The 104,647-nt window shown below is 42.1% G+C and carries 100 protein-coding genes (1 of these 100 running past the window's edge); 48 read left to right on the forward strand and 52 right to left on the reverse strand.

What is annotated here, in order from left to right; all coding sequences use genetic code 11:
* Positions 1–932, reverse strand: partial view of a bifunctional aspartate kinase/homoserine dehydrogenase II gene (locus H0913_RS18110; RefSeq protein ID WP_181477708.1) — the 5' end (the start) only. The gene continues 1,510 nt to the left of window position 1, outside the view; only the first 932 of its 2,442 coding nucleotides appear in the window; it begins with the start codon at positions 930–932; the stop codon falls past the left edge of the window.
* A gap of 17 nt (positions 933–949) precedes the next feature.
* Positions 950–2,104 carry a cystathionine gamma-synthase gene (metB, locus tag H0913_RS18115; protein WP_181477709.1) on the reverse strand — a complete coding sequence of 385 codons (1,155 nt, stop codon included), beginning with the start codon at positions 2,102–2,104 and terminating at the stop codon, positions 950–952.
* Between the two features lie 325 nt (positions 2,105–2,429).
* On the opposite strand from metB, the gene metJ reads away from it, so the two are divergent.
* A complete protein-coding gene (metJ, locus tag H0913_RS18120; protein ID WP_181477710.1) occupies positions 2,430–2,747 on the forward strand; it encodes a met regulon transcriptional regulator MetJ in 318 nt (105 codons plus the stop codon).
* An 88-nt stretch (positions 2,748–2,835) separates the two neighbouring features.
* On the opposite strand, the gene H0913_RS18125 is transcribed toward metJ, so the two are convergent.
* A complete protein-coding gene (locus H0913_RS18125; RefSeq protein WP_154603279.1) occupies positions 2,836–3,099 on the reverse strand; it encodes a hypothetical protein in 264 nt (87 codons plus the stop codon).
* Positions 3,100–3,137: 38 nt separating this feature from the next.
* Between H0913_RS18125 and H0913_RS18130 the strand changes: the two genes are divergently transcribed.
* Complete coding sequence (locus H0913_RS18130; RefSeq protein WP_181477711.1) at positions 3,138–3,863, forward strand: outer membrane protein; 726 nt, start codon at positions 3,138–3,140, stop codon at positions 3,861–3,863.
* A gap of 257 nt (positions 3,864–4,120) precedes the next feature.
* The gene (locus H0913_RS18135; protein ID WP_181477712.1) at positions 4,121–4,855 is read left to right on the forward strand and encodes an outer membrane protein; all 735 of its coding nucleotides are present in this window, start codon (positions 4,121–4,123) and stop codon (positions 4,853–4,855) included.
* 97 nt (positions 4,856–4,952) lie between these two features.
* Here the strand turns inward: H0913_RS18135 and rpmE are convergent, their stop codons facing one another.
* On the reverse strand, positions 4,953–5,168 hold the full coding sequence (gene rpmE, locus H0913_RS18140; RefSeq protein ID WP_036950864.1) for a 50S ribosomal protein L31: 216 nt from the start codon (positions 5,166–5,168) through the stop codon (positions 4,953–4,955).
* 225 nt (positions 5,169–5,393) lie between these two features.
* On the opposite strand from rpmE, the gene priA reads away from it, so the two are divergent.
* The 7 genes from priA (at position 5,394) to rraA (ending at position 13,607) form a co-directional block, all read left to right on the forward strand.
* Entirely contained in the window at positions 5,394–7,592 is a 2,199-nt protein-coding gene (priA, locus tag H0913_RS18145; RefSeq protein ID WP_181477713.1) for a primosomal protein N', read from the forward strand.
* Between the two features lie 289 nt (positions 7,593–7,881).
* The gene (cytR, locus tag H0913_RS18150; protein WP_181477714.1) at positions 7,882–8,910 is read left to right on the forward strand and encodes a DNA-binding transcriptional regulator CytR; all 1,029 of its coding nucleotides are present in this window, start codon (positions 7,882–7,884) and stop codon (positions 8,908–8,910) included.
* A gap of 72 nt (positions 8,911–8,982) precedes the next feature.
* Positions 8,983–9,822 carry a cell division protein FtsN gene (gene ftsN, locus H0913_RS18155; RefSeq protein WP_181477715.1) on the forward strand — a complete coding sequence of 280 codons (840 nt, stop codon included), beginning with the start codon at positions 8,983–8,985 and terminating at the stop codon, positions 9,820–9,822.
* 167 nt (positions 9,823–9,989) lie between these two features.
* Complete coding sequence (hslV, locus tag H0913_RS18160) at positions 9,990–10,520, forward strand: ATP-dependent protease subunit HslV (protein WP_006660514.1); 531 nt, start codon at positions 9,990–9,992, stop codon at positions 10,518–10,520.
* An 11-nt stretch (positions 10,521–10,531) separates the two neighbouring features.
* Positions 10,532–11,866 (forward strand): HslU--HslV peptidase ATPase subunit, encoded by a 1,335-nt coding sequence (gene hslU, locus H0913_RS18165; RefSeq protein WP_108479178.1) that lies wholly within the window; start codon positions 10,532–10,534, stop codon positions 11,864–11,866.
* 185 nt (positions 11,867–12,051) lie between these two features.
* Positions 12,052–12,969 (forward strand): 1,4-dihydroxy-2-naphthoate polyprenyltransferase, encoded by a 918-nt coding sequence (locus H0913_RS18170; protein WP_154603275.1) that lies wholly within the window; start codon positions 12,052–12,054, stop codon positions 12,967–12,969.
* Positions 12,970–13,088: 119 nt separating this feature from the next.
* The gene (gene rraA, locus H0913_RS18175; RefSeq protein WP_154603274.1) at positions 13,089–13,607 is read left to right on the forward strand and encodes a ribonuclease E activity regulator RraA; all 519 of its coding nucleotides are present in this window, start codon (positions 13,089–13,091) and stop codon (positions 13,605–13,607) included.
* 234 nt (positions 13,608–13,841) lie between these two features.
* Here rraA and zapB read toward each other — a convergent pair whose 3' ends face one another.
* Positions 13,842–14,081, reverse strand: a complete 240-nt coding sequence (gene zapB, locus H0913_RS18180) for a cell division protein ZapB (RefSeq protein WP_154603273.1) — start codon at positions 14,079–14,081, stop codon at positions 13,842–13,844.
* A gap of 305 nt (positions 14,082–14,386) precedes the next feature.
* Here zapB and H0913_RS18185 point away from each other — a divergent pair, with 305 nt between their 5' ends.
* The 3 genes from H0913_RS18185 (at position 14,387) to H0913_RS18195 (ending at position 21,037) form a co-directional block, all read left to right on the forward strand.
* Complete coding sequence (locus H0913_RS18185) at positions 14,387–15,217, forward strand: MIP/aquaporin family protein (protein ID WP_154603272.1); 831 nt, start codon at positions 14,387–14,389, stop codon at positions 15,215–15,217.
* A 70-nt stretch (positions 15,218–15,287) separates the two neighbouring features.
* Positions 15,288–16,814 (forward strand): glycerol kinase GlpK, encoded by a 1,527-nt coding sequence (gene glpK, locus H0913_RS18190; RefSeq protein WP_132497051.1) that lies wholly within the window; start codon positions 15,288–15,290, stop codon positions 16,812–16,814.
* Between the two features lie 242 nt (positions 16,815–17,056).
* Positions 17,057–21,037, forward strand: coding sequence for a hypothetical protein (locus H0913_RS18195; RefSeq protein ID WP_181477716.1), 3,981 nt, complete (start codon positions 17,057–17,059; stop codon positions 21,035–21,037).
* Positions 21,038–21,074: 37 nt separating this feature from the next.
* Here the strand turns inward: H0913_RS18195 and emrD are convergent, their stop codons facing one another.
* Positions 21,075–22,259, reverse strand: coding sequence for a multidrug efflux MFS transporter EmrD (gene emrD / locus H0913_RS18200; protein WP_154603294.1), 1,185 nt, complete (start codon positions 22,257–22,259; stop codon positions 21,075–21,077).
* Between the two features lie 442 nt (positions 22,260–22,701).
* Here emrD and fpr point away from each other — a divergent pair, with 442 nt between their 5' ends.
* Positions 22,702–23,448: a ferredoxin--NADP(+) reductase gene (gene fpr / locus H0913_RS18205; RefSeq protein WP_154603270.1), complete on the forward strand. Its 747-nt coding sequence runs from the start codon at positions 22,702–22,704 to the stop codon at positions 23,446–23,448.
* Positions 23,449–23,459: 11 nt separating this feature from the next.
* On the opposite strand, the gene H0913_RS18210 is transcribed toward fpr, so the two are convergent.
* Complete coding sequence (locus H0913_RS18210) at positions 23,460–23,882, reverse strand: DUF805 domain-containing protein (RefSeq protein WP_036950836.1); 423 nt, start codon at positions 23,880–23,882, stop codon at positions 23,460–23,462.
* 52 nt (positions 23,883–23,934) lie between these two features.
* Between H0913_RS18210 and H0913_RS18215 the strand changes: the two genes are divergently transcribed.
* The 3 genes from H0913_RS18215 (at position 23,935) to H0913_RS18225 (ending at position 27,053) form a co-directional block, all read left to right on the forward strand.
* Positions 23,935–24,561 carry a DUF1454 family protein gene (locus H0913_RS18215; protein ID WP_154603268.1) on the forward strand — a complete coding sequence of 209 codons (627 nt, stop codon included), beginning with the start codon at positions 23,935–23,937 and terminating at the stop codon, positions 24,559–24,561.
* 196 nt (positions 24,562–24,757) lie between these two features.
* Positions 24,758–25,528 (forward strand): triose-phosphate isomerase, encoded by a 771-nt coding sequence (gene tpiA / locus H0913_RS18220; protein WP_036950832.1) that lies wholly within the window; start codon positions 24,758–24,760, stop codon positions 25,526–25,528.
* Between the two features lie 550 nt (positions 25,529–26,078).
* Positions 26,079–27,053: an OmpG family monomeric porin gene (locus H0913_RS18225; protein WP_336431453.1), complete on the forward strand. Its 975-nt coding sequence runs from the start codon at positions 26,079–26,081 to the stop codon at positions 27,051–27,053.
* A 90-nt stretch (positions 27,054–27,143) separates the two neighbouring features.
* Here H0913_RS18225 and H0913_RS18230 read toward each other — a convergent pair whose 3' ends face one another.
* The 8 genes from H0913_RS18230 to H0913_RS18265 form a co-directional block, all read right to left on the reverse strand.
* Positions 27,144–28,157, reverse strand: a complete 1,014-nt coding sequence (locus H0913_RS18230; RefSeq protein WP_181478851.1) for a sulfate ABC transporter substrate-binding protein — start codon at positions 28,155–28,157, stop codon at positions 27,144–27,146.
* A 183-nt stretch (positions 28,158–28,340) separates the two neighbouring features.
* A complete protein-coding gene (gene pfkA, locus H0913_RS18235) occupies positions 28,341–29,318 on the reverse strand; it encodes a 6-phosphofructokinase (RefSeq protein WP_154603266.1) in 978 nt (325 codons plus the stop codon).
* A gap of 408 nt (positions 29,319–29,726) precedes the next feature.
* On the reverse strand, positions 29,727–30,671 hold the full coding sequence (locus tag H0913_RS18240) for a phosphatidate cytidylyltransferase (RefSeq protein ID WP_154603265.1): 945 nt from the start codon (positions 30,669–30,671) through the stop codon (positions 29,727–29,729).
* Positions 30,668–31,309 (reverse strand): lysophospholipid acyltransferase family protein, encoded by a 642-nt coding sequence (locus H0913_RS18245; protein ID WP_154603264.1) that lies wholly within the window; start codon positions 31,307–31,309, stop codon positions 30,668–30,670. Before H0913_RS18245 ends, H0913_RS18240 begins: the two co-directional genes overlap by 4 nt.
* Before the next feature lie 237 nt (positions 31,310–31,546).
* The gene (locus H0913_RS18250) at positions 31,547–32,302 is read right to left on the reverse strand and encodes a M48 family metallopeptidase (RefSeq protein ID WP_154638637.1); all 756 of its coding nucleotides are present in this window, start codon (positions 32,300–32,302) and stop codon (positions 31,547–31,549) included.
* Between the two features lie 252 nt (positions 32,303–32,554).
* Entirely contained in the window at positions 32,555–33,136 is a 582-nt protein-coding gene (locus H0913_RS18255) for a HutD family protein (RefSeq protein WP_154603262.1), read from the reverse strand.
* Between the two features lie 153 nt (positions 33,137–33,289).
* Entirely contained in the window at positions 33,290–33,577 is a 288-nt protein-coding gene (locus H0913_RS18260) for an addiction module antidote protein (RefSeq protein ID WP_108479168.1), read from the reverse strand.
* Between the two features lie 250 nt (positions 33,578–33,827).
* Positions 33,828–34,388, reverse strand: a complete 561-nt coding sequence (locus tag H0913_RS18265) for a Spy/CpxP family protein refolding chaperone (RefSeq protein ID WP_154603260.1) — start codon at positions 34,386–34,388, stop codon at positions 33,828–33,830.
* Between the two features lie 151 nt (positions 34,389–34,539).
* Here H0913_RS18265 and cpxR point away from each other — a divergent pair, with 151 nt between their 5' ends.
* The 14 genes from cpxR to galE all read left to right on the forward strand — a co-directional run bounded on the left by cpxR (position 34,540) and on the right by galE (position 48,871).
* Entirely contained in the window at positions 34,540–35,238 is a 699-nt protein-coding gene (cpxR, locus tag H0913_RS18270) for an envelope stress response regulator transcription factor CpxR (protein ID WP_006660535.1), read from the forward strand.
* Positions 35,235–36,605: an envelope stress sensor histidine kinase CpxA gene (gene cpxA, locus H0913_RS18275; RefSeq protein WP_036950809.1), complete on the forward strand. Its 1,371-nt coding sequence runs from the start codon at positions 35,235–35,237 to the stop codon at positions 36,603–36,605. Before cpxR ends, cpxA begins: the two co-directional genes overlap by 4 nt.
* A 938-nt stretch (positions 36,606–37,543) precedes the next feature.
* Positions 37,544–38,425: a glucose-1-phosphate thymidylyltransferase RfbA gene (gene rfbA, locus H0913_RS18280; RefSeq protein ID WP_181477718.1), complete on the forward strand. Its 882-nt coding sequence runs from the start codon at positions 37,544–37,546 to the stop codon at positions 38,423–38,425.
* On the forward strand, positions 38,412–38,804 hold the full coding sequence (locus tag H0913_RS18285; RefSeq protein WP_181477719.1) for a sugar 3,4-ketoisomerase: 393 nt from the start codon (positions 38,412–38,414) through the stop codon (positions 38,802–38,804). The genes rfbA and H0913_RS18285 overlap by 14 nt, the downstream gene beginning before the upstream one ends.
* Positions 38,805–38,825: 21 nt before the next feature.
* Positions 38,826–39,347: a GNAT family N-acetyltransferase gene (locus tag H0913_RS18290; protein WP_181477720.1), complete on the forward strand. Its 522-nt coding sequence runs from the start codon at positions 38,826–38,828 to the stop codon at positions 39,345–39,347.
* An 8-nt stretch (positions 39,348–39,355) separates the two neighbouring features.
* Positions 39,356–40,474, forward strand: a complete 1,119-nt coding sequence (locus H0913_RS18295) for a DegT/DnrJ/EryC1/StrS family aminotransferase (RefSeq protein WP_181477721.1) — start codon at positions 39,356–39,358, stop codon at positions 40,472–40,474.
* Positions 40,462–41,727, forward strand: a complete 1,266-nt coding sequence (locus tag H0913_RS18300; protein WP_181477722.1) for an O-antigen translocase — start codon at positions 40,462–40,464, stop codon at positions 41,725–41,727. Before H0913_RS18295 ends, H0913_RS18300 begins: the two co-directional genes overlap by 13 nt.
* Positions 41,727–42,707 (forward strand): glycosyltransferase family 2 protein, encoded by a 981-nt coding sequence (locus H0913_RS18305; protein ID WP_181477723.1) that lies wholly within the window; start codon positions 41,727–41,729, stop codon positions 42,705–42,707. The genes H0913_RS18300 and H0913_RS18305 overlap by 1 nt, the downstream gene beginning before the upstream one ends.
* A gap of 5 nt (positions 42,708–42,712) precedes the next feature.
* Complete coding sequence (locus H0913_RS18310; RefSeq protein ID WP_181477724.1) at positions 42,713–43,582, forward strand: glycosyltransferase family 2 protein; 870 nt, start codon at positions 42,713–42,715, stop codon at positions 43,580–43,582.
* Between the two features lie 140 nt (positions 43,583–43,722).
* Positions 43,723–44,721 (forward strand): EpsG family protein, encoded by a 999-nt coding sequence (locus tag H0913_RS18315; RefSeq protein ID WP_232368804.1) that lies wholly within the window; start codon positions 43,723–43,725, stop codon positions 44,719–44,721.
* A gap of 38 nt (positions 44,722–44,759) precedes the next feature.
* A complete protein-coding gene (locus H0913_RS18320; RefSeq protein ID WP_232368805.1) occupies positions 44,760–45,833 on the forward strand; it encodes a glycosyltransferase in 1,074 nt (357 codons plus the stop codon).
* Entirely contained in the window at positions 45,826–46,863 is a 1,038-nt protein-coding gene (locus tag H0913_RS18325; RefSeq protein WP_181477726.1) for a glycosyltransferase, read from the forward strand. Before H0913_RS18320 ends, H0913_RS18325 begins: the two co-directional genes overlap by 8 nt.
* 6 nt (positions 46,864–46,869) lie before the next feature.
* A complete protein-coding gene (locus H0913_RS18330) occupies positions 46,870–47,817 on the forward strand; it encodes an NAD-dependent epimerase/dehydratase family protein (RefSeq protein WP_181477727.1) in 948 nt (315 codons plus the stop codon).
* A 31-nt stretch (positions 47,818–47,848) separates the two neighbouring features.
* Entirely contained in the window at positions 47,849–48,871 is a 1,023-nt protein-coding gene (galE, locus tag H0913_RS18335) for a UDP-glucose 4-epimerase GalE (RefSeq protein ID WP_181477728.1), read from the forward strand.
* A gap of 154 nt (positions 48,872–49,025) precedes the next feature.
* Here galE and H0913_RS18340 read toward each other — a convergent pair whose 3' ends face one another.
* The 3 genes from H0913_RS18340 to H0913_RS18350 are packed head-to-tail and all read right to left on the reverse strand — an operon-like array spanning position 49,026 to position 51,795.
* Positions 49,026–50,516 (reverse strand): glucosyltransferase domain-containing protein, encoded by a 1,491-nt coding sequence (locus H0913_RS18340; protein WP_181477729.1) that lies wholly within the window; start codon positions 50,514–50,516, stop codon positions 49,026–49,028.
* Positions 50,513–51,433: a glycosyltransferase family 2 protein gene (locus H0913_RS18345; protein WP_181477730.1), complete on the reverse strand. Its 921-nt coding sequence runs from the start codon at positions 51,431–51,433 to the stop codon at positions 50,513–50,515. The genes H0913_RS18340 and H0913_RS18345 overlap by 4 nt, the downstream gene beginning before the upstream one ends.
* A gap of 2 nt (positions 51,434–51,435) precedes the next feature.
* Positions 51,436–51,795: a GtrA family protein gene (locus H0913_RS18350; protein ID WP_181477731.1), complete on the reverse strand. Its 360-nt coding sequence runs from the start codon at positions 51,793–51,795 to the stop codon at positions 51,436–51,438.
* A 247-nt stretch (positions 51,796–52,042) separates the two neighbouring features.
* On the opposite strand from H0913_RS18350, the gene trmL reads away from it, so the two are divergent.
* The 3 genes from trmL (at position 52,043) to H0913_RS18365 (ending at position 53,157) form a co-directional block, all read left to right on the forward strand.
* On the forward strand, positions 52,043–52,546 hold the full coding sequence (gene trmL, locus H0913_RS18355; protein WP_006660558.1) for a tRNA (uridine(34)/cytosine(34)/5-carboxymethylaminomethyluridine(34)-2'-O)-methyltransferase TrmL: 504 nt from the start codon (positions 52,043–52,045) through the stop codon (positions 52,544–52,546).
* 103 nt (positions 52,547–52,649) lie between these two features.
* On the forward strand, positions 52,650–52,904 hold the full coding sequence (locus H0913_RS18360) for a type II toxin-antitoxin system Phd/YefM family antitoxin (RefSeq protein WP_006663215.1): 255 nt from the start codon (positions 52,650–52,652) through the stop codon (positions 52,902–52,904).
* Positions 52,897–53,157: a Txe/YoeB family addiction module toxin gene (locus H0913_RS18365; protein WP_181477732.1), complete on the forward strand. Its 261-nt coding sequence runs from the start codon at positions 52,897–52,899 to the stop codon at positions 53,155–53,157. The genes H0913_RS18360 and H0913_RS18365 overlap by 8 nt, the downstream gene beginning before the upstream one ends.
* 6 nt (positions 53,158–53,163) lie before the next feature.
* On the opposite strand, the gene cysE is transcribed toward H0913_RS18365, so the two are convergent.
* The 4 genes from cysE to H0913_RS18385 form a co-directional block, all read right to left on the reverse strand.
* Positions 53,164–53,985, reverse strand: coding sequence for a serine O-acetyltransferase (gene cysE, locus H0913_RS18370; RefSeq protein ID WP_036950776.1), 822 nt, complete (start codon positions 53,983–53,985; stop codon positions 53,164–53,166).
* A gap of 23 nt (positions 53,986–54,008) precedes the next feature.
* A complete protein-coding gene (gene gpsA, locus H0913_RS18375; protein ID WP_108479153.1) occupies positions 54,009–55,037 on the reverse strand; it encodes an NAD(P)H-dependent glycerol-3-phosphate dehydrogenase in 1,029 nt (342 codons plus the stop codon).
* 9 nt (positions 55,038–55,046) lie between these two features.
* Complete coding sequence (gene secB, locus H0913_RS18380) at positions 55,047–55,514, reverse strand: protein-export chaperone SecB (protein ID WP_006660561.1); 468 nt, start codon at positions 55,512–55,514, stop codon at positions 55,047–55,049.
* Positions 55,515–55,588: 74 nt separating this feature from the next.
* Positions 55,589–56,023, reverse strand: a complete 435-nt coding sequence (locus H0913_RS18385; RefSeq protein WP_232368854.1) for a rhodanese-like domain-containing protein — start codon at positions 56,021–56,023, stop codon at positions 55,589–55,591.
* A 418-nt stretch (positions 56,024–56,441) separates the two neighbouring features.
* Between H0913_RS18385 and envC the strand changes: the two genes are divergently transcribed.
* Together envC and H0913_RS18395 are read left to right on the forward strand one after the other, a co-directional pair.
* Positions 56,442–57,734, forward strand: a complete 1,293-nt coding sequence (gene envC, locus H0913_RS18390; protein WP_036950769.1) for a murein hydrolase activator EnvC — start codon at positions 56,442–56,444, stop codon at positions 57,732–57,734.
* A gap of 74 nt (positions 57,735–57,808) precedes the next feature.
* A complete protein-coding gene (locus H0913_RS18395; RefSeq protein ID WP_181477734.1) occupies positions 57,809–58,894 on the forward strand; it encodes a divergent polysaccharide deacetylase family protein in 1,086 nt (361 codons plus the stop codon).
* A 75-nt stretch (positions 58,895–58,969) separates the two neighbouring features.
* On the opposite strand, the gene tdh is transcribed toward H0913_RS18395, so the two are convergent.
* Both tdh and H0913_RS18405 read right to left on the reverse strand, forming a co-directional pair.
* Entirely contained in the window at positions 58,970–59,995 is a 1,026-nt protein-coding gene (tdh, locus tag H0913_RS18400; protein WP_181477735.1) for an L-threonine 3-dehydrogenase, read from the reverse strand.
* An 88-nt stretch (positions 59,996–60,083) separates the two neighbouring features.
* The gene (locus H0913_RS18405; RefSeq protein WP_181477736.1) at positions 60,084–61,277 is read right to left on the reverse strand and encodes a glycine C-acetyltransferase; all 1,194 of its coding nucleotides are present in this window, start codon (positions 61,275–61,277) and stop codon (positions 60,084–60,086) included.
* Between the two features lie 232 nt (positions 61,278–61,509).
* On the opposite strand from H0913_RS18405, the gene rfaD reads away from it, so the two are divergent.
* The 3 genes from rfaD to rfaC are packed head-to-tail and all read left to right on the forward strand — an operon-like array spanning position 61,510 to position 64,511.
* Positions 61,510–62,448: an ADP-glyceromanno-heptose 6-epimerase gene (gene rfaD / locus H0913_RS18410; protein ID WP_154603313.1), complete on the forward strand. Its 939-nt coding sequence runs from the start codon at positions 61,510–61,512 to the stop codon at positions 62,446–62,448.
* Positions 62,449–62,502: 54 nt separating this feature from the next.
* Positions 62,503–63,549 (forward strand): ADP-heptose--LPS heptosyltransferase RfaF, encoded by a 1,047-nt coding sequence (rfaF, locus tag H0913_RS18415; protein WP_181477737.1) that lies wholly within the window; start codon positions 62,503–62,505, stop codon positions 63,547–63,549.
* The gene (gene rfaC / locus H0913_RS18420) at positions 63,549–64,511 is read left to right on the forward strand and encodes a lipopolysaccharide heptosyltransferase RfaC (protein WP_181477738.1); all 963 of its coding nucleotides are present in this window, start codon (positions 63,549–63,551) and stop codon (positions 64,509–64,511) included. The genes rfaF and rfaC overlap by 1 nt, the downstream gene beginning before the upstream one ends.
* Before the next feature lie 89 nt (positions 64,512–64,600).
* Here the strand turns inward: rfaC and H0913_RS18425 are convergent, their stop codons facing one another.
* On the reverse strand, positions 64,601–66,064 hold the full coding sequence (locus H0913_RS18425; RefSeq protein WP_181477739.1) for an ArnT family glycosyltransferase: 1,464 nt from the start codon (positions 66,062–66,064) through the stop codon (positions 64,601–64,603).
* A gap of 207 nt (positions 66,065–66,271) precedes the next feature.
* Positions 66,272–67,549: a lipid IV(A) 3-deoxy-D-manno-octulosonic acid transferase gene (gene waaA / locus H0913_RS18430; protein ID WP_132497017.1), complete on the reverse strand. Its 1,278-nt coding sequence runs from the start codon at positions 67,547–67,549 to the stop codon at positions 66,272–66,274.
* A 214-nt stretch (positions 67,550–67,763) separates the two neighbouring features.
* Here waaA and coaD point away from each other — a divergent pair, with 214 nt between their 5' ends.
* On the forward strand, positions 67,764–68,249 hold the full coding sequence (gene coaD / locus H0913_RS18435) for a pantetheine-phosphate adenylyltransferase (protein WP_154603309.1): 486 nt from the start codon (positions 67,764–67,766) through the stop codon (positions 68,247–68,249).
* Positions 68,250–68,252: 3 nt separating this feature from the next.
* Here coaD and mutM read toward each other — a convergent pair whose 3' ends face one another.
* Positions 68,253–69,062, reverse strand: coding sequence for a bifunctional DNA-formamidopyrimidine glycosylase/DNA-(apurinic or apyrimidinic site) lyase (gene mutM, locus H0913_RS18440; protein ID WP_181477740.1), 810 nt, complete (start codon positions 69,060–69,062; stop codon positions 68,253–68,255).
* 383 nt (positions 69,063–69,445) lie between these two features.
* On the opposite strand from mutM, the gene H0913_RS18445 reads away from it, so the two are divergent.
* A complete protein-coding gene (locus H0913_RS18445) occupies positions 69,446–70,681 on the forward strand; it encodes an O-antigen ligase family protein (protein ID WP_181477741.1) in 1,236 nt (411 codons plus the stop codon).
* 44 nt (positions 70,682–70,725) lie between these two features.
* On the opposite strand, the gene H0913_RS18450 is transcribed toward H0913_RS18445, so the two are convergent.
* The 7 genes from H0913_RS18450 to radC form a co-directional block, all read right to left on the reverse strand.
* Positions 70,726–71,700 carry a glycosyltransferase gene (locus H0913_RS18450; RefSeq protein ID WP_181477742.1) on the reverse strand — a complete coding sequence of 325 codons (975 nt, stop codon included), beginning with the start codon at positions 71,698–71,700 and terminating at the stop codon, positions 70,726–70,728.
* A gap of 69 nt (positions 71,701–71,769) precedes the next feature.
* Entirely contained in the window at positions 71,770–72,567 is a 798-nt protein-coding gene (gene rfaP / locus H0913_RS18455) for a lipopolysaccharide core heptose(I) kinase RfaP (RefSeq protein WP_181477743.1), read from the reverse strand.
* The gene (locus H0913_RS18460) at positions 72,560–73,684 is read right to left on the reverse strand and encodes a glycosyltransferase family 4 protein (protein ID WP_181477744.1); all 1,125 of its coding nucleotides are present in this window, start codon (positions 73,682–73,684) and stop codon (positions 72,560–72,562) included. The genes rfaP and H0913_RS18460 overlap by 8 nt, the downstream gene beginning before the upstream one ends.
* Before the next feature lies 1 nt (position 73,685).
* Positions 73,686–74,750: a lipopolysaccharide core heptosyltransferase RfaQ gene (gene rfaQ / locus H0913_RS18465; RefSeq protein ID WP_036950725.1), complete on the reverse strand. Its 1,065-nt coding sequence runs from the start codon at positions 74,748–74,750 to the stop codon at positions 73,686–73,688.
* Between the two features lie 211 nt (positions 74,751–74,961).
* A complete protein-coding gene (gene rpmG / locus H0913_RS18470) occupies positions 74,962–75,129 on the reverse strand; it encodes a 50S ribosomal protein L33 (protein WP_004265124.1) in 168 nt (55 codons plus the stop codon).
* Between the two features lie 11 nt (positions 75,130–75,140).
* Positions 75,141–75,377: a 50S ribosomal protein L28 gene (rpmB, locus tag H0913_RS18475; protein ID WP_004265123.1), complete on the reverse strand. Its 237-nt coding sequence runs from the start codon at positions 75,375–75,377 to the stop codon at positions 75,141–75,143.
* A 253-nt stretch (positions 75,378–75,630) separates the two neighbouring features.
* Positions 75,631–76,296 (reverse strand): RadC family protein, encoded by a 666-nt coding sequence (radC, locus tag H0913_RS18480; protein WP_154638304.1) that lies wholly within the window; start codon positions 76,294–76,296, stop codon positions 75,631–75,633.
* A 182-nt stretch (positions 76,297–76,478) separates the two neighbouring features.
* Here radC and coaBC point away from each other — a divergent pair, with 182 nt between their 5' ends.
* The 3 genes from coaBC to slmA all read left to right on the forward strand — a co-directional run bounded on the left by coaBC (position 76,479) and on the right by slmA (position 78,992).
* Positions 76,479–77,735 (forward strand): bifunctional phosphopantothenoylcysteine decarboxylase/phosphopantothenate--cysteine ligase CoaBC, encoded by a 1,257-nt coding sequence (gene coaBC / locus H0913_RS18485; protein WP_181477745.1) that lies wholly within the window; start codon positions 76,479–76,481, stop codon positions 77,733–77,735.
* Positions 77,707–78,162: a dUTP diphosphatase gene (dut, locus tag H0913_RS18490; protein WP_154603302.1), complete on the forward strand. Its 456-nt coding sequence runs from the start codon at positions 77,707–77,709 to the stop codon at positions 78,160–78,162. The genes coaBC and dut overlap by 29 nt, the downstream gene beginning before the upstream one ends.
* Positions 78,163–78,395: 233 nt before the next feature.
* Positions 78,396–78,992, forward strand: coding sequence for a nucleoid occlusion factor SlmA (gene slmA / locus H0913_RS18495; protein WP_154603301.1), 597 nt, complete (start codon positions 78,396–78,398; stop codon positions 78,990–78,992).
* Positions 78,993–79,046: 54 nt separating this feature from the next.
* Here the strand turns inward: slmA and pyrE are convergent, their stop codons facing one another.
* Both pyrE and rph read right to left on the reverse strand, forming a co-directional pair.
* Complete coding sequence (pyrE, locus tag H0913_RS18500; protein ID WP_154603300.1) at positions 79,047–79,688, reverse strand: orotate phosphoribosyltransferase; 642 nt, start codon at positions 79,686–79,688, stop codon at positions 79,047–79,049.
* Positions 79,689–79,826: 138 nt separating this feature from the next.
* Positions 79,827–80,540: a ribonuclease PH gene (gene rph / locus H0913_RS18505; protein WP_036950714.1), complete on the reverse strand. Its 714-nt coding sequence runs from the start codon at positions 80,538–80,540 to the stop codon at positions 79,827–79,829.
* Between the two features lie 123 nt (positions 80,541–80,663).
* On the opposite strand from rph, the gene H0913_RS18510 reads away from it, so the two are divergent.
* Positions 80,664–81,527 (forward strand): YicC/YloC family endoribonuclease, encoded by an 864-nt coding sequence (locus H0913_RS18510; protein ID WP_132497006.1) that lies wholly within the window; start codon positions 80,664–80,666, stop codon positions 81,525–81,527.
* 76 nt (positions 81,528–81,603) lie between these two features.
* Here the strand turns inward: H0913_RS18510 and H0913_RS18515 are convergent, their stop codons facing one another.
* Both H0913_RS18515 and H0913_RS18520 read right to left on the reverse strand, forming a co-directional pair.
* Positions 81,604–82,860, reverse strand: a complete 1,257-nt coding sequence (locus H0913_RS18515) for a nucleoside permease (protein ID WP_036950710.1) — start codon at positions 82,858–82,860, stop codon at positions 81,604–81,606.
* Positions 82,861–82,984: 124 nt separating this feature from the next.
* Entirely contained in the window at positions 82,985–83,803 is an 819-nt protein-coding gene (locus H0913_RS18520; RefSeq protein WP_036950708.1) for a purine-nucleoside phosphorylase, read from the reverse strand.
* A gap of 203 nt (positions 83,804–84,006) precedes the next feature.
* Here H0913_RS18520 and H0913_RS18525 point away from each other — a divergent pair, with 203 nt between their 5' ends.
* Complete coding sequence (locus H0913_RS18525; protein ID WP_181477746.1) at positions 84,007–85,209, forward strand: ROK family protein; 1,203 nt, start codon at positions 84,007–84,009, stop codon at positions 85,207–85,209.
* Between the two features lie 72 nt (positions 85,210–85,281).
* Here H0913_RS18525 and H0913_RS18530 read toward each other — a convergent pair whose 3' ends face one another.
* From H0913_RS18530 to fdhE, 6 genes are all read right to left on the reverse strand, one after another.
* A complete protein-coding gene (locus tag H0913_RS18530) occupies positions 85,282–86,448 on the reverse strand; it encodes a nucleotide sugar dehydrogenase (RefSeq protein ID WP_154638278.1) in 1,167 nt (388 codons plus the stop codon).
* Positions 86,449–86,508: 60 nt separating this feature from the next.
* Positions 86,509–87,510, reverse strand: coding sequence for an NAD-dependent epimerase (locus H0913_RS18535; RefSeq protein ID WP_108479134.1), 1,002 nt, complete (start codon positions 87,508–87,510; stop codon positions 86,509–86,511).
* 65 nt (positions 87,511–87,575) lie between these two features.
* Entirely contained in the window at positions 87,576–89,252 is a 1,677-nt protein-coding gene (locus tag H0913_RS18540; protein WP_181477747.1) for an LTA synthase family protein, read from the reverse strand.
* A gap of 75 nt (positions 89,253–89,327) precedes the next feature.
* A complete protein-coding gene (gene selB, locus H0913_RS18545; RefSeq protein ID WP_181477748.1) occupies positions 89,328–91,196 on the reverse strand; it encodes a selenocysteine-specific translation elongation factor in 1,869 nt (622 codons plus the stop codon).
* Positions 91,193–92,584 carry an L-seryl-tRNA(Sec) selenium transferase gene (selA, locus tag H0913_RS18550; protein WP_154603197.1) on the reverse strand — a complete coding sequence of 464 codons (1,392 nt, stop codon included), beginning with the start codon at positions 92,582–92,584 and terminating at the stop codon, positions 91,193–91,195. Before selA ends, selB begins: the two co-directional genes overlap by 4 nt.
* Before the next feature lie 37 nt (positions 92,585–92,621).
* Entirely contained in the window at positions 92,622–93,557 is a 936-nt protein-coding gene (gene fdhE / locus H0913_RS18555) for a formate dehydrogenase accessory protein FdhE (protein ID WP_154603198.1), read from the reverse strand.
* A 313-nt stretch (positions 93,558–93,870) separates the two neighbouring features.
* On the opposite strand from fdhE, the gene H0913_RS18560 reads away from it, so the two are divergent.
* Positions 93,871–94,524: a YoaK family protein gene (locus tag H0913_RS18560; RefSeq protein ID WP_154603199.1), complete on the forward strand. Its 654-nt coding sequence runs from the start codon at positions 93,871–93,873 to the stop codon at positions 94,522–94,524.
* Between the two features lie 70 nt (positions 94,525–94,594).
* Here H0913_RS18560 and fdoI read toward each other — a convergent pair whose 3' ends face one another.
* Genes fdoI through fdnG form a run of 3 tightly spaced genes read right to left on the reverse strand, consistent with a single transcriptional unit; the run spans position 94,595 to position 99,251 of the window.
* Entirely contained in the window at positions 94,595–95,251 is a 657-nt protein-coding gene (gene fdoI / locus H0913_RS18565) for a formate dehydrogenase cytochrome b556 subunit (RefSeq protein WP_036950687.1), read from the reverse strand.
* Complete coding sequence (gene fdxH / locus H0913_RS18570; protein WP_036950684.1) at positions 95,248–96,192, reverse strand: formate dehydrogenase subunit beta; 945 nt, start codon at positions 96,190–96,192, stop codon at positions 95,248–95,250. Before fdxH ends, fdoI begins: the two co-directional genes overlap by 4 nt.
* 11 nt (positions 96,193–96,203) lie before the next feature.
* Positions 96,204–99,251: a formate dehydrogenase-N subunit alpha gene (gene fdnG, locus H0913_RS18575; protein WP_181477749.1), complete on the reverse strand. Its 3,048-nt coding sequence runs from the start codon at positions 99,249–99,251 to the stop codon at positions 96,204–96,206.
* Positions 99,252–99,426: 175 nt separating this feature from the next.
* Here fdnG and fdhD point away from each other — a divergent pair, with 175 nt between their 5' ends.
* Positions 99,427–100,257 carry a formate dehydrogenase accessory sulfurtransferase FdhD gene (fdhD, locus tag H0913_RS18580; protein ID WP_181477750.1) on the forward strand — a complete coding sequence of 277 codons (831 nt, stop codon included), beginning with the start codon at positions 99,427–99,429 and terminating at the stop codon, positions 100,255–100,257.
* A 103-nt stretch (positions 100,258–100,360) separates the two neighbouring features.
* On the opposite strand, the gene mnmE is transcribed toward fdhD, so the two are convergent.
* From mnmE to rpmH, 5 genes are all read right to left on the reverse strand, one after another.
* Positions 100,361–101,725, reverse strand: coding sequence for a tRNA uridine-5-carboxymethylaminomethyl(34) synthesis GTPase MnmE (gene mnmE, locus H0913_RS18585; RefSeq protein ID WP_181477751.1), 1,365 nt, complete (start codon positions 101,723–101,725; stop codon positions 100,361–100,363).
* Positions 101,726–101,836: 111 nt separating this feature from the next.
* Complete coding sequence (gene yidC, locus H0913_RS18590; protein WP_154603203.1) at positions 101,837–103,498, reverse strand: membrane protein insertase YidC; 1,662 nt, start codon at positions 103,496–103,498, stop codon at positions 101,837–101,839.
* Positions 103,499–103,500: 2 nt separating this feature from the next.
* Positions 103,501–103,761, reverse strand: coding sequence for a membrane protein insertion efficiency factor YidD (yidD, locus tag H0913_RS18595; protein ID WP_006660611.1), 261 nt, complete (start codon positions 103,759–103,761; stop codon positions 103,501–103,503).
* Positions 103,725–104,084, reverse strand: coding sequence for a ribonuclease P protein component (gene rnpA / locus H0913_RS18600; protein ID WP_006660612.1), 360 nt, complete (start codon positions 104,082–104,084; stop codon positions 103,725–103,727). Before rnpA ends, yidD begins: the two co-directional genes overlap by 37 nt.
* Before the next feature lie 18 nt (positions 104,085–104,102).
* Positions 104,103–104,246, reverse strand: coding sequence for a 50S ribosomal protein L34 (gene rpmH / locus H0913_RS18605; protein ID WP_004906236.1), 144 nt, complete (start codon positions 104,244–104,246; stop codon positions 104,103–104,105).
* Between the last annotated feature and the right edge of the window lie 401 nt (positions 104,247–104,647).

Below are 104,647 nucleotides of genomic sequence, written 5' to 3' on the forward strand. Positions count from 1 at the left end.
TTTGCCCCTGTACCCGACGCTAATACACGCTCAATTTTGGTGGAGCCTTGTTCCGGTTGGTAGCTACAGCGCAGCTGCAAATCAATGTTGCTGACAGAAACCGGCTGCAAAGTACGCGTATGTAAGACAGGTGCGGCAAGGCGTGCCAATTCACTGGCTTCATCTAACCGCAACAATGGTAGCAAGCACGCATCTTTTACTTTGCGAGGATCCGCGCTGTATACCCCTGCCACGTCACTCCAAATGGTGACTTTGCCGACATCTGCTAATGCCCCAACTTGGGTAGCCGAATAGTCGCTGCCGTTACGCCCCAATAAGACGGTTTCACCTTTTTGGTTGCGGGAAATAAACCCTGTGACCACAAGGCGGCGCTGGGGATGTTGCACCAATAATTGCTGTAAGAGATGGCGGGATTGAACCTCATCCACCTGTGGTTGCGCGGCTCTTTCTGCGCGCAAAAATGCACGTGCATCTAACCAAGCGCTTGCCATATCAAACTGTTCAAGCACGGCGGACATTAAACGTGCTGACCAGATTTCACCGTGCCCCACGACTTCTGCATAAGTGGCATCATTGATAGGTTTATCCAGTAGCCCGCTGAGGCGTTCTAAATCCGCAATAAATAGCTGATTGAGCTCATCGGCCTTCTCTTCAGGAAGTAGGCCGCTAATCAAATCTTGCTGGTAGCGGCGTAGCGCTTGCTGTACTTGATGGGCAGAAATACGATCACTCTGGCTCAGTTTAAGCCAACTTATCAGCTGGTTTGTGGTACTCCCTGCCGCAGAAACAACCATTAAATCGCCGGGTTGGCTGTAGTTCGCCATAATGGTGGCGACACGCTGATAACATTTCACATCAGCTAAACTACTTCCCCCAAACTTATGTAACTGTCGGTGACAAGGGATCACCTCAAATGCTGTTATTGCACTCATCAAAAACTCCGCTAACGTTATGACGCAACCTTAAATGCGTGGCTTAAATCTGCGATAAGATCCTGACTATCTTCAAGACCAACTGAAATGCGCAGTAAACTATCAGTAATACCTGCTGCGGCTCGCGCTTCAGGGGACATGCCTGCATGGGTCATGGTCGCCGTATGGGAAATCAAGGTTTCTACACCACCGAGAGATTCCGCTAATGTAAACAAGCTCAGCGCCTGTAAAAACTGACGAAGTTGCGCTTCATCGCCTGCAAATTCAAAACTTAACATTGCACCAAAGCCAGATTGTTGCGCGGCGGCAATGTGATGTCCCGGATGATCACTCAAGGCAGGATAATATATTTTCTTCACCAGCGGCTGAGTTTTAAGATATTTTACGATTTCACCTGCATTATGCTGCTGCTGTTTTATACGAGGCAACAGTGTTCTCATACCTCTGAGTAACAGGTAGCTATCAAATGCACCGCCAGTGACACCGATATTATTCGCCCACCACGCTAATTCTAGAGCCCATTTCTCTTCTTTTGCAATCACAGCACCCGCAATAATATCTGAATGACCATTGAGATATTTTGTACAAGAATGTACAACAAAATCAGCACCTAACGCTAATGGTTGCTGTAATGCGGGGCTTAAAAATGTGTTATCTACCACCACCAAAGCCCCTGCTTGGTGCGCAAGCGTCGAAATATGTTGGATATCGTAAATTCTCAGTAACGGGTTGCTTGGGGTTTCGATGAGTACCAGTTTGGGTTTTCTCGCTAATGCCGCTTGCAACGCAGATTCGTCGCCTTGGTCAACAAATTCAACCTGATAAGCCCCTTTTTGGCTCAAGCTGTTAAATAAGCGGTAGCTGCCGCCATAACAATCGTGAGGGGCAACGAGTAAATCACCCGGCTGTAATAATATCGTGCATAATAGATGGAGAGCCGACATCCCGCTGTTAGTCATTACGGCACCACTTCCGCCTTCTAGCTGTGCCAGTGTTCGCTGCACAATATCTCGCCCAGGATTGCCACGACGGGAGTAGTCATGGGTTCTCGGCTCATTGAAATCCGTAAAATTATAGGTGCTAGATAAATAGATGGGAGGAACAACGCAACCAAATTGCGAGTCTTCATTGAGTCCATTATGTATCGCGATAGTGGATGCTTTGTATGTCATGAGTGTCTCTCCAAGTATGGGATAGCTCAAATCATACTCAAAGCAAATTTAGCCGTCAACATGTCCAGACGTCTAAACCTCTTTACGTTTATAACAACTAATGGAATAATCAGCCATAATAATTATGTGCCAATGGATAGTTAGACCACATTACCGGCATATAAAAAGACTTAATTTATTGATTTTAATATGCATTAAATAATAACTTAAGCCCTTTATTCTTAACCCGTATGCTGAGTGTATCTTGAAAAAAATTCATCTTCAGGATCAGGAAACTGACACTCGTATATTATTTTATTATCAATGAATATATCCAAGGTATCTCATGGCTGAATGGAACGGTGAATATGTCAGTCCGTATGCTGAACATGGCAAAAAAAGCGAGCAAGTCAAAAAAATTACAGTATCGATTCCTTTAAAAGTACTGAAAATTTTAACTGATGAACGCACTCGTCGTCAGATCAATAACTTGCGCCACGCGACTAACAGTGAATTACTGTGCGAAGCCTTTTTACATGCATTTACTGGTCAACCGCTGCCGGATGATGATGATTTGCGTAAAGAACGCAATGATGAGATCCCTGAAGCAGCAAAAGAAATCATGCGCGAGCTGAGTATTGACCCAGAAACTTGGGAATATTAATCCTTCTGCGTCTTTCTTTAACACTCGGCTTACTGATGTAGGTCGAGTGTGACTTATCTTAGTCACCTATTTCACCTAAATAGCACTCTTACCCGCTGATCCCCCCATCATTTATTTTCATTATCTTCATGCTGTTAAGCAATTTCATTTGTTGCCGATAACCAATATACGCCTTTTGCCATGGATTAATCTTTTGGGCACTTAATCCGTCAGATAAAGCGCGATTTTTCTTTCCTCTAAAGACTATTTTTACAGCTAAATGCTTAATTATATTAAAAAACAATAAAGCCTGCTGTATATCAAGTTTTATAGGGATCCTGCATAGATAAATTAAATAGTTATCTATACTCATATTGCGTGATCCGAATACATAGCTAAATGGAATTTATAATGAAAAAAATTATTGCCATATCTCTACTCAGTTTGGTGTCTAGTGCTGCCTTTGCAGGGGCAGAAAGCCTGTATGTCTCAGGTAAAATCGGGGCTTCAATTGTCCAAGTTTCCAATCAAAAATGGGAAACCAGTGATAACGAATTTGAAAAAACCAATCTCGGAAATACCAATGATTCTGTTTTCGGTGGCAACATTGCCGTCGGTTACGATTTCTCTAAAACCACCACGTTACCTCTACGTACTGAACTTGAATTTGGCATGAGAGAAAAAGCCTCCACAAGCCACAATCTCGAATCATCCAATGACCCAGGTGTTTTCAGTAGCTCGGACGATGTCAAAACCGATATCACTTTAAACACTGTAATGCTCAATACTTATTATGATTTCAAAAATGATACTAAATTTACCCCGTACGTAAGCGTCGGATTAGGTATGGCAAGCATTAACCACAAAATGCGTTATGACTATAATGAGCATATTGTTAGCATGAACCAATTCACTCATGAAAAGTTCACTAAATCCAAAACCACCACTAACTTTGCATGGAGCGTCGGTTTAGGTTCACAGTACAGAGTGAATAATCACGTTTCATTAGATATGGGATACCGCTTCTTAGATGCAGGAAAATCTGAAGCGAGTTACTACGCAGATAGCCAAGAAAACACCTCAAAAGTGAAAGTCAGAAGCCATGACATTATGTTTGGTGTAACTTACCGTTTCTAAGGATTTTCAGTGAGCACCTAAATAAGTATTATTGAGGCGCTCACTCCAAAGCCAAATATTAAATCTAGATATTCATATTAAGATAAACATTTAATCTTTAATATGTTGCATTTTCAGCATTAAAAACCAAAAAATATTCGTTTTATTCTCACTTTTTAGCTCAATACCTCAAAGTTTCTTACACTGACTATAGCCCTTCCCGCATCACTTATACTCCAGTTAGGTTTCTGTCTGAAATAATTAACTGGTGCTTAATAATGAAAAATTTACTTTTAGCCTTGAGTTGCTTGTTGTTTGCTAATTTAGCAATGGCATCCAGTAATAACGGTGTGTATATATCAAGTAAAATTGGTGTATCTGTCTTGAATATATATGATTCTAAATTCGAATACAGCGATGAAAAAAAGCCCGATTATAAAATGCTGAAGTTTAATGATAAAAGTCATCCCGCTTTTGGTAATTTTATCGGTATTGGCTACGATTTTTATAATCAATTCTCTGTGCCTATCCGTACAGAGTTAGAAGTGGGTATGCGAGGAAAAGTGAGCAACACCCATAGCCTTAATGCACTTTCCACAGTTCCAAATAGTTCAGCTGATATGAAAAACGAAGCCACACTGACAACTGTCATGCTGAATAGCTACTATGATATGAAAAACCAAACTGCCTTCACGCCATATATTTCTTTTGGGTTCGGATTGGCAAGTACGCGATATGAAATTACACAACGATCAGAATTCGAAATTTTTGGCCTTAAACAACGTTCCAATCAATCAAAGTCAGATAGAATCAATAAGCTAGCATGGAGCATAGGATTGGGTAGCCGATATGCCTTCAGTGATAATCTCTCATTTGACTTAGGTTATCGGTTTACTGAGGCGGGGAAATACAAAATTTCCATGCAGAATGCTTTCAACAAAGATGGTACTGACACCTCAACCATAAACCTCGCCAGCCATGACTTTATGTTTGGCGTCGCCTACCGTTTTTAATCACTCAATTGGCGGATTTTAGGCAATAAAAAACCTGTTCAATTGAACAGGTTTTCTTACTGAATACGTTAAATCAACTTCAACGTGACAGGTTTTATTACTTTTTAGCACCTGGGATGCTGAAACGCTGGTTGAAGCGATCAACACGACCACCGGTAGCAACATCACGTTGTTTACCAGTATAGAACGGGTGGCAGTTACCACAAACGTCCAGGTTCAGAGAGTGACCAGCTGTTGAGTTGATTTTCATTACGTTGCCGCAAGAACAAGTTGCAGTAACTTCTTCGTATTTAGGGTGAATACCTTTTTTCATGGGAGAACCTCTAATAAGGCCGTGTCGCCATTCCAGCCCTAACGCCGGACACCACACGTCGTGTTGATTAAATTTAGTTTATTGGCAAAACAAAATTAATTGATACCAAAGGCGGCGGATCATACAGAAAATCTGTTTATCACGCAATGAAAATAGCATGATTTTTGTGGTACTCTAACAGAATACCCTCATCTTTTTGTACAAAAAACAGACGGAAATCCAGCTATGATCGTCGTTCAGGTGGCGTTACCTGTTCCTTTAAATCGCACATTTGATTATCTCTTGGGTGCAAATATGCCAGTCCCCGTCATCGGTGGGCGAGTCATGGTACCTTTTGGCAAACGCCAAGCCCTTGGTGTGGTTGTCAATCTGAGCGATAAAAGCGAGTTTCCCGAAGACCAACTCAAAACCGTGGAGCTAGTATTAGATTCACAAACTCTGTTCCCCGATGATCTCTGGCAACTGCTGCTGTGGTCATCTCAATATTACCATTACCCAATTGGCGAAGTGCTATTTCACGCGATGCCAACCTTACTGCGCCAAGGAAAACCCGCTGAGTTTACCCCGATCTGGCAATGGCAAGTGACTGAAGAAGGTCAGGCGGCGGATCTGAATGAGCTAAAACGATCCCCAAAACAGCAGCAAGCACTAGCGCTATTACGCCGCCGTCCGGTTTATCGCCATCAAGTTGGTGAGCTTGAAATCAGTGAAAGTGCTCTGCAAGCATTGAAGAAAAAACAGTATGCCGAGTTGTACCCAGTTCAACCAGTTGCAGAAAAATGGCAATCACAGTTTGCCGTGAGTGGGGAACGTTTACGACTCAATAGCGAGCAAGCCACCGCTGTAGGCGCAATTCGCGCAGAAGATGATAATTTTTCGCCGTGGTTACTGGCGGGGATCACCGGATCGGGAAAAACCGAAGTCTACCTGAGCGTGTTAGAAAATATTCTGGCTCAAGGTAAGCAGGCGCTGGTATTAGTCCCTGAAATTGGCTTAACACCTCAAACCATTAATCGCTTCCGTGAACGCTTTAATGTACCTGTCGATGTTTTGCACTCTGCGCTCAATGACAGTGAGCGCTTAGCGGTTTGGCTGCGCGCCAAGCAGGGTTCTAACGGCATTATCATCGGGACGCGCTCTGCCTTGTTCACGCCATTTGCCCGCCTTGGCATCATTATTATCGATGAAGAGCATGACAGTTCGTATAAACAGCAAGATGGCTGGCGCTACCATGCCCGTGATTTGGCAGTTTTCCGTGCAAAAAAAGAAAATATCCCAATTATCATGGGAACTGCGACGCCATCACTAGAAACACTGAGCAATGTGCAACAGAATAAATATCGCCAATTAAATTTGACGATCCGCGCAGGCAATGCCCGTCCCGCTGAGCAGCATTTGATTGATTTAAAAGGACAGCCACTTAAATTTGGGCTGTCCCATTTACTGATCCAACATATTAAAAATCACCTCGCACAAAATAATCAGGTAATTTTGTTTCTAAATCGCCGAGGTTATTCCCCAGCACTTATCTGCCATGAATGTGGTTGGATAGCGGAATGCCAGCGTTGCGACCATTACTATACGCTGCACCAAAATTTTCATCAGCTACGTTGCCATCACTGTGATAGCCAACGTCCTGTCCCACGCCAATGCCCACAATGTGGATCAACACATTTAGTCCCTGTTGGGATGGGAACCGAGCAACTGGAAGAAGGGATTTCCGAGCTATTTCCAGATGTACCCGTGACTCGTATCGACCGAGATACCACCAGCCGTAAAGGCGAACTGGAGCAACATTTGAACGCTGTGCATAAAGGCGGCGCACGAATTTTGATCGGTACACAAATGCTGGCGAAAGGACACCACTTTCCTGATGTGACTCTCGTGGCATTGCTGGATGTAGACGGCGCCTTATTTTCGAGTGACTTTAGAGCTGCCGAACGTTTTGCACAATTATATGTACAGGTCTCTGGACGAGCGGGACGAGCAGGCAAGCAAGGTGAAGTGTTCTTACAAACTCACCACCCTGAACACCCTCTTTTGCTGACCTTACTAGAAAGTGGCTATAACGCCTTCTCCACAGAAGCCCTTGAAGAGCGCCGAGTGGCAATGCTCCCCCCATTCACTAGCCATATTTTGATCCGCTCTGAAGATCATAATAATCAGGATTCAAGGCAGTTTTTACAGAATGTTCGCCAATATATTAGCCAGCACCCACAAAGTGACTCGCGCTTATGGATTTTAGGCCCTGCACCGTCCATTCAAGCTAAACGAGGCGGACGTTTTCGCTGGCAACTTTTATTGCAACATCCATCACGCGCCTATCTCCAGCAGTTTACTGCGCAATTATTACCTGAGTTACTAAAACAACCGGAAAGCCGTAAGGTAAAATGGAATATTGATGTGGATCCTACGGACGGTTAACAGCACTAACTTACCCTAAAAACGGGTACTGTAACTCACTGACTCCAATAACTAAACCATCATTTTTTCCATAAACGCATGGATTAAGAATTTGGATTAAGTGGTTATCACTATAACTATTTTCAAAATTTGCGAGGCAGCTCTAAAAAATGATGCAAGTCACACTTTTTATGCAAACTAGGTAACAGATATTATTGTGAAACTCTTTAGAATGTCTTTTAATTAGCAAAATGACGTGTTTGCGCCATTCAAAAAAAAGCAATCGATTAAATAGACAAAGGAAGGCGTTGTGGAAAGTAAAAAGCACAATAATACGGCGACCATGAAAGATGTCGCGAACGCAGCAGGCGTATCAACAGCCACCGTTTCTCGGACATTGATGAACCCTGAAAAAGTCTCCCTACAAACACGTCAAAAAGTTGAGCAAGCCGTCTTAGACGTTGGCTATTATCCTCATAACCTCGCCCGCAGCTATAAACGCAATGAATCCAAAACTATTCTCGCGATCGTCCCAGACATTAGCGATCCCTTCTTCAGCGATGTGATCTGCGGCATTGAAGAAGTGGCAGCCCACGAAGGTTACTTTGTGCTCATTGGTGACTGTAAACATCAGCAGAAACAAGAAAATGCCTTTATTAACCTAATAATTACCAAACAGATTGATGGCATGGTTCTGTTGGGCTCTAACTTACCGTTTGATGTCTCAACCGAAGAACAAAAAAACCTACCGCCAATTGTGATGGCCAACGAATTCGCGCCGGAATTAAAACTTCCAACGGTGCATATTGATAACCTCACCGCGGCATTCAATGCTACCCACTACCTGCTAAAACAAGGTCATAAACGTATTGCTTGTATCGCAGGTCCTGAAGAAATGCCACATAGCCAATACCGTTTAGAAGGGTATAAAAAAGCGATGTTACGTACTGGCGAAGGGCTGAGAGAGAGCTATATTGTGCGTGGGGATTTCTCTCATGAAAGTGGCGCCGAAGCATTAAAAACATTACTTTCTTTACCAGAGCCACCAACTGCCGTTTTCTGCCATACTGATATCATGGCATTCGGTGCAATGTGGCAAGCGAAGAAAATGGGGCTAAAAATTCCCGACGATATCTCTTTTGTCGGTTTTGATAACCTCGAGCAAGCCAAATATACATTACCCGCACTGACGACCATCAATCACCCTCGCAGGGAAATTGGTCGCCACGCGATGCTATTATTACTAGAACAGCTACACGGAAATAGTGTCACCGCAGGTTCTCGTCTCCTAGATTCTGATTTAATCGTGAGAGAGAGTACAAAAGCGCCTAAATGCTAGGCAAAATCGTTAAGGTTAAGTAACATATGACCTAAATAACGATTAACAACTGACAACTAGTGAATTAATAGCGTGGCACAAAAAGATTATGTAGCTCGAGGACGGTCGTCCGCTCGTAAAAAAGGCAAAGGCAAATCGAAGAAAGCCCAAGGGCTACCACTAACCACATTAATTGTGGCGGTCGCTATTGTGGTGTTATTCGTGGGTGGCCTATTTTTTATTACTCATAATAAAAAAGAAGCGCCTCAAACTGCACTCCCCACTCAAGCTGCAAAACCGGGTAGCACCCTGCCACCTAAACCCGAAGAACCTTGGCGCTATAAAAGGGAGCTGGAAGAGCCTTGGCAAGATTACACTTCGCCATCGCAACCGACCACAGGTAGCGGCAATATTCGTCAGTCTGATCTCACCACCGAACAGCGCCAGTTGTTAGAGCAAATGGATTCTGATCGTCGCCAGCCTGTGACCAACCTGCAAGAAGTGCCATTTAATGGTAAGCCGGTACCGCGCTCACAAGTGGTGATCAACGAACCTGCTAAGCCAGTTGAAACTCCGACCCAACGCAAACCGTCGATTATTGAGCCAAAACAGGAAACACGCCCAGTTGCGCCAGTTCAGCAAGCTCAGCCTGTCGCAAAACCGGAAGTGAAATCTGAGCCTAAACCAGAGACAGCTCCGGTGAATAAAATGCAGAATATGCTCGTGCAATGCGGTTCATTTAAAACGGCAGAACAGGCTGAATCAGTACGTGCCACTCTCGCATTTGCGGGTATTGAAAGTCGCGTCACCGCAGGTGGTGGCTGGCATCGCATCGTATTAGGCCCATATTCTAAGTCTACCGCTGAAAACATGCGTGACCGTGCAGCAGGCGTTGGCGTGAGCGGTTGTATTCTTCGTGCTTCTGGGGGTTGAAAAATCCCCCCGTCCCCCCCATCTACTGTTTTAATGTACTCGTAAGCAGTTATTTTTGAGTTCAATCTCTTTCAAGTGATAGTGAATAGACCACTATCACTTGAAATTTATCTATCAAAAAATGAAATCAACTGCATTCTTTTTGTAATACAACCAGGGGCTAACTCATGACAACAATCGTAAGTGTTCGCCGTAATGGCCAAGTTGTAATCGGTGGTGATGGACAGGCGACGATGGGTAATACCGTCATGAAAGGCAATGTCCGCAAAGTACGCCGTTTATATAACGACAAAGTCATTGCAGGATTTGCCGGTGGCACCGCAGACGCATTCACTCTCTTTGAACTGTTCGAGCGCAAGCTTGAACTCCATCAAGGACACCTCACTAAAGCGGCGGTGGAATTAGCCAAAGATTGGCGTACCGACCGCATGCTGCGCAAATTAGAAGCGCTGCTTGCCGTCGCTGATGAACACACTTCATTAATTATTACGGGTAATGGTGACGTCGTTCAGCCTGAAAACGACCTGATTGCGATTGGCTCCGGTGGCCCATATGCACAATCCGCAGCACGCGCCCTTCTCGAAAATACAGACTTAAGCGCTCGCGAAATCGCGGAAAAAGCCCTCGCGATAGCGGGAGATATCTGTATTTACACCAACCATAATGTCAACTTTGAAGAAATTTCTTCAAAATCATAAGGATTGCTAGCATGTCCGAAATGACTCCACGCGAAATTGTCAGCGAACTCGACAACCATATTATTGGCCAACATAAAGCTAAACGTTCTGTTGCTATTGCCCTGCGTAACCGCTGGCGCCGTATGCAGTTAAATGAGCATTTACGCCATGAAGTAACCCCAAAAAACATTCTGATGATTGGTCCTACCGGGGTAGGTAAAACAGAAATCGCACGCCGTTTAGCCAAACTGGCAAATGCGCCATTCATCAAGGTTGAAGCCACTAAGTTCACGGAAGTGGGCTATGTAGGTAAAGAAGTTGACTCTATCATCCGCGATCTTACCGATTCTGCGGTAAAAATGGTGCGTTTACAGTCTATCGAGAAAAACCGTTATCGTGCCGAAGAGATGGCGGAAGAACGCATTCTTGATGTGTTGATCCCACCAGCAAAAAATAACTGGGGACAAGCAGAACCTGTTGATGAGCAATCACCAGCACGCCAAGCATTCCGTAAGAAATTACGTGAAGGCCAGTTAGACGATAAAGAAATTGAAATTGAAGTTTCCGCAGCACCAATGGGCGTTGAAATCATGGCTCCTCCGGGCATGGAAGAGATGACCAACCAACTGCAATCTATGTTCCAAAACTTAGCAGGTCAAAAACAGAAGCCTCGTAAGATGAAAATCAAAGAAGCTTTTAAACTGCTGGTGGAAGAAGAAGCGGCAAAACTGGTTAATCCTGAAGAGCTGAAAGAACAAGCCATTGAAGCCGTTGAACAAAACGGTATCGTGTTTATTGATGAGTTCGATAAAATCTGTAAACGTGGTGGTCAAAGTTCAGGTCCAGATGTGTCCCGTGAAGGGGTACAACGTGACCTGCTGCCATTAATCGAAGGCTGCACCATCTCAACTAAGCACGGTATGGTGAAAACTGACCACATCCTGTTTATCGCATCTGGGGCATTCCAAGTCTCTAGCCCATCTGATTTGATCCCAGAATTGCAAGGTCGTCTGCCAATTCGAGTTGAGCTCCAGGCTCTAACGACTGAAGATTTCGAGCGCATCTTAACTGAGCCTAATGCTTCTTTGACTGAACAGTACAAAGCGCTGATGGCAACAGAAGGTGTTAGCGTCGAATTCACCGCGGATGGTATTCGCAAAATTGCAGAATCTGCATGGCAAGTGAATGAATCAACCGAGAATATTGGTGCGCGTCGTTTACATACCGTGCTAGAACGTCTGATGGAAGATATCTCTTTCGACGCCAGCGAGCGCGACGGACAAAGTATCACAATCGATGCTGAGTATGTCCGCCAGCACTTAGACGAACTGGTAGCAGACGAAGACCTGAGTAGATTTATTTTATAATCTTATTAATTATCAGGTTTTCATGTATCCTTAATGGATGTTAGCTAAAGTGCAGCAATCTTGCTGCACTTTTGACATATAAAATCCAACTTAATAAGAACATTTACTCCCAATAATTCAAACGGTCACTCAGCAGCAAAGCCACGTTACCCATTGAAATATCACGAGTACGGTGAATAAATTACATGAACTCATCTTCAATCAGCCGCAAACAAGCTTGGCTAGAAAGTTTACGACCAAAAACCCTGCCATTAGGGGTGATTGCCATCGTCACTGGATCCGCATTGACCTATTTCACGGGTAACTTTAAGTGGCCGGTCGCTCTGCTTTCTATTATCACAGCGGGCTTATTACAAATTTTATCTAACCTCGCCAATGACTATGGCGATGCGATTAAAGGTTCAGACACCGCTGAACGCATCGGGCCTCTGCGCGGAATGCAAAAAGGCGTTATCACCAAAGAAGATATGAAAAAAGCGCTGAAGCTGAATATCTTCGCGGCTTGCCTTTCTGGCCTATTGTTGATTATTGTCGCGTGCGAAAAACCAGAAGATGCCATCGGATTCCTTGGCTTAGGGTTAGTGGCTATCGTGGCTGCCATCACTTATACCGTCGGTAAAAAACCTTATGGCTACCTTGGCCTTGGGGATATTTCCGTTCTCATTTTCTTTGGCTGGTTAAGTGTGATTGGTACTTTTTACCTACAAGCGAACAGCTTTAATATCATCACTGTCCTGCCAGCAACAGCTTGCGGTTTACTGTCTGTGGCTGTTTTAAATATCAACAATATGCGTGATATTGAAAATGACATTAAAGCGGGTAAAAATACGTTGGCAGTGCGCTTAGGCCCACAAGGCGCGCGCATGTACCACGCCATTATTATCATCGTCTCCATCTTATGTTTGGTATTTTTCAATTTACTCTATTTAACAGGTTGGGCGGGCTGGTTATTCTTATTGGCGGTGCCAATGCTAATGAACCATGTGCGCAAAGTCCTTTCTGATCCTACCCCTGAAGGGATGCGCCCAATGCTAGAAAACATGGTGAAAATCGCTTTAGTCACCAACGTTTTATTCTCCCTCGGGGTTATCCTGAGTAAATAGTCTCAATTATTTGCTGTTTTTTTGACTTTTCCCGCTTATTTTCTGGCGGGAATTTTGCCAATCAGTGACTAAAAGGGATATACTGACCTTCCTCTTGCAGCAAAAAAGACCTAAATCCTATGAAATATGATACTTCCGAACTCTGCGACATCTACCAAGAAAGCGTTAATGTAGTAGAACCTTTATTCTCCAACTTTGGTGGACGTACTTCATTTGGCGGTCAAATCATTACAGTAAAATGCTTTGAAGATAATGGCATTCTGTATGATTTGCTGGAAGAAGACGGCCATGGGCGCATCTTGCTGGTGGATGGCGGTGGTTCAGTGCGTAAAGCACTGATTGACGCTGAACTCGCTCGATTAGCGGTAGACAATGGCTGGGAAGGTATTGTGGTTTACGGTGCCGTCCGTCAAGTGGATGCATTAATGGAGTTAGATCTCGGCATCCAAGCTGTTGCTGCAATCCCTGCGGGTTGCCCTGACGAAGGTATCGGCGAAAGCGATATCCGCGTTAATTTTGGCGGTGTGACGTTCTTCTCCGGCGATTATCTATATGCCGATAACACAGGCATGATTTTATCCGAAGAACCACTGACCCAAGCAGCTAACGACGATTTCGACGAAGCCATCGACGAATAATCCCCACCAAATTCCATAAAAAAGGCAGATATCACTATCTGCCTTTTTCTTTTCTGCTCTGTTTTCTATTTTCTGTTTTTCACTTCTTTCAGAAAACAAACGTCTAAATACCTCTAAATAATTCACATTGTAGGTAGGCGGCAAACGAAGGTATTCCTAGGAGCATACAAAAGTATGTGACTAGGATAACTGAGTGCGGCCAACACCCCTACAATGCGAAGTATGACGAGGAAATTAAACTTCTTCCATCTTGCCGAGAAGCGTCCGTAACCTCTCCTGCCAAGTTGCCTGCTCTTGCTTCAGCTGTTCATTTTCACGAACCAGTGATTCAGTACCTGATTTGTTGGTTTGTAACTCTTGGCTTAATGCACTGTTTTGTTCTTTCAGTTCATCAATTTCCATCTGCATTAATGCGATGGTATCGATGGCTTGCTGAACTTTGGATTCTAGTTTCTCAAATACTTCAAATGACATGTTCGGATCTCCCTTTATAAGCGCTTTCCCCCGATTGTAAGTAGCATGATCCTCTGTGTCCAGTGACTTACACTTGATTACAAACATTATTCTTTTAATTGTTTCGACCGTGACTATTCAAATGTTTGAATTCGACCTTAAAAATGATTGTTTGTTTTCGTTTTTTGGTGATTTGACACACAGTTTTCACAAATCGCAATATTCGATTATCTTTTTTCTCGCTAAATTAACAGAATAAATTTTCGCGAAGAAAATTTTACTCGTGCAAAACGCCCCCTATATTGACTATTGCAGGATGAATAATTATGAGCAAAATGACACCTTCAACACTGACTGGTCAGTGTATATCGGAGTTTCTTGGAACTGCTCTGTTGGTTTTTTTTGGTTTAGGATGTGTCGCAGCTGTACGTATTGCGGGTGCCCAGTTAGGCCTTTGGGAAATTAGTGTGATTTGGGGCTTCGGCGTCGCGCTGGCAGTTTACCTAACTGCGGGCATCTCTGGCGCTCACTTAAACCCTGCCGTCACATTAGCATTATGGTTATTCGCGTGTTTCGATAAGCGAAAAGTAGTTCCTTACATTATCGCTCAAATGCTCGGGGGCTTTTGTGCTGCTGCCCTAGTTTACTCAATGTATTCCCCTGTCTTTTTCGATTACGAACAAGTTCACCATATTGTTCGTGGCACGCAAGAAAGTTTATTTACTGCGGGTGTCTTCTCAACTTACCCTGCGCCACAAATCAGCGTGCTCCACGCATTCTTTATTGAAGTGGTGATTGCCGCCATTTTAGTCTGCTTAATTTTAGGTTTAACCGATGATGGTAACGGTGTTCCTAAAGGTCCATTAGCGCCATTATTGATTGGTATCTTAATTGCGGTTATCGGCGGCTCTTTTGGTCCATTGACTGGATTCGCCTTAAACCCAGCGCGTGACTTTGGCCCGAAAGTCGTGGCTTATTTAGCCGGATGGGGTGATATTGCCCTGACAGGTGGACGTGATATTCCTTATTTCCTTGTCCCATTGACTGCACCGATTGTTGGTGGTTTGCTAGGGGCATTCGGTTATCGCAAATTAATTGGTCGCCATCTGCCTTGCATGACTTGCGAGTCTGATGAAGAAGAGAAAAAATCCTCTTAATACCGTTTCTTATTTCCAAAACTGGGTTTACTTAAAACCAGATTAACCCATTGCTGAACAGGTTTAAATTATGACAACAGAAACCAATATCGTTAAAAAATATATTGTCGCTCTTGATCAAGGCACAACCAGTTCGCGAGCTGTCGTTCTCGACCATGATGCAAATATCGTCAGTATTTCCCAGCGCGAATTCACGCAAATTTACCCAAAACCAGGCTGGGTAGAACATGACCCAATGGAAATTTGGGCAACACAAAGTTCGACTTTAATTGAAGTTCTCGCTAAAGCCGATATTCGCACCGATGAAGTGGCGGGTATCGGTATCACCAACCAACGTGAAACCACAATTGTTTGGGAAAAAGCGACAGGTAAACCCGTCTATAATGCGATTGTTTGGCAATGCCGCCGTACCGCTGACTTTTGTACTCATTTAAAAACGAACGATAAAGAACTTGAAGAGTATATTCGCCAAAACACAGGTTTAGTGGTCGACCCTTACTTCTCCGGTACCAAAGTGAAATGGATCCTCGATAACGTCGAAGGTGCTCGTGAACGCGCAGAAAAAGGTGAATTACTGTTCGGTACTGTCGATACTTGGTTAGTTTGGAAAATGACTCAAGGTCGCGTCCACGTCACTGACTATACCAACGCTTCTCGAACCATGTTATTCAACATTCGTAATTTAGAGTGGGATGACAAAATCCTTAAAGCGTTAAATATTCCTCGTAACATGCTGCCAGAAGTCCGCCCTTCTTCTGAAGTTTACGGACAAACCAACATTGGGGGTAAAGGCGGTACGCGTATCCCAATTTCGGGTATTGCGGGTGACCAACAAGCGGCACTGTATGGTCAATTGTGTGTAAAATCCGGCATGGCAAAAAATACCTACGGAACTGGCTGCTTCTTATTAATGAATACTGGGGATACTGCCGTTCGTTCCAATCATGGCCTATTAACCACCATCGCTTGCGGCCCTAAAGGCGAAGTGAACTATGCCCTTGAAGGTGCGGTATTTGTGGGCGGAGCTTCTATTCAGTGGCTACGTGATGAACTGAAACTGATTGATGAATCCACCGACTCCGAATATTTTGCGACTAAAGTTAAAGACAGCAATGGCGTATATGTTGTGCCTGCCTTTACAGGTCTTGGTGCACCTTATTGGGATCCGTATGCGCGCGGCGCTATCTTTGGTTTAACGCGTGGGGCAAACCGCAACCACATTATTCGTGCAACATTGGAATCTATCGCGTATCAGACTCGCGATGTCCTCGATGCGATGCAAGCCGATTCTGGTGAACGCCTAAAAGCATTGCGTGTGGACGGTGGCGCCGTTGCGAATAACTTCCTGATGCAGTTCCAATCTGACATTCTCGGCACCTCTGTCGAGCGTCCTGAAGTACGCGAAAGCACAGCGCTGGGTGCGGCTTACTTAGCGGGTATCGCCGTTGGATTCTGGGAAAGCTTGGATGAGCTGCAAAGTAAAGCCAACATTGAACGCGTATTTAAGCCAGGTATTGAAACCACCGAGCGTAACTATAAATACGAGGGTTGGAAAAAAGCGGTCGCTCGTGCTCAAGAGTGGGAAGATCGCGCTTAATTTTTCGGTATCACGACATATATTGCTAAACAAGCAGTCAAAGCAGTGCTCCGGCACTGCTTTTTTTATGAGGTTTTCCCATCAAACCACACCGGTAATTAGCTAATAAATAAAAAGGCAATTATCAGACGAATAATAAATTAGAAAGAAGTCACCCGCTTATCTAGAATTCACTCCCGCAATAACTTTTTATGAATAAATTCGTTCATAAACAACCATTTTCATTTTTTGGAGCTTTGGTTATGGATAACCGCAAAAAATACCCTTTTAACACCACCAATTCGCGCACTGTACAACTTATCTCTCATGCCCAACAACAAGGACATCTCCAATTTGGTAACTACAACGCACGAGGGCGTGTCGTCAGAATTCATACAGACAGCTTTTTTCTTGATGGATTAAGTGCCAATCCTCAACAAACCCACTCAGGGCGAGCCGCATTTGAACTGACAAATTGGTTAATGGATAAGCCTCGATTATTTGGTGAGCAGCGCCAAAATTACTTACTAAGTACCTTGGATAAAAATGATTTTTCCGGTTTCGCCTTCCACCCACAGCATGGGTTATGGGTGGATAGCTTCCATTCCTCTCATCAATGGCGTGATGGTGAACCTCGTTCCCAAGCGCAACTTGCCGATGCACTTCTACCTAGTGGGCAGTGGCATCGCCACTACGATACCGTCATTCTTGCCAGCGATGCCAATGACCAACAAGTTGACATTATTCGCCACTGGCTGGAGCTAACCGGCGGCAGTGTCATTATTATTGAGGATGACGAGAAAACGGTTTCACTGCCCATTCAGCAGCTACTTAACGAAGTAGAAAATATCGATATTAATAACGTTTCTCAGCCAACCTACTCCTCGCTCCAAAAGCCAGGTATGCAGGTAACAGCCTACCAATCCACATCCCATGGAATAGAAAAAAATACCTTCACCATCTCTAACTTGACTCACTATGCTAGCGGCTTACCTGAAAGCTCATCATTCACCGTTTGGGTCTATGAAGGAACTCTCACTGTACCGAAATCTGAAAATATTCGCATTTATCTGGACACGTTGTACCACAGTGAAGATTTTACCTTCGAGGTCAACCAACAGACTCAAAAAATGACTCAAGATGATGAATTTGCTGAAATTATTATCCCGAAGTCGAAAGCTGATCAGCAAATACCGTTTAAAATCTCCACGACAACCGGGGGACTGCCGCCAGAAATACGTTTAGGTTGGGGTTTCCCAGATGATGATGAAATCCAATTTATCCCTGACCATGCTATTCATCACGCTTCGCAAACAACGTCGAGTTTGCCCTCATTAGCACCATTACCTAAGCTGCAAACGACATTTAACGCCCACGGTTTTCAACAGCGTGTTTCACTACCCGCTTTATCAATAAATACGCTGACATTAACCGAAGAGACGTTGCAAAATAGCCACTATTTTTCGATGATACTCAACAGCTCACGAGAAACTATCGCCCTACGTCTGGATGATATCGAATTTTCCCGCCAAGATTCTTGGGATGCGCTCGCCTCAGAAATCGAGTTCCATGTTAATCAACAGCTGGCCAGTCTTGAATTGCCATCTATTTCCATGCGTTATGCAAACCACCAGATAGTCATTGATTGTAATGGTATGCAGGTTTCACAGTTTCAGCTGAAAAATCAATCTACTCACCCCATTCTCATTGCTAAAAACCCAAATGGCGTCACCAACCAATTCGTCATTGGAGCAATAATTGGCAACCTTCCACATCACGAAGAAATCGACTATTTCCAATTGATTGAAGCACCGTTATTTGGGGAAGTTGAACTTAATAAAGATACAGGCGAGTGGCAATATCAACCAAATAGCCACCAAGCGTTTAAAGGACATGACCAGTTTGATGTTGTGGCAGTGATGAAAAATGGCGCTATTTCTGCCCCCATGTCGATTCAATTGCAAGCCGAAGATGCCCCCCAATTTTCTATTCCTGGGCAACGTACATTTTCACTACCCGACCCCATTTACCACCAGCCCCAACGCCGCCACCAGCCAGTTCCGAATGATATGCAGGTTCATGGTATCCAGTTAGCGCAGACGCATTTATTATCGCCAAATTCCCCTTATTTTGGTTTAACCGCCAATCGCTGGGCATTACTCAAAGTCGACATCACCAGCCAAACCGCCAGAAATGCCCCTGATATTGTCGCGATAATTCGCAATAAACAAGGTGACGAACTGGAGCGTATTGTTTTGACAGGCCCAATAATGCTTCCCTCGCAACTAAACGAGAAACCGACGACACCGAGTATTGATGCTCAACATTTTCATCACCAAAGTTACACCGCCCCCATAAAAGGCAAATGGGTACAACCAGGCATGCAAATCCAGATAATGGCTGGAGATCAACCCATCGTTCAACCATACACCAATGCTGAAGGGCTTTTTTCACCGACGATAAAGTCTGTTACCCCGATGACGACTCACGTCACGCATGCAAGCTTATATCGTGATGGGCATGGGATTTATAATTATTCGCCACTGAGTTGGGGATTAGAGGCCACCGCCAAGCTGCCAACCCACGAATTCACACTATTTAGCTACCCATCACTGAGCCAGAATATGGGACTTTATCCTTATATTGTTAAGGATAAAAAAGGCTATATAGACACCTCAACGTTAGTGCACCCTCAGTATGATGCCCCTAAAAACATTCCAGAAGCATCGATGTCCCAAATTGATTGGGCCTATTCGGATAGCCAAAGAGCCGCACGACGCACTCTGCTCTATTCCGAATTTTTCTACTCTTCCATTGAACATTTAGCCATGTCAGGGGGAACCGCGCGAACTATTGGGCTTGCAACTCACAACTTTGGAGGGGGGATCACCAAACCCAGCATTCTGTGGCATGAAGTTTTTGGACATGGGCTAAGTTTAGGGCATACCACAAAAGAAGGTTATCCCTATCACCCTGAAAATCATGGTGAAAATATGGCATTTGACCAATATCGTCAGCAATACACGACGTATCGCCAACAAAATCAAACTGATGAAATCATCCCTGCGATGTACCCCGCCGATTACCCACATTACACCGATCAGTATGATGCTTTTCTCGCCCATTCAGATTATTTGACCCAGCAGGCGCAGGACTTTCTGGCCAATATTGATGAAAACGCGGTAGAGCGTAAATACCAACCCGTCTATCAACTAACGGGGATTTTTTTGCCACTATCGGACGGAAAATTACACCCCTATAGCTACCTAACCATCACTCAAACCATCGGACATGTGATCCAAAAAGATCATTTCGATTCCCCGCATAGTTTGACGATCACTTATGTCACGCCATCCGGATTACTCACTGAAACCCTCAAGGTTTCACTGAAAGGTAATGAAATCAACCTCAGTATCGCCAATAAAGGGGAGTTAGTTAGCCTAGATATCCTCAAAACTGAAAATGGCACAGAAACCACGGTTTATCAGTATAAAAATCCAGAATCGCTGGCAAATCGCTTATTTATTTATGGGGATGGAAAAACAATACCAGAAAACTTACAGATGGATAATTATTGGCGCGGCAGCAAACTGTTTTGGTCGGTGAGTGAAGATAACCAAGCTTTGTGTGCAAAATGGGTCGAAAATGGGCGATTAAACCTGCAATACTTTTCATTAGACCCATCGCAGCCCCTTGTGGATACTAAAGCAACATTTATTCCCCTCAATCATTTTGATTTATATGAGGAAAACTCATCCACATCACTCCCTCAACTGGCAGTCCTATCCGATGTTCAGTTACTGTCTGATGTGCAACTGAATCAACAAATTGATATTGGCAAATTAGCATCATCGAGCAATACCTACTGGGCAACCATCTGTCTTTACGATGAGCAAGGTAAAATTCAAGAATATGCACCTATAGAGCCTTGGTATCTTTCAGATCAAGATGGCATTTTGACGGTAAAAGGCACGCTAGACAGTACCCCAGATTTACACGTTGCAGGGATCAAAGTGTATATCGACCGACATTTGCAGGACGATGCTGAAGCTAGCTCTGTATGGATACAGCAAAATGACCAAGGCACTCTTGCAGAAAACCGAGAATTTCTCAATTATGACCGTCCCATGGAATTTAATGCACTGATTTCACAGATGGTGGGAATGAAAGAAGACGCTATCCATGCACAACAGAATGCAGCCCAATGGGTTGAAGCTACGCAATTTATTCCATTAGTCGCATAATAAATCAGGGGGCTTATTTGCCCCCTGAACATGAATATTAAACCATACGCTCGGTATGGCTCATTCGGCGTGCCAGCGGTAACCAACACAGCACCACCAACATCGACATCAAGAACATCAGCAAGCCAAGGCTAAACTGGCCATTTTGTGGCATCAATGCGGAAACCCACGTTGCCACACCAGAACCCACGTTCTGTAAACCACCGACTAATGCCCCCGCAGCCCCCGCTAAATAGGGGAAAGGTTCCATCGCACCAGTAGTCGCCAACGGGAATAACATCCCTGCACCAAAGAAGAAAAGCGCAGCAGGCACTAATAATGTCCATGTGTTCATGATGCCAAACCAACCCGGCACCCACATCATGATGCCCGCAGCCAGACAAATCAGTACCGACTGCCACATCAAGGTGGAGAAATTCTTACCTTCACGCCCCGCATACCAAGCACCAAAGAACGCCGCAGGAATAGGCAGAATAAACAGAATACTGACGGTAATACTACTGAGCCCTAAGACGCCGCCCATCAATACACCACTACAGGCTTCGAAAACTGCGATCCCAGCAAGTGCACCAATCAGCATCGTCAAATACGACAGAAACGAACCGTTAGATAATAATTCACGGTATGACGCCACTAAATTATGCTTTTCAGGTGAAATAGGACGAGTTTCTGGCATCCAGCGATACATACTGAACAACACCCCGCCACCCAATAGGAATAAGAAAATATAACAAGCGTGCCAGCCAAAGAAGTGCGCCAGTATCCCACCAAACATAGGCGCTAACAGTGGGCTTACTAACACCCCCATATTGAGCAGACTATTGGCATAACGTAGCGCGGTGCCTTTATACAGGTCGCGCGGCATGGTTCTCACCATCACTCCCGCAACCCCTGTACCTAAACCTTGTAAACCACTCGCGACTGTCAATACAGTCAATGTTGGGGCAAAAATGGCGACAATCGTTGAAACTAAGAAGATAGATAACCCAGCTAAAATCACCGGACGGCGACCAATTTGGTCAGATAACGGACCATATAGTAGCTGGGAGAAACCATAAGAAAACAGATACGCCGCCATAACGCGCTGTACGGCACCCGAAGGCTCGCCGAAATACACCGCAATTTCAGCAATAACAGGGACATAAACAGTTTGAGTCATTTGCCCAACCGCAGCGAGGGCAATCAACATTAATAACAGATTAAAATTTTCAAGCTTTCTCATTTTGCTCTCAGACACTCACAATTCCTGAGCACACAATAGCGCCGTATTATTAAAGTTTAATAACACGAACGCTTGCACTTAGGATTAAATAATAGATTTTTGTTCGTTGTTTTGCCCATTACATTGGAATTATATAACTAGCAAACAATTGATGTTGTTCTTGTGTGATAAAGATAACAAAATTTATGAATTTTTCGAGGTAGAACACCATTTTAATTTACTTCGCGTTGGCAGTAATATTCGCCACCTCTGTCAACTTAACTGTACATTAAAATTACCAAACTCCCCATTTGCAGAACAATCCACTAAAACACTTTATCGATAAGCATAAACAATGAACTGATCTAGTATGAAATCCTATTAAGTTCAGCAATGTATATCTTAAATAATTCACACTGTTGAATACTTTCTCTGAGGTTTTTTCGATAAGAGGGACAAATTTATGGCGAATTGGGTAACAGGTCGGGTGGTTGAAGCCAAATATTGGACAGAAACCTTGTTTAGTTTAGTGGTGGATGCGCCTATTCAACCGTTTATTGCAGGACAATTTGCTAAACTCGCCCTTGAAGTTAATGGGGAACGCGTTGCCCGCGCCTACTCTTATGTGAATGCTCCCAGCGACAACCGCCTTGAATTCTATTTCGTCATCGTTCCTAATGGAAAACTGAGCCCGAAGCTCGCTGAGCTACAAGTCGGCGATACACTGCAAATCACCGATGAGGCTTCTGGCTTCTTTGTGCTGGATGAAATTCCTGAATGCAAACATCTTTGGATGCTTTCGACAGGTACGGCTATTGGTCCATTTCTCTCTATTTTACAAGAGAATAAAGGGCTAGAGCGCTTCGAAAAAATCGTCTTACTGCATGCCGTGCGTTACCAAAAAGATCTGAGCTACCTGCCGCTCATGCAGCAATTAGAGCAGCAATTCCAAGGAAAATTACGCATTGTCACCGTCGTGAGTCGTGAACACGCACCCGGCTCGCTATATGGGCGGGTTCCCGCATTAATTGAAGATCATCAATTGGAAGAATTTGTTGGGTTGCCGATTGATGCAGAAAATTGCCACATTATGTTGTGCGGCAACCCAGAAATGGTGCGAGATACACGGGATAAACTCAAAGAAACCCACGGGTTAGTTAAACATTTACGCCGTAAACCGGGGCATATCACCAGCGAACAGTACTGGTAATAACCTAACGATTAAGACAGATAATCCACTTTATCTGTCTTTTCCCCATACGGATTCTCACCTTCCATTCCCACAAAAACGCCGCAATCAATCAGCATCATCATCGTGATCAGTAGTGGAAGAAAGCGTCCAATTCCCCATTGCCAAATTTCTGCCAATTGACTGACATCGAAGGAAAAAAGAGCAAAAGCTAACACGACTAAAGCAAACCATCCCCCCGGTTTACCTCTATCATGAAGACGCTTGGTGAAAATCGCCGCAAGGGGATACAGCAACAAAATAAACAACACCACCACAACGACATCCGGTAATGAAAACGCGTTTTGGAAGAGAGAAATCAGGGTCATTAAAATAAAACAGCCTGCTACACCCGCCCAAAATGGTCGCCGTCCAATTCTGCCTTTAAAGGAAAAAGCCCATTGTAGTAATGTCATTGTGTGTAATCCTGATACAATATTAATCTCTGAAGAATAAGTGGCAGAAAAAATGGCTCAACCAATATTCCGTTCCATGTCCATCATCATAACCGCTTTTGTGTGCTATTTTCCACAAATGGCACTTTCCCAAAAGGTACCGACGTTACCTGATACCGACTTAAGCGTCGCGTATTTAGCACCTGATGCGCCAACCTTTAATCTCACGATCCCAGAGCTACGTAGTCAATTTAATCAAACCTATAAAGATTTGTATCTTCACGAATACAAAGTGATTGCTAGCCAAGATATATCCGCGCCCTACATTCGCGCCGCATCACGTATTAATCAACAAATATACTCATCTGCCGTCCTCGAACGAGGTAGTGAGAAAATTAAAAGCTTACAAATCACATTATTACCCACGGACAACGAAACTGACGCTCAAGAAAATCGCCAATTAATTGAGCGCTATATTATTGCTATTATTCATCAGTTTGACCCTAATGTTTCTCTGGATAAAGCCCCAGAGCTGACCGCTGCGCTGAACAAGTTTATGGCCAATAAAAACCCAACCCGCGCGGAAGAAGCAAGATTAGGTGCATTGCGATATATTTTGGTAAAAAGTGACAATAATGTGCTTACTTTTGCTGTTGAACCGATTAAGCTAGAACAACAAGCAAGTGAAAACCGTCAATAATTGAGAGCAACAAATACGCTAAATGGATGATGATCACGCTCTGGCAATAAGCATGATGAAAAGCAAAGCTATTATTATCCATTGTTCCTATAATGCAGGAACAGCGACAGAAACGTCTCGTTGCGCGTAATACCTTGATCGCGTGATGAAAAACTAATCGATAAATCATTCAAACTTTTTGGTTGGAGGAAATAACATGCGACATCCATTGGTAATGGGTAACTGGAAACTGAACGGCAGTACCCAGATGGTCAATGAACTGATTGCTGGCCTGCGTAACGAACTGAGCAGCGTTGATGGCTGTGACGTAGCAATTGCGCCACCAGCGATGTACTTAACTCAAGCTAAACACGCTATCGCAGGCAGCCGCATTGCATTAGGCGCACAAAACGTTGACGTCAACCTGTCTGGCGCATTCACTGGCGAAATTTCTGCTGAAATGCTGAAAGATGTCGGTGCAAAATACATCATCATCGGTCACTCAGAGCGCCGTACTTATCACAAAGAAAGTGATGAGTTCGTTGCAAAACAATTCGCAGTGCTGAAAGAACAAGGTTTAATCCCAGTTCTGTGTATCGGTGAAAGCGAAGCTGAAAACGAAGCTGGCAAGACTGAAGAAGTTTGTGCTCGTCAAATCGATGCAGTTCTGAACACATTAGGTGCGGAAGCATTCCAAGGTGCAGTTATCGCTTATGAGCCAATCTGGGCAATCGGAACCGGTAAATCAGCAACTCCAGCACAAGCACAAGCAGTGCATAAATTTATTCGTAGCCACATTGCGAAAAAAGATGCAGCTGTCGCTGAGCAAGTGATCATTCAATACGGCGGTTCTGTTAACGCAGGCAACGCGGCTGAGTTATTCACTCAACCAGATATCGATGGTGCTTTAGTGGGCGGCGCGTCCTTAAAAGCTGATGCTTTCGCTGTGATTGTTAAAGCAGCAGCAGAAGCAAAAAAAGCAAAATAATTAAATACTCTATTTGATTATTCAATTTAACCGTCTATTTAACTTATTTTTAAATAGGCGGTTTATCTTATCTTCGTTACAGAAAAACCTAAAAATAAAATAATAATAAAAGAATTTAAAAAACCATTAATTAAAAACATAACCCATCTAAATTTATTTATTCTCACATTGAAAATAAATGATTATATAAATATAAGACAAACTTCAATCCTATTAAAAACAGAAATAAAAATCGAATAAACACAGCCAATTAGATCACTTTAAATTAGCTAGCCCACTAATTTAACTATCCATAGCATCAAAAAATAACAATAGACAACAGTGAGATAATTCATTTAGATTGCTTGCGTCGGCTCGCCGACTTTTCATTATTGATATTTTTTATTCTGTTCTCTTTAAATTAGTAACGTAATAAAAATCAATGGCTCCTTATTAATTATGGTGACGTCCCTCTTCAATGAGTTCGACAGCTTCTTGCTTATTGTAATTAATCTATGAGCCCATTGATTTTCAATCATTAAATAATTAAAGCATTCTATAAAGGATGAATATGAAGTCTATAATGGGTTTAATTCTTAATACTGCAATTCTTAGCACAGCAATTCTTTTCCCTATCGCCAGTTATTCTCAATCCAGTCAATCTCCGTCTAGCGATGACCATTGGCGTGTTAAAACCAATGTGTATGTCGAACTGGAAGAGTACCAAGGCCAGCGGGATTCACAGAATAACAAAGTGTATGATAAAGCCAGCATGGTAGGTAAGTTATCGCTGAGTAATCTGGCATCTACTTGGTCGTTTGATCTCGAACACCGAGAAACCTTAAGAAATCACGGAAAAAACTTCTCCAATTCCCGAGATTCTTACATTCGCAATCGAACCCAAATCGGTGTGACCAAGCAGTTTATTAAAGATAAAATTTCCAACCTCGATGTCAATTTCACTTACCGCAAAGAATCCAATGATGGAACACCAGGCTCTAAAGCCCGCGCCTCCAATAGCCTTTATTGGATCATGCCTTCAGGTTCAATCAACCTTGATGAACGATGGACATTTAATTATTGGGGTGCGCTTTACTACTACAGTAATTTCTATGAGGCCAATAGCTACGAATTTGAATCTGAAGTTGGCGTGAGCTATAAACTCACCGATAGCATTAAAGCCAAGGTCAGCTATTACAGTGACAAAGCATGGGATAATGAGTTCACCACCCAATCCTTACAACGCCAAATTCGTCTTGGCTTACCAGTAACTATTAACCAAGATTGGAGCATTTCCCCTTATTTCCGCTATCTCATTAATGACAACGAGTACAACAATCGAGGTCATCTCACTCAGCAGTTACGCAGTGGCTACCGTCTCGGCACTCAAGTGGAATACAAAGTGACACCGAAGTTAGCATTGTGGGGCGGTGTGGCTTATGAACCCACCAAATGGAAATACCCGAAAGGCAGTGAAAAAACATCAGGGAACAGTAATAAACAGACGATGTATCTCGGTCAGTTAGGCGTGAAATATAGCTGGTAGCGATAACCAGCTAGCAGTCATAAATTCCTAGCCGTTCCGCCATTATAGCGGACGGTTAGGCGTTTAATTTTGTCTTCAAATCGTTAGCGATTAGCGGCGAATGATTTCATCAAAGATCCCACCATTCGCAAAATGCGTTTTCTGCGCTTGTTGCCAACCACCAAAATTTTCATCCACGGTGAGTAATTTCAATTGTGGAAACTGGCTTTGATACGCTTTGGCGACTTGAGCATCTCGGGGACGATAATAGTTTTTCGCGGCAATTTCTTGCCCTTTCGGTGAATACAAAAATTCCAGATAGGCTTGTGCCACTTCACGGTGATCTCGCTTATCCACCGTTTTGTCGACAACAGCAACGGTCGGCTCTGCTAAAATAGAAATGCTCGGGGTAACAATTTCAAAATCCCCCTTCGCGCCTAACTCATTAATGGCTAACAACGCTTCATTTTCCCACGCGATCAACACATCGCCAATTCCACGCTCTACAAAGCTGTTAGTTGCCCCTCTCGCGCCAGAATCTAGCACTTCAACATTTTGATAAAGCAGCTTCACAAACTGTTTGGCCTTTTCTGGGTCATTCTGATTTTTTTCTAATCCATATCCCCATGCCGCCAAATAATTCCAGCGGGCGCCGCCCGATGTTTTTGGGTTCGGCGTCACCACAGAGACATCTTTACGGATCAAATCACCCCAGTCATGGATATTTTTCGGGTTATCTTTACGCACTAAAAAGACAATGGTTGAAGTATAGGGTGCAGAATTATCAGGGAGTTTTTTCAGCCAGCCCGGATTAATTTTGCCACTTTGTGCAATCGCATCCACATCGTATGCCAAGGCTAGCGTCACTACATCTGCCTCTAACCCGTTAATCACCGAAGTGGCTTGTTTACCGGAACCGCCATGAGACTGGCGAACAATCACCGTATCCCCCGTTTTTGCTTTCCAGTAATCACCAAATTCTTGATTATATTGGCGGTAAAATTCGCGAGTCGGGTCATAAGAGACATTTAAAATTTGGATATCTTTCGCCCATGCTCCCGCTGTTAATAACAATAAAGAAAATGCCGCTATGGGATAGCGTGAACTTTGCCAGAAACGTACCATCATCCTTTTCTCCATTAATTGAATACGGAATCAGGCTGACAGATACCCACGGCAACGGGAAATACCGAAAAGGTAAATCTTATAAATAAGAGGAATATCGAGGAAAACAAGGGCAATCTTCGCCGATATGGCCAGCCTAAGGCCAACCATACCGGTGAGATTTGCAATAATAGAGGTGAAAAATTAGTACAGTTTTTTCGCGGTTTCCAGCCAATCTTTCTTGAAGACACGCTTCATATTCATAACCGCATCAACAATATCATGGTGAACTAATTTTTCATTTTGGATACCCACACAACGCCCGCCGTAGCCTTCAAGCAGCAGTTGGATAGAGTATGCACCCATGCGAGAAGCCAAAATACGGTCATAAGCCACTGGAGAACCACCGCGCTGAATATGTCCTAATACCGTTGCGCGAGTTTCATGGTGAGTTTCTGCTTCAATATATTTTGCTAGCTCATCCACATCGCAAACGTGCTCGGTGATCGCGACAATCGCATGGCGCTTGCCTTTTTCAATCCCACGTTTGATTTCCGACAGTAACTCTTCACGGTTAAATGGCATTTCTTGTTCTGGCAGAACTAAAAACTCACAGCCACCTGCAATTGCCGCAGAGAGAGTGAGATCGCCACAATAACGCCCCATCACTTCAACGATAGAGATACGTTTGTGAGAAGTCGATGTATCACGTAAGCGGTCAATTGCTTCAACCACAGTTTCTAACGCAGTGAAATAACCGATGGTGTAGTCTGTTCCAGCAACGTCGTTATCAATCGTGCCCGGTAAACCAATGCATGGGAAACCTAATTCAGTTAGGCATTTAGCACCAAGATAAGAACCGTCACCACCAATGACAACCAGTGCATCGATGTGGTTTTTCTTCAGGTTTTTAACCGCTACCGCGCGGACTTTTTCATCACGGAATTGAGGGAAGCGAGCAGAGCCTAAGAATGTACCGCCACGGTTGATCATGTCCGAAACGCTATAACGGTCTAACTGCTTCATGCGGTTTTCATAAAGGCCGAGGTATCCATCAAAAATACCCATCACTTCTAAACCTTCCGCAAGAGCTGCACGTACTACGCCGCGGATCGCTGCGTTCATACCCGGTGCATCTCCACCGCTCGTTAACACTCCAATTCTTTTAATCTGCTTGACCATGATGACCTCTGATTAATGAACATAAATTGCAAATCTATGAAAAAACCACCGCACTGTACTGATATTCACTGCAACTCGCTAACGGATTAACCGCTAAAATTCAGCCAATAATTTTGCTGAATTGATTCAACAGCGAAATAATACGACAAAGCAAGGATTATGCATGGGTTTTCTCGCCAACTTTTATGTTTTCTTGTGATCTCGATTACATAATTTTAGCTCAAATGACAAAAACCAACCCACTCAACGTAATCATCTTACTTCGAAGTACAAATTAAGTCTCGATGATAGCATGTTAATCTCAGTGCGACCCCATCATTGCAAGATACGGAGCATTTTCCTATAAAAAAAGCACCCTAAGGTGCTTCTGCGGTTGAAAAAATAGGAAAATCTATTTACAACAGCTAATTAGGTATAAAAATAACGCGTTAGGTGGAAGAAAATTGGCGCGGCAAAACATAGGGAATCAATTCTATCTAACATTCCGCCATGTCCTTCGATAATGGCCCCAAAGTCTTTGATCCCACTGTCGCGTTTAATTGCAGACATACACAGACCACCGACAAAGCCCATTAACGTAATCGCCAATGACATTAACCCTGCCGCCCACCAACTAAATGGCGTCACCCAATACAAACAGATACCAATCAGCACTGACGTTAATATTCCGCCAATAAATCCTTCGACGGTTTTATTTGGGCTAAGCTTAGGCACAATAGGATGTTTGCCCAGTAACTTACCAAAGACATATTGCAGCACATCAGAGATTTGTGTGACCACAATTAAGAACAGCAGCAACTTAACGTTTTCCCCTTGATAGCCTTCAATATTCAGCATCAACAATGCCGGTACGTGGCTCAAGCAGAATACAGTGACCAACATGCCCCACTGTATTTTCGCAGTACGTTCAAGGAAGTGGTAAGTATCCCCCGCCAACGCGATTCGTGTCGGTAAAAACAAGAAGACAAACACGGGTACAAAAATCGAGAACATCCCATACCACTCAACCCCAACCAGCACATATTGCAGGGGAAGGAAGACGAAAAAACACCAAAATAACGCTTCATGGTCGCTACGGCGCGTCGGCGCTAGCGTAATAAATTCCCTTAATGCAAAGAAAGAAATCAACGCAAACAGGATCACGACCCCGATATTCCCAAGCACCACCGCCAAAACGCAGACGATACACATCACCCACCAAGCACGAATACGCGCATTTAGGTTATCGATGGTTGGGTTACTTTTTTCCCCTGAATAACGGTATGCCAGAATGCCGCCTATTACGCTGGCGACCATCAAAATACCGAAGACACCGGATAACAGCAGTGCTAATTCACGATCCCAAAGACTCATGGCATCATCTCCTCAAGTGCAACTTTCGCTCTTTGCAAAAAATCCGCCTTATTTTCATCTTCAGTAAGTGGAGATAGTGGCTTTCCAACCGTTGCTGAACAGATAACCGGAACCACGAGCTTTGTTCCTTTCGGCAACACGCGATTTAAGTTTTCCAAATACACCGGGACGACTTCAACATTGGGGTATTTTTTCGCTAAATGATAAATTCCGCTTTTGAAGCTACCCAGTTCCTCGCCATCTCCTCGAGTTCCCTCGGGAAATAAAATTAATGAATGGTTAGCAGCAAGTACCGCTTCTAGCGGCTCAAGGACAGACTCTTTTGCAGGTTTGTCCCCTTTTCTATCCACCAATACAGCTCGAAACACGTTATTGACGAGATAGCGACGAAATGGCGTGCCATCCCAATAATCTTTCGCGGCAACAGGGTGAACAAAATGGCGCATTAAAGGTGGCAACCCTGACCAAATAACTAACCCGTCGAGGTGGCTTGAGTGGTTGGCATAGTAGATGCGGGGGGTAATGGCCGGTTGGCATCCAACCCAACGTGTACGGACTCCCGTTAATAAGCGGCAAGTACCGGACAACAGCATTCCCATTCCTTTCGCCAGTAGAGAAACTCGCTGTGTTTTTTCCATCTTTTTTCCTTGCTCTCTTATCGAGCACAAATAAAACAATGATAAAAAAAATTCTTAATCGTATTTGCTTAATAAGATATGCAGCGTCGAACAAGAGCACAACAGGATAAGTTCTGATTTGTGACTTTATTTTCACCACCAGAATTAAGATAAAATGCAAACTATATGAAAAACTCAGATGTTAGATAAAAAATAGGGAAGCCTTAGCTTCCCCATTAATATCATTCAAGATAAAAATTATTTTTTATCTGCCGCGATACGGTCACGGATATGTTGTGCACGCTCATCTGACGGTGGGTGAGAATCAAACATGCTGGTTTCTTTGCTACCCAGTTTTGCTAATTTGTCAAAACCAGTCACTAAACCTTTAGTATCCACACCACGTTTTTTCAGCAGATCATAAGAGAAATCATCCGCTTGGCTTTCTTGGTGTTGAGAGAACTGAGAGTTAACCAGTTTTTGACCCAGCTCACCTAACTGTGAAGAGCTTAATTGAGTCGCAACATCGTTACCTGATGCTGCTGCCGCAGTACGTGCTGCAACTGCCGCATAAGCAACTTGCATTGCTTTACGGGTATGACCTAAAGCAACGTGACCCATTTCGTGACCCAGAACGCCTTCAACTTCGTTGTCGTTCATGATGTCCATCAGACCGCTGTATACACGTACACAGCCATTTGCCATTGCCCATGCGTTCACATCTTTGGTCATGTAAACTTTATAGTTAACCGGAGTACCGTCAACTTCGTTACCCAGCGCTTTAGCAATTTTGTTTAAGCGTTGAGTGTATTTGCTTGAAGCTGGAGCAATTTTGTTTTCTGCGTCCATCTCTTTACATGCGTCATCGCTGAATTTTTTAACATCTGCATCAGATAATGTCGCAGCTTGGAATAATTGCATTCCAGAGTTGGTCATCAGCCCAGTGTCCATACTCTTACAGCCAGTCATAATGACCGCAGAAACTGCGACCGCAACAAGCGCCTTCATTTTCATCTTCTTTTTTCCTTGCTACAAAAATTATATTACTGTTTTTAATAAACCATTCTCGTTCTAATAACGATTCGGAGATACAGCCTAAAGATTCTGTTTAAAATCACAATAAGAATAAAGCCATTAAATAAGCAATCTATGAATTTGATAACAATTTTATCCAAAGAGTGAAATTATCAGAATTATCCGCTAACTAAATAGTCGCGATTTGACTGAGTTAAATCACTCCAAAATGACTTAAATGGCTTTGTAGCGTTATCTTTCAAATAACTCAATCACACAAAAGTCCCCATGATGCTCAGGAGAAGCAATATATTGCGTAGGGGAACCTGTTTTTTCGACCAATAGGGTTTCAAAATCATTTAAGACTGAGAGCTGCCCATCTACTTGCAACTCTAGCTTGCCCTGTAAGTTAAAAATCAGCACACAATTTCCATTACTGATCCACGAGTTTGCCGACTCACAAGATACCCACTGCAGCCGAGCTGAATACTTTTCAGGGTTGTAAATCAAATTAAAATCGCGGATGGCTTCATTGATTAATTCGGCATACACATCACTTTCACCATTAAAGGCGTGAAATTGCTTTTGTAATAAAGAAACAGGCGGGTTTTTATCTATCTGCAGCACAATCCCGGTGCCTTCCAGCACGCCAATGATGCGTTGTTTATTTGGGAAAAAAGAGAATGAGCCCGCGGATTTTACGTCTGCAATCGACACTCGCCAGTCAAAATTTTCGAGTCCTTCCCCGTGGCTTCTCGCCAGTTCTAACGTAAATCCTTGCCCATTTTTCCAAGGCATTTTTTTATAATCTTGAGCAGTCAGTTTCTGGATCATGGCGCAATATGACCTCTTTGGATGTGTGAAAATCTATTTTGCAAGTGTTCAGAATAATCGGTGGAAATAAAGATAGTACGTGGAAAGTGAATGTATAGACAACATATCAGTAATAAAAATATTACTGATAGTAATAGAAGAGTACAAAGAGGGTTATCTTGCGCTCTTAAATTGCAGCTTTAGTCCTAGTGAATGAACTATCTTCAAGATAGTGGTAAATGCAGGGTTACCTTCACCAGATAGCGCCTTATATAGCCCTTCTCGACTCATTCCTACTTCCTTTGCCAATTGGGTCATATTTCTCGCTCTAGCAATATCGCCTAACGCAGCAAGAATGAGTGCCGTATCGCCTTCTTCTAGTATTTCATTAAGATACAGCTGAATTTCTTCTTCGTTCGTTAAATGCTCAGCAATGTCATACTCTTTTATTTTAATATTCATAGATCACCTTCAATTTCACGAAAAACTAACTAATGCTATCACACTTAGGATGTCAACTGTAGTTAACACCAATGCGCTTAGCATAAAAAAAAGCCCCTTAAAAAGGGGCTATAAAAGACAGGGATGGTGTCTATGGCAAGGAAAAACTTCAGTTATTGCTACTTCACTACTTACTTCGAAACTCAACGATACAGCTTAGAAACTCAACTACAGGCTTTAAAAACTCAACTACACTCACTACTAGGAATCTCTACTGCATAACTTGATATTCAACGAACTTATGCTGATTAATTTGCTCAAGCTGCGCCTTCTGTTCTGGCGTCAGTAACTGGTAAAGTTCGTGATGGATACGAGCCATCTCAACGCGTTCATCCAGTTCTTTTTGCAATTGTTTCTCAAGTTGCGCTCGGACAGCTTTATCATCAAAGCGATCCGCTATAATAAGTTTGTGTAATGACTCACGTTCTTGTATTGAGGCAACATTTTCACCATGACGGTGGCGCTGGGTAGCCATCAAATCACGAAGCTGTTGGCGCTGTTTCTCACTCAACGTGATACCATTAAACATAAATTCACTGGCACGTTCGTCGCTATTTAATGATTCAGGGATCTGAAACTGAATAGCAATATGTGTGGTTTGTAGTGGCTGGTCCGGTTGCATTTGAAGCACTAATGATGGTTCATCATTAACACTACTTTCAGATGCTTCACCAAACGCAGCGACTGGCCCGAAAACAAATGCAGAAGCTAAAACGTATGCGGCTGTTTTATGTACTGAACTGTGTTTTGTTCTGTGTACTATTCTTTGCATTTAGATACCTTGTCTCCGAACGATGCTCGTGATTCAATGGAGTTAAATATACGCGGTCGGCTGCAAACTAGCGTCAGAGCATGTAAAAGAACGTAAAGTCATGGAAACGTGAAGATTGTTATCGTATTTTGGCAGTTGGAGGACTTAATTAATGCATAAAATCCTATTAGTTGATGACGACCGTGAACTCACGTCGCTTTTAAAAGAACTGCTGGAAATGGAAGGTTTCAATGTTGTCATCGCTTATGACGGTGAGCAAGCATTACAGCAAATCGATTCATCCATTGACCTATTATTACTCGATGTCATGATGCCGAAGAAAAACGGTATTGAGACATTAAAAGAGCTACGCCAAATTCACCAAACGCCAGTCATTATGTTAACGGCGCGCGGCAGTGAATTAGATAAAGTACTGGGCTTAGAGCTCGGAGCAGATGACTATTTACCAAAACCATTTAACGATAGGGAGTTAGTAGCGCGAATTCGTGCGTTACTGCGCCGCTCAAACTGGAGCGAGCAAACTCAAGGGGACAACAGCAACACCCCAACCTTACAAGTGGATAAATTACAGCTCAATCCGGGTCGTCAAGAAGCCAGCTTCGATAACGAAATCCTTGATTTAACTGGCACCGAATTTACGTTGCTCTATCTATTAGCTCAGCACTTGGGACAAGTCGTTTCAAGAGAACATTTAAGCCAAGAAGTTTTGGGTAAGCGCCTCACGCCATTTGACCGTGCGATTGATATGCATATTTCAAACTTGCGCCGCAAACTTCCAGAACGCACCGATGGTCAACCTTGGTTTAAAACCTTGCGTGGACGCGGTTACTTGATGGTTTCTGCCACATGATCAACAGCTTAACAGCTCGAATATTTGCGATTTTCTGGTTTACCCTCGCACTAGTCTTAATGCTAGTGCTGATGGTGCCCAAGCTCGACTCTCGGCAGCTCACCGTCCTCATGGAAAGTGAGCAACGCCAAGGGGAGATGCTTGAGCAACACATCGAAGCCGAACTTGCGCAAGCACCGATGAACGACCTACTTTGGTGGCGACGGATTTCCAACGCCATCAAAAAATGGGCGCCCCCAGGGCAACGGCTGATTATCGTGACCAGTGAAGGCCGCGTGATTGGTGCGATGCCAAGTGAAATGCAGGTGATCCGCAACTTTATTGGCCAATCCGATAATGCCGACCATCCGAAGAAGAAAAAGTACGGACGCGCAGAGATTTTGGGTCCATTTTCTATTCGTGACGGTGAAGATCACTACCAACTCTATTTAGTTCGCCCGGCAAGCAGCCCACAGTCAGACTTTATTAACCTCTTGTTTGACCGACCGTTTTTACTCTTGATTGCCACCATGTTAATCAGCGCACCCCTGTTATTATGGCTATCATGGAGCTTGGCCCGCCCTGCCCGTAAATTAAAAATGGCAGCGGACGATGTGGCAAAAGGTAATTTACGCCCACACCCAGAGCTTGAATCTGGTCCCCAAGAATTTTTATCAACGGGTAACAGTTTTAACCAGATGATCAGTGCATTAGATGGTATGGTCACCGCCCAGCAGCGATTGATTTCTGATATTTCCCATGAGCTGCGCACCCCGCTCACGCGATTACAGCTAGCAACGGCATTATTACGCCGCCGTCATGGTGAGAGTAAAGAGTTGGAGCGTATCGAAACAGAAACTCACCGTTTAGATAGCATGATCAATGACTTGCTGGTTCTCTCTCGCAGTCAACATAAAAATGAAATTCTTCGCGAACACATCAAAGCCGATGAGTTATGGGGAGATATTCTGGATGATGCCAGCTTCGAAGCGGAGCAGATGAACAAAACACTGGATGTCACGTCACACCCAGGTTCATGGCCGTTGTATTGCAATCCATCCGCCATTGGCAGCGCGTTTGAAAACATAGTGCGTAACGCGCTACGTTACTCAAACACCCATATTGCGGTTGATTTCAAAGAAGAAAATAACGGTATTTTGATTACTGTCGACGATGATGGCCCGGGTGTTAGCCCTGCTGACCGTGAGCATATCTTCCGACCGTTCTATCGCACCGATGAAGCTCGCGACAGAGAAACCGGTGGTACAGGGCTTGGCTTAGCGATTGTTGAAACGGCAATTTCCCAACATAAAGGTTGGGTAAAAGCTGACGATAGCCCACTAGGTGGATTACGCCTACAGATTTGGCTGCCAGAACACGGGCGCTAATCTTGCATGATGAAGGTCTTTGGTACCCATGTGCCAAAGACCTTTTTATATATCAGCCATATATTCCTATTCTATTTCGCCTAATATCCACTCCCCTACTCAATCTGACAGATAATTAACTTATTCATATTCACAAACAGTAATGAAATTAGTGTCTCAAACATTTTTCGATATTTGCCCCTACGGGTTTACCACATATACTTGTAAGTCAGAAATAGCTCAGACAATTCTTATAAATATTATATTTCAGTGATTATATCGTTATTCGAGTAATTATCTTTTTCTACACCACAAGTGCGTGTTCTATTTAGATATTAATAACATACATCAAGTTACCGCTGTGATTATCATTATTTTTTATACTATCTAGCCATATGTATGCTTTTTCTTGACTATCAGGTTGTCCGCTAAGTATAGATACCAGCCAAAGCAATATACCGCCAAATGTGAAATTAATGATTTTTGATAGTGATATATATTAAGAAGTCACTTAATGGTTTCAAAAAGGTGATCAGATGATTACAGGTAAAGTAGTGATTTTTAGGCGTCTCACACCGATAGTCACCCCGAAACTTTAGTGCTATTATTAAGGGCTTTTGATTGATTGTGCTTACGGCACGAGCCAACCGATAAGGGAAGACTATCATAAGCAGTGTTTATCAATTGAGCATTTCTGCAAAAAATGCAGTATTTTCAATTAATAAACACTAAATTTTGAAATTCAATGGCGCTCTGGGACCCGATAACCCAGTGCGGTAGCTATGGGGTTTTTGTTGATATTTTTGTTAATTGTAATGACTTTAGAATATATATCTCAATGATAAATTTTCGATTAAATATTTATAGCTAAAGAGTACGATTAATTCATAATAATGTTAATTGAGCGAAGTTAATTACGTAAAATTGAAGCTCAATAATAAAAGATTGGGGATTTAAAAGTGAAGGGCATTATTTTAGCGGGTGGTTCAGGAACGAGATTATATCCAATCACCATGGGCGTATCGAAACAATTACTCCCTATTTATGATAAACCAATGATTTATTATCCGCTTTCAGTTTTAATGTTAGCGGGCATTCGTGAAACACTCATTATTACAACCCCAGAAGATCTAGAAAGTTTCCAACGTTTATTAGGCGATGGGTCGCAATTCGGCATCTCTCTTCAATACGCAGTACAGCCTAAACCAGAAGGCTTAGCCCAAGCATTTATTATTGGTGAAGAGTTTATTGGCAATGACAGTGTTTGCTTAGTGCTTGGTGATAATATCTTTTGGGGACAAGGTTTCTCTCCTAAATTACTCCATGCTGCAAGCACCAAAGATGGCGCAACTGTATTTGGCTACGAAGTGCCTGATCCTGAACGCTTTGGAGTTGTTGAATTCGATGAAAACTATAATGCGGTTTCAATTGAAGAGAAACCTCTAAAACCAAAATCCAAGTATGCCGTCACTGGCTTATATTTTTATGATAATGATGTCATTAATATTGCCAAAAATATCCAGCCCTCAGATCGTGGTGAATTAGAAATCACAACCGTCAACCAAATTTATCTCAAAAACAAAAAACTTAAAGTTGAATTATTAGGTCGTGGGTTCGCTTGGTTGGACACTGGCACACACGATAGCCTCTTAGATGCGTCTAGCTTTGTAGAAACTATTGAAAAACGCCAAGGTTTTAAAATTGCGTGTTTAGAGGAAATTGCCTTTAGACAAAAATGGCTAACAGCAGAACAAGTATTAAAAACAGCAAATAAATTCCGTAAAAATAATTATGGGCAGTATTTAATTAACCTCATTGAGAAAAGAAATGAAATTAATTAACACCATTGAATTCAAGAAACTCGGAGATGAGCGAGGTTCATTAATTTCATTGGAGCAACATAAAAACATTCCATTTGAAGTAAAAAGAATCTATTACATTTTTGGCACTAAAGAAGGCGTTTCTCGCGGTTTTCATGCACATAAAGAATTAAGACAACTCGCTGTTTGTGTCAGGGGAAGCTGCCGCTTTATTATGGATGATGGTAAAAATAAGGAAGAATTAGTCCTTGATTGCCCTCATAAAGGCTTACTGATTGAGCCAATGCAATGGCATGAAATGCATGATTTTTCAGAGGATTGTATCATCGTAGTATTAGCTAGTGACTATTATGATGAGGCTGATTATATACGTAACTATGACCTTTTCTTAAACTCATAGTAAGAATGATTAGGCATTAATATGATACTACAATCCAAAACGATCAGATTACGAGCTGTTGAAGAAAGTGATGCTGAATTCATCCTATCCTTAAGAATTAATACTACATATAATAAATTTTTATCTTCAGTACAGAATGATGTAGAAAAACAAAAAGATTGGATAAGAAGCTACAAAATAAAAGAAAGAAATAAAGAAGAATTTTATTTTATCATTGAAACATTAGATAAAACACCTTGTGGCACAGTTAGAGTTTATGATTTTCAAGATAACTCTTTTTCTTGGGGAAGTTGGATTCTCAACGAAAAAAAAACCAGAACAGCTGCTATAGAAAGTGCCTTGCTAGTATATATTTTTGGTTTTGAAGTATTGGAATTTTCACATTGTCATTTTGAAGTAATGAAAGGCAATGAAAAAGTAATTTCATTCCATGAAAAGTTTAATGCCACTCAAATAGATGAGGATGATGAACATTATTATTATGAAATAAAACCCAATGACATCATAAACATTAAAAATAAATTTAAAAATTTCATCAAATAGGCAAAAAAATGATTCCATTCTTAGATTTAAAATCAATCAACCAACAATATCAAAAAGAGTTAAAACAAGCATGTGAACGCGTTATTGATTCTGGTTGGTATATTATGGGTAAGGAACTCGAAAGTTTTGAGAAAAACTTTTCTGACTATTGTGGAACAAAACACACCCTAGGTGTTGCCAACGGACTTGATGCACTGACTCTTGTACTAAGGGCATGGAAAGAACTTGCCAAAATCAAAGCCGGCGATGAAGTGATTGTGCAGGCAAACACTTATATTGCTTCTGTGTTAGCCATCACTGAGAATGACCTTGTCCCAGTGTTTGTTGAACCAGATGCGGATAGCTATAACCTTTCAATCAGCAATGTAAAAGCTGCAATTACAAGTAAAACTAAAGTTATCTTGCCTGTTCATTTATATGGACAAATTTCACCGATGCAAGAAATTATGGCATTAGCGAAACAACATAATTTATTAGTTCTAGAAGACTGCGCACAATCTCATGGAGCTATGATTGATGGAATCAAATGTGGTAATTGGGGTGATGCTGCGGGCTTTAGTTTCTATCCTGGCAAAAACCTTGGGGCTTTAGGTGATGCTGGTGCAATCACAACCAATGATGATGAATTAGCAAATACACTAAAAGCTTTACGTAACTATGGATCACATCAAAAATATTTAAACCTTTTCCAAGGTGTAAATAGTCGATTAGATGAAATTCAAGCAGCAATGCTAAATGTGAAATTAAAATATTTAGACAAAGACACAGAAATTCGTCAGAAAATTGCGCTGACTTACCTTGAGAATATTAATAACCCATTAATTAAATTACCATTCACCGCGAGCGAATATAAGCAAAAAACTCAAAGCCATGTTTGGCACTTGTTTGTCATTGCAACCAAACATAGAGATGCACTACAAGCTTATTTAAATAATTTAGGTGTACAAACATTAATTCACTACCCTACCCCACCTCATAAGCAACAAGCCTACAAAGACTTTAATCACCTATCATTACCAATCACTGAAGCCATCCATCAAGAGGTTCTCAGTATTCCTATTGGGCCAACAATAGACAGAGTTGAAATTGATAGAGTCATAAGTTCACTCAATGGATGGTTGATTTGAACTTTACAAAAATAACCATACTGAGTGGTCTTGTCACAGCACTTCGTTTATTTTCCGGATTATTAATTTCAAAAGTCGTTGCGATTTATACGGGTCCAGCAGGCGTCTCAAATTTAGGCCAGTTACAGAGTTTTGTCACATTTGTGAATGGTTTTATTGCATCTCAAGTATCTCAAGGGGTCAACCGATACTCCGCTGAAAATAAGTATAATTATGACGAAGCAAAAAAGTACTGGATAGCATCAACTAAGCTATCAGTCACGGCTTGCTTTTTTATTATGTCTTTGGGAATTATTTTTTCAAAGAGCTTGTCTGATTATTTGTTTCAAAATGAGTCCCTTTTTTGGCTAATAATATTAGCACTATCAGTACTTCCACTTAATATTATCAATAACATTTTCTTGGGTGTTTTGAATGGATTAGGAGATTATAAAAAATTCTTTGTCGCTAATATTTTTGCTATTATTTCTTCTTTAACATCGATGGTAATTTTAGTTTATCTTTTTGGATTGAATGGTGCCCTTATTTCAGCAGCTTTAAATAATGCAATTGCTGGTTTATGGCTAATATTCTTGATCATGAAAAAACCATGGTTTAAGTTAAGATATTGGTTTGGTTCAACGCCTAAGAAGCAACTCATAGATATGAGTAAATATTTTTTAATGGGAATAATTGGGGCTCTCACAGGTCCTGTTTCTATAATTATTGTACGTACAATACTAACAAATGATTTTTCAATAGAATTTTCTGGCTATTGGCAAGCTGTTACTAAAATATCTGAAGCATACTTAGCTGTATTAACTACAGCTATGACAGTCTATTATTTCCCCAAAACTGCATCAGCCAAAACTGTTTCTGAACACCTAAACATACTTGCAACTGGGGCGAAGGTTGTTATTCCTCTATCTATCATAATGGCTTTATGCATCTTTATATTGAAAGACTTTATTATAAGTTTTTTATTTACTAAAGAATTTATTCCAGCTCGAGAACTTTTTTTATTTCAAAATATTGGTGACTTTTTTAGGATCTGTAGCTGGCTATTTGCAACTATACTACTTGCAAAGGGATATTTCTTAATCAACGCAAGCTTAGAAATTTTCATCTCGATCTTATTTCCTACTCTCGTGAAATTGTTAATTTCTAGCTACGGATTTTCTGGTGCTAGCATAGCTTATTGTTGCACTAATTTAATCTATTTATTATGCACTATGACAATATATTATTGGTATATTAAGCATGAGGTCAAATAATGCAATTCATTAGAAACAAATTAGGCATTATTATTCCAGCATATAATGAAGAAAAAAACATAGGCAAAATATTAGAATCACTAGAACATCAATCTATATGTGACTTTGAGGTTATTGTGGTTGATGATGGATCATCTGATGAAACAGCTACCATCGTCAAAAATTATAAGTCTAAGCGATATAGCTTGACACTACTTCAACAAGAAAACAAAGGCGCTGCATTAGCGAGACTGGCCGCTATAGAAAAAAGCACATCTACGTTTATTGCAGTGCTTGATTGTGATGATAGTATAGCTTTTGATACTCTAGAAAAAGCTTTAATACCCATATTGAAAAATAATGATATTGATATTTCATTATTTAAGCTACATTATGTTAATTCTATTTGTGATGAAAAAAGTGTAGTTTTTAATTATTATACTACTAAAAAACTTTTAGATGGCATTGATGTATTTGAAAACTGTATAAAACATTGGGGTGTGCATGGTTTCGGCATCTATAGAAAAGAATTAATACTAAAAGCTTACAAAATTTATAACGAAATAAATGAACTCAACCAAAATTTCTTAAATAATGACGAAGTTATTTCTAGAATAAGCTTTGATATTTCAAATAAAATTGCAATTACAGATGGAAGTTATTATTTTGTTAATAACCCAGAATCAACTACTCGGAGGATAAATTTCAATTACTTTAAAATCATTAATAATGCATTCATTTTATTGGATTACATTAAAGAAAAAAGAGAAAAAGGCGAATTCTCAGATGTATCTAACAATATTAATAGCTTAATCATCAGTACCATTTGGGGAGTAACTATAAGATATATAAAGTGGAATAAACATCTAAGTAGAGATGAACGGTTACAGTGGAGACTAGCTATTAATCAAAGTCTCAATCAAGTGAAAAAACTTAAATTAAATAGAACGTTAAAAGAAAGTTTTAAATTATTAGTTATTAATTCATTAATCAAAAAATAATTCCCATGAAAGTTACAATTATAATTGCTTGCTACAATGCAGAGAAATATATTAAAGAAACACTAGATTCCTGCATTAACCAAAGCTATAAAGACATCCAAATAATCATTACTGATGATTGCTCCCAAGATAATAGTATTTCTGTTGTCAATGAATGGTTGGATATAAGAAAAAAAACTCATCCTAATATTGAGTGTACTCTTGTATGTAATGAATCTAATAGAGGGATCCCTGCAAATTGTAATGCTGGTTTAAGATATGCGAAAGGTGATTGGATTAAATTTTTAGGCTCAGATGACCTCCTACACATAGATGCAATTAGTAATTTCATTAGTCATATTAAATCTGATCCTAATAAAGAATCTCTAGGAGCAGTGTTTACATATTTCAAAACATTTGGTAACGCTATTGTATCAAAAAAATACCCGCTACCATGGACTCGATTAATAAGCGCCATGCCCCCATCAATTATAAAGAAAAAGTTGTCAAATATACAGTTTAGTAATTTAGCTCCAGGTGCATTCATCCAAAGAAAATTCATTCAATCTTTTGATACAAACTATCGTCTTTTAGAAGATCTACCTTTCTGGCTGCAATTAATAAATAACAATATAAAAACTAATTTTTATGATTTTATCTCAGTAAGTTATAGAATTCACTCCAACCAGGTTACATCAAGAGAAAATAAAATGAACAAAATGCTATATAGTGACTTGGTTTTTTTAAATAAAATGCGCCTATTTAATAAGGATTATATAGGTTATGTCCACAATAGTTTTAATTTATTTTGCGACAAAAGAAACCTTAAATACTTGAAAATAATAAATCCGATAAACATTATGATAAAAATAATTGACAAGGTTTTCTCAAAATAATGTTCCTGCTAATTAACTCAGTGTTATTATTGATTATCTCTATTTTTTGGCCTAGGTTTAATTTTAATTCAAAAATAATGGTAAGAACTATTATTTATATATGGCTGATTTTTTCATTCTCATTTTTTTATTTTAATGGCATGGACTGGGCTATTTATTTTGGGAAATTTAAAAGTAATGAAGAAGCATTTTCATCCTTTGAGCCTGGGTTTGTCATTTTTTTCAAAATTTTATTATTTTTTAGTTCCGAAAATTTCGGATTAACTATAGTTTATTTTTATTCAATCGCTTTCGGTATTCTTTTATCTTCACTTTCTAAGTACAAAGCTAATGAACCATTTTTTATTGCTATATTGATCATTGTTTGTGGACATACATTAATATTAGAACAACTGAGACAATTTTTGGCTTGTCTAATAGTCTTTCCTAGCATAATTGAATATCAAAAAAATAGCTCATTAAAGAAATTGTCCTTCCGTGTGATCTTTGCCGCTTTATTTCATGCTTCTGCACTTATTCTTCTCCCTGTAATTTTGCTTTGTAGAATAAAAAAACAGCATTTATTTATTCTATCAAGCATTCTGTCGGTTTTATTTATTATTATCTTATTAATAAATGGTCATCACCTATTATTTACCTTAGGGGATTTAAATTTTATCTTTATTAAGCTATCATATTATTTAGAAAAAAACCCAATAACAATTCAGATGGGATGGCAAAATTTATTTACTCTTACCTTTATTGTCACATATATATTGACAAGTGAGGAATTAGAGGCGAATGATAACAAGCTATTTTTACGAATTATTTTTGTCGGTGCTACCATTTTAACATTTAGTGGAATGGTTCTATTTTTCAATCGTTTTTCTTTTTATTTTATTTTCATAATAATTTATCTTGCATCAAGTCACAATCACACATATGGAAAAAACAAAAAGTCACAAAGAGCAAAAAAGATAATAATTTTTAGCTATTTTTCCCTGTTTGTTTCTTTGAATTTCCTTTCATACTTTCGAAATGACTTAGCTCCTATAAAATTCGACAATTTAGACCTACATTTTTTTGAATTATTTGATGATAATTATCTCCAAATACACTCTGAAATTATTTTATCCAAACAAGTAGTTGGTAATAAATGAACAATCTGAAATTATTATTCATAGTCACCGGATTAGGCATGGGTGGTGCTGAAAAACAAGTATGTTCACTTGCAGATAAACTATCCCAGCAAGGCCATAGAATTACAATTATTAGTATTTCAGATGGGGAAATTTTCATAGTTCCCAAAGGTAAAGGTATTGAAATAATATCTCTAAATATGAAAAAAGATATTCTTAGTTTTTTAACATCAATGAGGAAACTAAAAAATATAATAAAAAATGAACGGCCAGACATTGTTCACAGCCATATGGTTCACGCCAATATATTTTCTCGCTTACTCCGTCTATTTATAAAAATACCAGTATTAATATGTACAGCGCATAGTAAAAATGAAGGAGGGAAATTGAGAATGTTCCTCTATCGAATCACCGATAGATTGGCAACAATATCCACCAATGTTAGCCAAGAAGCTGTTGATGCTTTTATTGAGAAAAAAGCAACCAAACCAGGTCGAATGATTCCTATTTATAATGGTATAGATACAAATGTTTTTTCTTATAATGATATCATTAGAAAAAAAATACGTGACGAACTGAATTTAGATAATGAAACCCCTCTCATATTGGCAGTTGGTAGATTAACTGAAGCTAAAGACTACCCCAATTTATTACATGCCTTTGCAAACCTAAATTCACCTAAAAACCCTAAGTTAGTGATTATTGGTGATGGTGAAGAAAAAGAAAATTTACAGCAAATAGCATACAACCTAAACATATCTGAAAATGTTATATGGTTGGGAATCCGACATGATGTACAGGATTGGATGTCTGCCTGTGATCTATTTGTATTGTCTTCTGCTTGGGAAGGATTTGGGTTAGTCGTTGCCGAAGCAATGGCTTGCGAACGTTTAGTTATCGGAACAAATTCAGGTGGTGTTAAAGAAGTTATCGATAAATATGGAGTAGTTATTCCCCCTAAAGATGTACCAGCATTAACATCTGCAATGACTCAATATTTAGCCTTACCTAACCATGAGAAAAAAGTTCTAGGTTCACAAGCCCGCAAACATATTGTAGATACCTTTTCTCTCGAAAAAACTAGTCAAGAATGGTTAAATCTCTATACTCACCTTCTAAAAAAACATGAATAAAAAAATAGCTATTGTTATCACAAAATCTGAAATCGGTGGTGCTCAAACATGGGTACTAGAGTTATATAACATATTAAAACCCACCCTTGATGTATATTTAATAACATCGGAAAAGGGCTGGTTAACAAATTACTTCCCAATTGAAAATACATTCATTCTTCCTGAATTGGCAAGTACCAAAAAACCATCTTGTATCTTTAAAATATCAAGCATTCTCAAAAACAATAATATTGACACTGTTATTTCAAACTCAGCTAATGCTGGTCTATATGCTCGTTTAGCTAAATTATTAAAACCTCACAATCATATATATGTCTCCCATGGTTGGTCCTGCATATATAACGGCGGAAGATTTAAAAATATTTTTTGTTGGATTGAAAAGTCATTATCAATGATTTCAAATACAATTCTTTGTGTTTCCGAGCAAGATAAAAAAAATGCCATTAATATCATCGGAATCAGTAAAAATAAAATTTCTGTTATAAAAAATAGAATTTCTCCGCTAAGAAGAAAAGAAAAAGTAAATAATAGGTTAAAAGCTCTTTTTGTAGGGAGAATGGTACATCCTAAACGAGCTGATTTATTTATTGAAGCAGCAAAAAAATCACCATCTGTAGATTTTTATTTGGTTGGTGATGGGCCTCTACTCGAAAATTTGAAATCACAATATTCCGATAAACATAAAAATATATTCTTCTTAGGCGAAATTAATAATTTTGATGCTTATTATGATTTTGACATCTTCGTTCTTTGTTCCGACAGCGAAGGATTACCAATGTCAGCCATAGAAGCAGGTTCCGCCGGCTTACCATTAATCTTAAGTAATGTCGGTGGATGTTCTGAACTTATATATCCCTCCGATAATAAGAGTAATGGATTATTAGTGAATAATGATCTGGACAGCTTACTCAAGGCATTGACAGAAATATCAGAAAATTACTTAGCCTATTATGATTGTGCACAAAATACGCGGCATCAATTTAATATTGAATCTGTCGCACATGAATACATCAAATTAATTCAAGGATAATAATTAATGCTAACTATCATCGGTGGTTCCGGTTTTATCGGAACACGTCTGTCAAACCAATTAAAATCTCAAAATATCGATTTCAAAATTGTTGATATTGAAAAAAGTGAAGCTCATCCTGAAAAATGGGAATTTGGCGATGTCACCAAACCAGAAACGCTTATTGACCCACTGAAAGGTAGTGACGTTATTATCAACCTATCAGCAAAACATAAAGATAACGTTCACCCTATTAGCCTTTACTATGAAGTGAACGTTGATGGTGCCAAAAACGTCTGTAATGTCGCTGAAAAATTGGGTATCAAACATATTGTTTTCACTTCATCGGTTGCTGTTTATGGCTTCGTTGAAAAAGAAACCGGGGAAGATGGCGAATATCATCCATTTAACCACTATGGTAAATCTAAGTTAGAAGCTGAATACGTTTACGATGCATGGCAGGCAAAATCTGCGAACAACGTCTTAGTCACGATTCGTCCAACCGTTGTATTTGGTGAAAATAACCGTGGTAACGTTTATAACCTATTCCGTCAAATTGCGTCTGGTCGATTCTTAATGATCGGTTCTGGTAATAACCAAAAATCAATGGCCTATGTAGAAAATATTGCAGCGTTTATTACATTCGCAACCACCTTCACTGAAGGAAAGCATGTATTCAATTACATCGATAAGCCTGATTTTACGATGAACGAATTAACAACGGTCATTTGTGGTGCCCTTAATAAGCCAAAATCTAATATCCGCATTCCATATCCAGTTGGGATTTTAGGTGGCTACTGTTTTGACGTGCTTTCTAAACTGACGGGCAAAGAATTCCCAGTGAGTAGTATTCGTGTGAAAAAATTCTGTGCTCGTACACAATTTAAATCAAACTATATTGGAAATACCTCTTTTGTTCCGCCAGTGACTTTGGAACAAGGTATCGCGAATACCGTTCAATACGAGTTTAAATAAATTCAGAAAAGTTTGTAAATAGGACTCAACCATGAACACCTCCAGCGTTTTAGTCACCGGCGGTCTTGGCTATATCGGTAGCCATACCTGTGTACAAATGATCCAACAAGGTATTCAACCGATTATTTTGGATAACCTACATAATGCCAATCTTGAAGTGCTTAATCGCATCGAAAACATCACGGGAACTAAACCGACGTTCTACCAAGGGGATGTGCGTAATAAGGCCATTTTGGATACCATTTTTGCCCAGCATTCCATTAGCTCAGTCATTCACTTTGCGGGTCTAAAAGCGGTTGGTGAGTCTGTTGAAAAGCCAATTGAGTACTATGATGTGAATGTCAATGGCACCTTGGTTTTAGTACAAAGTATGCAGCAAGCAGGGGTCAAAAGCTTAATTTTTAGCTCCTCGGCGACAGTATATGGCGACCCAGAAGAAGTACCACTGACCGAAAATTCAAAAGTTGGTGGAACCACTAATCCATACGGCACCAGTAAGTATATGGTAGAGCGGGTCCTAACTGATTTACATATCGCAAAAAATGAATGGTCAATTACCTTGTTACGCTACTTCAACCCCGTTGGTGCTCATCAATCTGGACTAATTGGTGAAGACCCTCAAGGTATCCCAAATAACTTAACGCCTTATATTGCTCAAGTTGCTGTTGGTCGCCATAAAGAAGTGATGGTATTTGGAGATGACTACCCAACTCCTGATGGAACGGGTGTGCGTGATTATATCCATGTTATGGATTTAGCGGATGGTCATATTGCTACACTGACCCATACCAGCCAAAAATCAGGATTACATCTTTATAATCTTGGCACAGGTAAAGGCACGAGTGTTTTAGAAATGATTGCTGCCTTTGAAAAAGCAACGAATAAGCCAATTCCATATAAAATTGTTGCGAGAAGATCTGGTGATATTGCTGAATGTTGGTCTAGTCCTGAAAAAGCATTGAGTGATTTAGGTTGGAAAGCACAATATTCCGTACAAGATATGGTTGATGACAGCTGGCGCTGGCAGTCTAAAAACCCTAACGGTTATAAATAACCGCAGCTATATATGATTTTCTAGACTAACTGACAGTATTCACAGTCCACTTCCAGATTAATTTTTTTAACTAAATCAATCTCTAAAAAAGCATTATTAGAATTGTTTTTTATATCCCCTATCCGATAGGGGATATAAACAAATCTTAGTACTATTATTTACATTCTTTATTTGAAAAATCGACAATTAAATAATCATCTTTCTTATAAATACTAAATGTTTGTGATTTGTAAATTTTCTCAAATTCACAAAAGTTATTTTTATAATCAATTAACTCTCCCTGTATCACACCTGGATATATTTGTTTTATTCCATACAAGTCCATATATCTAAAAGGACCAAGCCAGTTATAATAATAATCAACAACTATTGTTTTTAGTAATGGATAATTTAAAGATGAATTAGAGAAAACTGGTGACTTAGGTGATTCTCCATTAAAAATAACTTTCACACTTTCGTTTTTAATATTTTTAGTCGCATCCTTAAACTCAATAGCAACATTTTTATTCATATCATTTTGCATATTCAAAGAGTTTCCATATGAATATACAAATGTGAATATATAAAAAGTAGATATTATTGATATTATCATGGGGATGGTTTTTAATTTCACTGCCTTATACAATAAAAATATTGTTAATAAAAAATATGCATTAATTCCTATGTAGACTCTCGCAAATGTTTCCAATGAATTAGATAAAAACAACAACGACCCCATAGATGCTATAATACTTAGGAATGGAACGATAATTGACAATATCAAAATTGAAAGCATAACATATTTATTCGAATTTGAAATGTTTCTTATGTGATATTTAGTAGAGATAATTATTGATGACACTATATTTATAGATACAAATGCAATGATTAGCCACTTTCCATTTTCTGCAATTATATTTCTCTCAAAAAAAATATAATAAGTATTTGCATTATTTAATATAGTATCCATGATACTATTCGATATACCAGGGTGATGAGATGCATTATCATTAACATGTGTTGATGGTAGAATAATTAACATATAAACAATAGTGCCAAATATAAGTGACAGTAGTTTTACCGATACCTTCTTTATAATCTCATATGCTTGTATATCTTTCGTTAATAAATAAAAAAAATAAATAGAGATAAATATAGCAGCTATATTTATTGATGGTTGATAAAAACTATAAACAAAACAAATTGCAGCGCCACTTAAAATAAGCTCAATGATTTTATTTTTCAATTCAATAAATAAAAATAAAAAACAAAAAAATATAGAAAAAGTTATTGTAAGAGAGTCGAATCTATATGTTAGTGGCTCAAAAATAAATGGCGAAAAAAGAAATGAAATAGGAATAATAAATGACTTCAATGAATCATCAAGAAATTTCCACCTGAATATTGAAAATGATATTGCAAGCATAACACAGCTCGTTAAAAGTGGAAGAGGTGCAAGGTCAGATAGATGCCCATTAAAATTGAATAAAATCATTGCAATATCGGACATAGGCCTTCCATCTATGCCCCAAAACGTATATCCATGAGTAGCCCTAGTTAAATCATCAATGTAATACACATTAGCTAATATAATCGGGAAAACCAATAAGATTAAAAGTAATAAATAATATCGAATGCTTTTTTGAAAATTTATTTCTAAGATCATTTTTTAGTTGCCTTTAATAAGTATTTAGGTCTTTTTTTACTTTCTATATAAATTCTACCAATATATTCACCAAGAACCCCAATCCCAATAAGCTGAACTCCACCAAGAAATAAGATAGAAACTAGTAATGATGGATAACCTGGGACTGGATTTCCCCAAATAAGCTTATCAAAAATCATCCAACCTCCATATACAAATGAAAGGCTAGCAACAAACAAGCCAACATATGTCCATACTCTCAATGGAAATGTAGAAAAACTGGTTATTCCTTCAAGAGCGAGATTCCATAGCTTCCAGCCATTGAATTTTGATTCACCAGCTGACCGTTCTGCTCTGGTATATTCCACAATATCGACCTTACCACCAACCCAAGATAGTACACCTTTCATAAACAAATTTCGTTCTGGCAGTAGTCTAATATTCTCTACCGTCTCACGAGACATGAGTCGAAAATCACCAACATTATCTTCAATCTTAGGTGTACTGATTTTATTATGTAGCTTGTAGAACCAATCTGCTGTTTTACGTTTTAACCACCCATCTGTTGATCGGTCAGTTCTTTTCGCAAGCACAACATCAGCGCCCTGCTGCCATTTTTCAATAAGCAAAGGGATAATACAAATAGGGTCTTGAAGATCAACATCAATAGGAATGATAGCCTCCCCTGTTGCATGCTCTAATCCTGCAAATAATGCGGGCTCTTTACCAAAGTTTCGAGTAAAGCTAAGTGGCTTCACTAAGCCATCAGCAATAGCTAATGCATTAATGATACTTTCAGTTGCATCCTTACTGCCATCATTAATGAATACTATTTCTACTTCGTATTTTATTAATTCTTCATGCTCACGGACAGCCTTGTAAAAAAGAGGAATTGCATCCTCTTCATTAAAGACAGGAACCACTAAAGAAATCCTCATTACTATATTCCTTTAAAAACAAAATATTTTGAGTATAAAAAACCCAAGACAAGACTAATTGTAGAGAATAGAATCAGTGTAACTGTCGGGATAATATTGAATCTATCGGAAAAGTATCCCGTTAAATAACTTAATACTCCCATGAATACCACAAAAGCAATATATCTTCCACCCGTAGCTTTCTTATTAAATGTAAATTTTGCATTAACAAAAAACGAAAAAGTTACTGCGCTAAGAAAAGCAATCAAGTTAGCAGTTGCTTGCGCCATAAATATAGAATAAACAAGTATCGTAAATATGAGCCAATGTATAGCAGTATTGACAAGACCAACAGAAAAATATCGTAAAAACAATCGAATCACCTAACCTATTAATAACTAATTTTCATAGTTTAACATTAATTAATTTGTACCAATAGCACATTGTTTACTCAGCAACATCATAGTCATCTAATTAAAAACGTCCTCTCTATCGAGCCACCTGCTCGCTTTTTTACGCCCTCAATTTTCCCCCTATTGCCCCCACCCCCACGCAATTGGTGCATCTTTCCAAATTTGCGCGTAAACTCTGCATCATCTTTTTTCATCCCGACCAATAGCCGTTAACGTTATGCCACATATTGTTTTATTCGAACCTGAAATCCCACCCAATACTGGGAATATCATCCGCTTATGCGCCAATACAGGCTTTAGTCTGCACCTGATCCATCCCCTCGGTTTTACTTGGGATGACAAACGCTTACGCCGTGCAGGGCTAGATTACAGCGAGTTTGCGGATATCAAACATCATCATGACTATTACGCATTCTTAGAAAGTGAAGGGTTAAATCCTGATAATAATCAATCGCCAACAGGCGCTCGTGTGTTTGCGTTAACCACCAAAGGTAAGCCGAGCCACAGCAATGTGAGCTATCGGGAAGATGATTATTTGATGTTTGGACCAGAAACCCGCGGCCTACCGCCGTATGTTCTCGACAATATGCCAATCGAGCAGAAAATTCGTATCCCGATGCTGGCTGAAAGCCGCAGTATGAACCTGTCTAACTCGGTCGCCGTTGTGGTTTTCGAAACTTGGCGCCAGCTTGGGTATCCAGGTGCACTGCTGAAAGATTAGTTTAGTTTGCTTATGCCGCAGGCTTGATTTAGAACAAATCTTGAACATCATTTAAGTTGCTGCTAGACTTGTACAATAAATAGTACAAAATAGGTATCATACAATGAAAACCATTTCCTTTAGTGATGCGAGAAGCAATTTGAAAGCCGTGCTTGATAGAGTTGTTGATGATATGGATACGACGATTATAACCCGCCGTGATTCTGAAGCGGCTGTAGTTATGTCCTTGGAATACTACAATAGTTTAATGGAAACCATCTATCTATTGCGCTCTCCTGCAAATGCAGAGCATCTCAACAAGTCCATCGAGCAATTTAAAGCGGGTAAGATTTCAGAGAGAAAGCTAATCAATGAGTAGACTTCTAACATGGACGGATCAAGCTTGGGATGATTATCTATACTGGCAAAGCCAAGATAAAAAGACATTAAAGCGGATCAATAAACTCATTGAAGACACAAAAAGAACGCCATTCAGCGGTATAGGTAAACCAGAGCCACTAAAAGAAAACTTAGCTGGCTTCTGGTCTCGTAGAATAGATGAAACGAATAGGCTAGTTTATGCAATCGAAAATACCGCACTAGTCATCATTGCCTGTCGCTATCATTACTAACTTTATTTAAATCCCATCCCCGCCTTCAAAACCATCAACGTTACCATTAAAGTTTTGATCCATCTCCAGTGATGGTTTATCGCTTGTTGGCTTACCGACAATACGCGCAGGAACTCCCGCCACTGTGGTATGAGGAGGAACAGGGTGCAACACCACGGAGCCCGCACCAATTTTTGCGCCGCGACCAATTTCAATATTGCCCAGAATTTTAGCGCCAGCGCCAATCATCACCCCTTCACGTACTTTAGGATGACGGTCGCCACAGGTTTTACCGGTACCGCCTAGCGTAACAGACTGAAGAATAGACACATCATTTTCGACAATCGCCGTCTCACCAATAACGATCCCCGTCGCGTGGTCGAGCATGATCCCGCAGCCAATACGGGCAGCAGGGTGAATATCGACCCCAAAAGAGACCGAAATTTGGTTTTGCAGGTAAACGGCCAACGCTTTACGCCCTTCACCCCATAACCAATGCCCAATACGATAGGCTTGTAGGGCGTGAAAACCCTTCAAATACAGCAGTGGCGTAGAATATTTATCAACCGCAGGGTCACGTAAACGGACAGCAGAAAGATCCATCGCCGCAGAAAAAATCATCTGCTCATCATTACGATAGGCTTCTTCCACAATTTCGCGGACTTCCATTGCGGGCATAATTGGCGAACTCAACTTATTCGCCAACATATAGCTAAGTGCACTACCGAGGTTGTCATGCTTCAGTAATGTCGCGTTAAAAAAACTGGCAAGTAAAGGCTCACAGTCAGCAAGCGCCTTGGCTTCTTCCTTAATGTAACCCCAAATTCTATCCAGTTCTTCACGCGACATAATGGCTCTCTTCTATATTATTATTAGCTTGGTAATTTAGGCATATCTGCAATTTCATCTTTAGTTGCGCGCCCGAGCAAGGCTTGGGAGGCTTCTAACACATTTTTATTGCAGTAGAGAATTTGATAAATCTGTTCCGTGATTGGCATTTCAACACCGGCACGCTCCGCAAGGGCTTTCACCTCTTTGGTATTGCGATAACCTTCAACCACTTGCCCAATCTCTTTTTCCGCCTCTTCCACACTGACACCATTTCCCAGCATCATACCGAAACGGCGGTTACGGGATTGGTTGTCAGTGCAGGTTAACACTAGGTCGCCAAGTCCTGCCATACCCATAAATGTGGATGGATCAGCGCCCAGTGATACACCTAAGCGGCTCATTTCGGCTAACCCACGAGTGATCAACGCTGTACGTGCGTTTGCGCCGAAGCCCATACCATCGGAGATCCCAGCGCCAATCGCAATGACGTTTTTCACTGCGCCACCAAGTTGCACACCAATCATGTCAGGGTTTTTATAGACACGGAAACTTTTACCGCAATGGAATAATTTTTGTAAATCATCACCAAATTGGCTATCGGATGCGGCGACTGAAATAGCCGTAGGGAGACCGGCTGCAAGCTCTTTGGCGAAAGTTGGCCCAGAAAGCACCGCCAGAGGAATTTCGTTTCCTAATACCTCACGCGCTACATCTTGCAACAAACGTCCGGTATCTCTCTCTAACCCTTTGGTTGCCCAAATAATGCGGGAGCCCGCTTTTAGATACGGTTTGATTTGCTTGAGCACATCACCAAATACATGGCTAGGTACCACAATCAAGATATTCAGGCTCGCTTCAACGGCGCTTTTTAAGTCCGTTTCGAGAGATAAACTATCAGGGAAAGAAACACCAGGTAAAAACGCTTGATTGCTACGTTCTTGGTTTAATTTACGGATGTGTGCTGGGTCATGCCCCCACAACACCACCTGATGACCATTACGTGCAAGAGTAATGGCTAAAGCGGTGCCGTACGAGCCGGCACCGATCACTGTCATTGAAGCAGTATTCATTAAGCGACCTTATTGAACTTCAGGGTTCTGCGCTTGTTCACCTTGTTGCTGCTGTAAGTAATTCATGAACAGTGCATCAAAGTTAACTGGCGCTAAGTTCAATTGTGGGAAAGTACCACGACCCACCATGTTCGTGATAGTTTCACGCGCATATGGGAACAGGATATTCGGGCAATATGCACCTAAGCAATGTGCCATTTGAGTGCCTTCGATGCCATCAATGGAGAACACACCCGCTTGTTGAACTTCACACAGAAATGCAGTTTCTTCGCCCAGAGTTGCGGTAGTTGTCACACGCAGAACAACCTCATATACGCCTTCAGCTAGCTGAGTTGAAGAAGTATCTAAATCTAATTTGATCTCTGGCTGCCACTCTTTTTGAAAGATTTGAGGTGCATTAGGTGCTTCAAATGAAACGTCTTTTGCGTAGATACGTTGAATTTGAAATACCATTTCTGAGTTGTTTTGTTCTGACATAATAATTACCTTACTTCCATATTAGAGTTTCGAGATATATTCAGTTGCCGGCACATTTTTACAGTGCCGGATAATTACTTCTTACCACGAGCCAGTGGTAGGTTTTCACCCGCCCAACCAGCGATCCCTTCTTTCAGGACAAAGACTTTTTCAAAGCCATGATGAGCAAGCTGTTCAGCAGGTTTAGCTGCTTCCATTCCACTTGCAGAAACCATAATCACAGATTTCTGTTTATGTTTTTCCAGCTCACCCAAATTATTATCTTTAATTTCAGATGGTGTTAAGTTAATAGAATCAATAATATGCCCTTTGCGGAACTCTTCGCGAGTACGTAAGTCCACAACAACTGCTTCTTCTTTATTGATCATTGTAATCGCTTGAGTGCGGGCAATGACTTTAGTTTTAGAGAATAGGCTTCTGAAGGTCATCACGACCACGGCAACAAATAACACTATCCAAGTCAGACTAACAAACGTGTTACGACCGACAAATTGCATGATTTCTTGGATCATGGGGGGCAATTACTCCCGTTAGTTAAAAACGAATATCAAAGGGTTCAGAGTATACCTTTGTGCTGAGCTAATTACAGCCAGTTAGCGCAAACTAGAATGTCTTTTTTGCGAAAACACTCGCAGAGTTAACACCTTTTTACTGAAAAAAGAATTTTTTTCTCAAAGCTGTACGCAGGCATTTTAACATAAACATGCTCAGACTAGACTTTGACGCTAAATTAATTCCCATCTAAATAGAGTATAAACAGTAAAATTCAGTGATAATACGCCTATAATTTGACTTAGTATCAAATGGAATAATAGCAATATTCTTAATTTTTAAGCGTTTTTGTGACTATTTTTAAGAGAACACTGGAAAGCACGACTTGCAGATGAAATAATCAGATATTGCATTTAATTGAGGTGATCTATCACAATGGCCCATACATCCCATCGAATAAAGACATTTTTTGTTCGTCAGGCAATGATCCCTGCCCTGCTTGGTTTGGGGTTATTCACTTTGGCGCCTTCTCACGTCGCGCTCGCGAATCAGATCACCGAAAATAAAGGTCAATTAAATGACCTGCTAAAAAGCATTGCTGAAAAAGAAAAAAGCGTTAAAGAACAGCAAACTAAAAAAAGTAATCTCCTTCAGCAGCTCAAAGAGCAAGAACAAAGTATTTCTGCAGCAAGCCGTGACTTGCACCTAACACAAAACCAATTAAAACAGCTAGATAAAGAGATATCCGCCTTATCTAGCAATATCAGTCGGCTGCAAAAGAAAAAAAATGAACAAGAAAAACTGCTTGCTGAGCAGCTAGATGCCGCATTCCGACTTGGTAAACACCAAGGTTTATCACTACTCTTAAAGGGTGAAGAAGGTCAACGGGAAGAACGAATTCTTGCTTATTATGGCTACCTCAACCAAGCCCGTGAAAAGAACATTCTTGATCTGGAAGAAACCACTAAAGAGCTACACGAGCAGAAACAATTAGAACAAAAAAAACAAGCTGAGCAAAAAACAACGCTCACACGCCAACAACAAGAAAAGCAAAAGCTCGATAATGCGCAAGCTTCACGACAAAAAACCTTAACCGTATTAGAAAGCTCATTAAAAGAAGATCAAAAAAACCTCGCGGTCTTAAAGCAGAACGAAGCCAGATTACGCGACAAAATTGCTAAAGCAGAACGCGAAGCTAAAGCACGCGCTGAACGTGAAGCCCGTGAGGCTGCACGTATTCGCGCTCAAGTTGCTGAGAAAGAACGAAAAGCCAAACAAAAGGGCGCCACGTATAAGCCATCTGAAAGTGAGCAATCACTTATGTCTCGAACGGGCGGTTTAGGCCGTCCTGCAGGTCAAGCTATCTGGCCGGTACGCGGTTCCACCCTACATAATTATGGGGATGTGATCTCCAGCGAATTGCGTTGGAAAGGGATGGTGATCGCCGCAAATGAAGGCACCCAAGTTAAGGCTATTGCGGATGGTCGAGTGTTACTCGCTGACTGGCTTCAGGGCTATGGCTTGGTTGTTGTCGTTGAGCATGGTAAAGGGGATATGAGCCTGTATGGCTATAACCAAAGTGCGCTGGTGAATGTGGGACAAGAAGTTCGCGCAGGGCAGCCAATTGCCTTAGTGGGCAGTAGTGGCGGTCAAGAACGCCCTGCACTTTACTTTGAAATTCGCCGACAAGGTAAGACCGTCAACCCTCGCCCATGGCTAGGAAGGTAGCACAATCGTCTTTCGTACTGCCTATAAACGCTAGATTTTCAAAAGCTAAGCTACAAAACGTTAGGAAAATAATTATGTTAAGACACTCGCCGATGAAATTACTGATTAGCCTGCTCCTTATCATGGTCAGCTCTCAGGCGAGTGCCGCCAAACTCGCTATTGTCATTGATGATTTCGGTTACCGAGCTAAAGAAGATAATCAAATCCTAGCGTTACCGGCGGCCATTAGCATTGCTATTTTACCTAACTCACCTCATGGTGCTGAAGTTGCGGCCACGGCCTATCAGCAAGGGCGGGATATTTTAATCCATATGCCCATGAAACCATTGAGTAAACAGCCTCTTGAAAAAGACACTTTGACACCCTCGATGAGTGCTGAAGAAGTTGATCGCATCATCAAAAATGCCATTAGCCGAGTTCCTCACGCTAAAGGAATGAATAACCATATGGGCAGCGAGATGACATCCAGCCTTTCTGGAATGCGCAATGTGATGCGCTCGCTGTCGCAATCGAACCTCTTTTTCTTAGATAGCGTCACGATTGGCAATACACAAGCGTTGAATGCAGCCAAAGAATTCGGTGTTCCCTCTACAAAGCGCAATATTTTTATCGATAATCACCAATCTGAAGAAGAAACCCGTACACAGTTGAATAAAGCCATTGCTTACGCACGTAAACATGGCAGCGCGGTGGCTATTGGTCACCCGCACCCATCAACCGTACGCGCCTTACAAAAATTTATTCCATTAGTTCCTGCGGATGTTGAACTTGTGCCTGTCAGTACACTGGTTGGCTATCAGCCAGCAACTGGCGAACCACGCAAAACTCTCAGAATGCAACCTGAAGGCGTTAATTCAACACTGCCTGCGACAAAGCCTGAGACCAAAACGCCAAGCAAATCAGAGGTAAAACCTCATGAATCAGCCAAACCAACCACAAGTTCTGATTATGCTACGCCAACTCTTGCAGAGCCAGAACTGACCAACAATGCTGCAGAGCAGCAACCTGAAAACGTAGTCAGTCCCGCAGAGTTAGGTATATGCGATATCGAACTGCCATCAACCCGCCTGCAAGGCATTGAGCTACTCATGTTTGTGGTCGAGGCCATTTATCAAGATAAAACCCTACAGCCCCTAATTACAGAAAAGAAAATGCCATAGCAGGTAAGGCTAAAAATAAAAAGGGTTTACAGGCACTTGCCCATAAACCCTTTAAACTCATAAATTAATTCAGCATTAATCCCAGTTTAAAATCACTTTTCCTGACTGCCCTGAGCACATCACATCAAAGCCTTTCTGGAAATCATCAATAGAAAACTCATGCGTAATGATTGGTGATAAATCGAGACCCGATTGCACTAATGTCGCCATTTTGTACCAAGTTTCGAACATTTCACGCCCATAAATTCCCTTGATAAACAGACCTTTAAATATAACTTGGCTCCAGTCTGTTGCCATCGAAGCTGGCGGAATACCTAATAGCGCAATTCTGCCACCGTGGTTCATGGTGTCTAGCATGGTCTGGAAAGCGGCGGGCGCTCCTGAAACTTCTAACGCCACATCAAAACCTTCTTTCATGCCCAGTTCATTCATGACGTCTTTAAGGTTTTCACGGCTCACGTTTACCGCGCGGGTTACACCCATTTTTTTTGCTAATTCAAGGCGATAATCATTCACGTCCGTGATCACCACATGGCGGGCACCAACATGTCGGCAAACCGCTGCCGCCATAATACCGATAGGGCCTGCGCCCGAAATCAACACATCTTCGCCCACTAAATCAAACGATAATGCCGTATGTACCGCATTACCAAATGGGTCGAAAATTGCCGCAATTTCATCGGGAATATTGTCTGGGATTTTAAAGGCGTTAAACGCGGGGATCACTAGATATTCAGCAAAGCATCCCGGGCGATTTACGCCAACGCCAATGGTATTACGGCATAGGTGAGTGCGCCCACCTCGGCAATTACGACAATGACCGCAGGTAATATGCCCTTCACCAGAAACACGGTCACCAATTTTAAACCCTTTAACTTCCTGCCCAATCTCAACAATTTCCCCTATATATTCATGACCCACCACCATCGGAACGGGAATGGTTTTTTGCGACCATTCATCCCAATTGTAGATATGAACATCCGTTCCGCAAATGGCGGTTTTACGGATTTTAATCATCACATCATTGTGTCCCAGTTCCGGTTTCGGAACGTCTGTCATCCATATACCTGGTTCTGCTTTTAATTTGGACAGTGCTTTCATAGGCGACCTTTTATTTATGATTACATTAATTTCATGACCACTTTAATTTCATAACTGTATAAATTTGATAATAAAATCAAATTGATAACTAAATTAATTGAAGCTTTTTGCCAATACGGGTGAATGCATCAACCGCGTGTAAAATATCGGCTTTACTGTGTGCAGCGGACATTTGCGTACGAATTCGCGCTTGCCCCTGCGGAACCACCGGATAGAAAAATCCAGTGACATAAACACCCTCTTTTAATAACTCTGAAGCGAATTGCTGAGCAATTTTGGCATCGCCTAACATCACAGGAATGATGGCGTGGTCGGCGCCTGCTAATGTAAATCCTGCCGCAGACATTTTTTCTCTAAATAACTTCGCATTAGCCCACAATTTCTCACGACGCTCTTGCCCTTCGGTCATCATATCGATCACCTTAATGGACGCGGCAACGATGGCTGGAGCCAAAGAGTTAGAGAATAAGTACGGGCGTGAGCGTTGGCGTAACCACTCGACAACCTCTTTTTTGGCGGCAGTATAACCACCCGATGCACCACCCAGAGCTTTTCCTAATGTGCCAGTGATGATGTCAACACGCCCCATGACGTTACAATACTCATGGCTACCACGACCGTTTTCACCAACAAAACCAACAGCATGGGAGTCATCCACCATAACCAATGCGTTATATTCATCCGCAAGGTCACAAACCGTTTTCAGGTCAGCAATCACGCCATCCATCGAAAACACACCATCCGTCGCAATCAGAATATGACGCGCACCCGCCGCTTTGGCTTCTTCAAGACGCTGTTTTAATTCCGTCATATTGTTATTGCTGTAACGGTAGCGCTGGGCTTTACACAGGCGAACACCGTCAATAATGGAAGCATGGTTTAACGCATCGGAAATAATGGCGTCTTCAGGGCCTAATAGGGTTTCAAAAAGTCCGCCATTGGCGTCAAAGCAAGAGGAATAAAGGATCGCATCTTCCATTCCAAGGAAATCCGCGATTTTCTTTTCAAGAATTTTATGGCTGTCTTGGGTACCGCAAATAAAGCGAACCGATGCCATTCCAAAGCCATGGCTATCCATACCCTGTTTTGCCGCTTCAATCAGCGCGGGGTGATTGGCTAATCCTAAATAGTTATTTGCACAAAAGTTAATAACGCGCTGCCCACCTTGGATTTCAATATCCGCGTCTTGAGAGGTCGTAATAATGCGCTCATGTTTAAACAAGCCCTCAGCTTCTATTTGCACCAATTGTTGTTTAATCTGCTGGTAAAATTGTTCTGACATGATTTGTTCCTGTAAAGAAGTTGTTTACAGAGTTTAATAATAGTCACTGGAACTCGCGATATCTGCGGAGCAAATAAGTTAAGTTTGTAGGCAAGATCACGATAATGCCCTTTGAAGAGGTATGACAACTAGGACAATTATCTGGTCGATATACTGTTGTCTGCACAAAGAGGTGTTATTATAGACCCCAATTTTATATCCATTTATTCTTAACCCACTTGAGGTATTCACGATGATCGTAGTCACTGGCGGAGCTGGTTTTATTGGCAGCAATATTATTAAAGCCCTGAATGAAATGGGTCGCACCGATATTCTGGTGGTGGATAACCTGAAAGATGGTACTAAGTTTGCCAACCTTGTTGACCTCGATATCGCCGATTACATGGATAAAGAAGACTTTATCGTGAGCGTTATTGCGGGTGATGATTTTGGTGATATCGACGCTGTTTTCCATGAAGGTGCTTGCTCATCCACCACTGAGTGGGATGGTAAGTACATGATGGATAATAACTATCAATTTTCTAAAGAACTGCTGCATTACTGTTTAGAACGTGAAATTCCTTTCCTGTATGCTTCCTCCGCAGCGACATACGGCGGACGTAGCGATAATTTCATCGAAGAACGTGAATTTGAAAAACCACTGAACGTGTACGGCTACTCTAAGTTCCAATTTGACCAATATGTCCGCAACATCATGCCTGAAGCGCAATCTCAAGTGTGTGGCTTCCGCTATTTCAACGTTTATGGACCAAATGAAAACCATAAAGGCAGCATGGCGAGTGTGGCTTACCACTTAAACAAACAGATTAATGAAGGGCAAACCCCGAAACTGTTTGAAGGCAGCGACACTTTCCGCCGCGATTTCATCTACGTTGGCGATGTAGCTGCAGTGAATTTATGGTTCTGGGAAAATAACGTCTCTGGTATTTTCAACTGTGGTACAGGTCGTGCGGAATCATTCCAAGCGGTTGCCGATGCCGTCACTGAATTCCATAAAGATAAAAATGTCTCTATCGAATACATTGAATTTCCTGAAAAATTAAAAGGTCGCTACCAGAGCTTCACGCAAGCGGATCTGACTAAACTGCGTGCCGCGGGTTACACTGCACCGTTTAAAACCGTTGCTGAAGGCGTGACCGAATATATGCAATGGCTAAATAAAGACGCGTAATTGTCTTTTATGAAAACCGTTCCTATGAAAACCACGCCTATGAAAACAATACCTATGAAGATACTAGTGATTGGCCCCTCATGGGTAGGGGATATGATGATGTCTCAAAGCCTTTATCGCACGATCAAGGCACTGCATCCTCATGCTCAAATTGATGTGATGGCACCAGATTGGTGCCGTCCGTTATTGGCGAAAATGCCTGAAGTGTCTGAAGCGATTTCCATGCCATTAGGGCATGGAAAGCTCGAAATTGGCGAACGTCGTCAATTAGGCATCAATTTGCGGAAAAATGGGTACGACCAAGCGATTGTTTTGCCTAATTCATTGAAGTCTGCACTGGTGCCATTCTTTGCTAAAATCGCCAAAAGAACGGGATGGCGCGGTGAAATGCGTTATGGGCTGCTCAATGATTTACGCCCATTAGATAAACAAGCATTTCCGCTGATGGTGCAACGCTACGTCGCATTGGCGTATGACAAGCAGCTCATCAAATCTGCCGATGATATTCCCGCCCCGATTTTATGGCCTAAATTAGTCACTGATAAACAGCAAGTTAGCGATACTGTTAGTCAATTTAATATTGATTTTTCTCGCCCAATTATTGGTTTTTGCCCAGGAGCTGAATTTGGCCCTGCAAAACGTTGGCCGCACTATCACTATGCGGCGCTCGCTCAAAAATTAATCCGCGAGCAAGGCTACCAAGTCCTATTATTTGGTTCTCAAAAAGACCATGAAGCGGGTGAAGAAATCCGTCAAAGTTTGACTGACGACGCTCGCAATTACTGCCTTAATTTCGCAGGAAAAACCTCGTTAGAACAAGCTGTTAATCTTATCGACGCTTGCCAAGCCATTGTCAGTAATGATTCAGGTTTAATGCATGTGGCTGCCGCTCTCGATAAACCGTTAGTCGCGCTATATGGCCCAAGCAGCCCTGATTTTACCCCGCCACTGTCTGATAAAGCGGAAGTCATCCGCCTGATCACGGGTTACCACAAAGTGCGTAAAGGTGACGGCGAAAGTGGCTATCACCAAAGTCTGATTGATATTCAACCGCAAATGGTACTCGATGCCCTCACGCGTTTAAATATAGGTATTAAATAATGAGAGTGTTATTAGTAAAAACATCATCTATGGGAGATGTTTTGCACTCTCTACCTGCATTAACTGATGCACAGGCAGCAATACCGAATATTCAATTTGATTGGGTGGTTGAAGAGGGATTTTCTCAAATCCCTACATGGCATAGCGCTGTGAATAAAGTGATCCCTGTTGCAATCCGTCGCTGGCGAAAAAATTGGTTTTCTGCACCAATTCGTGCCGAACGTGCAGAGTTTCGTCGCCAATTACAGGAAACCCACTACGATGCCGTTATCGATGCGCAAGGGTTACTTAAGAGTGCGTTGCTAGTCACTCGCCTTGCTCACGGTTCTAAACATGGTTATGACCGCCATAGTATCCGCGAGCCGATTGCCAGCTTCTTTTACGATCATCGTTATTCCATTAGTAAACAGCAACATGCAGTGGAGCGTATTCGCCAGTTATTTGCTAAAAGCCTTGAGTACACTTGCCCTAGAACCCAAGGAGATTACGCGATAGCTCGCCATTTCTTGCAATCAACCGACGAAACCGAGGCGCCCTATGTGCTGTTTTTGCACTCCACAACCCGCGATGATAAGCATTGGCCTGAGTCTCATTGGCGTGAACTGATTCAGTTAATGAAGGAAACCGGGCTGAGAGTGAAGCTCCCTTGGGGTGCAGAGCATGAGCATCAGCGAGCAATGAGATTAGCCGAGGGTTTTGATTTTGTTGAAGTCTTACCAAAATTAACGCTGGCACAAGTCGCACAACAAATTGCGGATGCTAAAGCGGTGGTTTCTGTCGATACAGGCTTAAGCCATTTAACCGCTGCGCTGGATAAACCGAATTTCACGCTGTTTGGTCCAACAAACCCTGGTTTAATTGGTGGTTATGGGAAAGGCCAAAATGAGATAAAAAGTGTAGATAATAGAATGGATAGCATTAAAGCTGATACTGTATTCCAACAGCTGCACACCGAGTTATAGCCCATATAGCACATTATCTAATAACCTATCTCCTATAAAAATTAAGCGGTCAGATGACCGCTTAATCATTTTTTCACTTCATACAAGATTTATTTTTTCTCTGGGGCAATAAACCCAAAACACATGGTTTTCGACTCAGCATCCGGTTCAGAGCGGTAAATCACATCTTCTTTTTCAATTTTAAATTGTGGCCAGAATTTGCGTACTTTGGCGAAATCTTCGTGGGCACAATCATCATATTTGCGCCCTAATAAAATGGCACCGTGCTCACGAATTTCTGCTTCAGTAATATCACGGTTATACACATTCGGTGGCATATGGTTTTCTAGCGTCCAAGGCTGGATAACATGAGGCCTATCTTGAGCGTAGATAATAAACCATTGGTGTAGGTTATCTTCGCCGCCAACATATTTGACTGGCGTTCCGTAACGTTGATACCAACGTTGTTCACCTTCCGCGATTAAGGTTTTCACGCCAATAAATTTCTGACCCGCTCCGCGAATATTTCCAGCTTGAACAATCAGATAACCGGATACCATTAAGACACCAACTACGGCTAAGCCAATTAATGGTTTTTTCAGTGACTTTTTCGGCATTATAGTAATTGAGCCAACAAACAAAGGCGCACATACCATCATAAATGGCTGTAACCACTCCGTAATTCGCCCGCCATCATGGAACGAGAACCAACCGTAAATCACCGCGAGTGGAAATAAAATAATAAAGTTTGCCATGCGATTCGATAAGGCTTTCGGCCAACCGATTTTTCCGCCACAGCAATATAAGATAATCGCTGCGATAATCAGCGGGTAAAACACGCTCAGAGCGGCTTCGGTGGTATGTAAGTTAAAGCCTGGGTCAATTTGTGAATCTACCCATTTAAAAGCAGAAAAATCACTCGCCATCAACCAAAAGAAGTTTGGCAAAATCATCGAAAACCACAGCGCTATCGCCAGATAAAACACCGGATGGCGATAGCTTTGGCGCGCTTGTTTCACAAAAAGGGTAAGCAAGAAAACAGAGCCGACTAAGGCAAGTGTGGAATATTTCCCCATGGTTGCCAGACCGGCAACTAAAGCAAAAGGTAGCCACCACAGAGGGTTATCTTCGACAGCACGCAGGAAGAAATAAATCACCCAAGGCCAAAATGTCACTAAAATATAGTTATCATTATAAGGAATGATATCGAAATTAATGACACCGGATAAATTCATCATCAGCATCGCAAACCATGCGAGATCGCGACGACCGGTTAATCGGTAGGCAAGTTTCCATACCCCAAGTAACCCAAATCCAATACCGATAAAATGGCTCAAATACCAATAGAAACTATAAGAAATCCCCAAATGGATTGCAGGCCACATCATGGTACCGACAAACCACGGGTTTTTTGGCGATCCCCATTCACCATTCATTCCCCAGTTAACGGCTTCGACCGTATCGTAAGGAACAGTTGGGTCAAAAAAGAAACTCGCAAGGATCCAGGCAATGGCATAGCCAATGATCCAAAGATACACATACTTATTTGAAGTTGGTTGATTGGTTGTCGGCATTCTTTTTTCAGCGAAATTTATCAATAAAGTTAAAGGGAAATACGCATTATTTTACGTCGAGCTTATAGAGGGTTACCCCTCGCTCGGCTGAGTATGCAAAAACGTGACTGGGTAGTTTACTATAGTTTAAACAAAATAATCAGAAATGAGAGAAATTGTCATTACTCATTGTAGTAATATTCAAGTTATCAATATTTTTGCTAAATATTACTGTTCTCTTGGAGGTAAATAAGGTTGCAATAACTTAAGTAAACGCTGTAATGCGCCTTGATTTTCATGCAATACTTCCGCTGCATGACGACCATAATACAGTCGATAATCTTCATCAGACAGTAAACTCGTAACAGCCTGAGCCAGCGATTCGCTATCTGTCACAGTGATCAACCCATCAGCTTGGGTTAACTTCGCACAAATATCTTTAAAATTAAAGGTATGAGGCCCCATCAAAACAGGCAATGCATGCGCAGCTGCTTCAAGTGGATTATGACCACCAGTTTCAACTAAGCTCCCACCAACGAAAGCTATATCTGCAATTCCGTACAGCAACATCAATTCCCCCATCGTATCGCCAATAACTACTTGGGTTTCTAGAGATGGGATAACGCCGCTACTACGACGAATGAAGCTTAGCCCTGCTTTTTGCGTCAGCTCTTCCGCTTTTGCGAAACGTTCTGGATGCCTTGGGACTAAAATGAGTAATAAATTGGGAAATTTTTTCAGCAACTGTTGGTGAGTTTGCAAAACAATGGCTTCTTCACCTTCATGAGTGCTTGTTGCAATCCATACTGGGCGATGTGCAGCCCACTGTCTGCGTAACGTAATCGCTTTAACAGCCAGTTCAGGGGTAACGGAAATATCAAATTTTAAGCTTCCCGTCACTTCTAATTGCTTACGTCTTAACCCTAATTGAATAAAACGTTCACCATCTTCTTGATGCTGAGCAGCCACCATCGTGACATTCTGTAGCATACGCTTCACAAAACTACCGAGCTTTTGATAACCTGCAGCGGAGCGTTCAGATAATCGAGCATTCGCAATAACTAATGGAATATTACGCTTATGCAGCTGGTTGATCATATTTGGCCAGAGCTCCGTTTCCATAATAATCACCAGTTTAGGATCAACTTGATTAAGGAAACGGCTCATAGAGCCGGGTAAATCATAAGGGAGATAAACGTGACTAATATCGTCACCAAATGCTGACTGAACACGTTCTGACCCTGTTGGGGTCATAGTTGTCACCGTGATAGGGAGTGATGGGTAGTGATGGCGCAGTGCACGTACTAACGGTACTGCCGCAAGGGTTTCGCCCACAGAAACTGAGTGTAATAAAATGCCTTTAGGAACAACTTTACCACCACAAAAACCATAGCGTTCCCCCCAGCGTTTGCGATACGCAGGAGCTTTACGGCTACGCAATAATAAGCGTATCCAAATTAATGGCTGGATGAGATAAAGAAGTACCTGATATACACGCAATAACATTCGATCTGATTCACTTACCAAAATTGGCGGTATCTTACCATAAACCATTACTGAAAGTGTGTAGAATCTGTGCCTAAAATGAGACTTAAAATAAATGCATACTTATCAGTGATTGTTGCAAGAGAATGCAATTGCCGTTAATGTGGATTTCACCGTCACTTATTCCTATCGATATATTGGGATAAGCAATAATAAACAAAGAGATAGCAATATCATGACCCATAAAGCTATTTATCCGGGAACCTTTGACCCGATTACCTCTGGACACGTCGATATCGTCACCCGTGCCGCAGCGATGTTTGACCACGTTTTACTCGCTATCGCAAACAGTCAACGCAAAAGTCCTATGTTTAATTTGGAAGAGCGTGTTGAGCTAGCAAAACAAGTTACCGCTCACTTAGGAAATGTTGAAGTAGTTGGTTTTTCTGAGTTAATGGCGAATTTTGCACAGAAAAATAATGCAAATATTTTAATTCGTGGCGTACGTTCAGTGGCGGATTTTGAATATGAGTGGCAGCTGGCTAATATGAACCGCCATTTTGTTCCCGAGCTAGAAACGGTATTTTTACTTCCATCACAAAGCTTATCTTTCGTTTCATCCTCATTAATTAAAGATGTCGCGCTTCATGATGGAGATATTTCGTCGTTTTTACCGCCTGTTGTTGCGGATGCTATGTTGAAAAAACTCAACAAAATCTAGCAATTACTTCTGACATTGAGGGCAATAAAAGGTTGTCCTCTGTCCTTGTTTGATGCTTTCAATCTGGGTTCCGCACACAGAGCACGGCTCGCCTTTTTTTCCATACACAAACAGCTCTTGAGCAAAGTAACCTGGTTTTCCGTCTGACTGTAAAAAATCCTTAAGAGTCGTTCCACCTTGTTCTATTGAACGTTGAAGCACTTTTTTAATCTGTGTGACGAGTTCGGTAATCTCATCAAGTGTCAGGGTGTTAGTTAGCTTTTCTGGGGAGATCCTTGATGCAAAAAGTGCTTCATTCGCATAGATATTCCCTACTCCAACAACGATTTTGTTGTCCATCAACCAAGGTTTGACCGCAACCTTACGTTTAGCTGCTAAATCAAAGAGATATTTAGGATTGAATTCATCGGAAAGAGGTTCAGGGCCTAAATGAGCGAGAACGGAGCTGGACGCTAAATCATCGCACCAAAGCCATGCGCCAAAGCGTCGAGGGTCGGTGTAGCGTAGTACTTTACCATCACGCAAGATAAGGTCTACATGGTCATGTTTCCCTTCTGGTAATTCTTCCGTCAAAATTCGCACACTGCCAGACATTCCTAAATGGACAATAATCCATCCTTTTCGCAGTTCAATAAGCAGGTATTTTGCCCGTCGCTGGACACTAATCACGGTTTCATCAGATAAACGCATGATTTGTTCACTTACTGGCCAACGTAACCGTTCATTACGTACAACGGCATAACTAATTGTATTGCCGACTAAATGTGGTTCAATACCTCGGCGACTGGTTTCAACTTCGGGCAGTTCTGGCATGGTTCACTCTCAATTTGGCGAAAAACTTGGTTAATAATCACATATTACCCCTATAACATGGATAATTATTGTTATAACATAAATAAATGTAATCTAATAAGTGTGAATACCACTCAATATATTGATAAATAATTAATTTTTCATCACCTAGGTGTTTACACCTAAAAATATTCACACAAACAGACTAAAGTAATTAAAAAACTCAGATGGTAGCCCTGACAAGCAATAATGATTAGCAGACAAATATCAAATTAGACTTGTCTATTTTTTATTGGTTATATCAATAACTTATAGATTTTCATTCGGGTGTTTTTGCTCTAAGACTACTCATAATCTGAACATTTCAAGCGTACTATACCAATAATGACGATGTAGGAATTTTTGTGAATAACATACGTAATGTCATCAACCAACTGCCTTTTTTACTATTATTTATCATGACTCTTGGCATGTTCACAAATGACACCCAAGGAGTTTTAAACATATCAACTGCATTGCTTTTTGTATTTACTGTATATATTGCAATTACAAAAAAAATTAACGTACTTAGTGGGCTAAGTCGACTCATTAAAGGTCGAAAATTTTTGTTCCTTTTTTTAGCTTGGTGCTTATTTTGTGCAGCCTTCTTTACATATTCAGGTTTTACCGCAGATGCTTTCAAAGCGATATTTGAGGATTGGCGTTATATTCTTGTTATTACGTTATTCTTGATTGTATTTCAAAATGATCAGAGTAAATCCCAAAAAGTCATCACATATGCCTTGATTTCCACTCTAGCATTTATTCTTTTTATTACGCCTATTTTAAAAATTATAAAAGGTAGTGACATGCCGATGTATCTTCAACTGAGGTATGGGTTTGCTCAGTATATGACACTACTTTTTCCTTTTACATTTAGCGCTATTTTTCTTTTTAAGAAGAAGCCATTAAAAATCTTAATGCTATTTCTTTCTATTATGGCATTTCTATTTTTACTCTATACTGGTAGCCGAGGCGGAATTTTATCTATTTCTATTGAGGTATTAATCTTATTAACTTTACTATCAAATAGTTACAAAAAAGCCTTTGTTCGCCTGTTCTTGGTGGGAGCTGTTACCTTATTACTTACTGTAATATCATATTTAAATATTCCTCAAGTAAAAAATAAAGTAAACCAATCACTATACTCAACAAATATTACATCAAATAGAGATGTTCTCATTGAAACTAGACTACCTATCTTTTCTAAAGACCTATCAAGTTTACTTTTCGGAGTAGGCTACGGTTCTGTTGCTTACAATCAATTTTTGCATGATAACAATGCGCAACATGTTGTTGGTAAATTTTCAGAAAAGAAAAATTCTTATGTTTTTCATAATGATGAACCTTTCTTTCTTAATCTACTTTATAACATTGGTTTTATTGGGTTAATTCTGTTTAGCATTACATTTTTTATTAATATTAGAGATCTGATTAAGAGCATTCGAATTGAAAAAAATATTCTTAATATTGGTTTACTGGCTTCATCCATCGGCTATTTTTTAGTCTATTGCCTATTTGAATTTATCTTCTTAGATATCTTTATTTTGTACAACATACTCACCGCGATCTTGATAAATAACGTTTTGGTGAAAAAATGACACAAAAAAGGCCATCAATACTGATGGCCTTTTTTGTGTCATACTTAATGAGATGCTTTTTTCATTAAGTATTGAATTGTCGTCACAATAAACTGAAGATATTTACCATTTCTTCTGAGATGCGATTTCTTTCGAGAAAGCTGCTTATAACCTTCCGGTTTTAGTAACGGTATATTCTTCCATGGTGAGTTTTTACGAGCACGTTCTAAATAATCATACTCTTCATAAAAATTTGCCCACTCATGGAAAGGCTTGGTTAGCCCCACAAAATGAATAAAAACTACGCTGCCTGGGATCTTAGCCAGATGCCCCTTGCTCGTAATATACCAATCAAGAGAAAACATATAATTATAGTTTTCACTAATATTGATTAGCTTATCGTTGAGCAATACATTTAGTGCATCTTGGTCTGGGTGTGAGAAATCATTTTTTTCAACTAACTCAATAACCTTGTTTGGAATATCATTCTCAGCCAGATACTTGAGAGACATATATAAAAAACCTGAGTTAAAATACTTACTCATATCGATCGATAAACGTTGTTTTTCACTACAGAATTTATCTTTCACTGCATAAACAAAGGTATTTTCATCAAATTGTAAAGTCTTTAACTCTGCCATATTGCCTTTACAAATGATGTCAGCATCAAGGTATAACAAGTTATCAATGGTATCCGAAAGATATGAAATAATGAGCAATCTAAAATAGATTGCATGGCTCCACGCTTTAGATGGAAGCGGTAGCTGCTTAAATTTTTCGTTATCAATAAAGTAGATAGTTAACTTATGTGGAGTATTTTCGACTAATCCACGAAATAGTTTTTCATCAGGTAAATTATCGACAAAAAGGTGAAAATGGAAATTTGTTTCTTGATTATTGAGAAGAACCGATGCAATTGACGTACCGACACCGTATAAAAACTTCTCATCAACACCATAGCCAATGTGAAAATAACTATCTTCACTGTTTTGATTATCGTTTATTTTTATCAATGATTTAATCATATCATTGTTTATCATGTCGTTACCTTTTACCTAATCAATCACAATGTTTGAATAACTGTCTATGATGCTAATATTGAGTATCTTTTATAAACGATATTTTAAACTTCTTTGGCGAATTTTTTCTGCTCTTTGCTCAGAGATTCGCATTAATCGTTGCTCTTTCTTCAGTATCTCTTTTAACGGCATTTCAAAATAAACCTTCATAAATCGGAAAATATCTCGCTGAGTTAAACCGATTTCTAATGATGAAAAGTATAAACCAATTAAGTCCTTATTTCGCCAGCGGGTAGGAACTGATGACCGTAGCTGTGCGCGATGCAAATCGATGACTGAGATTTTTAAATCTTGCAGATTTTCTGTGAACGGTAGATGCAGTAAGAAATGGCAAATATAACAGTCGCGATGGTTAATACCGATGCGATGCATCTTACGTACCATCTCGGCAACTCGCCGGATCAACATTTGCTTAGTTTTGAATTTAGGCGGCTGAGTGGCCCAATTAGCGCAGTAATCTTCTAAACTCACTGTTGGAGTGAGGTCTTCAGTAATAATAAATGAATGACGTCGAAGTGGGTTCCACCCTTTTTGCCCGAAAGCGCGCCCGTTCATGGTATCAACGCCAGCTTCAGTCAATCGATGAATTGCATTCCATTCACGATCTGCACCTAAAACAGGTAAACGGAATGAGAATAAATTCTTCAAAACCTCTTTTAGCGTCGTGCCATAGTGAATCTTAATAAAATAGCTTTTATCATCAATCTGAAAACGCAATGTTCTGCGCGTTTCCAATGCACGAAAAACTTCACCATCCAATTTATCTGTTTCAACAAATGGGTCTTTATCTTTCCACAATTCGTTAAAAGGCGCTTTTAACTCAACCATTAGAGCATCCTAAAATAATATCGGCCGCTTTTTCCGGTAAACTGTACAGATCTTCTGTGTCTGCATAGTATTTAGCATTGTTTACCCATTGAGCTCGTTTTTGTGTATCTTGCAGGCTATCGCATAGCGCCTGATTTAAAACTGCCTGTTCAAACGGCTCATTGACCACAACGCCACACTGGGCTTTGTCGATAAACGACGCGTAACCACACACTTCCGTGACAATAATCGGCAGTCCCGCAACAATCGCTTCAAGTAGGACAATCCCAGCCGCTTCTTGGTAAGCCGGATGCATCAAAATATCCGCAGCGGCCATTAGCTCTGCAATATCATTGCGCCCGCTAAAAAATGAAACTTGTTTAGCAATTCCCAACGCTTCCGCTAAGCGTTGATATTTAGCGGGTTTGTCTTGCCCTACCACCATCAATAATGTGTTGTTTCTGATGCTTTCAGGTAATGCAGCCATTGCTTTGAGAGTTCTATCAACGCCCTTGCGTTTAAAATCGGACCCAACTTGAAGCAGCAAAAATGCAGACTCGGGAATTTGATTCTTTTCTCGATAGATACGTTTAGCATCCGCAATCTGTTGGTCATATTTTCGGTCAACGGCGATACCCGGAGGAAGCATATGAAAACGGTCACTTTCAGTTCCATAATGCTTTTCAAAATGGGCAATTTGATGAGGAGTAAGCATCATTAGCTGCGTTTCCTTTCCTTTTTGGAAGACGGCTTTTTCAAAAGCAGCATAATGTTTATAGCGCGGAGTCAGCTTATAGAAAAAACCTTTTTCTTCAGCCACTTTTTGCGCATAACAAACATCCGCAGCAAAATATACATCCAAATCAGGCATTTTATTAAAGCCAATGATTCTATCTGCAGGATGTTGCTTCAGATGTGCCATGACCCATTCACAGTATTGGGCATTTCGTCCATGGTTAGTGCCTGAACTGGTAGGAACAATAATAATTTCAAACTGTTCCGGACGTTCACCTTCCCATGATTGGGTATAAACACGAATATGGTGTCCACGAGCTTGGCAAGCCATCGCAATACGTAAAAAGTCGCGTTGTAGCCCACCAAATGGAAAATATTTATACAGACAAAATGCCAATACCATCTTAGTACCTTCCCATCATTGAGCGCATATTCATCGGTAGCATTTGCTCCGTCGCTTCAATCACATCACTCGCAGGGATCACGGAGAGATATTTTTTATTGCGGTCTAGTTCATCTCTAGGTGGCATATTTTCATAATCTCCTGCCCAGAATTTCACCACATTATCGCTCCATGGACGCCAGAAAATATGGTTTGTGGCGCCAAATAGGCACACGATGGGAGTTTTAACCGCGGCAGCAATATGCATCGGTGCAGAATCGACGCCAATAAAAAGAGCGGCGTGCGCAATTAATGCACCTAATTCAGGGAAGGATGTTTTTCCTGCAAGCTCAGTCGTTGGCTTGGTTTGGCAATTTTCCGCAATTTCATTCACACACGCTAAGTCTTCTTTGCTTGGGCCCGATGTTAATACCACTTGATAGCCACGAGACTGCAATGCATCAATGACGGCTGAGAATTTTTCATTATCCCAACATTTAAAAATTTGCCGGGCAGTAGGCTGGATCACGACATAGCTGCTGTGAACGCCAAGATCTAACAGTCTTTGATCAATTTTTTTCCAATCATCTTCCGCATAAGACATAGTTAGGTCTGTTTTGAATTCTTGGATCCCTAACGGCTTTAATACAGAAAGATTGTTTAAAACAACATGCTCCCCTTCAGGGGGAGTAAGATGCGTAAAGCTATTTCGCCAAAATTTCGAATCACGATGACCGAAATCGTGCGAAATCTTAGTTTCTGCGGGAATGGCGCGAACGAGTAACGAAACCATCCATTGGTCAGCAAGGTTAACGACCAAATCATATTGATTACGACGTAATTTAAACAGCAGACTTAAAAAGTTGCAGGCTTTGCTCAAACCACCACTTTTCTTACCTTTCATACCATATAGTGTATGGATCTCTTGGTTTTCCGACAAAATGGGAATGGTGTCCTGATAAAGCAAAACATCAATCTGGGCATCAGGATAATTTTGCTTTAATGAGCTGATAACAGGCGTCGTCAGTAGCATGTCACCATGAAACCGCATCTTGATTACAAGAATTTTTTTATACTGTTTTTTCACCAGGAGCTCTTAATCAGGTCTAGTAGATAAATTGATATGGATATTTGACAATAAAATGCGTTATTAATTCCATGAATACTGAATATGTTACTACGTTCAGATTAATGGTTATAGTTTTTAATCAATATCCCAGTGGATAGCCACTTTATGGCTAATTTTTGACATAAAAAAACCCAGCCTAAGCTGGGTTCTTCGTACGCAGAAAGCAAAATTATTTGATTTTTGCTTCTTTGTAGATCACATGCTTACGAACAACTGGATCGAATTTTTTCAGTTCCAGTTTTTCTGGCATTGTGCGCTTGTTCTTCGTAGTGGTATAGAAGTGACCTGTACCTTCAGAAGAAACCAGCTTGATTTTCTCGCGAATACCTTTAGCCATTTTTTAGCTCCTTAGTACTTCTCACCGCGGGTACGCAGTTCAGCAAGAACAGCATCAATACCCTTTTTATCGATAACACGCATACCTTTAGCAGATACACGCAGTGTTACGAAACGTTTCTCAGACTCAACCCAGAAACGGTGAGAGTGCAGGTTTGGCAAAAAACGACGTTTGGTCGCGTTTAATGCGTGTGAACGGTTGTTACCGCTCATTGGACGCTTGCCGGTAACTTGGCAGACTCGTGACATGTCTATTCTCCAAAAATCTAATCAGCTCGAGCTTTTTTGTTCTGGGCTTGACTGCCTCGTCAGGCTTAGGAGCCCATCTCAGCAAACTTTTAAGTGATCAACAAAATATCTTTATCTTAGCAAAAAAATTTACTGAGATAGGCTCTTCTCGTCAAACCCGAGATCCTTAAAGGTGGCGTAGTATACGCTTTCAATCGTTTTCACTCAAGCCCAACACAGCAAAAGTTGTCATTTTTTAGTCAAAAAAATGATTTTACAGCCATCCGCGCTCAGCAAATGAGGTACAAGATTTGTGTCCAACCACAAAATGATCAAGTAATTTAATCCCCATCATGTCACAAGCACTCTGAATTCGCTCAGTCACATACTTATCTGCCATGCTTGGCTCGGGGTTTCCTGATGGGTGATTATGGGCAAGCACTATCGCTCTGGCATTCATTTTCATGGCAAACCGGATAATTTCTCTTGGATGCACTTCAACACGATTGATTGTGCCTTTAAACATCTCTTCATGGCAAATCACCTGATGCTGATTATTCAAAAATAGCACCATGAAAACTTCTCGCTCCTGCCCTGAAAATAATTCAAGCAACCTCGATTTCAATGTATCGGGATTATCCATCACATCATCACAAAGAACTTGCGCAGAGAAACAGCGCCTTGCGAGCTCACTCGCTGCTTGCAATTGGCTTAATTTACAAACCCCCAGCCCTTTACATTCAATCAGCTTTGCGTAGTCAGCTTGCACTAATAAATAGAGTGAACCAAACTCATGAAGTAAGCGCTGAGCAAGTTGTAAAACGGGTTCACCCCGTGTTCCAGTGCGCAGAAAAATCGCTAATAATTCTGCATCTGATAATGATGCAGCCCCATACGCCAACATTTTTTCTCGTGGTAAAAGCTCCATATATTCGTGCATCGACTCACCCTCTTTCGCGTCGTTGCCCTCTTTGTAGCCAACCAACATGCTCAGGGCAATCATCTAAACTAGCCTTTGCGTAGCGCTTCGCAAAAATAGCATCGGGATACAAAATCGGCTCTCTCACCAAGCTCATTGATATGGTAAGATGCCCCCCATGTTGACCAAATCGGACAGAGACCATGACTCAACAAACTTCAGTTAACTCATTATTAGGTAAGCGAATTGTTCTTGGTATCAGTGGTGGAATAGCCGCTTATAAAATTCCTGAACTCACTCGCCGACTGCGTGATGAAGGGGCATCTGTACGTGTTGTCATGACACCTGCGGCAAAAGCGTTCATTACACCTCTCACGTTGCAAGCCGTTTCCGGTTATCCGGTCGCTGATGATTTGCTAGACCCTGCCGCTGAGGCCGCAATGGGTCACATTGAATTGGCAAAATGGGCTGATATAATTATTTTAGCGCCAGCAACTGCCGATTTAATCGCACGATTAAGTGCTGGCATGGCGAATGATTTACTCACGACTGTTTGTCTTGCATCTGCGGCGCCTATTGCCGTCGTGCCTGCGATGAATCAACAAATGTATCGCGCAGCGGCAACACAGGATAATTTAATCAGACTGCAACAACGCCAGTGTATGATTTGGGGCCCTGATGAAGGCAGCCAAGCATGTGGTGATGTCGGTCCCGGGCGCATGATTGACCCATTAGCGATTGTGAAATTAGCTAGCCAGCATTTTCAATCATGTTTAGATCAGCAATCCCGTTCAGATCTAGACGGGATTTCAATCATGGTCACGGCAGGCCCAACCCGTGAAGATTTAGATCCTGTACGCTTTATCAGTAATCACAGTTCTGGAAAAATGGGTTTTGCTATCGCGCAAGCCGCCAGTGAACGCGGAGCGAATGTCACTCTCGTTGCTGGCCCTGTTAATCTAGTAACACCGAATGGTGTAAACCGCATTAACGTGACGAGCGCCCTTGAGATGTATGAACAAGTACACCAGTCTATTACTGAGCAAGATATTTTTATCGGCTGTGCTGCGGTGGCAGATTACCGGGCTAAAACTGTCGCTGAAAATAAAATTAAGAAACAAGGGGATGAAGTTTCCATTACCCTTGTACAAAATCCTGACATTGTGGCAAGTGTAGGAAAACTGACGCAAAATCGTCCTTATGTAGTCGGTTTCGCGGCAGAAACCCAAAATGTCGAAGAATATGCACGACAAAAGCGCCAACAAAAGCAACTTGATTTAATTTGTGCGAATGACGTTTCCTTAGCGGATAATGGTTTTAATAGTGATAACAATGCACTACATCTATTTGATGCCCACGGCGATGTTCGATTACCACACAGTAGTAAAATTGAATTAAGCCACCATTTACTTGACGAGATACTCCAACGTTATGAAAAAAATCGATCTGAAAATTCTTGATGCCCGTATTGGGAACGAGTTTCCACTGCCAACTTACGCGACCACTGGCTCTGCGGGTTTAGATTTACGTGCATGTCTTGATGCACCTATCGATTTAGCGCCGGGTCAAACTGAATTGATCCCAACGGGTCTAGCTATCCATATTGCGGACGAGCAACTTGCCGCAGTGATCCTGCCGCGTTCAGGTTTAGGTCATAAGCATGGCGTTGTACTGGGTAACTTAGTCGGTTTAATCGACTCTGACTACCAAGGCCAACTGATGGTGTCTGTATGGAACCGTGGCGATAAAACATTCACCGTTGAACCAGGTGAACGTATGGCACAAATGGTCTTTGTTCCTGTTGTTCAGGCACAATTCAATATTGTGGATGACTTTGACGCGACAGAGCGTGGTGAAGGCGGTTTCGGTCACTCTGGTCGCCAATAATGGGTCTCCAATAAGTCGAACCTATTCACGTTGAAATACCGAATATAGGCGTCCTACAAGCGCCTATATTTATGAATAAAAACAATCAGTAAGGTATTTATTTACCTCGTGAATAGCTTAGATTTGGTTATAATCTCTACATATTTTAAATCTGTTTTATTCTGAGTGTGACTTTACTCAGAGCGAAATTTTGGATAGTTTGTCTTGCTGTTTTAGCAGGGGTCTTATCAGACATGGCAGAGAATACAATACAAAAACGTAACAGACGTGATGAGATTTTACAGGCTCTTGCGTTAATGTTAGAAAGTAGCGATGGTAGCCAGCGTATTACAACGGCAAAACTCGCTGCGACAGTCGGTGTTTCAGAAGCTGCACTATATCGTCATTTTCCAAGCAAAATGAAGATGTTCGACAGCTTAATTGAATTTATTGAAGATTCACTTGTTTCCCGCATCAACCTGATTTTAGCGGACGAAAAAGATACACTTGTCCGGATTAAACTGGTTTTAGCGCTAATTTTAGGTTTCTCTGAGAAAAACCCTGGATTAACGCGTATAATGACGGGTCATGCGCTAATGTTCGAGCAAGATAGGCTGCAAGGGCGCATTAACCAATTATTCGAACGTATCGAATCACAGCTGCGACAAGTATTAAAAGAGAAAAAAATCCGTGATGGACACGGTTTTATCCATGACGAATCACTATTAGCTTCTCAACTATTAGCCTTCTGTGAAGGTATGCTGTCCCGCTTCGTACGTTCTGAGTTTCGTTACCGTCCAACGGTAGAATTTGAAACTCGCTGGCCTTTAATTTTGGCTCAGCTACAATAACCGCTTATTTATACTACTCACCCCGCCCATTATTGGGCGAGGGCTTTTTTTCAATTAAATTCCGTACTGATCACGATACGCTTTCATTGCAGCAAGATGCTGTTGCATATCTTCTTTTTCCGCTAAATACGTAATTAAGTCGCTCATTGTGATGATCGAATACACTTTACAGCCATAATCACGTTCCACTTCCTGCACCGCAGAAATTTCCCCTTTCCCTTTTTCTTGACGATCTAAACACAGCAACACGCCGCTCAACGTTGCTTCTTGCTGTTTGATAATTTCCATCGACTCACGAATTGCCGTACCTGCCGTAATCACATCATCAACGACCACCACACGGCCTTGCAGTGGACTACCCACTAATGTGCCGCCTTCCCCGTGGTCTTTCGCTTCCTTACGATTAAAACAATATGGCATATCAATATCATGATGTTCCGCCAATGCGACTGCTGTTGTGGTCGCAATCGGAATACCTTTATAGGCTGGGCCAAAAATCACATCACACTCAATTGCACTTTCTTTTAACGCTTGTGCATAAAAACGACCGACAAGAGCCAAGTCACGCCCTGTATTAAATAGCCCCGCATTAAAGAAATAGGGACTCTTACGACCTGATTTCAGCGTAAACTCACCAAATTTCAGTACCTGTTTTTTCATGGCAAGTTCAATAAAATCGCGCTGATAGGCTTTCATTGGTCATTCTCCTCAATTAATTTGTATTGGTCTTTTTTTGAAACGACTTTCGCGGTTTATCTTCATCAGTAAACAACTTAATCAATAAACTGCGGGCATAAAAAAGGCGACTTTTCAGCCGCCTATTTAATAATAAATTTATTTCAGCGCTTCTCGCTGAGCTTCGAAAATGGTATCTAGCCCCGTTTTCGCTAATGCTAAAAGAGCTAAAAGCTCTTCATGGCTGAATGGTTCGCCTTCTGCGGTACCTTGTACCTCAATCATTCGACCATCATCCATCATTACGACGTTCATATCCGTTTCTGCAGCAGAATCTTCAACATACTCCAGGTCACACAGCGCTTCTTGGTTAACGATACCCACAGACACCGCAGCAACCATGGATTTCAGAGGGCTTTTCGCTAATTTGCCTTGAGCAACCATGTTATTCAGTGCATCAACCAATGCAACACATGCGCCGGAAATCGCCGCAGTACGTGTACCGCCATCTGCTTGGATAACATCGCAGTCCAACGTAATGGTGTGTTCGCCAAGTTTTTTCAGGTCAACCGCCGCACGTAATGAACGCGCGATCAGTCGTTGAATTTCCATAGTACGACCGGTTTGCTTCCCTTTTGCCGCTTCACGTTGGTTACGGGAGTTCGTTGCGCGAGGTAACATACCGTATTCTGCGGTTACCCAACCTTGTCCCTGACCTTTTAAGAAACGAGGAACACCTTCTTCAACGGTCGCGTTACATAACACCTTAGTGTCGCCAAACTCAATAAGAACAGAGCCTTCCGCGTGCTTTGTATAATTACGCGTAATTTTTATTGGACGCATCTGGTCTGCTAATCTACCTGCTGGGCGCATGGTGTTATCTCCGTTATCAACTCAAATTGGCACGTATTATACGTTGTTAATCGGATAATGCCTATCCTGTCATCCGTCATAGCGCTATAATCCTGTTATCTCAATGAATGATAGGAACGAATTATGATCCGTAGTATGACTGCTTTTGCCCGCCGTGATATCAAGGGTGAATGGGGGAATGCGGCTTGGGAGCTGCGTTCCGTAAACCAGCGTTATTTAGAAACCTATATCCGTTTACCCGAGCAATTTCGCAGCTTAGAGCCAGTTATCCGTGAACGCCTTCGTTCCCGCCTAACCCGTGGTAAAGTCGAATGTAATCTGCGTTTTGACTTAGATGGTGCTCACCGTGGTGAGTTACTACTCAATGAAGATTTAGCTCGCCAGCTGATTAGCGCAGCAAACTGGGTAAAAAATTACAGCCACGAAGGTGAAATTAACCCATTAGAAATCTTACGCTGGCCGGGTGTGATGTCCGCTGGTGAACAAGATTTAGACGCGATTAGTGAACAGTTAATGGCTGGCTTAGATGAAACCATCGATGCCTTTATCCAAAGCCGTGAAGCAGAAGGTGCAGCGCTGCATAGCCTTATCGAGCAACGTCTGGATGGTGTTTTGGTTGAAGTTGCCAAAGTTCGCCAACATATGCCTGAAATCCTACAATGGCAGCGTGACCGTCTACAAAGCAAGCTAGACGATGCCCAAATCCAAGTAGACAGTAATCGTTTAGAGCAAGAGCTGATTTTACTGGCTCAGCGCGTTGATGTCGCTGAAGAGTTAGACCGACTGGAAGCGCACGTTAAAGAGACACGCAATATTCTGAAGAAAAAAGAAGCTAGCGGTCGTCGCCTCGATTTTATGATGCAAGAGTTTAACCGCGAATCAAACACCCTTGCCTCTAAGTCTATTAATAGTGAAGTGACTAACTCTGCTGTTGAACTTAAAGTGCTGATCGAGCAAATGCGCGAACAGATTCAGAACATCGAATAAAATTCACTTTTCAGAGTAACTTCAAGCCAGCTTATTCACTGAATTCGCTGGCTTTTTTATTAAGTCAAACTCAACCTTAACCCGCTTTTGCCATTTCCAACGGTTTCTCACGCTGGTGCTTATAATGGAAAGAGAAGTAGAAAATCACGGCCAATATTACGGTGTAGGACGAGAACACCAGCCAAATTGACTGCCAATCCTTCACGCCATCCACACTAAAGTAGTCGACGACCAATCCGCTCAATATCGCCCCAAAATAGGCGCCCACACCATTCACCATGGTCATAAACAACCCTTGAGCACTGGCACGCATACGGTGATCCACTTCCTGCTCAATAAAAATAGAGCCGGAAATATTAAAGAAATCAAACGCACAGCCATACACAATCATCGACATAATTAAGAACATCAAACCGATAGTCGATGGGTCACCGAATGCAAAGAAACCAAATCGTAATGTCCATGCCAACATACTGAGCAGCATGACGGTTTTAATGCCATAACGCTTTAAAAAGAATGGAATAGCAAGAATAAATGCCACTTCGGCCATTTGGGAAACTGACAGCAAAATCGATGGATACTGAACAATCAAACTGTCTTGATACAGCGGGTTACGCGCAAAATCATGCAAGAACGGGCTACCAAACGTATTGGTAATTTGCAGAACCGCGCCCAGTAGCATCGCAAACAGGAAAAATACCGCCATAATCGGCTTTTTGAACAACACTAAGGCATCTAACCCAAGCTTGCTCATCCAACTGGTGGTAATCGCCTGCTTATTCACTGCCATTTTTGGTAATGTCAGGGAATACATCGCGAGCAGCAACGAACAACTTCCCGCCACATACAGCTGCATACTACTCAACTCAAACTTCAGTAAACTAATGCTCCACATCGCCGCAATAAATCCTACGGTACCAAATACACGAATGGGCGGGAAATTAGCAACAGAGTCTAGCTGATACTGACTTAGCGATGAGTAGCTAATGGTGTTCGACAAGGCAATCGTCGGCATAAATGCCATCGCATTAATTAACATTGCCCAGAACATCACTGAAGGATCCGCCACCGTCGCAGCGTAAAACAATGAACCCGCACAAATAATATGGCAAAGCATATACAGGCGGTTTGCAGGAATATATTTATCCGCAATGATGCCGATTAATCCGGGCATCAAAATAGCGGCAATCCCTTTCGAGCTGTACACCATACCGACTTCAGCCCCGGAGAAATCCAAGGTTTTCATCATGTAGGCACCCAATGTCACCAGCCAACTTCCCCAAACAAAATATTGCAGAAAAAGCATGACCTTTAAACGAGACTTAATATTCATACTAGGCTCCGTTTGGAGTGAATTTGGCGGGTAACATTCTCAGCTCGGCAATAATGCCCCAAAGGAAAACCGCTCCCGCACTGTCTTTCTATTAATTTGATAAAAAGCTTAATTTGATAAAAAGTTAGAAACGCTCAATCACACCCGTCACTAATTTTAAGAAGGTTGCCTTCACTTTTTCTGCTGTTTCAATCACTTCATCATGGCTTAAAGGCTGTTCTAAAATGCCGCACGCCATGTTGGTCAGGCAGGAAATACCGACTGTTTTAATCTGAGAATGGTGAGCCACCAGCGCTTCAGGTACGGTAGACATTCCCACCGCATCAGCGCCAAGAGTTCTGATCATGCGAATTTCGGCTGGCGTTTCATAGGTTGGGCCTGTCCACCACGCATACACGCCTTGGCGCAGAGACACACCTTGCTCCTTCGCGACATCCAAAATCGTTTGGCGCAGCTCTTTGTTGTACACTTCGCTGACATCCAGGAAACGTACACCCAGTTCTGGGTTGTTTGGTCCCATTAAAGGGTTATTCGCCGTCAGATTAATATGGTCGGTGATAACCATTAGGTCGCCCGGATTAAAGTCAGTATTCACCGCTCCGCAGGCGTTGGTGATGATCAATTTTTCCACACCCAGCGCTTTCATTAAACGCACAGGGAACGTCACTTGATCCAGCGAAAAACCTTCGTAATAGTGAAAGCGACCTTTCATCGCCACTACCGTTTTGCCTGCAATCGTCCCGATCACTAATTCGTTCGCGTGACCTACCGCTTCAGACTTCGCAAAATGGGGTACTTCGCTATAAGGAATATGCACCGCATTTTCTAACGTATCAGCAAATGGGCCTAATCCAGACCCTAAAATGATCCCAACAGTGGGCTTCATATCCGTACGAGATTGGATAAAACTCAGGCTTTCTAAGATATCTTTGGTGTTGTGCATAATGCGCTCCGCAATCAAATCAAATAAAGAAGATGATTGGGATAATAACGTAATTAGAAAATCTAACAGCGATCTTAATCTCATTTTGAGAAAATGTTAATAAACATGACATCTGTTAAAGTACTCGCCATGTGAATCTGTTAATCTTGAATGATTAGCTTTATAACTGGATATTCCACTAGCGAAAACAGGAGGGGGAGCAATTGTTACACCGTTTATTGAACGAATTTCGCACATCCAAAAATTCCAAAACTCAAAAACTCAAAACGCTGTATCGGCTGATCCTCAACCACGGACCAATTCGGGCGGAAGCGCTAACCTCCCTCGCGAACATGAAACCCGCGACCTGTGCCAGGCTCCTCGATGAACTAAGTAAATGCCAGTTACTCTCCACGTCAGAACTTGGGGAATCAACGGGAGGACGCAAACCCATTTTGTACAGCGTCAATCCTGCTGATGGCTACTTAATTGGCATTGAGATGAGTGATATTTACTCTACGATTGTGCTGCAAAATCTGAAGTTAGACATTCTTGGCAAAGTCAAAATCAAGTATGAGCACCTCGAAACTGCCGAAAATATGCTCGACCACCTACTGGACAACGTGGATGACCTACTTGCTAAGCATCAGTTAGATACTCAAAAAATCCTGGGGATCGGCATTGCCATCGACCATATTTTAGAACGCGATAAAGTGCCTTATTCTGACTACAGCGCACGGATTCAAGCGCTATATCAGTACATTACCCAGCGCGTTCCCTGCTTTGTTCTATTAGGAAGTGGTATCAGCTTCGCGGCCTTTGCGGAGTACCGTTTACGCTACGCTTCTGACAGCCAACGGTTCTTACTCACCACTTGTGATACCGACATTCGCAGCTCAACCATTATCAACAACCAATATGCCCCAACGCCAATAAGCACCGCACAAGCGTTCGGCCATACCACTATCGACATCAACGGTCAGCGTTGTGAATGCGGTTCATTTGGTTGTTTGAAACAGTACAGTTCCTTGCACGCCATTAAATCTCGCGTGATTCAACATTTAAGACTTGGCAAGCCATCGGTGATTAACCAACTCGTCAAATCTGAGGATGAAATTAACTATCACACGATTTTTCAGGCACTTGCCCAGAATGATGAGGTGTGTCTTAAAGCCTTAGAAGAAGCCGCGTATTACTACGGTATCGCCATTGCCAACGCGGTATTAATTACTCAAGCGGATGTGGTGGTTTGCGGGGGAACCCTCACCCCAAAAAACCATTTCTTTGAGATGACCAAAAAATCCATTGAGCAAAAACTCTCGATTTTCCCGCATATCAAACCGCGCATTTACCCAGCTAATGATTCTTATGAAATCGTCGCTCAAGGTGCAGGTGGAATGGTGATGGAAAGCTATCTCTCTGAATGACAATGGATACAAATAAAAAATGCCCCAACCTGTGGGGCATTTTCATTATAAATCACTGGTGACTATTTAATCTTAGTCATTACCAAACAAGTCACGGGTATAGACTTTATCTGCCACATCATCCAGCTCAGGCACCATGCGGTTTGCCAGAATAATGTCGCTTTCTGCTTTGAAGGTTTCTAAGTCACGGATAACTTTTGAGCGGAAGAATTCATCTTCTTTCAGTACTGGTTCGTAAACCACCACTTCAATCCCTTTGGCTTTGATACGCTTCATTACACCCTGCACCGCAGAAGCACGGAAGTTATCGGAGCCGGCTTTCATCACTAAGCGATACACACCCACTTTACGAGGTGCTTTAGCAATAATCGCATCCGAGATAAAGTCTTTACGCGTGCGGTTAGATTCGACAATCGCGTTAATTAGGTTGTTCGGTACATCGTCGTAGTTCGCCAGTAACTGCTTGGTGTCTTTTGGTAAGCAGTAGCCGCCATAACCGAAGGATGGGTTATTGTAGTGGCTGCCGATACGTGGGTCTAAAGAAACCCCTTCAATGATTTGACGCGCATTCAAACCACGGCTTTCTGCGTAAGTGTCTAATTCGTTGAAGTATGCCACACGCATGGCTAAGAAGGTGTTGGCGAACAGTTTAACCGCTTCGGCTTCAGTCCCGTCAGTAAACAGCACCGGTACATCTTTCTTAATCGCGCCTTCTAACAGTAAGTCAGCGAAAATCTGTGCACGTTCAGAACGTTCTCCCACCACGATACGGGACGGGTACAAGTTATCCCACAGCGCGCGACCTTCACGTAAGAATTCTGGGGAGAAAATCACGTTGGTGTAACCGAACTCTTCACGCAGACGCTCTGTAAAGCCCACTGGAATAGTAGATTTGACGATAATGGTCGCGTCTGGGTTCAGTTTGTTCACATCGTGAATAACGGATTCCACGGAGTTAGTGTTGAAGTAGTTAGTTTTTGGGTCGTAGTCTGTCGGGGTCGCCACAATCACGTATTGCGCGCCAGTATAGGCTTCGACTTTATCTTCGGTTGCACGGAAATTAAGCTGTTTTTCCGTTAAAAACTGTTCGATTTCGGTATCGATAATTGGGGATTGCTTATTATTAAGCATCGCCACTTTTTCAGGAATGATATCCACCGCCACCACTTCGTGGTGTTGGGACAGTAACATGGCGTTAGACAGACCGACGTAGCCGGTACCTGCGATTGCTATTTTCAAACTTGCCTCTCAAATCCTTCTGCGGATATTTCAGGTGGTTTATGATATCGATGGTCAGTATTAACGGTGATAATACGATTTATACCAGTCAACAAATGCCTGAACACCCTGTTCAATAGAAACTTGTGGGCGATAGCCGGTGACGTTAAACAGGTCTTCGGTGTCTGCCCATGTCGTGTAAACATCTCCCGCTTGCATCGGTAAGAAGTTCTTAATGGCTTCTTTTCCTAACGCATTTTCCAATGCAGAAATAAAATCGATCAGCTTCACTGGCTGCCCATTCCCAATATTATAAATGCGGTAAGGTGCGCTGCTTTGCGCTGGCGAATCAGAACGATTTTGCGGGTCTGCTTGCGGAATTATATCTGAAACGCGAATAACACCTTCGACAATATCATCAATGAAAGTGAAATCACGGCTAAGATCGCCGTTATTATAAACATCGATAGGTTCACCCGCTAAGATAGCTTTGGTGAATTTAAACAGTGCCATATCTGGGCGTCCCCACGGGCCATACACGGTGAAAAAGCGTAAGCCTGTCGTCGGCAGCTGATAAAGATGCGAATAAGAGTGCGCCATTAACTCATTGGCTTTTTTGGTCGCGGCGTACAATGAGATAGGGTGATCGGTGGACATATCGGTGGTGAATGGCATTTTGTCGGTTACGCCATACACCGAACTTGAAGAGGCATACACCAAGTGTTTCACTTTCGCTTGGCGGCAGCCTTCTAAAATCGCCAAATGCCCATTCAGATTGCTATCAGCATAGGCAAATGGGTTTTGTAATGAGTAACGCACCCCTGCCTGTGCGGCAAGGTGGATAACGCGGTCAAAATTCTCTTGAGTACACAGCACCAGCACTTTTTCGCGGTCAGTGATATCAAGAGGAATAAACCGGAACTGCGGATATTGTTCAAGAATATGCAGTCGAGACTGTTTCAATCCCTGATCATAATAGGCGTTCATATTATCGATACCGATAACTTCATGCCCACTTTCTAACAGTCTTTGACACAATCTAAAACCAATAAACCCGGCACTTCCCGTGACCAAATATTTCATATTCGTTATCTTCTTACGTTATTAAATGATGGTTTATCAACATTCTAGCACTAATTAGAGATAAACTACTTGGTCTCATCTTTATTGGCGACACCGAGCACATGATAAATATAGTGGCGATAACCATCGAGTAACTGCTTATCTTCACAGTCATTCAGTTTACCGTCGCATAAATGACGCATCTTAATGTTTGCTTCATAGAATGGCGAAACTTTTAAGTTCGCGCGTTCCAATAACATGCCGCCAAGGAATGAAATATCCGTTAACTCACCCGTTTTAATTTCAGTACCCGCTTTGAGATTATCTCTTAGGGTAAACTGCGTCGCATAAGCAGGGGACGATAATGTGGACTGATATTTATCTAAGCTGATCCCCGGTTGATGGTCTCCAAAATAGAGGAACATCATTGGACGCTGCCGCTTTTCCATAAACGAAACAAAGTCACGAATGGCATCATCAGAGTGGACAATTTTTTCCATATAATGACTAAATTCGCCCGCGGAATCTTTATTATCTAGCTTATCTTTAATTCCGTAATCATCACTGTGCCCTTCTTTATAAGGCCCGTGTTCATACATGGTTAGTGCAAAAATAAAGACGGGCTTGTCCGTTTCTGTTGCCAAAATTTCTTTCACGTACTTCAGCATATCTTCCGTGCTGATCGTCCATAAATTATCTTGCAACTTACCGGGATAGCCTAACTCTTGAGGCTGAATGATACGGTCAACGCCCAGCGTTTCATAAGCGTGACCTGAATGATAAGCCCCTTTATTAAACGGTGTTAGGACAACCGTGTAATAACCGTTGGCTTTCATCTCTTTAAATAAGCTGTTATTTAAATGATCGACCACAAAATAGAACACACCACTTTTTTGTGCCCCGAAATCATCGCTATTTAACCCCGTTAATGCGGAAAACTCAGATAACCATGTTCCACCACCAAAGGTTTGTACGCGCATCGGACTATGTGCAGTTAAATTGACATCTTGCTGGAACATAAATAACTCTGGCAGTTTCGTTCCCGCAGGTAAATCATAAACTTTTGGGTCAACCGTAGATTCTTGTAATAACAGCAGAATGTCAGGCTTTTCGGTTTGTGCATTATTTGCCACAGAAACATTGTTTGCTAAAGAAACATTCTCAGCTTTTTGCTCAAAATAGCTCGCATCACCGACAAAATGCGGTGATTTGTATTTCGCATTCTGTGCAGACATCACCAAGTTAGTCACTGTACCGCGGCCTTTCGGCAAGGTTTGTGACCATTTATCAAAGTAATGCGCACTTGCCCAATCCGCCCCGAAGTAGCCCACGATGACCATGAGCACACTAACCACGCGTGATACCTTGCGTTTACATGGTGTAGATAAACGCCAACTGATCACACCGTTGATGATAAGCAGAATAAATAACGCAAGTACCGCCACCCCCGCCAACCAATAGTGGCCTAATGTCCCTAAGTTGGAGGTATCCGTCATCAAATTAATATCAGTAAAGAAAAGTTGCTCTTTATAATAGTGAACTTTCAACTGGTTAAAGATTTTGATGATAATAAACAGGGTACTCGTAATAATTGCAGAGAAAACCCAGCGAGCAGTAACTGTAAATAAAACACCAAATATGACAGCGTAAACACAAATGGAAATCAGACCAGGATAAATAACGCCGCTTTTTTCAAAGACTAAAAATAGCGAGCCAATAAAAATCAGCGCCAGATAAATACTCGCAATTAGTTTTTTATTCATTTGACTTCCACAATTCACAAAAAGGTATCGAGGTTAATAAAACTGCCAGCATTATAATGGCGGAAACCCTACAATTTATTCAACAAAAATGCCTTTGTCTCGTAAATAATGCCCATCTTCTTTACGACGAGTAAAGCCGCTTTTATCAAAGAACTCGAGAATTTGAATCGCCAGTTTGCGACCAATACCCAATTCATTACGAAAATCAGCGGCAAAAATCACCTCGTGCTCAGCACAGTGGCACGAAATAATTTGGGCAAATTGACGGATCTGTTCGCTGCTATAATACCTATCACGCACAATCGCCACGATCAGCCCCATTTGTGCAGCTTTTTTCAATATACGGCGAATAGTATCTTCATCGTGACCCGTTTCTACGGCAATATCGCGTACCCAACGAGCTTCAGGATGCGTGAACAGCCCTTCCACTTGTTGCCAAATACCTTGCTGCTTGGCATCAAACACTAGCCCATGCTGCGGCATATGCAGCCAGCCACGAGTCTGCTTAATCGCCCCCTCGGCAATCAAATCATTAATCAATTTGAATACTAAGGTTTCATCCATCGTGGGTAGCGCCATCCGTTTCAATCGCGCTTTACCCACACCAATCTGGTCACTATGAACTTCATTGAAGTTTTCGAGGGATTGAATCAATTTATCCTTGGCAACCTGCGCCTTAAACGCAGAAAGTACAACATCGCCGACACGGACGATATCAACTTGTTCCAGCAAGGAATCTAATGCCAACTGAGTTAACTGACGCGACCAACCGTAACAGTTTAAGTCTAGCTCACCGCTGGGTAACTGTAGGTTAAGCTGTGTCAGCTCATCATCCGTTGCACATAAACGAGATAACCAATCGAGGAACTCAGGCTGTCTCTTACCACGACGCGGAGAGACTAAGCGAATAACACGCGCACCAGCCAAGGTGTGTCGCGCACTAATATCGCGAATAATTAATCGGTCATTATCCACCAGCCACAGTGGCGTATCTAAAATCAGCTCGGCCAACATCGGCGTTTCGCCTGATTCCGTCAGCAAAGAGACCCGCCCTGTAATGTGACTTGCACCGTGGTAAAGATGCACGGGTTGCCAATGCTTGAGTGGCGCATCGCAGGTCAACTCCACTATCACTCGAGAAGCGATAAAAGCAGGTTGCTCCGCCAGCAGCCAATCACCGCGGGTTATCGATTCTTTATCGATGTTCCCCGTTAAATTCAGCGCGACGCGATCCCCCGCTTGAGCAAACTCTGCGACTTGATTTTGGCGATGAATACCACGAATACGAACCGAAGTATCAGCCCCCGTAACCCATAAGGATTCACCCACACTCACTTTACCCGCAAGCGCCGTTCCCGTAACCACAATCCCCGCTCCTTTCACATGGAAAATACGGTCGATGGCTAAACGGAAACGCTGTTGCAGGTCAGTAGAGGAATTGTGTTGTTGGTGCAGTTGCTGCAAGTCTTGGCGCAGTGCATCAATGCCCAGCCCTGTACTTGCTGAAGTGATAAATAGTGGCGCATTCAACCAGCCTTGGCGACGCAGTTCAGTGTGAACCTGTTGAGTGACCTCAGTCACTCGCTGCTCATCAACACGGTCGGCTTTAGTTAAAATCACCGAGACATCTTGGCAACCCGCAAGTCGTAAAATCGACAAATGCTCAAGGGTTTGCGCCATGATTCCATCGTCGCACGCCACCACCAGTAGGGCATGATTAACCCCACCGATCCCCGCCAACATGTTCGCGAGGAATTTTTCGTGTCCGGGGACATCAATGAAACCGATTGAGCTACCATCAGATTGTGGCCAATATGCATAGCCGAGGTCGATAGTCATTCCACGTTTCTTCTCTTCTGGAAGATGCGCGGTGTTCACGCCAGTCAGCGCTTGAATTAACGATGTTTTACCATGGTCAACATGACCGGCTGTCGCAAAAATCATGACAATAACGCCTGCACTAATTCGTGTTCATTCTCAAGGCAACGTAGGTCTAGCCACAGTTTGCCCTCTTTTAAACGCCCGATAACAGGCTGAGGTAATTGACGCCAGTGGCTGGCAAGGCGCTCTAAATTACCGCCTTTTCCATCAAGAGGCGCGAATGTAATCGCATAGCTGGGTAATCGGTCAACGGGAAGAGAGCCACTACCGATTTGCGATAAGCAAGGCTCAGCCTCGACAAAGAAGCGATCCCCATAATAGGCTTGCAGCTTCACGAGGATATTCTCGGCACTCTGCCTAATTTCTTCTTGGGAACGTGTTAGCCAACGTAATGTCGGCAGTTCAGTGGTGAGTTTTTCTGGAGTTAAATAGAGTTTTAGCGTCGCTTCTAACGCAGCAAGCACCATTTTATCTACGCGAAGGGCGCGTTTTAAAGGGTGTTTTTGAATGGCATCAATCCATTTTTTCTTACCGAGAATGATCCCCGCTTGAGGCCCTCCCAGTAATTTGTCTCCTGAAATAGAGACCAAATCAATGCCTTGAGATAAATATGCTTGTGGCATCGGCTCCGCTGGCAATCCATACGCGGTCATATCAATCATCGACCCACTGCCTAAATCAATCGCTGTCGGTAATTGGTATTTTTGCCCTAAAACAGCCAGCTCTTCCCCTTCAACTTCCGCGGTAAAGCCTTCAATGCTGTAGTTACTGGTATGTACCTTCATTAACAACCCAGTTTGGTCATTAATGGCATTTTCATAATCCCGTAAATGGGTTCGGTTAGTAGTGCCCACTTCAACCAATTTACAGCCTGCCTGTGCCATTACATCGGGAACACGAAATGCGCCCCCAATTTCCACCAGCTCACCGCGAGAGACAATCACCTCGCGCTGCGGGGCTACCGTGGCTAATAGCAGTAAAACCGCCGCCGCATTGTTATTCACAATACAGGCATCTTCTGCCCCTGTGAGTTGGCACAGTAAATCAGCAATGGCGCGGTCGCGATGCCCTCGCGTTGCGCCATCAAGAGAATATTCTAACGTGACTGGTGAACTCATCACTTGCGAAACAGCATGAATAGCAGAGTTGGACATCACTGCACGCCCTAGGTTGGTGTGCAACACAGTCCCCGTCAAATTAAAGACGTTTTTTAACGCACTGTGTTGCAACTCATCATGGCGAACAGAAAGTTCTGCTAACCAATCACCGTGCCAATCCGGCAAACATCCGTCTTGTGCAATAGACGCTCGCGCTTGTTCCTGCATTTCACGTAGGCATTCTGTTACCCAATGCAGACCCGATTTTTCCACCAATATCTGTGCTTCATCGCATTGTAAAAGCTTGTCGATGGCAGGTAACTGGCGGTATAGCGCGACATTCGATTCATCCATAGTCACTCTTCTCTTTTCTTACTGTGCAGCTAACAGATTATTTTTCGCCCGGGAATAAGAATGGGTTAATGCTGCTACGAGCAAAACCTTCTTCTTCCATACGCGCATCTAAAATGATCGAAGCTAAATCATCCGCTACCGCTTCCACTTTGGCTTCTTTCTCTTGGTATAACACTTTCAGATAGCTACCGCAGTCACCACAGCTTTCCGCTTTCACTGCCGCATTTTCATCATCCAGTGACCAGTAGTTAAGATCGCGAGTTTGTTCGCAGTTACTGCATTTCACACGAACCATGTGCCACTCTGTTTCACACAGTGTGCAGTGTAAATAGCGTAAACCTTGGCTAGTCCCAATTTGTACAATGCTGGAGACTGGCATGCTGTTGCACACTGGGCAGTAATGACGATGATCGCCGTGCTCTGCGCGAGCTTTACCTGGGATATTGGCCGCCATTTGTGCCCAATAGACAGACAATGCCGCCCAAATGAACATGGATTTATCCGCAGGGACTTTTTCAAACTGTTCGTTTAACAGCGCAGTTGCCATCTCTTCGAGTTCAGCTTCTGATGCTTTTTCTAAGTTTTCGAGGGCAGTACGAACAGAATCTGGCACGATCGGCATCAATTCGGCGATGATTGAACGTAATAATTTGTGCCAGTGACCAGTGCGTGGGAATGTTTTTGCATCTAATGGTGCGGTATTCGTTGCCATTGAACGTGCTAAAACCGCTTCCATATCCATCTCTAATGGATTGTCATGCTGCGCATTATTTTGCGCCGTTGCCACTTCCGCAGCGAAGTTCAGATAATCTGCAAAAGGATGTTCACCAACGCCTAACTCTTTTAATCTTTCTGCACGACGTTGATAAAGGCTTTTTAAATTCGGGAATAAAACAGGCGGAATAAAACCGATGCCTTTCTCTTTTAATCTCTCTTGACCTAATTCTTCTTTCGGGACGATACGAATACCCATTGCTCTCTCTCTTTTATATTTTTTATAACAACTTACCCCGAGAAATTGCCTATTCGCATTTCCCCGCAAGCCTCTAAGAAAATATTCGATTAACCAGCAAGTCTTGCCGTTGTACCCGTCAGGATAAAACAAAAGTCACTGATAGGCTACTCTAGCCCTCCGAATATTCACCGTTGTTAACCCTAGTTTGTCTGTGGAAATAACAAATTGGTATTAAGGCATTTTTATTTGATATAAATACTGTTATTCCCATGATGTTAATCCAATTGGCACCTATAATGGTGTGCTCTCTATCCGCATAAAGGGCAATAATATGTCGTCATTATTTCACTTCGAAGCGAAGTCTCACACACCCTTCTTTTTATTGCTTGCCTTTATTGGCGGATTTGTCGATGCCTGCTCATTTGTCATCTTTGAGGTGTTTACTGGCCATCTGACAGGAAATAGCATTTTAAGTATGATTTACCTCGCCAAAATGAATATTGGCATGTTGCTACTCTCCGCAATTTCCATATTAGGATTTTTTGCAGGAACATTTTTAGGTTCTTGGATTCGGCTCAAGCATAGCGCAATTGTGTTATATCGCTTTGTTCTAGGTCTGGTATTTTTAATATTTAGTGGTGTTTTCACTATTTATTTTTTCATCCAGCCTTTGTATTCACCTGATTTAGCCATTTTGCTGATCAGCTTATCAATGGGCATTCAAAATGGTTATTTTAATAAGGCGGGAACAGTTGGGATCCACTCCACCTATGTCACCGGCATGACTACATCCTGCATTAATGCCTTTTTGAAAAATGTGCCTGGGGACAGTAGCAAAAAAGTTTTACTCTTAGCGGTACTCTCTTTTATTACGGGGGGATTAGCTGGCGGGATTTTATCGGTGAATTACCAGTATGTCGGGTTTTCTGCTGTATTAGTTCTCTTGGGATGTGCGCTAATTTACAGCTTCACAATCCGTGATTGATTAACTTAGCCTTCGCCATAAAAAAACCCACAACTAATGTTGTGGGCTTGATTCATCGAGATAAAAAACCTTAGTTTTTCTCTTGCTGCTCTTGTTGCTGTTTCTCTTTAGCAACTAGCTCGCGGTACCAGCGTGGGTGATGCTTTCTCGCCCAACCACGTGTTACCCAACCTTCAACCATCGCACGCACAGATCCTTTGACCCAAATTGCCGCATACGCATGCACAACAATCATCAGGATCAAGCCAATGGCTGACAGCGAGTGAATCAGAATCGCTGCGCGGTACACTGGAATTGGGAAGTAGTCCGCGAAGAATGGACGCCACATAATCACGCCAGTGACAACCAATGCCAGTAAGCAGATAGTGACTACCCAATACACCCCTTTCTGACCGAGGTTATATTGGCCCACGTCGCCAGCTTCTTCGTTTTTCAGTACCTTACCGATATTTTTCCCCCATTTGATATCTTCTTTATTAATGAAGTTATGGTGGAAATAACGGAAGAACATAAAGACGAACAGCAAGAACATCGCCGTACCCACGAATGGATGCAAAATTCGAGACAGTTGTGGCGTGCCTAAAATGTTCATAAACCAGTTCAGCGATGGGAAGAAAAAGCCCAGTCCGCTGATAGCCGTGAACAAGAAGCAAATTACAACCGCCCAGTGATTGATCCTTTCAATCGGTTTGTGGCGAATAATTTTGTCGTTATCATCTGGCATCATTTCTGATCCTCCCCTTCTTTTGATTTCGAAGTGTCAGACGACATTGCGTTATGCAAATCTTCTAGAGCCTCTTCTTCATCTTTCTTGGAGACGCGGTTTGGACCAATTCCCACATAGTGGAAAATTGCCGCCGCAAATGTTGCCGCAAAACCAACCGCAGCAATCGGCTTCCAGATACCTTTCCAGAAGGTAACTGTTGGGCTGATGGTCGGATTTTCTGGTAATCCGTGATACAACTGCGGCTTATCCGCATGGTGCAATACGTACATAACGTGCGTACCGCCCACACCTTGTGGATCGTATAAACCTGCGTTTGCATAACCACGAGTTTTCAGCTCTTCAACACGTTCGCCAGCCATGCCAATCATGTCTTCTTTGCTACCAAAATGGATAGCGCCAGTTGGACATGTTTTCACACAAGCAGGCTCTTGTCCGACTTCAACACGGTCGACACACAGCGTACATTTGTATGCGCGGTTGTCTTCTTTGTTGATGCGTGGCACGTTGAACGGGCAACCCGCGATACAGTAACCACAGCCGATACAGTGTTCAGATTGGAAATCCACGATACCGTTTTTGTACTGGACGATTGCGCCTTCTGACGGACATGCCTTCAGGCAACCCGGATCAGCACAGTGCATACAGCCATCTTTACGGATCAGCCATTCAAATTTATCGTTCTCTTCCACTTCAGAGAAGCGCATGACTGTCCATGACTTAGCGGTTAAATCCGTTGGGTTGTCATACACCCCAACGTTTGTTCCGATTTTGTCACGGATATCGTTCCATTCGGAACACGCAACCTGACACGCTTTACAGCCGATACAGGTTGTGACGTCAATCAGCTTTGCAACTTCTTCCTTATAGTCCCGCACCTGAGGTGCGGGCGTCAGGGAATTGGTGGCAGAGCGACGAATAATGTCCTGAGATTGCATTGACATAATTTATCTCCTTACACCTTTTCCACGTTGACAAGGAATGATTTAAATTCCGGCGTCTGAGTATTCGCATCACCCACATATGGCGTTAATGTGTTGGTGATAAAGCCCTTCACTGCAACACCTTCAAAGCCCCAGTGAATTGGAATACCGATGGTATCGATGTCTTTTCCATCCACTTGCAGGGTTTTAATGCGTTTAGTGACCACGGCTTTCGCTTTGATGTAACCACGTTTAGAACTGACTTTAACCGTATCGCCTTGCTCGATGCCTTTTTCTTTCGCTAAACGTTCACCAATTTCAATGAACTGTTGAGGTTGGATAATGGCATTTAACAGCGCGTGCTTCGTCCAATAGTGGAAGTGCTCAGTTAAGCGGTAAGTGGTACCCACGTATGGGAACTCAGTCGCTTTACCCATTTGCGCCCAGTCGTCTTTAAACACACGAGCTGCAGGGTTTGACACCACATTTGGATGCAGCGGGTTAGTATCCAGCGGCGTTTCGATTGGTTCGTAATGCTCTGGGAATGGACCTTCTGCCATCTTATCCAGTGCAAATAAACGACCCATACCTTCAGGCTGCATAATAAATGGACCGACACCGCTTCCCGGCGCTGCTGTGCTGTAGTCTGGAATATCCATACCTACCCACTTGCTACCATTCCACTCAAGGATTTGGCGCTTCGGATCCCATGGTTTACCCATTGGATCAGCAGATGCACGGTTATAAATCACACGACGGTTCAGTGGCCATGCCCATGCCCAACCTAATGTGTTACCCAGACCAGTTGGGTCGGAGTTATCACGGTTAGCCATTTGGTTACCTTTCGGCGTCCAGCTACCAGAGAAGATCCAGCAACCACTAGCCGTCGTACCGTCATCACGTAATTGCGCAAACGAGCTAAGCAGTTCGCCTTTTTTCACAATCACGTTACCGTCGGCATCTTTCAGGTCTTCTAATGCGTAACCGTTACTTTCTTGAGCCACTTCTTCCGGCGTTGGATTATCGCGGTCGAGGTAATCCCAAGTCATGCTCAGAACCTGTTCAGGTGCTGCGCCGCCTTCGGCTTCATACATTTGACGCAGGCGATGGTAGATACCCGACAGGATTTCACCATCACTGATAGCTTCACCCGGGGCGTCCGCACCTTTCCAGTGCCACTGTAACCAACGTGCTGAGTTAACAATTGAACCGTTTTCTTCAGCGAAACAGCAAGATGGCAGACGGAACACGGTGGTTTGAATCTCTTCCGGTTTCACATCGTTCATTTCGCCGTGGTTTTGCCAGAAGTTTGCAGTTTCTGTGTTCAGCGGGTCGATAGTAATTAAGAATTTCAGCTTAGAAAGCGATTTCGAGACTTTATTCTTGTTCGGGAATGAGGCTAATGGGTTAAAGCCTTGGCAGATATAGCCGTTAACTTCGCCCTTATCCATCATTTCGAAATAACGTAGAACGTCGTAGCCCTGATCCCACTTAGGTAACAGGTCGAAGCCCCAGTTATTCTCTTTCTGCGCTTTATCACCATAGAAAGTTTTCATTAAGCTGACGAAGAATTTAGGGTAGTTACCCCAATAGTTCACCTGACCAGCAACGGTCGCTTTTGGTGTATTCGCCGCTAAATAGCTTTCTAAAGTTGTTTGTTTTTCTGATGGTAATGTCAGGTAACCCGGTAAGCTCTGAGATAACAGACCTAAGTCAGTCAGACCTTGGATGTTGGAGTGTCCACGCAGTGCGTTCACACCACCACCTAACATACCCATGTTACCAAGCAGTAACTGGATCATCGCCATGGTACGAATGTTCTGCGCACCAACGGTGTGTTGAGTCCAACCCAGCGCATATAAGAAGGACGCTGTTTTGTCTTTCGCGCTAGTTTCTGCAATGTATTCGCAGACTTGTAAGAAGTCTTTGATTGGCGTACCACAGATGTTGTTAACCACTTCTGGGGTATAACGGCTCACGTGCTCTTTCAATAAGTTCAGAACACAACGTGGGTTTTTCAGAGTCGGATCGCGCAGCGCTAAGCCGTTCTCATCCATCTCGTAGTTCCACGTGGTCTTGTCGTATTGACGTTTTTCTGCATCGTAACCGGTGAACAGACCGTCATCAAAACCAAAGTCTTCACGGATAACTAAGCTAGCGTTGGTGTACGCCTCAACGTATTCACGTTGAATTTTTTCGTTATCCAGCAAGTATTTGATAACACCTGACAGGAAGGCAATATCGGTACCTGAACGGATAGGCGTGTAAAAATCCGCCACAGCCGCAGTACGGGTAAAGCGTGGATCGATAACGATTAATTTTGCTTTATTGTGGATTTTCGCTTCCATCGCCCAGCGGAAACCGACTGGATGCGCTTCTGCCGCATTACCGCCCATAACGACGATCAGGTTTGCGTTTTTAATGTCAACCCAGTGGTTGGTCATCGCACCGCGACCAAATGTTGGAGCAAGACTTGCTACCGTTGGTCCGTGTCAGACACGCGCTTGGTTATCCACGGCAAGCATGCCGAGGGCGCGACTAAATTTTTGGGTTACAAAACCTGTTTCGTTACTTGCCGCTGATGCACACAGCATACCGGTGGTTAACCAACGGTTGACCGTTACACCATCTTTATTCTGTTTAATGAAGTTTGCATCACGGTCTTCTTTCATTAACTTGGCGATGCGGTCAAACGCGTCGTTCCAAGTGATGCGTTTCCATTCGTTAGTGCCTGGTTCGCGAACTTCTGGATACTTGAGTCGACTCTCACTGTGGATAAAGTCGATTAATCCTGCACCTTTAGGACAAAGTGCACCACGGTTTACCGGATGATCCGGGTCCCCTTCGATATGAAAAATGCTTTCTTTCGCATTCTTCGCGCCATCACCTAGGCTGTACATTAACAGCCCACAGCCGACAGAACAGTAGGTACAGGTATTTCGAGTCTCTTTTGCACGCAGTAATTTATACTGGCGTGTAGAGGCTAATGCAGTTGCTGGAGCAAAACCCAGCGCTGCTGCCGTTGTACCTGCCATACCGCCAGCGCAGATCTTAAAGAACTGCCTTCTGCTGACTTGCATGGGGGATCTCCTCATATACATTGCTCATGTTTACCTAACTTCGTCACAAAATTTGAGGTAAACTGTTCTTATTCAACGTCTTCCTTACGTATTCAGGTTCATTGCCTGATAAATGGTGTAAATTCTTTTTACCCATATCGAATATTATGTATCATTAGTGATAGGAATTCATCTAATGTATGAAACAAATACTACAAATAACCCCAAATTATCTAAAATGATCGGCGCTCAATCCACAATCGTGCAACAAAAAAATAACCTTGGTTCACTGGTTAATGATTTCGTTGCAGAGGAAATCCCTATCGCTCTCGTTTATAACGGGATATCTCATGTGGTAATGATGGCGACACCCAAAGATCTGGATGATTTTGCTGTCGGTTTTTCATTATCAGAAGGGATCATACAATCCCGTGATGAAATTCGCGGAATTGATATTGTGCAAGGTTGTCACCGAGGCATTGAAGTTCATATCGAGTTATCAAGCCGCCGTTTTATGGCGCTCAAAGAGCGTCGTCGTAATCTGACTGGGCGAACTGGTTGCGGTATTTGTGGTACAGAACAGCTCGATGAGATATTTAAGCCTATCACTCCGCTGCCATTCACTCAAACATTCTCATTATCTTATCTCGATAACGCCCTACAAGAATTGAAGACAGTTCAAGAAATTGGCGCATTAACGGGTTGCACTCATGCGGCTGCGTGGATCTCTCCTGAAGGTCACTTAGTGGGCGGATGCGAAGATGTGGGTCGCCATGTGGCGTTAGATAAATTGCTCGGAATGAAAAGCCGTTCAGACTGGCAGCAAGGGGCGATTTTAGTCTCCAGCCGCGCAAGTTATGAGATGGTACAAAAAGCCGCAAGCTGCGGTGCGGAAATTCTGTTTGCGGTTTCAGCCGCGACGTCATTGGCAATTGAAGTCGCCGAAAAAGCCAATTTAACGCTGGTCGGTTTCTGCCGCCAAGGTAAAGCCACCGTGTTTACCCATCCGAGCCGGGTGATTGACTAGCCTATATCTACTCACCGCTTAAATGAATTCACTAGCAATTTCTGTGGACTCAAACCATTTTCCCGATGTCAGGAAAATGGTTTTTGTTTTTTATTTCACTTAATTACTTACCAATACAGAAACTCGAGAAAATACGCCCTAACAAATCATCGGAGGTAAATTCACCGGTGATTTCGCTCAGTTCTTGCTGAGCTAAGCGTAGCTCTTCAGCCAATAGCTCACCAGAGCGAGCATTCACTAACTGGTCATAGCCTTGTGCAAGGTGGGTTGCGGCATTGTTCAGTGCTTGTAAGTGGCGACGACGGGCAAGGAAACCGCCTTCTGTATTGCTATTAAAGCCCATGGTCTCTTTGAGGTGATCGCGCAGCAAATCGATGCCTTTTTCTTCACGGGCAGATAAACGGATCAGTGGGTAACGGGCATCAGCAACAAATTCTACAGATTCCCCTGTTTTATCTGCTTTATTACGAATAACCGTGACTGGCAATGTTTCTGGCAAGCGAGCCATAAATTCAGGCCAAATCTCTTGTGGCTCAGTGGCATCCGTCGTGGTGCTGTCTACCATAAATAGAACACGGTCGGCTTGCTCGATCTCTTTCCATGCGCGTTCGATACCGATGCGCTCTACCTCATCGCTGGCTTCACGTAAACCGGCGGTATCAATAATGTGCAGCGGCATACCATCGATATGAATATGTTCGCGCAACACATCACGAGTGGTACCTGCAATATCCGTCACAATCGCGGCTTCACGACCTGCTAACGCATTGAGTAAACTCGATTTGCCTGCATTTGGGCGACCTGCAATCACCACTTTCATACCTTCGCGCAGCAAACTCCCTTGACGAGCCTGTGAGCGTACGTCTTCTAAGTCTGCGACCACTTCGTTTAATTTGGCTTCAATTTTACCGTCAGACAGGAAATCAATTTCTTCATCTGGAAAATCAATCGCCGCTTCCACATAGATGCGTAAGTGGGTGAGTGCTTCCACCAATTGATGAATATGGGAGGAAAAAGCACCCTGCAAAGAGTTCATTGCGGAACGCGCCGCTTGCTCTGAACTCGCATCAATCAGGTCGGCAATCGCTTCAGCTTGCGCTAAATCGAGTTTGTCATTTAAAAATGCACGCTCAGAAAACTCCCCCGGATTGGCAATACGGATATTGGCAATGGTCAGAATTCTTCTGAGTAATAAATCGAGGATAACTGGGCCACCGTGTCCTTGTAGTTCAAGAACATCTTCCCCAGTAAAAGAGTTAGGGCCAGGGAAATAGAGAGCAATCCCTTGGTCAAGGACAGAACCATCTGCATCACGAAATGGCAGATAATCGGCATAGCGCGGCTTCGGTAACTTTCCGAGTACTGTTTCAGCAACAAGGGCTGCTTGCGGGCCGGATACACGTAAAATTCCAACCCCACCACGACCGGGAGCGGTTGCCTGTGCGACGATAGTATCGTTGATTTGCATGATGTTTCTCTGTCTATGACTAAAAAAATTGAGGCGACCCTAAATGGATCGCCTCAATGTTACTATAGAATCTGGCTTTGTGAAGCCCTCTAAACTCGATTGGAATTTAGATTATTTCTTCGCTTTCTTATCACGGCTATGTAAGCCACGTTTTTCCAGACCACGGTAAATAACCTGCTGCTGGATAATGGTGACTAAGTTGCTCACGATATAGTACAGAACCAGACCTGATGGGAACCACAGGAAGAACACGGTAAACACGACTGGCATGTAAGTCATGATCTTCTGCTGCATTGGGTCAGTCACGGTCGTTGGTGACATCTTCTGGATAACAAACATCGTCACACCCATCAGCACTGGCAGGATGTAGTACGGGTCTTGTGCAGACAAGTCTTGGATCCAACCAAAGAACGGTGCGTGACGCAGTTCAACAGAACCCATCAACATGTAGTACAACGCAAGGAAGATTGGCATTTGAATCAGCAGCGGTAAACAACCACCCAGTGGGTTTACTTTTTCTGATTTGTACAGCGCCATCATTTCTTGGCTCATACGTTGTTTATCGTCACCAATACGCTCACGCATTGCAGCCAGTTTAGGTTGCAGTAAACGCATTTTCGCCATTGAGGTGTACTGCGCTTTGGTCAACGGGTACATGATACCACGGACGATAAAGGTGATAACGATGATGGCAATACCCCAGTTACCAACGAAACCGTGAATGAATTTCAACAGTTTGAACAGTGGCTGAGAGATAAACCATAACCAACCGTAATCTACGGTTAAGTCTAAATGAGGAGCAACTTCCGCCATTTCTGACTGAATTTCAGGACCAATCCACAGTGTAGAAGAGTAGGTCGCAGCACCATTTGATGCGATGGTCAGAGGTTCACTCTTATAACCAACGATGGCTGATTTCTTATCGAGATCAATGGTGTAGAAAGTGCTTTGCTCAGAAGAAGCTGGGATCCACGCAGTTGCAAAGTATTGTTGCAGCATCGCGACCCAACCACCTTTGGTTGTCAGGCTTAAGTTTTTATCTTCGATGTCACTGAAACTATATTTTTTATAGTTATTTTCATCAGAAGAGTAAGCCGCACCACGGTAGGTGTGCAGAGCAAAGTTGCTGCTGCCAGTGTCACGTTGTTCTGGTAAAGCGATGGTTTGCTTTAATTGCCCGAAGAACGCAAGCGTTAAAGGCTGTGCAGTTGGGTTTTGAATGTTGTATTCAACATCAACAGTGTATTTGCCACGCTTCAGAATGTACGTTTTCTGATAAACCACACCGTTATTATCGGTGAAGGACATCGGAATGCGTAATTCGTCTTGACCATCTTTTAACTCAAAGCTTGCTGCTTCTGATGTATAAAGAGGGCGTTGACCATTGTTATTCGCTGGGTTGTCTGGACCATGAGGACCGATCAGACCACTTTGTGCCTGATAAACAAAACCTGGTGTGGTTTCCAATAAACGGAATGGGTTTGGTGAATTCAGGGTTGCTGGATAGGCTAACAGGTCAGCCTCATCGATATCACCACCACGAGTATTGATACGAATATCAAGTACGTCGGTTTTAACGGCAATAAGCTTACCTTGTTCACTACCTGTGACCGCTTGACCATCATTGCTTGCACTGCTCGGCATGTCCGTCTTTTGCTGAGAAACTTGAACAGCCTTGGTTTCCTGAGCAACTTTATCGCTCTCCCAAGCCTGCCAAACTAAGAACGACACGAACAACAAAGCGATGAGTAGAAGATTGCGTTGGGAATCCATCGTTATAATTCTCTATTATCATCAGTTTTTCTAGGTGGGACAGGATCATCTCCACCAGCGTGTAAAGGGTGGCATTTTAATACGCGTTTGGCAGTTAACCAACTACCTTTTAGCATACCAAACCTGCGCAATGCCTCAATTCCGTAATTAGAGCATGTGGGATTGAAACGACAACGAGGTCCTAACAACGGACTAATAGCCAGTTGGTAACCTCTGATCAGCATGATCAGGACTTTTGAGCCAAGCGACGGTGACGACGCCATAACTTATCCAATGATTCCGTAATCTGTTGATTGTCGAGATCGGCTACCCCTCTGCGAACCAGAACCACAAAGTCCATTGAAGGCAACTCATGTTGATGCAAACGAAAATATTCACGGGCTAATCGTTTAATACGATTACGCTCATGGGCTCGTTTAACATTTTTTTTGGCGATGGTAAGACCGATGCGGGGATGCCCCAGCTCGTTAAGGCGACCAAGGATTGTTATCTCTGGGGAACTCGCCCTCTGCGGCTGCTTGAAGACATTGTCGAAATGCCTGGGAGTTAACAAACGTAACTCCCGGGTAAAAGCGAGCGTAACCACTATAGAGGGCTAGCTTTATTACTTAGATGAAACGGTCAGACGAGCGCGGCCTTTAGCACGACGGCGAGCCAGAACCTGACGACCATTTTTAGTGGCCATACGAGCACGGAAACCGTGTGAACGGTTGCGCTTCAGTACGGACGGTTGAAAAGTGCGTTTCATAACGATTTCTACCTAACTTTAAAATTTATTACTGATTCAGTAAACGCGTTGGCAACCAGTGGAAACTGATTTACACCTGTGCCTCTATCGCAACAATATAGAAAGAGGCAGGATTGTAATAAAACATAGGGGGTCACGTCAATAAAATGACGTAATCAAACCACTTTTTATTTAAACCTGGCTGACCGGTTTGCCGATATGTGCCGTGACAAGCTACGTATGGAACTCATTTATGCTGCCTTTTAGGCAAGTCTAACAGTTTAACTTTCAATCAACTCAAGCGTTTATTGACGTTACCCATAAAACCATGCTGCCTAAATTCATCATAAAAAGTGACATTCGCAGTGTACACAGGGAGGAAGATTATACGGACTCCTCCCTAAAGCGCAAGGATCTTAGCG

The sequence above is a fragment of the Providencia rettgeri genome, assembly GCF_013702265.1.
Taxonomy (GTDB): Bacteria; Pseudomonadota; Gammaproteobacteria; order Enterobacterales; family Enterobacteriaceae; genus Providencia; species Providencia zhijiangensis.

Bases quoted from the DNA above. Each gene is read 5' to 3' on its own strand.
- H0913_RS18405 (WP_181477736.1), bottom strand. From the start codon at position 61,277: ATGTCAGAACAATTTTACCAGCAGATTAAACAACAATTGGTGCAAATA.
- H0913_RS18260 (WP_108479168.1), bottom strand. From the start codon at position 33,577: ATGAATATTAAAATAAAAGAGTATGACATTGCTGAGCATTTAACGAAC.
- glpK (WP_132497051.1), top strand. From the start codon at position 15,288: ATGACAACAGAAACCAATATCGTTAAAAAATATATTGTCGCTCTTGAT.
- H0913_RS18345 (WP_181477730.1), bottom strand. From the start codon at position 51,433: ATGAGGATTTCTTTAGTGGTTCCTGTCTTTAATGAAGAGGATGCAATT.
- cpxA (WP_036950809.1), top strand. From the start codon at position 35,235: ATGATCAACAGCTTAACAGCTCGAATATTTGCGATTTTCTGGTTTACC.
- H0913_RS18535 (WP_108479134.1), bottom strand. From the start codon at position 87,510: ATGAAATATTTGGTCACGGGAAGTGCCGGGTTTATTGGTTTTAGATTG.
- tpiA (WP_036950832.1), top strand. From the start codon at position 24,758: ATGCGACATCCATTGGTAATGGGTAACTGGAAACTGAACGGCAGTACC.
- H0913_RS18195 (WP_181477716.1), top strand. From the start codon at position 17,057: ATGGATAACCGCAAAAAATACCCTTTTAACACCACCAATTCGCGCACT.
- H0913_RS18520 (WP_036950708.1), bottom strand. From the start codon at position 83,803: ATGCACAACACCAAAGATATCTTAGAAAGCCTGAGTTTTATCCAATCT.
- H0913_RS18250 (WP_154638637.1), bottom strand. From the start codon at position 32,302: ATGAAAATGAAGGCGCTTGTTGCGGTCGCAGTTTCTGCGGTCATTATG.
- rfaF (WP_181477737.1), top strand. From the start codon at position 62,503: ATGAAGATACTAGTGATTGGCCCCTCATGGGTAGGGGATATGATGATG.
- priA (WP_181477713.1), top strand. From the start codon at position 5,394: ATGATCGTCGTTCAGGTGGCGTTACCTGTTCCTTTAAATCGCACATTT.
- H0913_RS18245 (WP_154603264.1), bottom strand. From the start codon at position 31,309: ATGGAAAAAACACAGCGAGTTTCTCTACTGGCGAAAGGAATGGGAATG.
- rpmE (WP_036950864.1), bottom strand. From the start codon at position 5,168: ATGAAAAAAGGTATTCACCCTAAATACGAAGAAGTTACTGCAACTTGT.
- H0913_RS18315 (WP_232368804.1), top strand. From the start codon at position 43,723: ATGGACTGGGCTATTTATTTTGGGAAATTTAAAAGTAATGAAGAAGCA.
- envC (WP_036950769.1), top strand. From the start codon at position 56,442: ATGGCCCATACATCCCATCGAATAAAGACATTTTTTGTTCGTCAGGCA.
- H0913_RS18365 (WP_181477732.1), top strand. From the start codon at position 52,897: ATGAGTAGACTTCTAACATGGACGGATCAAGCTTGGGATGATTATCTA.
- rraA (WP_154603274.1), top strand. From the start codon at position 13,089: ATGAAATATGATACTTCCGAACTCTGCGACATCTACCAAGAAAGCGTT.
- H0913_RS18540 (WP_181477747.1), bottom strand. From the start codon at position 89,252: ATGAATAAAAAACTAATTGCGAGTATTTATCTGGCGCTGATTTTTATT.
- H0913_RS18295 (WP_181477721.1), top strand. From the start codon at position 39,356: ATGATTCCATTCTTAGATTTAAAATCAATCAACCAACAATATCAAAAA.
- rfaP (WP_181477743.1), bottom strand. From the start codon at position 72,567: ATGGTTGAGTTAAAAGCGCCTTTTAACGAATTGTGGAAAGATAAAGAC.
- H0913_RS18510 (WP_132497006.1), top strand. From the start codon at position 80,664: ATGATCCGTAGTATGACTGCTTTTGCCCGCCGTGATATCAAGGGTGAA.
- H0913_RS18305 (WP_181477723.1), top strand. From the start codon at position 41,727: ATGCAATTCATTAGAAACAAATTAGGCATTATTATTCCAGCATATAAT.
- H0913_RS18395 (WP_181477734.1), top strand. From the start codon at position 57,809: ATGTTAAGACACTCGCCGATGAAATTACTGATTAGCCTGCTCCTTATC.
- H0913_RS18560 (WP_154603199.1), top strand. From the start codon at position 93,871: ATGTCGTCATTATTTCACTTCGAAGCGAAGTCTCACACACCCTTCTTT.
- secB (WP_006660561.1), bottom strand. From the start codon at position 55,514: ATGTCAGAACAAAACAACTCAGAAATGGTATTTCAAATTCAACGTATC.
- H0913_RS18290 (WP_181477720.1), top strand. From the start codon at position 38,826: ATGATACTACAATCCAAAACGATCAGATTACGAGCTGTTGAAGAAAGT.
- mnmE (WP_181477751.1), bottom strand. From the start codon at position 101,725: ATGCAAATCAACGATACTATCGTCGCACAGGCAACCGCTCCCGGTCGT.
- H0913_RS18515 (WP_036950710.1), bottom strand. From the start codon at position 82,860: ATGAATATTAAGTCTCGTTTAAAGGTCATGCTTTTTCTGCAATATTTT.
- rpmG (WP_004265124.1), bottom strand. From the start codon at position 75,129: ATGGCTAAAGGTATTCGCGAGAAAATCAAGCTGGTTTCTTCTGAAGGT.
- galE (WP_181477728.1), top strand. From the start codon at position 47,849: ATGAACACCTCCAGCGTTTTAGTCACCGGCGGTCTTGGCTATATCGGT.
- H0913_RS18135 (WP_181477712.1), top strand. From the start codon at position 4,121: ATGAAAAATTTACTTTTAGCCTTGAGTTGCTTGTTGTTTGCTAATTTA.
- metB (WP_181477709.1), bottom strand. From the start codon at position 2,104: ATGACATACAAAGCATCCACTATCGCGATACATAATGGACTCAATGAA.
- zapB (WP_154603273.1), bottom strand. From the start codon at position 14,081: ATGTCATTTGAAGTATTTGAGAAACTAGAATCCAAAGTTCAGCAAGCC.
- H0913_RS18340 (WP_181477729.1), bottom strand. From the start codon at position 50,516: ATGATCTTAGAAATAAATTTTCAAAAAAGCATTCGATATTATTTATTA.
- yidC (WP_154603203.1), bottom strand. From the start codon at position 103,498: ATGGATTCCCAACGCAATCTTCTACTCATCGCTTTGTTGTTCGTGTCG.
- slmA (WP_154603301.1), top strand. From the start codon at position 78,396: ATGGCAGAGAATACAATACAAAAACGTAACAGACGTGATGAGATTTTA.
- coaD (WP_154603309.1), top strand. From the start codon at position 67,764: ATGACCCATAAAGCTATTTATCCGGGAACCTTTGACCCGATTACCTCT.
- fpr (WP_154603270.1), top strand. From the start codon at position 22,702: ATGGCGAATTGGGTAACAGGTCGGGTGGTTGAAGCCAAATATTGGACA.
- selB (WP_181477748.1), bottom strand. From the start codon at position 91,196: ATGATTTTTGCGACAGCCGGTCATGTTGACCATGGTAAAACATCGTTA.
- metJ (WP_181477710.1), top strand. From the start codon at position 2,430: ATGGCTGAATGGAACGGTGAATATGTCAGTCCGTATGCTGAACATGGC.
- fdhE (WP_154603198.1), bottom strand. From the start codon at position 93,557: ATGGGTATTCGTATCGTCCCGAAAGAAGAATTAGGTCAAGAGAGATTA.
- H0913_RS18310 (WP_181477724.1), top strand. From the start codon at position 42,713: ATGAAAGTTACAATTATAATTGCTTGCTACAATGCAGAGAAATATATT.
- H0913_RS18210 (WP_036950836.1), bottom strand. From the start codon at position 23,882: ATGACATTACTACAATGGGCTTTTTCCTTTAAAGGCAGAATTGGACGG.
- fdoI (WP_036950687.1), bottom strand. From the start codon at position 95,251: ATGATGCCAGATGATAACGACAAAATTATTCGCCACAAACCGATTGAA.
- H0913_RS18170 (WP_154603275.1), top strand. From the start codon at position 12,052: ATGAACTCATCTTCAATCAGCCGCAAACAAGCTTGGCTAGAAAGTTTA.
- H0913_RS18255 (WP_154603262.1), bottom strand. From the start codon at position 33,136: ATGATCCAGAAACTGACTGCTCAAGATTATAAAAAAATGCCTTGGAAA.
- selA (WP_154603197.1), bottom strand. From the start codon at position 92,584: ATGGATGAATCGAATGTCGCGCTATACCGCCAGTTACCTGCCATCGAC.
- H0913_RS18460 (WP_181477744.1), bottom strand. From the start codon at position 73,684: ATGGTATTGGCATTTTGTCTGTATAAATATTTTCCATTTGGTGGGCTA.
- H0913_RS18215 (WP_154603268.1), top strand. From the start codon at position 23,935: ATGGCTCAACCAATATTCCGTTCCATGTCCATCATCATAACCGCTTTT.
- coaBC (WP_181477745.1), top strand. From the start codon at position 76,479: ATGACTCAACAAACTTCAGTTAACTCATTATTAGGTAAGCGAATTGTT.
- H0913_RS18185 (WP_154603272.1), top strand. From the start codon at position 14,387: ATGAGCAAAATGACACCTTCAACACTGACTGGTCAGTGTATATCGGAG.
- H0913_RS18330 (WP_181477727.1), top strand. From the start codon at position 46,870: ATGCTAACTATCATCGGTGGTTCCGGTTTTATCGGAACACGTCTGTCA.
- mutM (WP_181477740.1), bottom strand. From the start codon at position 69,062: ATGCCAGAACTGCCCGAAGTTGAAACCAGTCGCCGAGGTATTGAACCA.
- H0913_RS18125 (WP_154603279.1), bottom strand. From the start codon at position 3,099: ATGAGTATAGATAACTATTTAATTTATCTATGCAGGATCCCTATAAAA.
- H0913_RS18450 (WP_181477742.1), bottom strand. From the start codon at position 71,700: ATGATAAACAATGATATGATTAAATCATTGATAAAAATAAACGATAAT.
- cysE (WP_036950776.1), bottom strand. From the start codon at position 53,985: ATGTCGCGTGAAGAACTGGATAGAATTTGGGGTTACATTAAGGAAGAA.
- pyrE (WP_154603300.1), bottom strand. From the start codon at position 79,688: ATGAAAGCCTATCAGCGCGATTTTATTGAACTTGCCATGAAAAAACAG.
- H0913_RS18230 (WP_181478851.1), bottom strand. From the start codon at position 28,157: ATGGTACGTTTCTGGCAAAGTTCACGCTATCCCATAGCGGCATTTTCT.
- dut (WP_154603302.1), top strand. From the start codon at position 77,707: ATGAAAAAAATCGATCTGAAAATTCTTGATGCCCGTATTGGGAACGAG.
- rph (WP_036950714.1), bottom strand. From the start codon at position 80,540: ATGCGCCCAGCAGGTAGATTAGCAGACCAGATGCGTCCAATAAAAATT.
- fdhD (WP_181477750.1), top strand. From the start codon at position 99,427: ATGTATGAAACAAATACTACAAATAACCCCAAATTATCTAAAATGATC.
- yidD (WP_006660611.1), bottom strand. From the start codon at position 103,761: ATGGCGTCGTCACCGTCGCTTGGCTCAAAAGTCCTGATCATGCTGATC.
- hslU (WP_108479178.1), top strand. From the start codon at position 10,532: ATGTCCGAAATGACTCCACGCGAAATTGTCAGCGAACTCGACAACCAT.
- rpmB (WP_004265123.1), bottom strand. From the start codon at position 75,377: ATGTCACGAGTCTGCCAAGTTACCGGCAAGCGTCCAATGAGCGGTAAC.
- H0913_RS18360 (WP_006663215.1), top strand. From the start codon at position 52,650: ATGAAAACCATTTCCTTTAGTGATGCGAGAAGCAATTTGAAAGCCGTG.
- H0913_RS18325 (WP_181477726.1), top strand. From the start codon at position 45,826: ATGAATAAAAAAATAGCTATTGTTATCACAAAATCTGAAATCGGTGGT.
- trmL (WP_006660558.1), top strand. From the start codon at position 52,043: ATGCCACATATTGTTTTATTCGAACCTGAAATCCCACCCAATACTGGG.
- radC (WP_154638304.1), bottom strand. From the start codon at position 76,296: ATGCACGAATATATGGAGCTTTTACCACGAGAAAAAATGTTGGCGTAT.
- pfkA (WP_154603266.1), bottom strand. From the start codon at position 29,318: ATGGTCAAGCAGATTAAAAGAATTGGAGTGTTAACGAGCGGTGGAGAT.
- hslV (WP_006660514.1), top strand. From the start codon at position 9,990: ATGACAACAATCGTAAGTGTTCGCCGTAATGGCCAAGTTGTAATCGGT.
- H0913_RS18285 (WP_181477719.1), top strand. From the start codon at position 38,412: ATGAAATTAATTAACACCATTGAATTCAAGAAACTCGGAGATGAGCGA.
- fdxH (WP_036950684.1), bottom strand. From the start codon at position 96,192: ATGTCAATGCAATCTCAGGACATTATTCGTCGCTCTGCCACCAATTCC.
- H0913_RS18300 (WP_181477722.1), top strand. From the start codon at position 40,462: ATGGTTGATTTGAACTTTACAAAAATAACCATACTGAGTGGTCTTGTC.
- cpxR (WP_006660535.1), top strand. From the start codon at position 34,540: ATGCATAAAATCCTATTAGTTGATGACGACCGTGAACTCACGTCGCTT.
- rfaC (WP_181477738.1), top strand. From the start codon at position 63,549: ATGAGAGTGTTATTAGTAAAAACATCATCTATGGGAGATGTTTTGCAC.
- H0913_RS18130 (WP_181477711.1), top strand. From the start codon at position 3,138: ATGAAAAAAATTATTGCCATATCTCTACTCAGTTTGGTGTCTAGTGCT.
- H0913_RS18320 (WP_232368805.1), top strand. From the start codon at position 44,760: ATGGGTGGTGCTGAAAAACAAGTATGTTCACTTGCAGATAAACTATCC.
- H0913_RS18240 (WP_154603265.1), bottom strand. From the start codon at position 30,671: ATGAGTCTTTGGGATCGTGAATTAGCACTGCTGTTATCCGGTGTCTTC.
- tdh (WP_181477735.1), bottom strand. From the start codon at position 59,995: ATGAAAGCACTGTCCAAATTAAAAGCAGAACCAGGTATATGGATGACA.
- rpmH (WP_004906236.1), bottom strand. From the start codon at position 104,246: ATGAAACGCACTTTTCAACCGTCCGTACTGAAGCGCAACCGTTCACAC.
- gpsA (WP_108479153.1), bottom strand. From the start codon at position 55,037: ATGAATACTGCTTCAATGACAGTGATCGGTGCCGGCTCGTACGGCACC.
- H0913_RS18425 (WP_181477739.1), bottom strand. From the start codon at position 66,064: ATGCCGACAACCAATCAACCAACTTCAAATAAGTATGTGTATCTTTGG.
- H0913_RS18265 (WP_154603260.1), bottom strand. From the start codon at position 34,388: ATGCAAAGAATAGTACACAGAACAAAACACAGTTCAGTACATAAAACA.
- H0913_RS18225 (WP_336431453.1), top strand. From the start codon at position 26,079: ATGAAGTCTATAATGGGTTTAATTCTTAATACTGCAATTCTTAGCACA.
- rfaD (WP_154603313.1), top strand. From the start codon at position 61,510: ATGATCGTAGTCACTGGCGGAGCTGGTTTTATTGGCAGCAATATTATT.
- waaA (WP_132497017.1), bottom strand. From the start codon at position 67,549: ATGTTATTGCGTGTATATCAGGTACTTCTTTATCTCATCCAGCCATTA.
- emrD (WP_154603294.1), bottom strand. From the start codon at position 22,259: ATGAGAAAGCTTGAAAATTTTAATCTGTTATTAATGTTGATTGCCCTC.